Raw genomic sequence first — 111,125 nt, 5'->3', positions numbered from 1 at the left:
CGGCCGCATCAACGCCATCACGCTGGCTTGCGTGATCGCCCTGCCGGCAATTCCGCTCTGGGCCTACACGACCACGCCCTTCATGCTGGCGATCGGCGCTTTTATCATGCAGGTGGCGGTGCAGGGCGCCTGGGGCGTCATTCCGGTGCATCTCAACGAGCTGTCGCCAGGCTCGGTGCGGGCGACCTTGCCCGGCTTCATCTATCAGGCCGGCAATCTGGCGGCCTCCTATGGCGGCCCATACCAGGCCGGTATCGCCGAAGCGCCGGGAGGCAGCTATGGCTATGCGCTGGCCCTGTTTGCCGGCGTGGTCGCCGTCTGCATCATCGTCGTCATCCGCTTCAGTCCGGAAAAGCGTGGCCAGGTGATGACCGTGCTCGGCTGACGTTTCCGCTCTATCCCATCCTGAGCGCCGCGACACCGGCAACGATGCCGAGCGCCGCGGCTGCGCGCCAGACGGTCATCTTCTCGCCCAGCGCCAGCACGGAGATCAGCATGGCGAACAGGATCGAGGTCTCGCGCAGCGACGCGATCGAGGCGATCGGCGCCTTGGTCATCGCCCACATCACGATCCAATAGGCCGCGCCGCTGAGAACGCCGGTGAACAACCCGGCTTTCCAGTCGCGCGCCAGCACCGGAAGCGACTGCGGCCCGCGAAAGAAGATGCACAGCACAAGCGCCCACGTCGCATCGCAGACGAACAGCCAGGCGGCGTAGCTTTGCGCGGTTGCCGCGAGCCGCGCGCCGCTGCCGTCGGAGAGTGTGTAGCTGGCGATGAAGATCGAGGTGCCGAGCGCGAAGCCGACCGCGCGCAGGTTGAGCTTCTCCAGATGCGCCCCGCCGCGGAACGACATGACCAGCGTGCCGGCCGACAAAAGCACGATGCCGAGCATGGCGAACGGCGCCGGGACCTCGCCGACCACGACGATGCCGCCGAGTGCCGAGAGCAGCGGCGCGGTGCCGCGCGCCAGCGGATAAGTCTGGGCGAAATCGCCCGCCTTGTAGGCGCCGATCAGGAAGGTCCGGTAACCCATGTGGAAGATCACCGAAGCGATGATGTAGGGCCAGACTTCGGCCTTTGGCACCTCGACGAAGGGCACCGCGAACAGCGCCGCAAAGCCCATGCCGAGCGTCATCAGTGTGATCGACAGGAAGCGGTCGAGATGCACCTTGACCAGCGCATTCCAGATCGCATGCATGGCCGCCGCCGAGAGCACCGCCAGGAAGACGAACAGCGTCATCCCCGCCTCACCTGCCCGCCAGGTCTGAGGCGATGCCCGGCGTTTCCAGATCGATATCCACCCTAAGCGGGAAATGGTCGGACGCCACCTCGCCGACAGCGGCGCTGACCGAACGCACACGCCCGGCCAGCATGCCACCGACGAAGCAATGATCGAGCCGTCGTTTCGCCAGCCTGCCATCGATGGTCTTTTCGTGCGTATGGAAGTCCGGCCCGGACTGGCTTGCGACGGCCGCGGCATCGACGAAGCCATCGACATAGGCAGCCCCCCGATGATAGGGCGTATTGCCGACGATGCGCCGGTATTCGGCGCTGCCCGGCTCCATGTTGAAGTCGCCCAGCCAGATCGCCGCCAGCGGGTTTTCCGGTTCCGGCTGGCCGTTCGCCCAGTCGCGCTGCGGCTCGTCGTCGACACCGCTCCAGGGCCCGCCGTCGGCCGGCGCGCGGCGATGCTCGGCAAGCAGACAGTCGATCTGCTCCAGCCGCTCTTCGGCCGCGATATGCGCCAGATGCAAGGAAAGCACCCGCACCGGTCCCGCCGGCGTCCGGATCATGCACTCCAGCGCCGCATTGCGGGTGTTGAGAGGCCTCAGCGTTCGCCGCAGCGGCAACGTGTGCAGCCGCGACCAGACGATCGGCAGCTTCGACAGCACCATCGTGCCGAACTGCCGCCTGCGGTTGACGATGCGGCCGCCGCGCTTCTCGCTGGCATCCATGTCGAAGGCGGGGCCGTAGGCCCAGTAATAGTCAGGCAGCAAGCTGGACAGGATCTCGGGCTGGTCGTCCTCATTGGTGCGACGCCAATGCCGCTCCACCTCCTGCAACGCGATGATGTCGGCGCCCTCCACCAGCCTGGTGCAGCGGCTGAGATCGTAGCGCCCGTCGCTGCCGTAGCCGTACTGGATGTTGTAGCTGATCAGTTTCATTGATTAACCGGCTTACTTCCGATGATCGCAGTAGCGCAATTCCAGGAAAAGTGTGAGCGGTTTTCCGCCAGGAATTGCTAATAGGTCGTCAGAGGCTGGAAGCTTCCGGCAGGCGACGCCGCCAGTTCCGACCAGTCGATCTCCTCTTCCAGCCGGTGATAGGCCTCGTCGCCGATCGTGCCGTTGCTGCGCAGTTCCTCCAGCGTGTCGCGCTGCCGTTTGATGGCGTAAAGGCGCAACCGGTCGTATTCCGTCGCGGCTTGCGCGTCGTCGGGATTTTCGGCGATCCGGCGTTGCGCCTCATATTGTTCGCGCACGACCGCGGCGGCGGACGAGGTTTTGCGGCTCAGCACGTCGAGCGCGGCCTGCATGATCGCCACCCGCGCCTCAGCCACCTCGCGGTCAATCGAAGTATCGCGCGGAAAATTGAGCCAGCGCAGCAGAGCCTTCAGGCTCATGCCCTGCAGCACCAGCGTGCCGAGCACGACCGCGAAAGCGGCAAGCACGATCGGGTCACGCCCGGGAAAGCCGGCCGGCAAGGCAACGGCGGCGACCAGCGTCACCAGCCCGCGCATGCCGCACCAGCCGACAAGCACGGCGCCGGCGAACGTCGGCGCATCCTGCTTTTTTTCCTCGCTGTCGTTGCGGGCAAACCATCGGATGACTGCGACGTATCCCGCCACCCAGACGAGGCGTGCCACGATAACGACGGAAAAAACTGTCGCGGCGAAGAGAAAGGCCTCGCCTTGCCCATCGCCGGCAAGCCGGCCGATGATCGACCGGGCCTGCAAGCCCATCAGCACGAACGCCAGCACGTTGAGCACGAACACTGCCGATTCCCAGACCGAATAGGCGCTGACGCGGCGTCTCGCCGACATCCGGCGTGGCCCGGTGCGCGCGATGGTGATGGCATAGACGACGATGGTGATGATGGCGGAAAGGCCGAGCCTGTCCGCAATGATCCAGACAGCAAAGGTTCCGGCGAACTGCACCACGGTGCTGCTTGCCGCATCCTCGATGCGCGTCAGCGTGAGCAGCGACGCCCGGCCGAACAGGTAGCCCCCCACGACGCTGCCGACCGTTGCAAGCAGGATAACGGGCACCGCGTCTTTGAGCATGAGCGTGCCGACCGCTGCCGAAACCGATATCCGGTAGATCAACAACGCCGTGGCATCGTTGAGCAGGCTCTCGCCCTGCAGGATGGCTGTAATGCGGTGCGGCACCTTGAACTGGCTGAGCACGGCGCTTGCCGCCACCGCGTCCGGCGGCGCGACGATGGCGCCGAGTGCTATCGCCGCCGCGATCGGCAGGCCGGCCATCTTCCAGCCGACAAAGGCAACCACCACGGTGGTGAAGACGACCGCGCCAAGCGCCAGCAGGGCAAGCGACAGCCGGTACCGCTTCAGGTCGCGCAGCGAGGTGTCATAGGCGGCGTCGAGAAGCACCGGCGCGATAAACAGCGCAAGCGCCAGTTCCGGATCGATCTCGATCACCGGCGCGCCCGGCACGAAGGCAAGTCCAACTCCGGCAAGCGCCAGCAGCGAGGGGTAAGGCACCTCCAGCCATCGCGATACCGCCGTCAGCGCGACGGCGATCAGCAGCAGAATCAGGGTAAGTTCGAACAGCGCCATGGCTCATCGTAGCGGCGAAGCGCGAAGCTTGTCAGCACCCTGAGACCGGATACTGTTGATTATCCGGCAAACCCGCGCCGCCTCATAGGGGTGCTCGCAGGACATACCGATGACGGCCGTATATCACAGAGAACCGTCTGGCATGTCTTATCGGCATCAGGACGGGCCAGAGCCGTCAATGCAAAACCAGCATGTCGCCCGACGAGAAGGAGATGTCCGCCTTGTCGCCCACGGCAGGGGGCGGTGTCGCCGAGTTGTTGAACGTATCGAGCGATACCGTGTTGCCGCCGATGCCGACGCGCACGCGGATGACGGAACCGAGGAAATGCACTTCGGCGATCTCGCCCGACAGGCTGGTGTCATGGCCGGGCTGGCGCCCCAGCGAGATGGCTTCGGGCCGCAGCGCCAGCGAAAGCGTGTCGCCGGACTTCGAGCCGTTGAGCTTGCCCTTGAGCGACACTTCCTGGGCGTTGACTTGCACCTTGCCAGACGCGGCGTCGGTGACCTTGCCCTCCAGCACGTTCAGCGTGCCGACGAAATTGGCGACGAATTTGGTTGCCGGCCGGTTGTAGATCTCGAACGGCGTGCCGACCTGCTCGGCCTTGCCGCCATACATCACCGCGATGCGGTCCGAGATCGACAGCGCCTCTTCCTGGTCATGCGTGACGAAGATGGTGGTGATGCCGAGCTTCTTCTGGATCGAGCGGATTTCCTCGCGCAGCGACACGCGCACTTTGGCGTCGAGCGCCGACAGCGGCTCGTCGAGCAAAAGCAGTTTGGGTTTGGGGGCAATCGCCCGCGCGAGCGCGATGCGCTGCTGCTGGCCGCCGGAAAGCTGATAGGGATAGCGGTCGGCCATCTGCGGCAGCTTGATCATGTCGAGCATCTCGGCGACCCGCCTGTCGGCATCCGGCTTGGGCATGCCGGCCACTTTGAGACCGAAGGCGATGTTCTGCCCCACCGTCAGGTTCGGGAACAGGGCATAGGCCTGGAACACCATGCCGACATTGCGCTGGTTGGGCTTCAGCTTGGTGATGTCCTTGCCGCCGACCACGATCTTGCCGGCCGAAGGCTCCTCGAAACCGGCGACCATGCGCAGCACCGTGGTTTTGCCGCAGCCGGACGGGCCAAGGAAGGAGACGAACTCACCCGGCGCGACATCGAGATTGAAGTCCTCCACCACTGTAGTGGCGCCGAAGGATTTTCGTACATGCTGGATGGAGAGGAACGGCTCGGCCATGGCTTTTTTTCTTTCGGTGCTTTTCGCTCAGTTGGGGCGGTTCGCCGATCTTGGCGCGAAACGCGACAGAATCTGGATCAGGGACATGCAGCCCCAGGTTATCGCGAAGGCGATGATGGACAGCGCGGCCGGTTCGTAGGCGCGATTGGCCACAAGGTTCTGCAGGTACGGACCGAAGGCAGGGCGATTGAGCAGACTGGCCATGGTGAATTCGCCAATGACGATGGCGAAGGTGAGGAACGCGCCCGACAACACTGCGATCAGCACATTGGGCAGAATAACCCGGGTGATGATCGTACCCCAGCCTGCCCCCAGAATCTGCGCGGCCTCCGTCAGCGTGCGTACGTCGATGGTGCGAAGACCGGTGTCCACGGCCCGGTACATATAGGGCAGCGCGAGCGCCGCGTAGCCGATGACCAGCAGCGCATTCGCTCCCAAATTCGACCCGAGAAACGGCAGCGGCGAATTCGAGCCATACATTCTGATATAGCCGAAAACGATGACGATGGCTGGGATAACCAACGGCAACAAGGTGATGAACTCGACCACTGGGCGCAGTTGGGGCAGGCGCAGCCGGATCCAATAGGCGGTTGGCACCACGATCAGCACACCCAGGAGAATCGTGAAGATGGCGACGACCACGGAAAATATGAAGGTCGCCTGGAACTGGCTGTCGCCCAGCACGACCTTGTACGCATCGAAGGAATAGACACCGCGCCGCATGCGCAGCGAGAACTCGACTGTCGCGATCAGCGGTATGAAGAAATAGGCCGCGCCTAGGATGAAGACGACCCAGGCCCAGAACTTGCCGGCCTTCATTTGAGCCACCTCTCCGAGCGGGTCCGGAACCAGATGTAGAAGATGTTGGCAAGCCCGGTGATGAAGATCATGCCGAAGGCGATCGCATAGCCGAGATGCGCATTGTGCAGCACATCGCCCCGGATCTGCGCATAGAGCAGGATCGGAACGATGTTGAGCGACGAGCCGGTCAGCGCATAGGCGGTTGCGATTGCTCCGAACGCATTGGCGAAGAGCAGGATGACGGTGCCCAGGAAGCTCGGCCAAAGCACCGGAATGACCACCATGCGCCAATATTGCGCCTGGGTGGCGCCGAGCGTGGCGGCGGCCTCGCCCCATTCCCGTTTCAGCCCATCGATCGCCGGCACGATGATGACCACCATCAGCGGAATCTGGAAATAGACATAGGTGATCGTCAGACCCCAGAACGATAGCAGGTTGAAGCCATGCGCGTAGAGGTTCAGGCCGACCAGCGTGTTGAGCAAGACAGTGACGAGACCGAGCCGCCCAAGCGTCGCGATGAAAGCAAACGCGAGCGGCACGCCCGCGAAATTGGATGCGACGCCCGAGAAGGTCAGTGTCGCTGAACGTATCCAGTCGGGCAGCCCGCCACGCACGATGGCGATGGCGACGGCAAGGCCTGCGAAGGCACCGATCAGTGACGACGCCAGGCTGACCTTTATCGAGATCCAATAAGCGGCAACGATGTTGGCCGAAAAGAGCGCGACGATGTTCGCGAAGGTGAATTCGCCTGCCTCGTTCTGGAAAGCGCCCAGCATCAGATAGAGCGTGGGCAGGATCAGGAACATCACGGCGAAGATGAAGAAAGGCGTGACGCCAAGCCACTGCGTCGGCAGCCTCAGGCTCCGAGCCTCGGCCGGCGGCGCGGTCTTTCCCGCAATGGCCTTGTTGGAGAGCGAGAGATCGGTCATGCGCCGGTTACCGTTCTGAAAATAAGCCGGGCGGCCAGGGCCGCCCGGTCGATATCACCCCTGTTACTTCACATTGGCGCCGACGACGGCGTCCCAATTCTTGGTGATGGTTTCCTTGGCCTTGCCCTGCTCGTCGAGCGTCGGGAACACGGCGGAAGCGTAAGACTCCGCCGGCGGCAGCTTCGCCAGCACGTCCGCCGGAATCTTGCCGTTCTTGGCGAGATCGTTGAAGCGGATCGGATGGCAGTAGCCCTTCAGCCAGCCGATCTGGCCTTCATCGGAATAGAGATATTCCATCCACAACTTGGCGGCGTTCGGATGCGGCGCAAAGGCGCTGATCGCCTGCACATAGACGCCGGCGACGACGCCGGTCTTCGGCACAATGACGTCGACGGGCGGGTTGCCCTTCAGCGTGTCGCGGCCCGAAAGCGCGTTGTAGTCCCAAGTGACGAGAATCGGCGTCTGGCCCTGGGCGAGTGTCGCCGTCTTGCCGATGACCGGCACGAAATTGCCGGCCGCATTAAGCTTCTTGAAGTATTCGAGGCCGGCGGTGCCCGCTGCTTCACCAGCGGCGGCGCCACTGGAAAGGCCGGCAGCATAAACGGCCTGAATGGCCTGGTTCGAAGCACGCGGATCGCCGGCAAGGGCGACCGAGTTGGCGAATTCCGGCTTCTGCAGGTCAGCCCAGTCGGTCGGCGATTCCTTGACCAGATCCTTGTTCACCTCGAAGGCGAGCACGCCGTAATAGTCACCGTACCAGGCGCCATCGGCATCCTTGGCGCTGTCCGGGATCGAGTCCCAGGTCGACACCTTGTAGGGCATCAGCAGGCCGTCTTTCTTGGCGGTCGGGCCGAAGGACAGGCCGACGTCGATAACGTCAGGCGCCTGCGGGCCCTTGTTGTCCTTGTTGGCCTTGATCGCCTCGACCTCGTCGCCGGAACCAGCGTCCGGGTTGAGTTCGTTGATGGTGATTCCCGGATACTTAGCCTTGAAACCTTCGATCACTGCCCCGTAGCCACACCAGTCATGCGGAAGCGCGATGGTGGTGAGCTGGCCTTCAGCCTTCGCGGCCTTGACGAGATCGTCCAGCGAATCCGCGGACGAAATCACCGTCGACGCAAAGAGCGCCGCGGCCGAGAGGGAAAGCACTTTCCCCGTGAACTTGAACATGTGTTCTCTCCGTTGAACTGGCGCGTTTAAGCGCCTGCGATGCGGGTATCGTTTTCGTGTGACAGCCCGATGAAGGCTTTTTGAAACCGGAGCCCCGCGGCCAAAAAAGTTAACTCTTTTTAACGGACCGTAGCAATTAGCCCGCGCTTAATTTTCCGGCTAATGGTTAGCTGCCTTGATTTTGCCCCCTCTCCCTTTCCTAGAGTGTTCCCTTATTTGACTTTTTGGTATTGAAAGCCGGCTCTCAGATGGAGCCGGCGATCGCATTTTCGAGCAGCGTCAGCGCCGCTTTCTTGGTGAGCTTCACCGGATTGCCGGCCGCCGTCGGATCGACCACCGCCATGTCGGCGATCAGCGCCTTGCGCTTCTTGTCCATGTCGAGCCCCTTGATCAGGCCCGGCAGCGCGTGCGGCACCTTGAGGTCCTTGCGCAGCTTGATGACTGCCTTGGCGAAACCATCGAAGCCGCCCTTGATGCCGCAAAAGGCGGCGAGCCTGGCGATACGGTCCTCGATCGCCTCGCGATTGAAGGCCAGCACATAGGGCATGAACACAGCATTGGTCATGCCGTGATGGGTGTCGTAGAGCGCGCCGATCGGATGCGACAGCGAATGGATGGCGCCCAGCCCCTTCTGGAAGGCGGCGGCGCCCATGGCGGCGGCGCTTATCATATGGGCGCGGGCGACCAGGTCCTTGCCGTTAGCAAAGGCCTTGGGCAGGTTCTCGAACACCAGACGGATGCCTTCCACCGCGATGCCGTCGGCCATCGGGTGGTAGCCCGGCGCGCAATAGGCCTCCAGGCAATGCGCAAGCGCGTCCATGCCGGTGCCGGCGGTGATGAAGGCTGGCATGCCGACCGACAGCTCCGGATCGGCAATGACGATCGCCGGCAGAAGCTTCGGATGGAAGATGACCTTCTTGGTGTGGGTCTCCTCATTGGTGATGACGCCGGCGCGGCCGACCTCGGAGCCGGTTCCTGCCGTGGTCGGCACCGCGATGATCGGCGCGATCGCATCGGAATTGGCCCTGGTCCACCAGTCACCGATGTCCTCGAAATCCCACACGGGCCGCGTCTGTCCGGCCTGGAAGGCGATCAGCTTGCCGAGATCGAGCGCCGAGCCGCCGCCGAAGGCGATGACGCCGTCATGCTTGCCCTTCTTGAACACGGCGATGCCGGCGGTGAGGTTGGACTCGACCGGGTTCGGCTTCACATCCGAAAACACGCCATAGGGAACCTTGGCTTCGTCGAGGATCTTCAGCGTCGAGGCGACGACCGGCAGCTTCGCCAGGCCCGGATCGGTGACGAAGAGCGGACGCTTGATGCCGGCCGCCGCCAGCACGTCCGGCAATTCCTTAATGCGGCCGGCGCCGAAACGGACGGTCGTGGGATAGTTCCATTTGGAGATGAGCTTGGACATTTTTGTCTTTCGAAAGGTCAGATCGCTTCACGCAGGTGATAGGATTTCGGCCGGGTCAGATTGTCGTAGCCGATGGCCGAAAGGGCTGCGCCCTTGCCGGTGTCCTTGACGCCGGTCCAGACCAGCGCCGGGTCGAGATAGTCGCAGCGGTTCATGAACACGGTGCCGGTCTCGACGCGGTCGCCGATGGCGATTGCGCGCTCCGTGTCGCGCGTCCAGATCGAGGCGGTCAGCCCGTAGGGGCTGTCGTTCATCAGCGCGATCGCTTCCTCGTCGTTGCGCACCTTCATGATGCCGACGATCGGCCCGAAACTTTCCTCGCGCATGACGCTCATCTGGTGGTCGACCCCGGTCAGCACTTCCGGCGCCAGATAGGGCGAGCCCGGCTTGTCGTTCTCGACCTTCATGTTGATATGCGCGGTCGCGCCTTTGCGCAGCGCCTCGGCCTTCTGCTCGCGGATCAAGTCGGCGAAGCGCGCCTGCGCCATCGGGCCGAGAGTGGTCGCCTGCTCCAGCGGATTGCCGACGACATAGTTCCTTGTCTCGGCGACAAAACCCTCGACGAATTCGTCATAGACCTTCTCGTGCACATAGACGCGCTCGATACCGCAGCAGCACTGGCCGGAATTGAAGAAGGCGCCGTCGACCAGGTTGGCGACCGCATGGTCCAGCTTGGCCTCGGGCAGCACATAGGCCGGGTCCTTGCCACCGAGCTCTAGGCCGAGCGTCATGAAGGTGCCGGCCGCGGCCTTCTCGATGGCGCGGCCGCCGCCGACAGAGCCGGTGAAATTGACGTGGTCGATCTTGCCGGAGCCGAGCAGCTTCTCGGCCTGGGCATGGTTCATGACCAGGTTCTGGAACAGCCCCTTTGGCAGGCCGGCTTTATCGAAAGCCTGCTGGAAGCGCTCGCCGACCAGCAACGTCTGCGCGGCGTGCTTCAAGATCACCGCGCTGCCGGCCATCAGCGCCGGCACGATGGTGTTGACCGCGGTGAGATAAGGATAGTTCCAAGGCGCGATCACCAGCACGACGCCGAGCGGCACCTTCTTCACGTAGCGGCGGAAGCCGTCCTTCGGGTTGGAGGCCAGGACCGGTTTCAGTGCGGCTTCGGCGATCTCGACCATATAGTTGGTGCGTTCCTTGACGCCGCCGAACTCGCCGCCATAGCGCACCGGCCGGCCCATCTGCCAGGCGATTTCGGGCACGATCTCGTCGCTCATGGCAACCAGCGCCTCGAGCATCGCCAGCATGTATTTGCCGCGCTCGACGACCGGCGTCTCGGCCCACTTCTCCTGCGCGGCCCTGGCGCGCTCGACCGCGGCGTTGATCGCCTGATCGCTGGCGACGGGCCGTTCGGCATAGATCGAGCCGTCGATGGGGGATTTGAGTTTGACCATTTCGGTCATTTCTTCCTCACAGTTTACAACAATCGAAAATCACTTGGCTTGGCGCCGCCCCTCATCCGCCTGCCAGCACCTTCTCCCCGTATAGTGACGGGGAGAAGGAGAAGCTCCTGCGCTGGCGACCCCCTCTCCCCGTTCTTTACGGGTACAGGGTAAGGGCAGCGCCGACGCCAACCCGGCCCTTTAGTACCTCTCAAAGCCCCGGTGCAGCTCCCAATCCGTGATGCGGCGGTCGTATTCGAACTGCTCCCAGCGGGCGGTGTGCACATAGTGCTCGATCACCTCCTCGCCGAAGGCCTGCTTCAGCATCTTCGACTTGGCCAGCGTCTCGGTGGCGTCGCGCAAGGTCTTGGGGATCTCGGGCAGGCGCGAGGCCTGATAGGCATCGCCTACGAAAGGCTTCTGCAGCTCCAGCTTCTCATCGATGCCGGCGAGGCCCGACGCGATCAGCGCCGCGAAGGCGAGATAAGGATTGAGGTCGGCGCCGCCGATGCGGCATTCCATGCGGATGCCCTTGGTGCCTTCGCCACAGAGCCGGAAGCCGGCGGTGCGGTTGTCCTCGCTCCACATGATCTTGGTCGGCGCGAAGGTGCCTGCCTGGAAGCGCTTGTAGGAGTTGATGTAGGGCGCCAGGCACCAGGTGAACTCCTTGGCATATTTGAGCTGGCCGGCCGCCCATTGCTGGCCGAGACTCGACAGCGTCCAGTCGGCCTTCTTGTCGAAGAACAGCGGCGTCTTGCCATCGGCGCTCCACAGCGAATTGTGGATGTGGCTGGAATTGCCGGCGAGCCCATAATTGTACTTGGCCATGAAGGAGATGGACTTGCCTTCGGAATCGGCGATCTCCTTGGCGCCGTTCTTCAGGATGACGTGGCGGTCGGCCATCTCGAGCGCCTCGGCATAGCGCACGTTGATCTCTTCCTGGCCGGGGCCCCACTCGCCCTTGGAGTTCTCGATCGGAATGCCGGCGGCCTCCATCTCGTTGCGAAGCCGGCGCATGACGCCTTCTTCCTTGGTGGTGATGCCTATCTGGTAGTCGCCGATATAGGGCGAGGCGCTATCGAGCCCCTGCCAGTGCTTCTTGCGCGCGGACTCGTAGGTTTCGCTGAACAGATAGAATTCGAGCTCGGAGGCGAAATAGCCGATATAGCCGCGCTCCTGCAGGCGCTTGACCTGCTTCTTGAGGATCGCGCGCGGCGAATGCGCGAGGTCGTCATGCGTGTGATGGTCGAGCACGTCGCAGATGACCAGCGCCGTCTTCTCCAGCCACGGAATGCGCCGCAGCGTCGACAGGTCCGGCTTCATGACGAAATCGCCATAGCCCTTCGACCAGCTCGCCGCCTTGTAGCCCGGCACAGGCTCCATATCGATGTCGCAGGCCAACAGATAGTTGCAGCCATGCGTCTCGCCATGCGCGGAATCGACGAAATACTGAGCCAGGAAGCGCTTTCCCGCGAGCCGGCCCTGCATATCGACGATGCAGGCCAGCACCGTGTCGATCTCGCCGTTCGAGACCGCATTCTTCAACTGATCGAACGAGAAATTCCCGGCCATTCCTTTGGCGCTCCAGTGCTTGTCGATTTAAGGGAGAAACAAAACCATGGCCGGCATTGCGCCGGCCATGGTCAGAGATTGAAGATTCAGTGGCCGGTCTCGCCGACCGCCTGTTCGGCCGCCTTGATCGCCGCCTGGCGCGCCGCGATGATGTCGCCAAGCGGCGGGCCCTGGAAACGGTTACGCTCGAAGGCAAACCAGACGATCGCCGTCAGGATGAAGAAACCGACGGTGATGTAGAGCGCCCAGTCGTTCGGCGGCTGGATGCCGATGACGAAGATCAGGATCATCGACACGATCGACAGAACGCCGAACAGCATGAAGACGCCGCGCCCCATGTTCCACGGGCCCATCTTGTCCCATTTCGGCGTTCCCCAGGCCATCATGCCGAGCACGATCGGCACGATGAAGGAGAGGAACAGGAAAATGACGGTGCAGGACACCACGATCGTATAGGCCGAGGTGCCGGCGACCGAGACCACCGACGAGCCCCATACGAACAGCACCGACAGGATCGAGGCCGTCCAGATCGCCGCCACCGGCGTACGGTGGGTTGGGCTGACCTTGGCCAGCGCCGACGAGCCAGGCAGGCCGCCGTCACGCGAGAAGGCGAAGATCATGCGCGAGGCCGAGGTGACGGTGGCAAGACCGCACAAGAGCTGCGCGATGAACACCACAAGGTAGACGAACTCCTTGAGGCCCGGACTGACGCGCTGGTCGAAAGCCCAGAAGAACACGTTCCAGCCCTGCTTGGCGGCATCGTCCATGTTCGGGATCATCAGCACGAAGGCGGCCAGGAACAGATAGCCGAACAGCGCCGACCAGATGACCGACATCACCATCGCGCGCGGCACGGAAGAAGCCGCCTTGATGGTCTCTTCCGACGTATGCGCCGAGGCGTCGTAGCCGGTGATCGTGTAGATCGGCAGCAGGAGGCCGAGCGCGAACACCCAGGCATTCGACACCGACGGCCACACACCATTGCCGGCGTCGCCGGAGTAGTTGTGGAAGGTGAAGAGGCGGCTGAAATCCCAGGTCTCGGCCGAAAGCAGGCAGACCACCGCGATCAGGATCGAGCCGAAGAAGATCAGATAGCCGGAGAAGTCGGTCAGTTTCGCCGTCAGCTTGATGCCGAGATGGTTGATCAGCGCCTGGGCACCGGTGATAATGACCAGGAAAATCATCTGGTTGGTCAGCGTGCCCTCGATGCCGAGCGCCGGACCGAAGGCGCCGACGAAGAAGGTCCATGTGCCCACATTGATGGCGCCGAGCACGGTAATCAGGCCGAGCAGGTTGAGCCAGGCCGTCACCCAGCCGGTGCCGCGATTGCCGAGGATCGAGCCCCAGTGATAGAGCCCGCCGGCCGTCGGATAGGCCGAACTGATCTGCGACATAGCCACGGCAAAGGTGAGCGAGACAAAGCAGCCGACGAGCCAGCCGATACCGATGCCGATGCCGCCTGCGCCCGAGGTCGCCTGAGCCAGCGAATTGATGCCGCCGGACAGAATGCAGATGATGGAGAAGGAAACCGCGAAATTCGAAAAGCGGCTGAGGCGCCGCTCCAGTTCCTGGGCATAGCCCATGCTGTGAAGGACCTGAATGTCGTCCGCCTTATCGACTTCGGTATAGTCGTCTGCTGCCATTGGAAGTCCCCTATTGGTTCTTAGCTGGCCGATTGTACTGACTTTCCCATTGCGCTTTGTCGGGAGCCCCTGGCCTCCTCGGGCTCCAGATTCGAAAATATGCCTGTGAGCAGATCCGCCCATTTCCGCTGCCCGGTCTCGCCGGAGATTTCGTCGTTGCGGATTTCGATCATCGCGCAGGCAAGGCCGCGCGAACGCGCGTGCCGCTCCAGCGTGAAATAGACGCGGTCGGCCGGCGAATAGGGTTCGTTGACGCCAACGGTGACGCCGGCAAGCCGCTGCAGCGCCGCGACCAGGGGCGTCGCCAGGCGGCGGTCGTCATCATGGATGATGCCGATATGCCAAGGCCGGCTCTTGCCCTTGTAGACCGGCGTGAAGGAGTGCACCGACACCAGACGCGTCTCCTGACCCCGCGCCAGCCGCTGCTCGACGATCTCGGCGATCGTGTCGTGGAACGGGTGCCAGGCAAGGTCGATACGGGCGGCGCGCTGCTTGTCGGACAGGCTCGAATTGCCGGGAATGACTGTCGTCTCGCTGACCGGCGGAACAAGGTCGGGCGCGTCGAGCGGCCGGTTGCAATCGATGACGAGCCGCGACACGCGGGTCTCGATCAAGGTCGCGTCGAGCGCCTGCGCCATGCGGCTGGCAACGGGAAGCGCGCCCGGATCCCAGGCGATATGGCGCGAAAGATCCGCGGCCGGGAGGCCAAGCGTTCCGAACTCGGCGGGCAGAAAATTCGAAGCGTGATCGCAGGTGAAGACGAAGGGGCTGGATCCGCCGGGGTTGGTCACCCTTACGGTCTCAGACGGTGCAAGGCTAGCGGGCCGAGCTTTCTCCATTATCGTCCCCTGCGGGGCGCTGTATCTTATGTTACGTATTTTGTCTCATTGCGTCCCTATGAATGATTTCATACAGTTTGGTCGGCTTTGTCAAACGCGAATTCGGGAAAATGGCGGCGGCGGGTCAACGGGCGGGGGAAAACATGATTTCCAGCATTGCCGAACTGATCTCGGACCGCATCGGCACGATGCCGGCCGGCGAGCGACGCGCCGCCCAGACGCTGATTGCCAACTATCCTTTGACCGGACTGAAGACGGTCGCGGAATTCTCGGCCGCGGCCGGCGTATCCTCGCCGACGATCCTGCGCTTCGTCGCCAGGCTCGGCTTCCAGAACTACCCCGAATTCCAATCGGCGCTGCAGGATGAGCTGGCAGCGCAATTGCAGTCGCCGGCTTCGCGCACGCTCAATCCAAGCTCGGCCGGCGGCGCCGTTTCGCCGATGCTCGAGGCGACGCTCGACAATATGCGCGAGACCTTCCGCCACCTCACCGACAAGCAACTCGCCGATATCGCCGCGCGGCTTGCCGAACGGCGCGGCAAGACCTTCCTCATCGGCGGCCGTTTCACCGATCCGCTGGCGCGCTACATGGCAGCGCATCTCGCCATCATCCAGCCGGATGTCTATCATCTCGCCGGCCAGGAGAGCATCTGGCGCGACCGGCTGATCGACATGGGCAAGCGCGACGTTCTGGTGATCTTCGACATCCGCCGCTACCAGGACAGTCTTGTCCGCTTCGCCGAGAAAGCTCATCAGCGTGGCGTGCAGATCATTCTCTTCACCGACCAGTGGCTTTCGCCGATCGCCCGCTTCGCCCGCCACGTGATCGCCGGACGCACCGCCGTGCCTTCGGCGTGGGATTCATCCGCCGCTCTGTTCGTGGTCGCCGAAACGCTGATCGGCGCCGTGACCAGGCAGCTGGAAGCGGCCGGCGCCAAACGCATCCGCGACCTCGAGAGCCTGCGCTAGCGGCCGGATACCGGCCGAGTAACTACTTTACGAGCCGGCCCTCGATCGACCAGCGCGCCGCCAGGAAGTTCAGCACGGCCGCGACCACGACGCCGATGATCTTGGCCGGCCAGACGCCTGCGATCCCGGCCAGTGCCGTGATCGAGAGGCTCGAAACGCCAAGCGAAATCAGCGCCCCCAGCGAGACGAAGCGCAGGAAGGAATGGTGCAGCCGGATGCCCCGGTCCCGCTCGAACGACCAGAAGCGGTTCGCTACGAACGAGAAGAGCACCGCGACGAACCAGGCGCCGACATTGGCGGCCAAAGCCGGCACCGCAAGCTTGAGCAGCAGGAAGAATGCGGTGAGGTCGATCCCGGTGTTGACCAGCCCGACCAAGGCGAAACGGACGACCTTGTTGCCGGTCGAACGCTGCTGCGGCTGGCCGGCGCTCATGCTTTGCCGTCCATGACGCGCGTTCCGGCCCGTTCGAGGTTGGCGCCGAAATCCTCGGAACTCAGAACCGTGAACTCGACCTCACGCACGTCCTGCATCGGGTCCCGCGCCCGTAAAATGTCATCGACATGGCCCGGATGGCACATGAACAGCCCGTGTTCGGGCAAGGTGTCGACCGCGGCGCGCAGCGTCGAAGCGAATTTTTGCGGCTGCCGCCAGTCATAGATGCCGCAAAGCGGCGTCATGACGCAGAAGCCCGCCCGTTGCATCGCTCTGTTGAAACCCGCGGCCAGAGCGGCGATCGCCGCGATCTTGGCCGCCGCGTCCAGGCCGGCAAGCCCGGGCGCGCCGCGCAGCGCCGGCTTGTGTGCGCTCTCCCCAAACCGGCCGAGCAACCAATTCCGTACCACGGGAAGAAAATGCCCATGCTGGTGTCCGTCGATGTGGTCGGGCGGGCCGGACAGCGCTTCGGTGAACCGGTCGTACTGGGCGTCGAGCTCGGCATGAATGTCCCGCTCGTCGATGCGCCCGCGCCGCACCGGCAGCGCAAGAGAGGCGAGCCCGGGCAGCTTGCCTTCCGGCGCCAGGCTGGACGAACCGGTCGCGGCGATCTGATCGGTGAGGGTCAGGTGCAATCCGATGGCCGCCCGTCGACGGAACGGCCTTATCCGCGCCGCCGCCTCTTCCCATTCGGGAAAGCCGGTCATGCAACTGGTCCCGGTCAGACGGCCGCGTTCAATAAGGTCGAGGATCGCACCCGACACCCCCGGCGCGATGCCGTAATCGTCGGCGATCAGGCGGATCGGCCGGGTCATTTGCCGGGAGCGACCTGCTCGGCGCCATTGCCATGCAGCACGTCGCGCACGATGTAGACGGGCCGGTCCTTGCTTTCGCTGAGCGTCACCCAGACATACTCACCGATCAGGCCGAGCAGCGCCAGGTTGAGGCCTCCAAAAAGCACGACGGCGACCATGATACTGGGGTAGCCAGGCACGGCGATGCCGTAGAACAGCACCTCGAACAGCACCTTCACGCCATAGGCGAGACCTGCGAATGCCGCCAGCAATCCGATAAGGCTGATGACGCGCAGCGGGATCACGGAAAACGAGGTGAACCCTTCAAGCGAGAACGCGATCAGGTTGAACCTTGTCCATTTGGACGTGCCGCTGGCGCGGTTTTCCGGCGAGTAGAGCACCGCCTTCTGGCGGAAGCCGGCCCAGGCGAACAGCCCCTTGTTGAAACGACGCTTGTCGCGCACGCTGGTCAAGGCACGCGCCACGGCGCCGCGCATGACGCGGAAGTCTCCGGCATTTTCGGGGATATCGAAGCGCTGACTGCTGTTGATCAGCCTATAGAAGAGCCGCGCCAACTGGCTGCGCCGCCAGCTCCCCTCGCGCCGGTCGTTCTGCGCGTAAACGACATCGATCTGCGGATTCTCGACCAGTTCTGCGATCATCCTCAGGCTGATATCCATGGAATGCTGGAGGTCGGAATCCATGATCAGGACCATGTCGCCGCGGGAATGATCGAGGCCGGCGAGCACCGCCGCTTCCTTGCCGAAATTGCGGCTCAGCCGCACGATCTCCCAGGAGCCGGAGAGCGCAGCTGCAAACGTCTCGGCACTGCCGTCGCGGCTGCCGTCGTCGACGAGTATCTTGCGGACCGCCATACCGAAGCGCTCCGCTACGGCCGCCTCGAGCCTGTCGAGCAGCCCGACAAACGCAATGGCGGATTCGGCCTCGTTGAAGAACGGCGCGATGATGTCGAGCATCTCAGCCATGCGCGACGGCCCCGGCGGCAGGCGCCTTCTGTCTGCCTTGCGTCCAGAACCAACCGACGAGCACGCAGGCGATTATGCTGATGCTGATCGGCCGGAACCACGGGTGGAAAAGATCGTGCATTCGCAGGTCGGCACTGGTCAGTCCGGTGACGAAGAGGAACGCCGCCAAGAACCAGCACATGGCCCCGGCTCCCTTCTCCCGCCAAAGCAAGGCGATGGAGAGACCGGCAGGCACCGCCACCATGGCGTAAGTGTTCTGCTCGACCCGCGGATTGAAGACGCACATGTAGAATGCCGCGGCGAGAAAGATGGCGAGTCCGCTGATGTTGGTGTCCAGCCTACGGTCGAACTGGAGCACCAGCCAAAGCGTCAGCAGACCGGCGAACACGCGCACGATCGTCGCGTCAAACTCCGAAAGCGGCATCCCAAACCGCGCGAAGGGCGCCGTGAAGTCGGCCGGGACGAAGGGGCCGGTTGGGTCGACCGTCATCGAAGTCAGCAGCCGGAAGAAATCGTGATATTGCGCGTTGACGAAGTCGGTCGACGCAAAACCATAGGGGATGGCGAGCGCGACGAGCACCGCCAGCACCAGCACCGGTATCAGCCTGGGGCGCAGCGCTCCCGCCAGAAGCAGCATGATGATCGCGGTCGGCTTGGCGATGATCGCAAGCATGGCCCAGAAGAAGCTTTCGGCCCGGCGTCCCTCGAGTGTCGACAGCGTGAGAAACCAGCACGCCCCCGTGAGCAGGATCGTCGCCTGGCCGTTGCGAAGCGCCGCAAGCGCCACTGGCAAGGCAAGGAAAAGACCGAAGGACAGCAGCCATATCTGCTCCTGGCCGCCAAGCTTGCGCACCTGACGCATCGCGGCAAAGGTGAGTACCGAAAAGCCCAGTATGTGCCACAAATTATCGCCCAGATACGGCCCGAGCTTCAGCAGGGGAACATAGAGGACGGCGAAGGCTGGAGCGTAAAGATAGCCCATGGCGACTTCGACCTGATACAGTGGCTGACCGCTCAGAAACGCTTCACTGCCATGTCTGTAGATATGGACCACCGAACGCGCATCGGGCGACCACAGCGCCAGGCCAAGCACGATCAGAAACGACCCGACCCAAAGCCAAAATCCCAAACGGTCGAAAACCGGCTTGGTTACCATCATAGCGGACCCCGCACTCCGACCAGGACGGCTTTCCCATCGCCGCCTGGCTTCACCGCCGGCGAGATATCACATCGAATGCAATAAAACATCCGAGCGTGACTGTTACCGGCGCGGCGCAAGGGAAGCCGCAACAGCGGCATTTTTCCGCCGCTATCTTGTCGATCACAGCTTTGTGTTCGAGGCATTGGCCCGAGGTCAACGGCTGCGATCGACCCTCGGGTGCTTACGGCTTGATGAACACCTTTCCGTTGGGCTTGGCGAGCTCGGCCGGCAGCCGCGCCATCGCCTCGTCCAGCGGCACGACCGCCGTGACCTCGGTCGACCAGCGTCCGTCGGAAAAGCGCTTCTGCGCTTCCAGCACCGCCGGGCCCAGCCTGTCGCGGAACTGCCGCATCCATTCGGCCAGCCAGAAGCCCTCGACGCGCTTGTGCTGGAAGATCAGTTGGCCGGGCTCGCGGATCACAGTCGGCTCGGCGTCGAGCCTGCCATAGACGATCCAGCGCGCGCGTTTCGGCATGGCGTTGAAGATGGTGGAAGCCAGCGGGCCGGTGACGGCGTCGAGGAAAATGCGCGGCTGCTCGGCCTTGATCGCCTCGCGCAACGCCACCTCGAAATCCGCCGCCTTCTCGTTGAGCACATGGGCGGCGCCGAGTTCCTTCAAAAGCGGGATCTGCTCGTCGCGGCGCACCGTGACGATCGGCCGGAAACCTTCCTCCTTCGCCAGCCCGATGATCAGTTTGCAGAGCTGGCTGGCGCCGGCCGTCATGATGAAGGATTTTTCGCCTTCCTCCCTGACGATGCCGAACATGGCCAAGGCGGTCAGCGGATTGACAATCATCGCCGCGCCGTCCTCGTCGCGCACCGTGTCGATGAGCGGGATGCAGGACGCGGCCTCGGCGACGGCATAATCTGCCCAGGCGCCCCAGTTCGACACGCCGGTGGCAAAGGCGACGCGTTTGCCTGCAAGGCTCCTTGCATAGGGATCATCACCCGTGGCGACGACAATGCCGACGCCCTCGAAACCCGCGGGACGGCCCTTGACCCGCGGCTGGCCGTACTGGCCCTTGATGAAGGCGATGTCGGACGGGTTGATCGAGGCAAGGCTGACCTTGATCAGCGCCTGTGCCGGCCCTGGCGCCGGCACGGCTATGCGGCCGGGCTGGAGGTAAGGCTCCATCGCTTCGAGCGCAGCCGCCGAAGGCGTCCGGGTGTAACCATCGCCGACAAGCAGCAGACCCTGCATTTGCGATGGAAGCGTCATGGCCGTCAGACCTTTTCCTGCGTGTATTTCTTCAGTTCCGTGCGCGCCACCTGGCGCCGGTGTACGGCATCCGGCCCATCGGCCAGCCGCAATGTCCTCAAATGCGTCCAGGAGCGGGCGAGCGGCGTGTCCTGGCTGATGCCCTGCGCGCCGAACATCTGCACCGCCTCGTCGGTGACCTTCAGCGCGACGCGTGGTGCCACCACCTTGATCTGGCTGATCCAGGGGGCGGCCGCGCGAGTGTCTCCCTGGTCGATCATCCAGGCAGCCTTGAGGCACAAGAGCCGCGCCATCTCGATCTCCATGCGGCATTCGGCGATGATGTCGACATTGGCGCCGAGCTTTGCCAGCGGTTGACCGAAGGCCTCGCGCCGCACCGCGCGCTGGCACAGCATCTCCAGCGCCATCTCTGCCTGGCCGATGGCGCGCATGCAGTGATGGATGCGGCCGGGCCCGAGCCGCCCCTGCGCGATCTCGAACCCCCTGCCCTCGCCGAGGATCAAATTCGCCGCCGGCACCCGAACGTTGTCGAATCTCAGATGCATATGCCCATGCGGCGCGTCGTCATCGCCATAGACCTGCATGGGCCGCAGCTTGGTGATGCCGTTGCTGTCCGAGGGCACCAGGATCATAGAATGCCGGCGATACTGCGGCTCCTCATCCGATCCGGTCCTGACCATGACGATGTATATGGCGCAGCGCGGATCTCCCGCTCCGGAAGCCCACCATTTTTCGCCGTTGAGCACATAGTCCTCGCCGCGGCGCTGGCAGCGCATCGAAATGTTGGTGGCGTCCGAGGACGCCACGTCCGGCTCGGTCATCAGATAGGCCGAACGGATTTTCCCTTCGAGCAGCGGCTCCAGCCAGTCCCGCTTGTGCGCTTCCGAGCCGTAGCGCTCCAGCACCTCCATGTTGCCGGTGTCGGGCGCCGAGCAGTTGAAGGTTTCGGCGCCGAGGTGCGCCTTGCCCATCTCCTCCGCCAGATAGGCGTATTCGACGGTGGAAAGGCCGTGGCCGCGCTTGGAATCGGTGAGCCAGAAATTCCACAAGCCGCGCTCGCGCGCCGTCTTCTTCAAGCCTTCCAGGATTTCCGTCTGCCTGGCCGTGTAGGCCCAGCGGTCCCCATTCTTGCCGACCTCGGCGAGAAACTCTTCGCCGAGCGGCGCGATCTCGTCACGCACCATCGCCGCCACGCGCTGATGGATCGGCTTCAGCCGCTCGGTCATGCCGAGATTCATGTCCGCCATCGCTTCCGCCTTTCCCGAAGATAAATCTTTACCCGTGGCAAGGATGACCGTACTTCGGCTAGCCTTGTCAACGCGAGTCCTGGGCGAATCCCCCTGCCGGGCAGGATGCGGAGAAACACGATGAGCTATCTGGACAAGCTGTTCTCCGTCACCGGCAAGGCCGCGCTGGTGACGGGCGCGGCGACCGGCATCGGCCGTATGGTGGCGACCGGTCTGGTGCGCGCCGGCGCTCATGTGATGATCGCTTCGCGCAAGGGCGAGGATTGCGCGAAAGTCGCCAACGAATTGAACGCGCTCGGCGGCTCCGGCCGTGCCGAGGGCTTTGGCGGCGACGTGTCAAGCGAAGGGGGCATCGCGGCACTCGTCGCCGAGGTCAAGGCACGCACGGAACGCCTGCACATCCTGGTCAACAATGCCGGCATTTCCTGGGGCGCGCCGCTGCAGGATTTCCCCTACCACGCCTGGGCCAAGGTGTTCGGCGTCAACGTCACCGCCGTCTTCCACCTGACACGAGAGCTCTTGCCGCTGCTCGACGCCGCGGCGAGCGACGAGGATCCGGCCCGCGTGATCAATCTCGGCTCGGTGATGGGCACTCAGCCGCTGGCAGACGACGCCTATTCCTACGCGGCTTCGAAAGCGGCGGTGCATCATTTGACGCGCACGCTGGCGATCGAGTTCGCCGCCCGCCGCATCACCGTCAACGCCTTTGCGCCCGGCCCTTTCCAGAGCCGCATGACGGCCTTTGCCACCGCGACCGAAGAGCAGGCGAAACATGTCGGTAACCATGTTCCGCTCGGCCGCATCGGCGTGGCGGATGACATTGCCGGCGCAACGCTTTATTTGTGCAGCCGTGCCGGAAGCTATGTCACCGGCGCCATCCTGCCTATCGACGGCGGCCAGTCGGTGCAGCATGGAATGACTTTGTTCAAGGAATAAGCTGCCCGGTTCGAGGAATCGCTCTCCGGGCGGGGATGCGGAGGACATCAGCGTGGAACCGATCAGTCTCGATACGCTTCTGGCAAGCGTCGGCAAGGAGGTCGGCGTCTCGCCTTGGCGAACGGTCACGCAGCGCATGATCGACCAGTTCGCCGATGCGACCGACGACCACCAGTTCATCCATTGCGATCCGGAGCGCGCCGCGCGCGAGACGCCGTTTGGCGGCACCATCGCGCATGGCTTCCTGTCGCTGTCGCTTTTGTCGGCAATGACCTTCGAGACCATGCCGCCGCTGGAAAACAGCAAGATGGGCGTCAACCACGGCTTCGACGCGTTGCGTTTCCTGGCGCCGGTGAAGACGGGTTCGCGCATCCGCACCCGCTTCGTGCTGGCGGACGTCAAGGTGCGGCCGTCGGGCTGGGTGCAGACGGCGCATGACGTGACCATCGAGATCGAAGGTTCGAAGAAACCGGCGCTGACGGCGCGCTGGCTGACCTTGACACTGATCGAGCGTCAGCCCGAGAACGCATGAGCGGCGCGGCCGGCGCCATAGACCACGCGGCGCTCGCGCCCTATCTCGAGGCGCATATTCCGGCCTTTGCCGGCTTGTCCGCGATTGAAAAATTCAAGTCCGGCCAGTCCAATCCGACCTATCTTTTGACCGCCGCCAGCGGCCGCTATGTGCTGCGCGCCAAGCCGCCGGGGCAATTGCTGAAATCCGCGCATCAGGTCGACCGCGAGTTCCGCGTCATGCGGGCGCTTGCCGGCACGGCGGTGCCGGTGCCGCGCATGCTGCATCTATCAGGCGAAGAATCCCCGATCGGCCGCATGTTCTATGTCATGGAATATCTCGACGGCCGCATCTTCTGGGATCCGTCACTGCCGGACGTTTCCGGCAATGAGCGCGCCGCGATCTACGACGCGATGAACGCGACGCTTGCCGCCATGCACGACGTCGATGTAGATGCCGTCGGCCTTGGCGATTTCGGCAAGCCCGGCAGCTATTTCGAACGCCAGCTTGCGCGCTGGACCGGCCAGTACCGGGCCTCCGAAACCGAAACCATAACCGATATCGACAGGCTGATTGCGTGGCTCGAAACGCACATGCCGGCCGATGACGGCCGCGTTTCGCTTGTCCATGGCGACTACCGGCTGGACAACATGATGTTCGCGCCTGGCGCGCCGAAAGTCATCGCGGTGCTCGACTGGGAGCTGTCGACGCTCGGCCATCCCTTCGCCGACCTCGCCTATCAATGCATGCAGTGGCGTCTGCCGCATGCCTCGGGTTTTCGCGGTCTTGACGGCGTCGATCGCGCGGCTGCCGGCCTGCCTTCCGAGGAAGCCTATGTCGCCGCTTATTGCCGCAGGCGCGGCATCGAGGGGATCGACAGCTGGACCTTCTTCCTCGCCTTTGCCTTCTTCAGGCTGGCGGCGATCTGCCAGGGCGTCTACCGCCGCGCGCTGGACGGCAACGCCTCCAATCCGGAAAAGGCAAGGACCTACGGCCAGGCGGTAAAACTGCTCGCCGCGCTCGCGGTGGAACTGATCGACGAGAACAGCTGAACGCGGAGGAGCCGAGCGATGGGCCGTTTCGATGCGATGACGGTACTGATCACCGGCGCGACCGGCAAGGGAACCGGAGGCGCTCTTGTCCGTTTCCGTACAGCGTATATAATTTCGTCAGGCAACCAATCACAAAGGCAGGCGTATATTGGCGCTGAGCGTTCAGAAACGCCGCGAGAAACAGAAGGCAGAGCTTCGCTCGGAACTGGTCGCGGCGGCTCACAAGCTGGTCCAGGAAGAGGGCTACGAGGGCTTGACCATCCGCAAGCTGGCCAAGCGGGTCGGCTACGCGCCGATGTCGGTCTATTCCTACTTTGCCGACAAGCAGGACATTCTGTTCGCACTGGCCGAAGACGCCTTCGAAACGCTCGCCCGTCGCATCGAGGAGCACCCCGCGGACGATCCGGTCGAGGCGCTGCGGGCGGTGATGACCGAATATGCCGCCTTCGGGCTCGGCAACCCCAATGAATACCGTACCGTCTTCATGACCGAGAAAACCAGGCTGCCCGAGGGACGCAGCTACGAGGACATGGAAGAGGGCAATCCGGCGATGAAGGTGCTGATAAGCCGGGTCGAGGCATGCGTGGCCGCCGGCAAGCTCAAGGGCGACCCGCGGGCCATCGCCACCATGCTGTGGACCGTTGGCCACGGTACGATCTCGCTCTTGATCACCTTCCCCTTTTATCCGTTCGGTGACCCCCAGGCCTATGTGAAGCGGATGTGCGACTTCATGCTGGCCTCATTGTCAGCCCGGGATATCCCCCCGCTCACCGAAACACCCGTCAATTGCTGACCGGCATTTGCGCCGGTTTTCCGTGATGCCGATCGCTTGGTTTCGCGCGACGAATTCCTATGTTCAAGAAAAGTTCTCGTACGCGTACAAATTCCCTCTTGAAATCAGCTTCCGTTAACCGTATTTGTACGCCATATCGTACATGTACGAACTGGAGATGGCAGATGAAGAAGATGATCCTCGCCCTTGCCACGGTGCTGGCCTTCTCGGGCGCCGCCTTCGCCGGCGCGGGCCATCCGGCCAAGCAGGCCCCCGCGGCGGCGGCCTGCCCTCAGGCCAATACCAATGTGGTTCTCGATTGCACCGCGACCGGTTCGGTCGAAAAGGGGGACGCCGCCAAGACCCAGACCACCAAGGGGCCGCGGCTCGGTATCGACGTGAACCCCTGGTTCGTGCCCGGTCTCTAAAGCAATTCCAGCTTAAAGCTCAGCGGCTTCGAAGCACTGCAAAAGCGAAAAACGAAAAAGGGCGGCACTTGGCCGCCCGTTTTCGTTTCGCCTGAAGTCCGATTGCCTGCTGCGAGGGCGCTACTTCTTGCGCGACTTCAGTCCAGGCACGGTCTTGGCCTTGCCGGGCTTTGCCGGCCCGCCGGGGATGGAAGTGCTGGTGACCGATACCGGATCGCTGGCCGGAAACGTGTCCTCGAGGCCTTCCTCGAGTTCCTCTTCCTCAAGCTCGCGACGGCTTTCGTGCTCCAGCGAACGGACTGCAGCTGTCTTCTTGGATGACTTCGGCGCGGATTTGGACGGCATCGGCAATCTCCCTCGCTAAGCAGTTCCAGGAAAAAGTGCGCAGCGGTTTTTCGTCCGGAACTGCGTCAGAACAAACATTTAGAGCGGTTGGGCGTTTCATGAAACGCCCAACCGCTCTGATCGCAGAAACGATGCGGGATGGGTGAAGGTTCCCTCAAGCTGGTCGTTCGGCCGGGTTACCGCAGATCAGTTCGCCGCGTCGCCTGCCGCTTCCGACAACAGGGTAAAGACATAGTCCGAGAAGGAACGCCAGCATTCCACGCGGAACGCATCGGCCGCGCTGCGCAGCAGCACGATCTCGGATTTGCCGAGAATGGTGCGCGAGGCAGCACCCACCGGGAAAGCCTCGAGCGACAGGTCCTGCGGACAGCCCGAATTGACCGTCGCCGCGGCCGCCGGTCCGACAACCGAAATCCCGACATTGCGGTGCGAAATGCCGACCGCCGAATGCAGCACCGTTACCTTGGCGCAGTCGGCGAGCGGATCGTTGCCCGCCTCGTCGATGATCATCCATTCGTCCGGCCCGAGCCACAGCGCCATGCGCCCATCCTTCGTCGCCGAGCTCTTCGGCTTGACTGGCAGTGTCACGCCGAGCGCCTTGGAAAGTGCAGCGACTGAAGCCTGCGGCGCGCGCAGCGAGATGCGTTCGGCCGGCGGCAGCATCTCGACCTTGACACCCGATGCCGACAGCGTGCGGCCGGCAAGCGCGGGCCGACGCTCGACGGAAGCGGAACCAGCAGCGGCTTTTGTCTTGGCGGCGGCCTTAGCCATTGAGGCGTTCTCCCTTCTCGTCGACGAACACCATGCCGGTGACTTCCACCTCGATCGTGCCGTTCGGCATCGGCACATAAAGCGTCTCACCCATGCGGTCGCGGCCGCCGGCGACCAGCGCCAGTGCGATCGAACGGCCGCAATTCTCCGACCAGTAGCTGGAGGTGACGTGGCCGATCATCTTCATCGGAATAAGTTGCTTCGGATCGGCGACGATCTGCGCGCCCTCTTCCAGCACCACCTTCGGGTCCTTGGTCTTCAGGCCGACAAGCTGCTTGCGGCCTTTGGCCACAAGGTCCGGCCGGGTCAGGCCGCGAATGCCGACAAAATCGGTCTTCTTCTTGCCGACCGCCCAGTCGAGCCCGGCATCGTTCGGTGTGACTGTGCCGTCGGTATCCTGGCCGACGATGATGTAGCCCTTCTCGGCGCGCAGCACGTGCATCGTCTCGGTGCCGTAGGCGGTCGCGCCATGCTTCTGGCCTTCGGCCCACAGCGCTTCCCACACAGCCTCGCCGTAATCGGCCGGCACGTTGATCTCGAAGCCGCGCTCGCCAGTGAAGGACATGCGGAACAGCCTCGTCGGTACGCCGCAGATCCTGCCCTCGCGCACCGACATATGCGGCATCGCCTCGTCCGACATGTCGATGCCTTCGACGAGCGGCGCGATGATGTCCCGCGACTTCGGCCCCTGCACCGCTATCACCGCCCATTGTTCGGTGATCGAGGTCAGCCAGACATTGAGATGCGGGAATTCGGTCTGGAGGTAGTCCTCCATGTGATTCATGACGCGCGGCGCGCCGCCGGTCGTGGTCGTCACGTGGAAGCGGTCCGGCGCCAGCCTGCCGACGACGCCGTCATCATAGACGAAGCCGTCCTCGCGCAGCATGATGCCATAGCGGCAGCGGCCGGTTTCGAGCTTCTCCCACGGATTGGTGTAGAGCAGCTCCATGAACTTTGCCGCATCCGGCCCGACCACCTCGATCTTGCCGAGCGTGGAGGCGTCGAACAGCCCGCCGACCTTGCGCACCGTCACGCATTCGCGGTTGACGGCGGCATGCATGTCTTCGCCCGCCTTGGGGAAATACCAGGCGCGCTTCCAGTGGCCGACATCCTCGAACACAGCACCATGCGACGCCGCCCAGCCATGCGTTGCCGTGCGCCGGGTCGGGTCGAACAAGGCGCCGCGCGCGTGGCCGACGATCGACCCGAAGGTGACCGGCGTGTAGGGCGCGCGGAACGTGGTGAGACCGACCTGCGGGATCGGCTTGCCGAGTTCCTCCGCGGCGATCGCCAGGCCATGCATGTTCGACGTCTTACCCTGGTCGGTCGCCATGCCGTTGGTGGTGAAGCGCTTGACATGTTCGATCGAGTGCATGCCTTCATGCACCGCCTGGCGGATATCCTTGGCGGTGACATCGTTCTGGAAATCGACGAAGGCCTTGACCGTGGTGCCCGGCCCGGCTCCGGGCGCTGCGCCCAGCATGCCACGCGACCAGCTCTCGCCGGCGTCGACCTTGGGCTTGGCGCCCTTACCAACCTTGCCGCCGGCCTCCTTCGCCGCCTTGGCGCCCGCCGCGAAAGCCTCGTCAACTGAAGCGGCCAGCCCGTCGGTGCCGTTGCAGGCGCCGACCGAGACGCAGTCCTGCGCATAGGTCCCGGGCACGAAGCGCTTGGTCTCGTCGTTGAAGGCGACCTTGCCGCGCGATTGCGAGAACAGATGCACCGATGGCGTCCAGCCGGCCGACATGAGGATCGCGTCAACCGGGATAGTCCGCTCGCCGCCACCATTCTTCGGCTGCACGCTCATTGACGACACACGCAATTTGCCGCCGGCGCTGACCACCGCGCGGCCAAAATTGATCTCGATGCCGAGCGCCCTCGCCTCGTCGATCACCGGCCCGGCCGGGTTGTCGCGCAGGTCGACGATCGCCGCGATGTTGATGCCGGCCTTCTTGAGGTCGATCGCGGCGGCGTAGGCGGAATCGTTGGCCGTATAGACGCCGATATTCCTGCCGACCGCGACGCCATAATGGTTGAGGTAGGTGCGCGCCGCTGAAGCGAGCATCACACCCGGACGGTCGTTGTTGGCGAAGACCATGTGGCGCTCGATGGCGCCGGTGGCGATCACGACGCGTTTGGCGCGAACCTGCCACAGGCGCTCGCGCGCAAGCTCTCGGCCCGGGCTCTTGAGATGGTCGCTGACCCGCTCGACCAGTCCGACGAAGTTCTGCGCGTAATAGCCGAAGGCGGTCGTGCGCGACAGCACGCGCACATTGTCCATCGCCTTGAGCTTCGCGATCGCCGCTTGCGCCCACGCATAGCCGTCCTGGCCGTCGATCCTGGCGCCGCTCTCGAAGCGCAGGCTGCCGCCGAATTCGGCTTGCTCGTCGGCGAGGATCACCCGCACGCCCGTTTCGGCCGCGGCGAGCGCGGCCGCGATGCCGGCGGCGCCGCCGCCCAGCACCAGCACCTCGCAATGCGCGTAGCGCGCGGCATAGTGGTCGGGATCCGGCTTGTCCGGCGAAACACCGAGGCCCGCGGCAGCGCGGATCTTCGGCTCGTAGAGATCCTTCCAGGCCCATTTCGGCCACATGAAGGTCTTGTAGTAGAAGCCGGCCGAAAACATCGGTGATGCGATGTCGTTGACGGCGCCGACGTCGAAGGCAAGCGACGGCCAGCGGTTCTGCGAGTTGGCCGTCAGCCCGTCATAGAGCTCCTGCACTGTCGCCCGCACATTCGGCGTCTTGCGCGCATCGTCGCGCACGATCTGCACCAGCGCGTTGGGTTCTTCCGCGCCGGCCGACAGGAAGCCGCGCGGACGGTGATATTTGAACGAGCGGCCGACCAGGTGCACGCCGTTGGCGAGCAGCGCCGAGGCCAGCGTGTCGCCCTCGATGCCGGTGTAGGGCCTGTCGTCGAAGCTGAAGGAGGCGGTCTTGGCCTGGCTGAGGCGACCGGCGCCGGAAATGCGGAAGACGGCGTTCATTTCGAGGCTCCGGGCAGCTTCGCGGGCTTCGGCTCGCCGGCCTTGTAGGTCATGACGAACTTGTCGGTGACGGTGTCGCGCACGGCGTTGAAGAAGCGCGCGCAGCCATGGATGTGCCGCCAGCGCTCATAGATGACGCCTTTGGGGTTCGCGCGGATGAAGAAGAATTTCTCGAAATCGTCGTCGCTCTCGGCGGCAATGTTGGTCGGGCGCGCGATGTGCGCCTCGCCGGCATTGCGAAATTCGAGTTCCGGGCGCTCTTCCTCGCAATAGGGGCAGCGGATGAGAAGCATTTTCGGTGGATCCTACAACTCGCCATGGCCGACGCGGGCGCCGGCCGGTTGATCGCAAAGCGGCTTAAGGGTCATTTGGCCCATCGTCAGTGCGCCACAGCCGCCGCGGCGGCCTCGTCGATGAGACGCCCCGTGCGGAAGCGCTCGAGCGTGAAGGGCGCGTTGATCGGGTGCGGCTCGTCCCTCGCGATCGTATGCGCGAAGACGTTGCCCGAGCCGGGCGTCGCCTTGAAGCCGCCGGTGCCCCAGCCGCAATTGACGTAGAGGCCCTGGACCGGTGTCTTCGCCAGGATGGGCGAACGGTCGGGGGTCACGTCGACGATGCCGCCCCAGGAGCGCAGCATCTTCATGCGGGTGAAGATCGGGAACATCTCGCAGATGGCGTCGAGCGTGTGCTGCAATATGTGCAGGCCGCCGGTTTGCGAATACGAGACATACTGGTCGGTGCCGGCGCCGATCACCAGCTCGCCTTTGTCCGACTGCGAGATATAGGCGTGCACCGTGTTCGACATCACCACGCAAGGCACGACCGGTTTGACCGGCTCCGAGACCAGCGCCTGCAGTGGATAGCTTTCGAGCGGCATGCGCACGCCGGCCATGTTCATGATGACCGACGAGTGACCGGCCGCGACCACGCCGACCTTTTTGGCGCCGATGAAGCCGCGCGTCGTCTCCACACCGCTGACCGCGCCATTGGCCGCGCGCTTGATGCCGGTGACCTCGCAATTCTGGATGATGTGCACGCCGCGCGCCGAAGCGCCGCGCGCATAGCCCCAGGCGACCGCGTCGTGGCGCGCCGTGCCGCCGCGGCGCTGCAGCGCGGCGCCCATCACCGGGTAGCGCGCATCCTTGGAGATGTTGAGCGGCGGGCAGAATTCCTTCGCCTGTTCGGGCGTCAGCCATTCATTGTCGATGCCGTTAAGGCGGTTGGCATGGATGTGGCGCTTGAACACCTGGACGTCATGCACATTGTGCGCCAGCATCATGACGCCGCGCGGCGAATACATGACGTTGTAGTTGAGCTCCTGGCTGAGCCCGTCCCACAGCTTCAGCGCATGATCGTAGATACCGGCGCTCTCGTCATAGAGGTAGTTGGAACGGATGATGGTGGTGTTGCGGCCGGTGTTGCCGCCGCCGAGCCAGCCCTTCTCCAGCACGGCGATATTGGTGATACCGTGCTCGCTCGCCAGATAATAGGCCGTCGCCAGGCCGTGTCCGCCGGCGCCGACGATGATGACGTCGTATTCCTTCTTCGGCTCGGGCGACGTCCACTGCTCTTCCCAGCCCCTGTGGCCGCGCATCGCCTCGCGGGCAATGGCGAATACCGAGTATTTCTTCACGTTAAGCCTCGCGCCAAAAATCGCGGATGTCGTTCGGGCCTCTCCCGTCACGCGAGGTGTATCACTAGCGAAACCGCGATGTCATCCTTGCGCTGTTTGCGACGGCGCTTGCCGTTTTGCGCCACGGTCAAAACGAAGCATCTGCTCTGGCTTCCGTGGTTCTGTTCGGCGACACTCCTGCCGTGTGATGCCGGAGGACGACAATGGGTAATGCCTGGTGGAATCTGACCCTGCGCTTCCTGCTGGAACTTGCAGCGCTGCTTGGGCTTGGCATGGCCGGCTGGAACTTTCTCGTCGGATTCAGCCGCTGGATTCTTGCTATTGCCTTGCCGCTCGTCGCGGCGGTGCTGTGGGGCACTTTCGCCGTGCTCAACGATCCGAGCCGATCGGGTCGAGCTCCGGTGCCGGTGCCCGGCGCCGTCAGGCTGGCGCTGGAACTTGTCATCCTGTGCGGCGGCGCCGCGGGATTCTATCTGACCAGTCACGCGGCCATCGGCATCATCATGGCTCTGCTGATTGCCCTCAGCTACGCCGTCTCGGTCGACCGGCTGGCTTGGCTGTTGCGGCAGTAACGCAATGGCGGCTTTGCCGGTTTCGGGTGGCCGAGGCAATCCCCATCTGCGACCTAGCATCCAACCGCCGGCAAGCCCGGCACAAAGGAAGGATGCAAAGACATGTTCACCCTTGCAAACAAGGTCGCGATTGTCACAGGCGCGAGCTCCGGCATCGGCCGCGCCACCGCCAAACTGTTTGCCGAGCAAGGCGCAAGCCTGGTCGTCGCGGCCCGGCGTCAGGCTGAACTCGACGTGCTTGTCGGCGAGATCGAGGATGCCGGCGGCATGGCGGCCGCACTTGCAGGCGACGTAAGGGACGAAGCCTACGCACAGGCCCTGGTGGAGCTCGCTGTGGCTCGCTTCGGCGGACTCGACATCGCCTTCAACAATGCCGGCGCCGTTGGCGTGATGGGGCCGGTGCCCGACATGACCCCGGCCGCGTGGCATGAGACGATGGACACCAATCTGACCAGCGCCTATCTCGCCGCGAGACATCAGATTCCGGCCATGCTGGAGCGCGGCGGCGGCTCCCTGATCTTCACCTCGAGCTTCGTCGGCTACACCGCCGGCATGCCGGGCATGGCGGCCTATGCCGCGGCCAAGGCCGGACTGATCGGCCTGACGCAGGTGCTCGCTGCCGAATACGGTCCGCAAGGACTGCGCGTCAACGCGCTGCTGCCCGGCGGCACCGACACGCCCGGCGCAACCACGACCACGCCCGAGGCGCGCGCTTTCGTCGAAGGCATTCACGCCTTGAAGCGCATGGCGCAGCCGGAGGAGATCGCACGCTCGGCCCTTTACCTTGCCTCGGATGCCTCGAGCTTCACCACCGGCACAGCCTTGTTTGCCGATGGCGGCGTCTCGATCAACCGGACCTGATCCGGCCGGCAGGCTGGAAACAGCTCATCCGCTGAAATGTAGCGGTGCGGCCTTGCATTTCGGCGCAAATTGACGATCTCGTTTCCCGTCGAAAACGGACGGGAAACGATGCTGCTGATCAGAACCTATGTTGCCCAGAGCGCCATCGAGGGCGTCGGCGTCTTCGCCGCCGAGCCGATCCGCAAGGGCGCTTCGATCTGGCGCCTCGACCCGGATTTCGACCGGCTGATCCCGATGGATAAATATGAGACCGCGCCGCCGCATCTGCGCGAGTTGCTCGACCGCTACGCCTATCCGAGCCCGGACAGGCCCGGCTTCATGGTCTATGAGGTCGACAATGGCCGCTTCATGAATCATTCGGAATGGCCGAACACGGATTTCTCGCAATATGGCGGCGCCACCGCCATTCGCGATATCGCCGCCGGCGAGGAAATCACCTGCGATTATGGCGAGTTTTTCGAGGACTTTGCGCGCCTCCATCTGACGACCGCGTAGGGCGAACAAATGTCCGGGCGCAGCGCTCGGGTTTTTGATCGCTGTTCTGGCAATCAGAGGTGGACATCCCAGCCTGATTCTGCTATCAGCCGCCACAATTCGCGGTGCAGCTCGCCGCGGAGGCATGTCAGCTATGGCTGTTTGCCTAACGATTTCAAACCCGAAGACAGGATTGCCCGTGCAGGTACTCGTCCGCGACAACAACGTTGATCAGGCGCTTCGCGCGCTGAAGAAGAAGATGCAGCGCGAAGGTATTTTCCGCGAAATGAAGATGCGCGGTCATTACGAGAAGCCGTCCGAGAAGCGTGCCCGCGAGAAGGCGGAAGCCGTGCGCCGCGCCCGCAAGCTGGCCCGCAAGCGCGCCCAGCGCGAAGGCCTGCTGCCGATGACCCCGCGCCCGGCTCCGGCTGGTGCTGCCGGCGCATCGCGCTCGCCGCGTTCATAACGCCAATTTTTCGTCCTTTTCGAAGGATACCGAGGGTGGCGCGATGCGGAATCGCCGCCACCTTTTTGTTTATAGATTCGAGCCGGTTCGGAGAGGGAACGGACTGACGGCGCCGCGGCAGTGAGGACAAAGATGAACGCTATTACCGTAGAGCGCAAAACCGCTTTTCGCGGCTTCGCCCTGACGGCGGCCCTGCTTTCGGGTCTGGTGCTTGCAGCATGCCAGACGACCCCGACAGGTGAGTTCAATTCGATCGACAAGGCGCAAGCGTCGAGCGAGAACATCTCGTCGCTGTCGGCAGTCATCCAGCGCAATCCGCAGGATCCCGAGGGCTATAACGTGCGGGGCTCGGCCTATGGCCGCGGCGGCCAGTACCAAGCGGCGCTCAAGGACTTCAACCAGGCCATCCAGCTCAATCCGAACTTCTACCAGGCTTATTCGAACCGCGCGCTGATCCAGCGCTTCCTCGGCAATCAGCAAGCAGCTTTGGCCGACTACAACCGTGCGATCCAGATCAACGCCAACTACGACGCCGCCTATATCGGCCGTGGCAATCTCTACCGCAAGGCGGGCCGCACCCAGGATGCCTTCAACGACTTCCAGAAGGCGATCCAGCTCGACACCACCGATGCCCGCGCCTATCACAATCGCGGCCTGATCTATCAAAGCCAGGGTCAGCACAAATTCGCCATCGAGGATTTCTCGACCGCGATCTCGCTGGCGCCGGACGCCGCCGAGCCCTACAACGGCCGCGGCCTCTCCTATCTGGCGACGGGCGATGAGGACAACGCCTTCGCCGACTTCAACATGGCCATCAAGCTCGACGGCAAGAACGCCGAGGCCTGGGCCAACCAGGCGCTCATCTACGAGCGGCGCGGCGACAAGGGAAGGGCGGCCAAGTCCTATCGCGAAGCTGTCCACCTCGACCCCAACTACCAGCCGGCCAAGGACGGCCTTTCGCGCACCGGCGGCAACGCCAGCTGATCGGAAGCTGACGTCCACAGCTGTTTTGCACGACGCACCGTTGTCACCGGCGGCCATAGTGTTGCGCCGCGGGGACGCCGCTAGCGATCCGTTAACCGCCCAAGGCAAGGCGTTAACCTTCGTCATGTTCGCGCCAAGTTTTCCGCGGAACGCTCGACGCACCTCGATCGTTTAGGCCGGGGCCAAGATTTTCGCGAAAGGACGTTTCCAATGATCAAAACACTTGCCTGTGTCGCTGCCGCGCTTGCCGCCACGGTCCTCTCATCTCCGGTAAGCGCCGGCACGCTCCGGCTCGGTACGCTCGATTGCACCATCGACGGCGGCGTCGGCTACGTCATCACGTCGAACAAGGGCGTGTCCTGCGTCTTCCGCCCCTCCCATCACGGCCCGGCCGAGATTTATACCGGGATGATCTCCAAGCTCGGCGTCGACGTCGGCAAGACGCATCAGGGCCAGCTCGTCTGGGCGGTGCTTGCCGCCACCCGCAGCCATGATGCGGGCGATCTCGCCGGCAGCTACTACGGCGTCAACGCCGAGGCGAGCGTAGTCACCGGCGGCGGCGCCAACGTCCTGGTCGGCGGCTTGGACAGCGCCTTCATGCTGGAGCCGCTCAGCGTGCAGGCGCAGACCGGCCTCAACCTGGCCGTCACCGTGGCGTCGCTGGATCTCGTCCATTCCTATAAGTGAGCCTTCGGCTTTTCAAACTCACTCCAAAGCACTCGGCCCGGAACATCTGTTCCGGGCCGAGTGCTTTGGAAAGCCGGATTCCTTCGGCGCCAATGGTGGCTCCCCGAAATTCGCGAAAAAGCCTGTTGAGCTCAACTGCGCTTTAGGTTCTACAAGCCCTGCCGAACTGGATCTTGCCCCTCATTCGCAACGCGGATGAGGTGCGCAGAACAAGCAGGAGATCGGCGTGAAGGCAGCGAGCGGCAACACGGTGGCCAGCAACAGGATGGATTGGCGGGCGCTGTGGGCAAGCGGCGACCTGGCGCGCTTCTGCTTCGTCAGCCTCGGTATCCTGCTGCATGCCACCAACGAAACGGTGGCAACGGTGATGCCGGCCATGGTCGGCGAACTGGCGGGCGTGCAGCTGGTCGGCTGGTCGCTGGCGATTTATGAGCTCGGCGCGATCGTCGCCGGCGCCGCGGCCGGCCGGCTGGTCAGTTATGTCGCCCTGCGCTCCAACATGATGGTCGCGGCCCTGCTCTATGCGATCGGCGCGCTGATCTGCGCCACGGCGCCTTCCATGCCGTTGTTCCTCATCGGACGTCTGGTCGAAGGGCTTGGCGGCGGCGCGCTCGTTTCGCTGGCCTTCGTCTCAGTCGAGCGCCTGTTTCCACGCAACATCTGGCCGCAGCTCTTCGGCATCATGTCCGCGGTCTGGGGCGTCGCAGCCTTCAGCGGCCCCATGCTGGGCGCTCTCATGACCGAGTTCCTGTCGTGGCGTTGGCTTTCGGCGTCTTCACCTTGGGCGGCGCGGCGATGGCGCTGGCAAGCTTCATCGTGCTCGACACGCCCGAGGCGAGGAAGCCGCAGGCGAGCGGCGGCAAGGCACCGCCTTTCCCCTATCCCGCGCTTGCCTGTCTCGCCCTCAGCGTCGTGCTGATCGCCGCCGCCGGCATCGATATCGCCCTGGTGCGCTCGTCGCTGCTCCTCTTCCTCGGCCTGATCGGCCTGGCGCTTTTCTTCCGCGTGGATGCGCTTAGACCGCAATCCCGGCTCTTCCCATCGCCTCTGTTTTCATGGCGTTCGCCGCTCGGCAGCGGCATGAGCATGGTTGCGGCTTTCTCCGTGGCGACCTGCACCTTCACGATTTACGGGCCGCTGCTTCTGACCACGCTGCACGGCATTCCGATCCTGACCACCGGCTACATCATCGCCGCAGAATCGATCGCCTGGTCGGTCCTGTCGATCCTCATCGCCAATGCGCCGCTGGAGCGCGAGAGGCTGATCATCGTCGCCGGCGCCCTGATGATCGCCTCCGGCCTTGCCGGCTTCGCCTACACAATCCCGGCGGGCTCGATCCCGCTGATCCTGCTCTGCGCCCTTTTGCAGGGCGGCGGCTTCGGCGTTTGCTGGCCCTTCCTCACGCGCGTCATCGTCGCCTCGGCCCGCGATGGCGAGCAGACGATCGCCTCGGCCGCGGTGCCGACCATGCAGCGCATCGGCTATGCCGTGGGCGCGGCGCTTGCCGGCATCGTCGCAAACGCCAGCGGCTTCTCGGAAGGCCTGAACCGTGAAGCGGCCGCAAGCGTCGCCGGCTGGCTGTTTCTGGCCTTCGTGCCCCTCGGCGTGTTCGGCTGCCTGGCGGCGCTGAGGATATTCTCAGCGGCAAACCGGCCGCGATTGGCAGCGGGTTGACGGGATGTCAAGGCGGCCGAGGCGCCGGCTTGCCGCTCGGGTCAGACCTCGACAGTCTGCTGCTGCAGCCGCTCCGCAATCAGCGCGGCGAGCCGCGCCGCCACCTCATCCTTGCCCATTTCCGGCCATTCCTCGACGCCGGTCCTGGAGACGATGCGCACCTTGTTGCGGTCGCCGCCCATCACGCCGGACGGACCGATGCCGCTTTCATGCGAAACGTCATTGGCGACGATGAAGTCGGCGCCCTTCTTCTTCAGCTTGGCCTCGGCATTGGCGATCAGATCCTGCGTCTCGGCGGCGAAGCCAACGACCAGGCCCGGTCGCTGTGCGTGGTGGCCGATGCCGGCCAGGATGTCCGGGTTCTCAACCATCTGCAGCGAAGGCGGCCCTTTGCCCGCCACCTTCTTGATCTTCTCGCCGGCGGCGTTTTCCGTGCGCCAGTCGGCGACGGCGGCAACGAACACGCCGGCATCCGCCGGCAGCAGGCTCTCGACCGCTTGCTTCATCTGCGCGGCCGTTTCGACGTGAATGGTCGCGACACCGGCCGGATCGGCGATGGTGACCGGGCCGGAGACAAGCCTGACATCAGCGCCAAGCTTCGCAAGCGCGGCCGCGATGGCATGGCCCTGCTTGCCGGAAGACCGGTTGGCGATGTAGCGCACCGGGTCGATCGGCTCATGCGTCGGCCCGGAGGTGACGATGATCCTGCGGCCGGCAAGCGGCTTCGGCTTCTCGTCGAGCATGGCCTCAATCGCAGCGACGATCTCAAGCGGTTCGGCCATGCGGCCCTCGCCCGCTTCGTTACTCTCTGCCATTTCGCCCTTGCCGGGACCGACAAAGATAATGCCGTCCTTCAGCAAAGTCGCCCGATTGCGCCGGGTTGCCGGATGCGCCCACATTTTCGGGTTCATCGCCGGCGCCATCAGCACCTTCTTGTCGGTGGCCAGAAGCACGGTCGAAGCAAGGTCGTTGGCGTGGCCGCTGGCGAGCTTCGCCATCAGGTCGGCGGTGGCCGGCGCGACAACCAGCAGATCGGCCTCGCGCGACAGCCTGATATGGCCGACATCGTGCTCGTCCTTGCGGTCGAACAGCTCGGTGAAGACATGGTCGGCCGAAAGCGCGCCGACCGACAGCGTGGTGACGAATTCCTGCGCCGCCGACGTCATCACCACCCGCACCGAAGCGCCCCGCTCGCGCAACCGCCGGATCAGGTCGAGCGTCTTGTAGGCGGCAATGCCGCCGCCGATGATGAGCAGGACGCGCTTGCCGGAGAGCGAGCCCCTCGGAACTGGCCTGCCGGTAGTGGCAACAATCGGCGTCGCCTGTTCCTTGGAGTCCGCCAGCGCGCGCAGCGTCTTCTCGATCTGACCGATACGGTCGGCCTGCCCTGCCCGGCCTTCGACTGCGGCGCGTATCATCGCCCGCGCCTGCTCCTCCATCGAGCGGCCATTTTCGGCCGCGAGTTGCCGGAGCAGGTCCTTGACCTCGTCATCCAGATTGCGAATCGTGATGCTGGCCATGTGATTGCACTCGCTTCAGCTAGTGCTTGCAATGATAGCAGTGCAATCAATCGGTGACAAGCCGCATGGCGGTCAGAGCAATTTCCAGGTGATGTAGATCAGCGTCAGCGCAATCACCCACAGCGCAACGCGACCGGAGCGGGTGTGGCGCGCTTCGGCCCTGCCTATCGCGCTCGCGGTCGCTTCGTCGAAGCGCAGGCCGTTTTCCGCCATCAAATCGATCTCACGCGACAGCCGCTCGGTGCGGGCCACAAGATCCGGCGCCTGCCTTGCCAGCGACACAAAGGCTCTGCCCGCGTCGCGCACGTCGGTGAGCATGCCGCGCGGGCCGAGATTGCCCGCAATCCAGTCGCTGACCACAGGCTCGGATGTCTTCCACATGTTGAAGGCCGGATCGAGCGTGCGGGCGACGCCTTCGACCACCACCATGGTCTTCTGCAAAAGCACCAGCTCGGTCCGCGTCGCCATATCGAACAGCTCGGTGACTTCGAACAGCAGCGTCAGCAACTTCGCCATCGAAATGGTCTCGGCCGACTGGCCGTGGATCGGCTCACCAATGGCGCGGATCGCCTGAGCGAAGGCCGAGACATTGTGCTGGCGCGGCACATAGCCCGCCTCGAAATGCACCTCGGCGACGCGCTGATAGTCGCGCACGATGAAGCCGTAGAGGATCTCGGCGAGGAAGCGCCGCTCCTTCTTGCCGAGCCGGCCTGCAATGCCGAGATCGACGGCGACGATGGTGCCGTTGGCCTCGACGAACAGGTTGCCCGGATGCATGTCAGCATGGAAGAAGCCGTCGCGCAACGTGTGCCTGAGGAACGACTGGACCACATTGGCCGCAATCGCCCTGAGGTCGTGGCCGGCAGCGGCGAGGCCGGCCAGATCGTTCATCTTGATGCCGTCGATCCACTCCATGGTGAGGACATCGCGGCCGGTCCGCTCCCAGTCGACCGCTGGCACGCGAAAACCCGGATCGTCCTTGGTGTTCTCGCCGAGTTCCGAAAGCGCGGCCGCCTCGAGCCTCAGATCCATCTCGATTCTGGTGGTCTGCGCCAGCGTTTCGGTCACCTCGACCGGGCGCAGGCGGCGCGACGCGGGGATGTATTTCTCCTGCAGGCGGGCGGCAAGGAAGTAGCTTTCGAGATCCTGAAAGAAGCGGCGCCGCACGCCGGGCCGGATGACCTTCACCGCCACGCGCGAAGGGCTACCCTCGCGCACGACTTCGGCGCAGTGCACCTGCGCGATCGAAGCCGCCGCCACCGGCTCGCCGAAGCCGGCATAGAGGTCGTCTATCCTGCGTCCGAGCGAGGCTTCGATTGCATGAACCGCCTCCACCCTCGGAAAAGTGTGCATCTTGTCCTGCAGCAATGCGAGATCCAGCGCCATGTCGTTGCCGACGACATCGGGCCGCGTCGCCAGGAACTGGCCGAGCTTGACGTAGGAGGGTCCGAGCCGCACCACCGCCCGCGCCAGCCTGTCGCCGCGCTGATAGCTCAACGCCCGGCGGCGGGTGAAAAGCCGCGCCACGCGCCAGCCGAATTTCGGCATGCCTGAGAGCTCTTCGCCCGGCAACGCCGCGACGACGCCCTCGCGGACCAGCACCCAGCCGGCCCGGGCGAGCCTGAAGGCGGCAGCGACGCTGCTCATAGCGCTGCCTGCCTCAAAGGGGCCTGTTTCAAAGCGGCCTGCTGCAAAGGGCTGCGCCTCAAAGCTTCCAGCCAGAATGAAGGGCGGCGATGCCGCCCGAATAGTTGCGGAAGGTGACGCGGTCGAAGCCGGCGCGGGTGATCATCGCTGCGAAATTCTGCTGGTTGGGGAACTTACGGATGGATTCGACCAGATAAGAGTAGGGCTCATCGTCGCCTGTCACCGCCTTGCCGATTCTGGGGATCGCGTTGAACGACCAGGCCTCATAGGTCTTGTCGAGCAGCGGCATGTCGACCTCGGAGAACTCCAGGCACAGAAACCGTCCGCCGCGCTTCAGCACGCGATAGGCTTCGGCAAGCGCGACCTCGATGCGCGGCACGTTGCGGATGCCGAACGCGATCGTATAGGCGTCGAAGCTATCATCCTCGAACGGCAGCGCCTCGGCATTGGCCTCGACGAAATCGGTGTTTGCGGCAAGCCCCAGCTTCTCGGCGCGGTCGCGGCCGACGGTCAGCATCGAGCCATTGATGTCGAGCACCGTGGCATGGGCCTGGCGCTGGCTGGCCTCGACGATGCGGAAGGCGATATCGCCGGTGCCGCCGGCGACATCGAGCACTTTCCAGCCCGGCCGCTTCGGCGGATTGAGCCAGGCGACCATCGCGTCCTTCCACAGCCGATGCAACCCGGCCGACATCAGATCGTTCATCAGGTCGTATCGATTGGCCACCTTATGGAAGACGTCGTTGACCAGGGGCTGCTTCTCGCCTGCCCCGATCTTTCTGAAACCATAGGAGGTTTCCATGCCGCCCGCGGCCGTGGTTCTCTCAACTGACATTATTTTGATCCGCCATAAAATCGGCGGGACCATAGCCGATCGATGGTGCCGACGCTATTGTCCAAGGCGCGGTTTTCGGCCGCGCTTTCAAAACCCTGCCGGGAAAGGTCTTACATGATTTTCCGGCCAGCACCTGTGCGAGAGCAGCATACCGGACGGGATGACCGCATGATTTTGAAGGCCGAGCTGCACTGCCACATCGAAGGGGCGGCAGCGCCCGAGCTTGTCCTCAGCCAGGCCCGCAAATACGGCAAGGATCCTTCGCCCTATATCCAGGACGGCTCCTTCGTCTGGCACGATTTCACCTCGTTTCTCGCGGCTTACGATTTCGCTTCCGACCTGTTCCGCAGTGAAGAGGATTATGCGCGCCTTGCCGACTATTATCTGACCAGCCTCGCCCGCGATGGCGCCATCTATTCCGAGGTTTTCACCTCGCCGGATCATGCCAAAAAGGCCGGGCTGTCGCCAAAAGCCTATACGGATGCGCTGGGCGAAGGCATGGCCCGCGCGAGAGCCAAGACCGGCATCGAGGGACGCATGATCGTCACCGGCGTGCGCCATGTCGGCGTCGAGGCGATCGAGCAGGCGGCGCGCTTCGCGGCGCGCTGCGGTCATCCGCTGGTGACCGGTTTCGGCGTCGCCGGCGACGAGCGCATCGGCGATTTCGAAGATTATGTGCGCGCCTTCGAGATCGCGCGCGAAGCGGGCCTCGGCATCACCATCCATGCCGGCGAGCTGATGGGCTGGGAAAGTGTGGCGGCGGCTCTCGACCACATCCGCCCGTCCCGCATCGGCCATGGCGTTCGCGCCATCGAGAACCCCGACCTTGTCCGCCGCATAGCCGACCAGGGCGTGGTGCTGGAATGCTGCCCAGGCTCCAACATCGCGCTGAAAGTCTTCGACAGCTTCGCCGACCACCCCTTTCCGGCGCTGCGCGCCGCCGGCTGCAAGGTGACGCTCAACTCCGACGACCCGCCCTATTTCTGGACTTCGCTGAAGCGCGAATACGATATCGCCGCCGAGCATTTCCGCATGGACGACAAGGCGCTCACCGGCATCACTCGGACGGCCATCGAGGCGGCCTTCGTGGATAAGAAGACCAAGGCGATGCTGCTAGGCCGGTTAGACGTGAAGGTGCGGTGAGTGAGTAGGGGAGTAGTCGGTAGTCAGTAGTTATGCATTTGGCCGAGCGCGCATAGATCGGTTGAAGGCCGGAGCTTTCCCCGAGGCAAGGACTCGCAAATCGGCTCACTATTCACTACTCACTACTGACTACTACCCCGAACCAGTCGGAGCACATCATGCAGGGCGTCACCGTCGTCGACCACCCCCTTGTCCAGCACAAGTTGAGCATCATGCGCAAGAAGGAGACCTCGACGGCCGGTTTCCGGCGGCTGCTGCGTGAGATTTCGCTTCTGCTCGGCTACGAGGTGACCCGCAATCTCGAGCTGACCACGACCATGATCGAGACCCCGATCGAGGAGATGGAGGCGCCGACGCTGGAAGGCAAGAAGCTGGTCTTCGCCTCGGTGCTGCGCGCCGGCAACGGCCTGCTCGAGGGCCTGCTCGACCTAGTGCCGGCCGCCCGCGTCGCCCATATCGGCCTCTACCGCGACCACGAGACGCTGGAAGCGGTCGAATATTTCTTCAAGGCGCCGAGCGACCTTGCCGACCGTCTGGTGATCGTCGTCGATCCGATGCTGGCAACCGCCAATTCGGCGATCGCCGCGATCGACAAGCTGAAGGGACGCGGCGCCACCAACATCCGCTTCCTCTGCCTTCTGGCCGCGCCGGAAGGCATCGAGCGCTTCACCAAGGCGCATCCGGACGTGCCGATCTTCACCGCCTCGATCGACCGGCAGCTGAACGACAAGGGCTACATCATGCCCGGCCTCGGCGATGCCGGCGACCGCATGTACGGGACAAAGTGAGCGCCCTTCTTAACTGGCCGTTTACGCAAGCTTGCGGTTCCCGCACGCGTTAAAGTCGTACACACCATGCCGGGCTTAAGGATGCTGCCTTCGGGAGCAATTCCAGGAAAGTGTGAAGCGGTTTTCCGTTCGGAATTGCCCCGAAACAAAGGGATAGAGCGGTTCAACGTTTCCTTGAAACGATGAAACGCTCCAGGGGGCATCCATGCTGCGCAAGCTTCTTATCCTCGGCATCTTTGCCGGAACCTCGGCTTCGATTCCGATCGTCTATCAGGCTAACCCGCATCTGGTGGACGGCCTGCTGAAGTCGACCGTCGCCTCGCAGCCGGCAGCACCGGAAGCTCAGCCGCAGGTCAATCTCGCTTCGGTCCCGGACAAACCGCCGACGCCGATGCCGCTCGGCCGCCAGGTGCTGGTCAACGCCGATGGGCGCGGCCACTTCACGTCGCAGTTCAAGCTCAACGGCCGCCAGATCGACGGCTTGATCGACACCGGCGCGACGCTGGTCGCCATCAACGCCTCGACCGCGCGCAGGATCGGCATCTCGCTCAACCCGTCCGACTTCAATCGCCAGGTGAACACCGCCAACGGGGTGATTAAAGCCGCCGTGGTGACGGTCGAGCGCCTGCAGATCGGCAAGATCTCCGTCGACGGCGTCCAGGCGATGGTACTCGACGACAAAGCGTTGCAGACCAACCTGATCGGCATGAGCTTCCTGCAGCGGTTGCAGAAATACCAGGTCCAGAACGGCGCGCTGCTGCTCGTCCAGTAAGTCCGATCAGCGCGGCAGTATCCGCCTGAGCACGGTCTTTTCGGCGGGCGGTTTGGAACCGCCGATCGTATAAGCCGCCCGCACGGCCGCCGCCGCCGCCTCGGCTTCCGCATTGGTGCGGGCATGCACCAGCGCCAGCGCCTCGCCCGGGCGCAGCTCGGCGCCGACCGGCAACAGCCGGGTCAGACCGACGGCATGATCGATTTTGTCGTCCGGATGGGAGCGCCCGCCGCCGAGCGTGACGACGGCAAGCCCGATGTCCCGCGTGGCGATGCCGGTCACGAACCCTTCCTGTTCCGCTTTGACGGCCAGTTCGACCGGCGCCGTCGGCAGATAATTCTCCGGCTTCTCGATGAAATCGCCGGGACCGCCAAGCGCGGAAACCATCCGCGCGAACACGGCTGCGGCACGGCCGCCGGCGAGCGCTTCGGTGGCGCGCCTGGTACCGTCCTGGTAGGACGAGACGAGGCCCGCCGCCTGCAGCATCTCGGCGGCGAGAGCCAGCGTCACCTCCTCCAGCCGGCGGTCGCGATAGCGGCCGGTGAGAAAATCGACGGCATTCTTCACCTCGACCGCATTGCCGGCGGCCGAGGCCAGCGGCTCGTTCATACCCGTTACCAGCGCCGAGGCGCTCAGGCCGGCGCCATTGGCCACCTCGACCAGGCTGTTCGCCAGGGCGGCCGCGTCGCGCGACTTTTCCATGAAGGCGCCGTTGCCGACCTTGACGTCGAGCACCAGCGAGCCCAAGCCCGCGGCCAGCTTCTTCGACAGGATCGAGGCGGTGATCAGCGGGACCGATTCGACCGTGCCGGTGACGTCGCGGATCGCGTAGAGCCGGCGGTCGGCCGGCGCGAGATTGGCAGTCTGGCCGATGATGGCGCAACCGGTCTCGAGCACCGTCTTGCGAAAAAGCGCCACGTCCGGCTGGCTGGCATAGCCGGGGATGGCATCCATCTTGTCCAGCGTGCCGCCGGTGTGGCCGAGGCCGCGGCCCGAGATCATCGGCACATAAGCGCCGCAGGCGGCGACGATCGGCGCCAGCATCAGCGAGACATTGTCGCCGACGCCGCCGGTCGAATGCTTGTCGGTGACCGGGCCCGGCAGGTCGGACCAGTCGAGCACGTCGCCGGAATCGCGCATGGCGATCGTCAGCGCGACGGCTTCCTCACGGCTCATGCCGTTGAGGAAAACCGCCATCGCAAAAGCGCCGACCTGGCCCTCGGAGATGGTGCCGGCCGTCAGCCCGGCAATGAAGGCTGCGATCTCGTCGGCCGAGAGTTTGTGGCCGTTGCGTTTGCGACGGATGATCTCCTGCGGAAGCATCAGTCGGGCAAGCCGTCCTGGAAGACGCGCCGCAGGATCGTCGCCAGCCGCGCGCCGCCGACCGGCGCCATGTCCTTGGTTTCCTGGTGTGAGAGTTCCGCTCCCGTCATGCCGGCCGCCAGGTTGGTGACGACCGAGCAGGCGGCGACCTTGAGCCCGAGGAAGCGGGCGAGGATGACCTCCGGCACGGTAGACATGCCGACGGCGTTGGCCCCCATGACGCGCGCCATGCGGATCTCGGCCGGCGTTTCGAAGCATGGTCCCGAGAACCACATATAGACGCCTTGATGCAGCGCGGTTCCCGTTGCCTTCGCCGCTTTCTCGATCGCCTTGCGCAGGCCCGCATCATAGGCCTCCGTGAGGCCGACGAAGCGGCGGTCGCTCGGCTCGCCGATCAGCGGGTTGGAGCCGGAGAAATTGATGTGGTCAGTGATCAGCATCACCGAGCCCGGTCCCATTTCTGGGTCCACCGAGCCGGCGGCATTGGTGAGGATGAGGTGCGAGATGCCGATGCCGGCAAGCACCTCAAGCGCCGGACGCATCGCGCCCGCGTTGCCATGCTCGTAATAATGCGCCCGGCCGGACAACATTAGCACCGGCGTGCCGGCGAAATGCCCGGCCACCACCTCGCCGGCATGGCCGGAGACACCGCTGCGCGGGAATCCCGGCAATTCGGCATAGGAAATGCGCCTGGCATCCTTGACCTGATCGACCAGCCCCCCGAGGCCCGAGCCCAGCACGAGCGCCACTGTGGGCGCCAGCCCGTCCAGCTTCTCGACCAGATGATCCAGCGCTTCCTTCATTTCAGCCCCGCTCTTCATTTCAATATGTCGCCCCTGAAGCCGTAGGGCAGCATGTCGCCCATGGTCACCGTCTCGGCCACGCCGCTATTGTCGCACAGATAGAGCTTCGTCTCCGGCCGGCAGAATTCCGCCAGCCGCTGCCGGCAGCCGCCGCAGGGCGAGCATTTGGCCATGCGTTCGGCGATCACCGCGATCTCGATGATCTTGCCGCCGCCGCCCATGATGTAGTGGCCAAGCGCCGTCGTCTCCGCGCACCAGCCTTCCGGATAGGACGCCACCTCGATGTTGGCGCCGGTGAAGACGCGCCCGTCCTCCGTGCGCAGCGCTGCGCCCACCGGGAACTTCGAATAGGGCGCATAGGCCTTGGCCATCGCCGTCTTCGCCGCCTCGAACAGATCATGCGACATCCGGTTCTTCTCTCCCACGATCTTGTTCAAATGCCGGTCGCCGCTGGACGAAATTGCGCCTTAGCGTTCCTTCACGTAAGGCACGCCGCCGGCGCGCGGCGGGATGGCTTTGCCGATGAAGCCGGCGAGCAGGATGACGGTGAGCACATAGGGCAGCGCCTGCATGAACTGCACCGGCACCTTGCCGATGATCGGCAGCGGCGAGCCCTGCAGGCGGATTGCTGCGGCATCGAGGAAGCCGAACAAAAGGCAGGCGAACATGGCGTTGACCGGCTTCCATTTGGCGAAGATGAGCGCTGCCAGCGCGATATAGCCCTTGCCCGCAGTCATGTCCTTCACGAAGCCGCCATTCTGCACCATCGAGAGATAGGCGCCGGCGACTCCGGTGAGAATGCCGGTGCAGATCAGCGCGCGATAGCGTAGCCAGGCGACCGAGATGCCGGCGGTATCGACGGCGGCGGGATTTTCGCCGACGGCACGCATCCTCAGCCCAAAGCGGGTGCGAAACAACACCCACCAGGTGAACGGCACCATGGCGAAGGCGAAATAGACCAGGATCGAATGGCCGGAGATTAGCTCGCCATAGATCGGACCGATGACCGGCACATCCCTGACCGCGTCGGCGCCGGGCCAGGTGATCGCTTCGAAGCGCTCGCCCGGCTGCAGCGCCGGCGTGCGCCCGCCCTGTTGGAACCAGGCCTGGCCGAGGATGATGGTCGATCCGGCGGCGATGAAATTAATGGCCACGCCGGAGACGATCTGGTTGCCGCGATGCGTGATCGAGGCAAAGCCGTGCACCAGCGCGAAGGCGACCGAGATCAGCACCGCCGTGCCGAGACCGATCAGCGCCGAGTGGAAGACGGCGGCGGCGGAAGCTCCGGCAAAGGCGCCGACCAGCATCTTGCCTTCCAAGCCAATGTCGAAGATGCCGGCCCGCTCCGAATAGAGGCCCGCCAGGCAGGCGAGCAGCAGCGGCACCGAAAGGCGGATCGTCGAATCGAGCACCTGGACGATTGCGTTGAACATGTCCATCTCAGGCCCCCGTGCCTTTGACCGCCTGCATGCCGACCGACTTTGGGCTGACGGAGGCGAACAGCGCCTGGATGTAAGGCCTAAACATGTGTTCCAGCGCGCCGGCAAAGAGGATGACCAGGCCCTGGATGATGACGATCATGTCGCGGCTGATTGCCGGCATCTCGAAGGCAAGCTCGGCGCCGCCCTGGTAGAGCATGCCGAACAGGATCGCCGCCAAGACGATGCCGACCGGATGCAGCCGGCCCATCAGCGCCACCGCGATGCCGACATAACCGGCGCCGGACACGAAATCGATCGCGACATTGTGCTGGTCGCCCATCACCGGGTTGAGCGCCATCATGCCGGCCAGCGCGCCCGAGATCATCATCGCGGTTATGATGATGCGGGTTTCCGATATACCGGCGTAGCGCGCCGCCTTCGGGCTGTGGCCATAGGTGCGCATCTCATAGCCCAGCCTGGTGCGCCAGATCAAAAGCCAGACCAGGAAGGCCATGACCAGCGCCAGCAGGAAGCAGATGTTGAGCGGCGCGGAACGTATCTTGGCGCCGAACAATTCGATGATCCAGTTGAGCTTCGGCAGTTCGGCGCCGGCGAGGAAATTGCGCGTCTGCGGCGCCTGCGAGCCGGCCGGCTTCAGCGGGCCGACCAGCAGATAGACCATCACCGAGGCCGCGATGAAGTTGAACATGATGGTGGTGATGACGATGTGCGAGCCGCGCTTGGCCTGCAGATAGGCCGGGATCAGGCCCCACAGCGCGCCGAACGCCGCCGCGGCAACGATCGCGATGGGAAAGATCACCCACCAGGGCAGCACGCTGTCGAAGCTCAGGCACACCAGCGCGATGCCCAGGCCGCCTATATAGGCCTGGCCCTCGGTGCCGATGTTGAAAAGGCTGCAATGCGCCGCCACCGCCACCGACAGCCCGGTGAAGATGAAGGTCGTGGCGTAGAAGAGCGTGAAGGCTATGCCTGTGCCCTTGCCGAAGGCGCCTTCGACCAGGATGACGGCGGCACGGAACGGATTTTCCCCGACCAGCATGACGACGAAGCCGGCGACGATGAAGGCGACCGCCAGGTTGATCACCGGAATCAACCCATAATCGGCCCAGGCCGGCAGCTTGGCGTAAGGCGTGCTCATTCGGCGGCCTCCTGGTGCTCGACGCCGGCCATGAGCAGGCCGAGCTCGCCTTCGGTCGCATCAGGGCCGCGCTCGCCGACGACACGGCCGGCGAACATCACCAGGATGCGGTCGGACAGCGAACGGATCTCGTCAAGCTCGACCGAGACCACCAGCACCGCCTTGCCCTGGTCGCGCATGGCGATCAGCCGCTTGTGGATGAATTCGATGGCGCCGACATCGACGCCGCGCGTCGGCTGGCCGACGATCAGCACGCCCGGATCCTGCTCCATCTCCCTGGCCAGCACGATCTTCTGCTGATTGCCGCCGGAGAAATTAGCTGTCTTCAGCCGCGGATTGCCCGGGCGGATGTCGTATTTCTCAATCTTGTCCTTAGCGTCGGCCATGATGGCATCGACGTCGAGGAACGGCCCCTTCAGATAGCGCTCGTCGTCATGATAGCCGAGGATGGAATTCTCGTTCTCCTCGAAGGCGAGCACCAGTCCGACATGGTGGCGGTCCTCCGGTACATGGGCGAGCCCCCGGTCGCGCAATTCGCCGGGATCGGCCTTGCCGGTGAGATCGATCGGCTTGCCTTCCAGCATCACCTCGCCGGAAACCGCATGTCGGATGCCGGAGATTGCCTCCAGCAGTTCGGACTGGCCGTTGCCGGCAACGCCGGCGATGCCGACGATCTCGCCGCCGCGCACGTCGAAGGAGACGTTGTCGACCATGGTGACGCCGCGCGAATCCTTCACCGTCAGGTTCTTGACCGAGAGTTTTACGGCGCCAGCTTCCGACTGGCCCTTCTCGACCCGCAGAAGCACGCGCCGGCCGACCATCAGCTCGGCCAGTTCGCCGACCGTGGTCTCCTTCGTCACCCGGGTCGCCACCATCGTGCCCTGGCGCATCACCGAAACCGTGTCGGTGATCGCCATGATCTCGCGCAGCTTGTGCGTGATGAGCACGATGGTTTTTCCTTGATCCTTCAATTGCTTGAGAATGCGAAAGAGATGGTCGGCCTCGGCCGGCGTCAAGACGCCCGTCGGCTCGTCGAGGATCAGGATCTCGGCGCCGCGGTAGAGCGCCTTGAGGATTTCGACACGCTGCTGCAGGCCGACCGGCAGCTCTTCGATGATGGCGTCGGGATCGACCTCGAGGCCGTATTCGCGCTCCAGCCGGTCGAGTTCCGAGCGCGCTTTGGCGATGCTGCTCTTCAGCAGCACATCGTTCTCGGCGCCGAGGATGACGTTCTCCAGCACCGTGAAATTGTCGACCAGCATGAAATGCTGGTGCACCATGCCGATGCCGAGCGCGATGGCGTCGTTTGACGTGTTGATCGACACCGGCTTGCCGCCGACTCGGATTTCGCCGCTGTCGGCCTGGTAGAAACCGTAGAGGATCGACATCAGCGTCGACTTGCCGGCGCCGTTTTCGCCGACGATGCCGTGGATGGTGCCGCGCGCGACCTCCAGGTTGATGTCGCGGTTGGCGCGTACGGCGCCAAAACTCTTGTTGATGCCTATGAGCTCGATTGCGGCTTGCGCCATGCAGCCTGTCCCACTCGTTATTTTTTTATCGCTTGGTCAAAATGCCTAGCATGATGCCCCGCCCGTGCCAATTGGCCGGAACGCCATTCACTCTCGACAAATCCCCGCGTCCTTGTCAATTTCGAACCTGAGCAGGTTCCGCAAAAGTGTCCCACGGTTTTGCGATCAGAATCTGCGAGAACCAACAGAGCATAAGCAGATACTTGTGGGCATCCCACGAATATCTGCTTGGGTGGAGGCTTCACATTCGAAGGGTCGGTTTGCATGGCCATGCCTGACGATCGGTTGACGACGCTGGAAATCCGCGCCGCCGAGCAGGAAAAGACCATCGAGGAATTGTCCGGCCAGATCGCCGAACAATGGAAGGTGATCGAGCGCATGGAGCGCAAGCTCATAGCCCTCGCCGACCGTTTCCTGGAATTGGAGGAGCAGACCGCCTCCGACGTGCCGGTGACCAAGCCGCCGCATTGGTGAGGAGCCATGGGGAAGAACGGCCATGTCCAGTGAAAGCGACAATGTCGCCAGGGCCGGCGATTATGTCTTTGGCCTGATGAACGACAGGGAACGCGCCCGCGCCGAGCGCGACCTCGAGATCGATCCCGCCTTTCGCGAGATGGTGCTGCGGCTGGCCGAGCGCTTGCGCGTCTTCGATCCCGCGGGGCCTGACGAGCGCAGCAACCGCTGGGAGCTGGTCACGCAACGTCTTGCCGAACTGCCGCAGATGCAGACGCGGCTGGCTGGCGTCGCCGCCCGCGAGATGGAACCGCCGCCGCCGATGATCCACCGGCTCGACCGCAAGCCCTATGGGGTCGGCCTGCATTCGCTCGGCGGCAGGCTGGGCTTTGTCATCGCGCTTGCCCTGGTGGCGGCCTTTGCGCTCGGCTATCTCGCCGGCACGCTATAGGTCGCGTGACATCAGAAGCATCGGCGCGCCGTCCTGCTCGAAAGTCTCGACTGCCGACCACCCGAGCGCTTCGTAAAAGCCGCGCGCCTGCCAAGCGTGCCGACACCGGCCGTCGCTGCGTGGGCCTCGACGGTTCTGACCAGCGCCGTGCCGACACCGCCGCTTCGATAGGCTTGCTCGACGACCAGTCCGGCCAGCCATGGCGTCAGATTATGCGGCGAACTGATCTCGTCGCGGACGAGCAGGCAGCTCCCGACCGGCCGGCCGCGGTCGCGGGCCACAAAGGCGGCCTCGAAGCCATCGCCGGCGATCAGCCCGCGCAGGCCGGCCATGTCCTCGTCGAGTGTCCGATCCGTGCCCTCGAAGAAAGCTTTGAGCCGAAGCCGCGCCATTGGTTCGACGTCGTCCTCGGCCATCGCTTCAATTGCAGGCTGCATCACCGTCTCCAAATGAAACCGCCGGGCGTTGGCCCGGCGGTGGAAGACAAAAAGTCGGAGCGGTTCAATCGCTGAACCGCTCTGGTTCAACTGCCGGTCAATACGGGCAATTGTTGTCGGCGGTATAGTCGTGGACCTGGACCTTGCCGGCGATGATATCGGCCTTGGCCTTTTCGACGGCCGCCTTCATCTCATCGGTCACCAGCGCCTTGTTGTTGTCGTCCATAGCGTAGTCGACGCCGCCCTCCTTCAGGCCGAGATTTTCGACGCCGCCTTTGAAGGTGCCGTTCTTGCCGTCCATGAAGGCGTTGTAGACGGCAACGTCGACGCGCTTCAGCATCGAAGTCAGCACCTTGCCGGGCTGCAGGCCGTTCTGGTTGGAATCGACGCCGATGCCGAGCTTGCCCGCATCGGCTGCCGCCTGCAGCACGCCGACGCCGGTGCCGCCAGCAGCCGCGTAGACCACATCGGCGCCCTGGTCGATCTGCGTCTTGGCGATCTCACCGCCCTTGGCCGGGTCGTTCCAAGCAGCCGGCGTGTCGCCGGTCATGTTCTGGATCACCTCGGTGGCGCCGGCCGACTTGGCGCCGCCGACATAGCCGCATTCGAACTTGCGGATCAGGGGGATGTCCATGCCGCCGACGAAGCCGACCTTCTTCGACTTCGACGCCATCGCCGCCAGGATGCCGACGAGGTATGAGCCTTCATTCTCCTTGAACACCAGCGAGCGGACATTGGGCAGGTCGACGGCATCATCGATGATGGCGAAGTTCAGATCGGTATATTCGGCCGCGACCTTCTTCAGCGCGTCCTCCCAGGCAAAGCCGGCCATGACGATCGGGTTGCGGCCGTCCTCGGCAAAGCGGCGCAGCGCCTGCTCGCGCTGCGAGGCGTTGGAGACCTCGAATTCGACATAGGGGATGCCGGTCTCGGCCTTGAACTTCTCCGCGCCATGATAGGCGGCCTCGTTGAAGGATTTGTCGAACTTGCCGCCCAGATCATAAAGGATAGCCGGCTGGACATCCGCGGCGAAAGCCGGAAGAACCATTGCGGTTGCGGCCAGAAGGCCGAGAACGATACGTTTCATGTGATCCACACCCTGTCGGTTTTTTTTCCGTTTTGCACCGCCTGCCCGCCCGGTTCTCCGGCGGGCTTGCGGCGCCAGGCAGGAAGTGTTTTTCCCCTCCCGCTCGCGGTCAATCTGGCACGGCGCGAAACAAAATTCACGTGGAATTTTGACCTGTTGGAAAAAGCGGTTACCGGCGGTTGGACTCTGCGTTTCGCCGTGGCCGACCCGTCCGCAGCAGCGTCAAAACTAGGGCCTTCAGGGACTTGGGGCGAATTCCGCGCCACGGCGCTTGCGCCGATAGCCGATGGCGTAGAGCAGGAAGGCAAGCACCGCGAACACGGCAAAACCAGGCTGCGCGAGCACCCAGGCGACGGCGCTGTCCCAGACCAGCGAGCTTGTCTTGGCGCGCACGAAAGTCTCGAAGGCCGCGTGGGTATCCGGCGAGACAGCCAGCCAGCTTGTGTTGAGCGGCGTCATCACCAGCGCCGATGCTGCGACAGAGCGTGTCGTGTCGATCACCGCCATGATGACGGAGATCGACAGCGCAATCATGGCTGCCAGCCGAAAGATGAAACGCAACATCGACGCTCTCCCCGAACGCTCCCGTCTAGCCCCCAATCGACATAGAGCGTGCGTGGTTCCCGCGCAATCGCGGCCCGTGAAATTAGCGAGCCCGCGCCGGCTTGCGCCGGTTCACCCGCCAGATGGCGAAAATGCCGCCGGCGATCAGGCCGCCCAGGCCGACAAAAGCCGCGAAAAATCCGCAGGCGCCCTCGAAACAGCTCATATGCGTCAGGTCCGCGATCAGGGAGCCGGCGAAGAACCCGCCGCAGGCGCCGATCGCGCCGCCAAGCAGGATGCCGAGCAGCGCGGCAAGGATCGAGACCAGGACCGGCGGCCGCTCGGTCTCCGGATTGGCATAGACGGTCTCGGAGCCCGAACCGTTGCGCAGGAGATAGATGCAGAGAAGGCCGATCGCGATCTCGGCCACGGTGAAGCCCAGCGCCTCGACCGAGAACACGAAGGCGTAGGACACATAGGCCTGGCGCAGGACGAGCCAGATGATGATAGCGATCTGCCAGATCGTGTAATGGCGCGGGAAGCGGGCCGAGCGGTTGAAGGCAAGGCCAAGCAGGTACAATCCCCACAGGATGGTGATCACGCCGCCGGTCAAGCCGCCATAGACGAGCAGGAATGCATTTTCGGGCAGGCTGAAGTCGCCGATCAGCCGCCAGTTCGCAATCAGGCCATAGGCCGACAAGCCCATGACGATGACGAGCCACGCCACCGGGATGAAGGAAAGTCCGCTGTCCGGTCGCCCCGCGGGTTGCTGGTCGATCGACGCCATGCCAGGACGATGCCCCTCGCCCAAGCAATTCCGGCAAGGCCGCCTGGCGGCTTTTCGTCGGAAATTGCAAAAACCGAACTGGCAATTCCAGGGAAAGCTCGCAACCGTTCACCGGGATAGCATGAAAACAAAGATTTAGCGCAGTCGACAGCCGGGCGGAGGTGAAGTCAAGCATCACCGGCGCGGCACGATGGGCCTGTGCACATCATTCGAACGGATCGCCCCTCTTGACCCGCGCCCTCGGCTCGCTCCGCGGCAAAAGCCGCGGCAACGCCATTATGGCTTGGCATTCGCTTTCGGATCGACTAGATGAGCCCCGCGCCTGTTTGCCTAGACGGCTACCGGCGCAGGGAAGGGTTGCCTGCCGGTTGAGGGCATACCACATATCCGTTGAGGACTTCCCATGGGAGCATCTCCCCAACCCGCGCGGCGAAACCGGCCGGCGCGAGATGTCAACGACGGAGAGGTGGCCGAGTGGTTGAAGGCGCACGCCTGGAAAGTGTGTTTACGGGAAACCGTAACGCGGGTTCGAATCCCGCTCTCTCCGCCAGCCTTGCATCGGGCTCCTAAGCGTTGAATTAGTTTTTTGTGAGCGTGCCCCACAGCCGTGCCTGCACGCCGGTACCACCTGTGTCGCTCCGATGCTGCTCGATTGTTAAGCTCCGCCCCATTCAGACCGCCGGGCAAAAATTGCCGAAACCGCTGGTATCAGTGCGGGGCGAACGCGAACTGCTGCCCATCCGAGCAGAAATCTCGACCATCAAGCGAACTTTCCTTTCCGCGAGGCATCTTGGATGATGATAATGTCGAAATCCGGAGGCGCGTATGGAGCATGTGAGCCTTGCGCAGCGGAAAGGAACCAGCGATGCGGCGCTGGTCATGGAGGCCAGGAATGGCCAGGTGCACAGCCTCGGTCTGCTGTTCGAACGCCACCGGCCGCAGCTCTATGCGGCAGCCGTATCGCTGCTCGGCTACACGAGCAATGCCGAGGATGCCGTTCACGACACTTTCCTGACCGCTCTCGCGCGGCTCGACCAATTGCGCGAGCCCGCGGCCGTAGGCGGATGGCTTCACGCGATTCTCAGAAACTGCTGCCTGATCGAGCGGCGGCAGCGCCGGCCGCAGATCGGCGGCGCGCAGGCGGAGCAGCATTTCCGCGACATGCCGGACGACGAGCGGATCGAGACCGGCATCGAAACTCGCGAACTGCGCGACTGGGTGTGGGCGGCATTGCGGAAGCTGCCGGAAGAACATCGCGCCACGGTCATGCTGCGCTATTTCAGCTTCTACAATTCCTATGAGGAGGTTTCGACCATCCTCGGTGTTCCGGTCGGTACCGTGCGGAGCCGGCTGTTCGATGCCAAGATCAGACTGTCCGAGCTGCTCCTGTCCGCCGCAGGCGACCGCGACGAGACGCACGAGCAACTCCAGGCGGAACGCCGGTCATTTTATGAAGACGCCTTCCGCACGCTCTATTGCGGGCAGCGCGACAAGTTCCTCTCGCATTTCTCCGACGACTTGCAACTGATCTGGTCAACCACCGGCAACCGCTTCCGCGGCCGGGAACATTTCGATGCGGAGATGGATTCCGATCTGCAAACGGGCGTGCGGGTCCAGCCGAAGCGGATCATGGCAAGCGACAACATCACCGTGCTCGAGGCTGCGATCGCCAATCCGCCGGAAACGCCCTATCTCTGCCCGCCCGGCGTCGTGATGGTCATGAAGGAGGGCGCAGCGCAGGTGGAGCGTCTCTACCTTCATATGGCTGCGCGTCCTCCGTTTCCGATGGACTGACGCCAACGAACTATCGCTCGTTCTCGCCGAGCGAACTTTTGCGGCTGCGAATGCATCTCTTTCCCATAGGGACCGCAGTGGTCCCCCCGGACCAGGAGGAGTTCCATGATGACCGCTTTGCTTTCCACCTTCGCGCGGATGCTGGCCGCCGGCGGCACCGCGGCATTTCTAATCTATGTTCCATCGCCCGCTTATGCCGACGATGCATCCAATGCCCTCGCCACAACCCATAAGGATATCGAACAGACCTTCGGCAAGGTGCCGGATTTCCTCAAGGCGTTTCCCGATAGCGGATTGCCCGGAGCCTGGGCGGAAACCAAGGCTCTCGAGTTCAGCGACGGCGCCCTGACCGTGAAGACCAAAGCCCTGATCTCCCTCGCCGTATCGGCGCAGATCCCTTGCAACTACTGCATCTGGTCCGACACGGTCTCGGCCCGGCAGGCGGGCGCCACCGACGCCGAAATCAAGGAGGCGGTGGCGATGGCGGCCATCACACGGCATTGGAGCACGATCTTCAACGGCATGCAGGTGGACTTCGAGCAGTTCAAGAAGGATCTGGGCGGCGACACCACTGCCAACAAGTAGCGGCGCGGCGCCAATTCTCGGCGAGCGGTGGGCAATGGCATCCGTTCGCCGGGTTGGCGCTGCCCCGCCACCTGTCCGCAAGGCAGCGCGAACCGCTCCAACTTTCCGGAGGGCTACATGGCTGCGTGCAACTCGTTCGCACCGAGCCCGACAAGGCCTGGGATTCATCGCAGCGCCCATATGGCGCCAGAACTTCGATGCTTTGACCGGCACCGCAATTGCCTCGGTGTCGTCTATCAAAGCAACGAGCGTATCCGAGTCCCCATGCCCATTCTGGCCGTTGAGTTGAACCTAGCCTCGCCCGACAGGCCGCCCATCCAATAGCGTCGCCCGGCTGGCCGCTGCAACTCCCAGCCAACCCTCCGTGCACCGGCCATAGCGCTCAATGACGACCTTCGTGCTCGACCAGGTGATATCTGAAACGATCGCGCACGAATTCGTTGAAGAATTGCCCTTTCGAGAACGCCGCCTTGAAAGCCGTATAGACCTCGGGCCCCACGTCCTCATAGTTGTATTGCCTGCCGGTTGGGACGAACCATACCGAAAGGATCCGCCTCGACGGATCGTAATGGATATTCCGGATCGCGGTGGAAGGCATGTGCCGCCTCCTGCTTCCAACTCTTAATCCTTCTTCCAACTCTTAATCCTTCGTGCGCCCCTCGGTTCCACCATGCCTGACCGGCCTTGCAGAAGCGCTCTCATTGCCTATCTCAGCGCCATGTCATCAGTCAGGAACCGAACCGGCGGGGGCGCTTTCCAGGGCGATCTCTTCGGTGCGCCCACCGGCCTGCCGCCCGCAAGCGTGCCTGAAGGCTTCTCTTACCAGCCGGACCTGATTACCCGCGATGAGGAAGATGAACTCGTCGGTCACATCCAGCACCTGCCTTTCAAGCCGTTCGATTTCCACGGCCATCTTGCCAACAGACAGGTCGTCGGCTTCGGCCTGCGCTATGATTATGAGCGCCGCCAAGTGCTCGAAGCGCCACCGATTCCGGACTTCCTGCTGCCGCTTCGGGCGAAGGTCGCCGCCTTCGCGGGCGTCCCGGCAGCCGAATTCGCACAGGTGCTGATCAACGAGTATCGTCCCGGCGCCGGCATAGGCTGGCACCGGGACAAACCGCATTTCGAGCTCGTTGCGGGCGTCTCGCTCCTGGCGCCCTGCAACTTCCGGCTGCGCCGCAAGAACGGCGCGGCATGGGACCGTGAAACGATCGAGGTCGAGCCCAGATCCATCTATCTCATGGCCGGCCCGGCGCGGAACGAGTGGGAACACTCCATCCCGCCGGTCGAACGCCATCGCTATTCGGTTACGTTGCGGACAATGCGGGCTCTTTAAGCCGCACCGGCGACTATCCGGGAACCATCGCCGGACCCGCGGGGTTGTGTCGTCAGAATTTCGAGACCGAAAGGAAAGACGATGCGTATGTTGACGATGGTCCTGACGCTGTCGGCAATGGCATTGGCGCAGCCCGCTTCGGCTCAACGCGCCGATCCGCAGCCGCCGCAAGCGTTGCCTCCTGCCCAGGAGCCCATCCCCGGCCAGCCGCAGCCCGGCCAGGACGCTGCTGCCCAGAATGTCACCAACATCGTCGTGGTGGCGATGGAGGACTTGCCTTCGGAAGTGAAGGCGCAGGCCGAAGCCATAGTCACCAGGACGACGGCCAAGGAACTGGCCAAGCTGCAGAGTTCGGTCGACGCCTCGCCCGAGGCGACGTCGGTCCTGCACGCGAACGGGCTGAACTCCTCGCAGGTCGTCGCCGCCAACATCGACGGTGACGGCACGCTGACGCTGATCATCCAGACGACGGCCTGACGCGGCGGACGGCGGTCGACGGGCCGCGGTCCGCATTCGATCCTCACTCTTGCGGAGGCCGTCATGACCGAATCCGCGGTCCGCAACTTCACGCTCAACTTCGGGCCGCAGCACCCTTCGGCGCATGGCGTGCTCAGGCTGGTGCTCGAACTGGACGGCGAGATCGTCGACCGTGCCGACCCGCATATCGGGCTCCTGCATCGCGGCACCGAGAAGCTCATCGAATACAAGACCTATCTCCAGGCCCTGCCTTATTTCGACCGGCTCGATTATGTCGCGCCGATGAATCAGGAGCATGCCTTCTGCCTCGCCGCCGAGAAGCTGCTCGAACTGTCCGTCCCCCGGCGCGGCCAGTTGATCCGCGTGCTGTTTTGCGAGATCGGCCGGCTCCTGTCGCATCTTCTCAATGTCACCACGCAGGCCATGGACATCGGCGCGCTGACGCCGCCGCTCTGGGGCTTCGCCCAACGCGAGAAGCTGATGGTTTTCTATGAACGCGCATCCGGCGCCCGCATGCACGCGAATTATTTCCGTGTCGGCGGCGTGCATCAGGACCTGCCGGAAAAGCTGCTCGACGACATCTGGGATTTCTGCGATCCGTTCCTGAAGGCTTGCGACGATCTCGAAGGCCTGCTCACCGACAACCGCATCTTCAAGCAGCGCAATGTCGATGTCGGCGTGATCTCGCTCGACGACGCCTGGGGCATGGGCTTCTCCGGCCCCATGGTGCGCGGCTCGGGCGCTGCCTGGGACCTGCGCAAGGCGCAGCCCTATGAATGCTACTCGGAGATGAATTTCGACATCCCCATCGGCAAGCATGGCGACTGCTATGATCGCTATCTGGTGCGTATGGAGGAGATGCGCCAGTCCGTGCGGATCATGCGGCAGTGCTTGGAAAAGCTCCGCTCGGCCGATGGCCGGGGTCCGGTCGCGGTGCCCAACCATAAGATCACGCCGCCGCGGCGCGCCATCATGAAGCGCTCGATGGAGGCGACCATCCATCACTTCAAGCTCTATACCGAAGGCCACCGCGTGCCGCCTGGCGAAGTCTACGCGGCGGTCGAGGCGCCGAAGGGCGAGTTCGGCGTCTATCTGGTCTCGAACGGCAGCAACATTCCCTATCGTTGCAAGATACGCGCGCCCTCCTTCGCCCATCTCCAAGCGATGGATTTCCTGTCGCGCGGGCACATGGTGGCGGATGTCGCGGCGATCATCGGTTCGCTCGACATCGTCTTCGGCGAGATCGACCGCTGACGCGGAGGAGAGCCCGGCGCCTCTCCTTCGTTTCCGTCAACCGTCGAGTCCGACGCGATCCCGCCGACGCAACCGCTCTAATGCATGAACACCGCTCTCAGCCAGGCAAAAATGCCCGCTCCCGGAGAGATCGCCGCGCGCACGCGCGATGCCGCCCAGCGGGCCGGCATGTTGGCGCCGACGTGGCAATGGCAGACGACCTCATGCAACTGCCAGTCGCTCATTTCGAAGAAGCGCCTGGCTTCACCGTAGGTGTCGTCCCGCAAGCCTTGCGCGCGAAAGATCGGATCCTCGAAAGCGACGGTGATCGCCGATCCGTCCGTGCGCATTCTTTGACGCACATCAGGCGAAGCGTATTCGGTGCCCGTCAGCGCCGTGAGGCGGCGGCCGGGGTCTTGTTCGAGAAGTTGCGCCCAGCGCTCGAGGCGCTGGCCACGATTGGCGATGAGAGCCGGTGCTTCGGCATGAACGTCGGCAACGGCGTTGATTTGGTCAAGGGTTTGGTGCTTCACGGCCGTCTCCTGTATCGGCAAATTGGCCACCCGCTGGCAATGGAACTAAGGCACGGCCAGTCGCCGGCAAGAGCCGGAACAGGCGCGCAGAATCATTTGATCGCCGCTTGCCGCCATCGCGCCGCGCGATCGTGCGGGAACCATCCGCGGGCGTGGCCGTTCTGCCAGCCTGCGCTGCCGATCCCTCCCGACGAAGCGTCTGAATGCGGCGGCGATCACACCATCGTTTAAGGTCGGGCAGGAGATCCCGGTTTTTGGATCGCAGCAAAGCTTGTCGGGCACAGAGCGGAAGGAAAACGCGATGGCCATTCTCCCCAATCCGGACCCATCCCCCACGCCGGTGCCCACCCCGCCGCCAATCCCGAAGCCGAAGCCGGTGCGCGAGCCGGATCCGGACCGGCTGCCCGACGAGGAGCCGATCCCCAATCCCGACGAGAATGACGCGCCGCCCAAGCATTCCGTAACCAGGCCTCGCCGGCGTTGATAGCCTTGCGGGAGGCGCGCCGAATGCTCCTCCCATGCGCCGTCATCATTCCCCGCGCATCGTCGCCTGGAAGGTGGGCAGGTGCCTCTTCTGCGCTTCGATCATGCGCTCGCGGTAGACGCCGTAGATGACGTCTGTGTCGTGCAGCGTGACGCCCGCAATGGTCGGCGAGGCGAAGACCGGCAGCTCGATGCCGCGCTTCGACAATTGCTCGGCGGTGCGCGCGAGCAGCTCATGCGCCATGATCATCGCCAACACCGTCGAGGAACCCGCCACCGGGCGGCTCCAGCCTTCGATCGGCACCACCGCGTCCTCGATCGGCGAGCAGGTGTCGATGACGAGGTCGGCCGCATCCGCCAGCCTTTTGCCGGAGGAGTGTGTGGCCGGCTTGTCAAGATTGTTCTTGCTGGTGACGGCAACGACGAAGATGCCGCGCTTCTTGGCGTAGAGCGCGGTGTCGATCCCCGACGAATTGCGGCCGCTATGGCCGAAGATGATGATGGAATCTCCCTCGTTCAGCGGCTGATGGTCCAAGAATTTCTCGGCATATCTCTCGGTCCGCTCCAGCCACAAAAGCTCGCGCACGCCGCCGGCGCCGAGCACGTTGTGCCACATCACGCGCGGGTCGGTGAGCGGGTTGAAGCCGACGAAGCTGCCGTAGCGCGGGAACATCTCCTGCGCCGGCAGCACCGAATGGCCCGAGCCGTAGAGATGGACCAGTCCGCCATTTTGCAGCGTGTCGGCGAAGCGGCTCGCCGCCTGGCTGAAGGCTTCTTCATTGGCCTTCGATGCCTGTTCGATGAGGGCGACGAGACGGGGGATGTAGAGATCGGACACTTCGGTACTCCTTTTGATCGTGTCAGCTTCTGGTGTTCGGGAGGCGGCTGGCGCGCAGCGTCGAGCGTATTTCGTAGCGGTCGCCGCGCATGACGGAGACGGTAAATTCGAACGGGCCGCGCTCGTCGATGGTGATGCGCTCGACGACGAAGGCGGGACTGCCCGCGGGCAGGTCGAGGAGCTCGGCGTCCGTCGCGCTGACGGCACCGACGCGGTAATTCTCGCGCGCCTCGACCGGCACGATGCCGTACTGGCGCTCCAGCGCCTCGTAGAGCGACCCCTTGAGCAGCCCGGCGTCGAGGAAGCCCGGTACGCGCGCGGCTGCCAATTGCGCCGTCTGGATACCGATGGGCTCGTTGTTGCCTAGCCGCAGTCGCCTGATCCGCACGATAGGATCGCCCTCCTCGATCTCCAGCGCGCCGGCCGCCGCCGCATTCGCCGTCGTCAGGCTGCAATCGAGCAGGCGCGAGCCGGCGACCACGCCGATATTGCCCATCTCCTGGGTGAAGGAGGTGAGCTCGCGTGTGCCGGCGACCAGCGTGGCCGAGCGCACGAAAGTGCCCCGTCCGTGTTCGCGCCTGAGCAGCCCGCTTTCCTCCAGATTGCGCAGCGCGTGGCGCAGCGTGATGCGGCTGACGCCGAACAAGGCGCAGAGCCGGTCCTCGGCCGGGATCTGGTCGCCGGTCGCCCACTCGCCGCTCTTGACGATGGCGCGGATCGCCTCCTCGACCTGGTACCAGAGCGGCTCCGGTCGCCTGCGGTCCGGCTGCTGAAAGCTCGCTTCGTTCATCGGATCTGCCTCCACCCGCTTCCCGCCTGTCCGGCAAGCGCGGCCCCAACCAGGCCGGCGCGAGAGCCGAATTTTCCAGGCCTAAGTTCGATGCCGCGCAGATGCGGCGGCAATTGACGCCGTAGCGCCGCAAGCAAAGGCGGCGCGATCACATCCAGCGCGTCCGCCAGACCGCCCGAGACCAGGATGATACCCGGATCGAGCAGCCCCACGGCGCCGGCGAGCGCCGTGCCGAGCTGGCGCGCCGGCACCTCGAGCAGGGTCTGCGCGGCAAGCTGGCCTGCCTTGGCGGCGGCGATCAGCTGGCGGCTGTCGGCCAGTCCGATCTGTGCGGCAAGGGCGTCCAGCGCGCGGCCGGAGGCGACACGTTCCAGCCAGCCGCTGCGATCCTCGCCGTGGTCCTTGACGTCGGCGCTGGCCCAGCCGAAGGAGCAGGCGCCGCCATGCGCGCCGGCGACGATGCGGCCATTGGCCAGCACCGCCGAGCCAATGCCTGTGCCGATTGCCAGCAGGATCGCGTCGGACACGTCCTTGGCCGCGCCTTGCGCCGCTTCCGCGAGCAGCGCGATCTGCGCGTCATTGCCGACCGCCACGCGAAGGTCGGGAAACAGCGCCGCAATATCGACGCCGTCGAGCCAGGGCAGGTTCGGGATCCAGCGGCAGACCGCCCCTTCGACAAGGCCCGGGACAGCAAGCCCGAGCGCTTCGGCCTCGCCCGCGGCCGCAAGCGCGCGGATACGCGTCTCGAACGCATCGAGACTGCCCGGCGCCGGCTCGCGGACTTGCGGCGCAAGGGCGCTGATATCGCCCGTATGGACGGCGGCGCGCAGATTGGTGCCGCCGAGATCGATGGCGAGAACCCGTGTCATCTCTCGTGGCTCCGATCAGCATCTTTTCAAATGTCATTATAACGACATGATGCCACCCGCAAGAGCCGCAAAGACGTTGATGGCTATCGATCGATCGGACATCGGCCAGGAAGCTGCATCTTATCTCGATGATTTGTTTATGTTATCTACTGCATCGAGATCATCGAGGCTTTCATCTGCAAACAGGATCCGCACGTCCATTTGCGAGAGGCCTTGCGCCTTTGCTCAAACTTGTCATAACGTCATCCGCTCTGATACGGTTAAGTGGAGGATGCCGATGTCGCTGGCCCGGATCTCGAAACTGGCTCTCGCCGCGGGGCTCGTTGCCCTGCCCGCGAGCGGCTGGGCGCAATCGGTGAACATCTCCTATCTGACGCATTGGTCGCCGGAGACGGTGGCCCTGCTCGAAGCGGCAGCCAAGGATTTTTCCAAGGAGCACCCGGATGTCGCCATCACCGTGCGCGCGGTTCCGTTCGGCGATCTGCTGACAACGCTGCGCTCGCAGGGCGGCTCCTCCGACGGTCCGACGATCGGCGGCATCTACGATCTGTGGCTGCCGGAACTGGCGCGGGACAAGCTCGTCGCCCCTGCTCCCGACGCGGTGGCAGCCGAGGTGAAGAGCGCCTGGCCGGCGGGCGTCGTCAGCGCCGCCTCGGTCGGCGGCACGCTCTACGGCATTCCGAACGAGATCGACGTCTACGCGCTGAACTACAACAAGGAACTATTCAAGGAAGCGGGCATCGCCGCTCCGCCCAAGACCTGGGCCGAATTCAAGGATGCCGCCGCGAAGCTGACCAATAAGGACAAGGGCCAACAGGGCTTCGGCATGATCAATTCATGGGCGGCGGGGGTGGTCCATCCTTTCGCCTCGCTGCTCGTCTCCAATGGTGGCAATCTGGTCAAGGATGGCAAGCCGGCGCTGGACAGTCCCCAGGCCGCCGAAACCTTCGCGCTCTATGAAGATTTGATAAAATCCGGCGCGAGCAATCCGGCGATGGCGACGGCAGACGCCAACACAACCGGTCCGTTCCTCGACAATTTCGTCTCCGGCAAGACCGGCATGATCATCATGGCCAACTGGTGGGAAAGCGCACTGAAGACCGGCATGGGCGACAAGTTCGCCAACGTCGCCACAGCACCGATCCCCGTCGGCCCGCACGGCGACAAGCCGCATTCGATCTCCTATTCCTGGATGACCGTCGTCAACGCCAAGGCGGGCGAAGCCGAGCAGAAGGCAGCCTGGGAGTTCCTCGCCTGGCTGAACAACCCGAAATCGGGCAAGAACGGCGCCTCGGCCATGTCCGACATATTGATGTCTATGGGCATCCTGCCGTCACGCACTTCCGACGTCGAAGCGCATAAGGACAAGCTCGGCTCCGAATTCCTGTCCGGCTATGTCTCGGTGCTTGCCGATGCGCGGCCCTTCCCGGTCGTGCCCGGCGGCCAGGAATTCTCGGAATCGCTGCAGCAGACGCTCGAGGCGTTGCAGTATGGACAGGTCTCGGCCAAGGATGCGCAGGCGAACGCGCAGGCCGACGCCACGTCGATCCTGGAGCGCGCTGCCAAGTAAGTTCGGGTTCCTGACCGGAAGCAGGTGAATGGCCAGAGCTTTTCGTGCCTCGGCGGGCATCATGCTTGCGCCCGCCGTGACATTGATCGGCGTGTTCGTTCTCGTGCCGATGCTGCTCACCATCTGGCTGTCGTTCCAGGACTGGTCGACGCAGACGCCCTTTTCCGAGGCGAGCTTCACCGGGCTTGACAATTTCCAAGAAATCTTCGGCCCGACCTCGGTCGGCCGCGATTTCAAGACGGCGCTGCTCAATACCGCAATCTACACTGCGCTCTCGGTCATCCTCATCCTGCCTTTGTCGGTCGCCTTCGGCCTGATGGTCTATCAGCGCGAGGTCGCCGGCGGCACGGCGCTGCGCACGGTGCTGTTTTCCACCTACATGGTGCCGATGATCGCGGTGGCGCTCGTCTGGTCGAAGCTCTATTCGCCGAGCGAGGGACCGCTCAACCAGTTGCTCGGCCTCGTCGGCATCGGTCCGCAGCCCTGGCTCTCCTCGCCGCGCTCGGCGTTGCTCTCCATCGTCTTCCTCAATGTCTGGCAGCAGGTCGGCTACTTCACGGTGCTCGCCATCGCCGGGCTGACACAGATCCCCGGCAGCCTCTATGAGGCGGCGACGCTCGACGGCGCCAACGGCCGAGAACAGTTCCGCTTCATCACCCTGCCCTTGCTTCGCCGCACGCTTCTGTTCAGCGCCGTAATCGCCATCATCAACGCCGTGCAGGTGTTCGAGCCGGTGGCGCTGATCACGCAAGGCGGACCAGTGGGCTCGACCAACATCCTAACCTACCATATCCGCCGCGTCGGCATCGAACGCGCGCAGGGCGGGCTGGGCTCCGCCATGGCGGTTATGCTGATGCTGTCGCTGATCGTCTGCGTCTCGGCGCTGTTTGCCTTTGTCGATCGCAAGGACAGCGAATGAGCGCGGCAACCCGATCGCTGTCACGCAAGCGCCTGTCGGGCCGCAACGCGCTGCTTGCGACCGCAATGCTTCTGGTTGCCGTCGCATCCGCCTTCCCGCTGGCCTGGATGGTGCTGTCCAGCCTGAAGACGCCGGCCGAGACCATGCAGGTGCCGCCGGTCTGGCTCCCGCATACGCCGACGCTGGAGGCCTATGGCAAGGTCGCCGGCGTCATCAATCTTGGACGCTCGATGTGGAATTCCTTGGTCATCGCCACGGTCACCACCGCCGGCATCCTGGTCACCAGCATGATGGCCGGTTACGCCTTCGCCAAATATTCCTTCCCCGGCCGCTCGCTGCTCTTCTCGCTGCTGATCGCCACCATGTTCCTGCCGCCGATCGTGACGCTGATTCCGCTCTATCGCATGGTCGGCTCGATGGGCCTGAGCGCAAGCCTTGCCGGCATCATCGTGCCCAATCTTGCCAACGCCTTCGGCATCTTCCTGATGCGCCAGTTCATCGCCGGCGTGCCGGACGACCTGATCGACGCCGCCCGCATGGACGGCGCCTCTGAGCTGCTCATCCTGTTCAAGATCGTGGCGCCGAGCGTAGCACCCGCGATCGCGGCACTCGCGCTCTTCGCCTTCGTCTATCACTGGAACAGCTATCTCTGGCCGCTCACCGTGCTGCAGGGCAATGCCGACGCCTATCCGATCGTCATCAGTCTGAGCCGGCTGCTCAGCTACAACCGCGGCGCCGTCAACACCGGCCTGGTGATGGCCGGCGCCACGCTCGCTGTGCTGCCGCCGCTCATCCTGTTCGTCTTCCTGCAGCGCTTCTTCGTCGATTCGATCGTCGGCTCGGCGATCAAGGGGTAGCCATCAGCACGACCGCAGTGTTCATGATTTGATGCCCCGCAGGTAATGCAGGCCGAGCCAGTTGAGCGGGCCGCCTTCTATGCGCTCGAACCCGGCTGCCGCCAGCGGTTCGCGAAGGCGGTGCAGGTCGAACTGGCCATGCAGGCCGTGCTTTGCCGACAGGTGTCTGCGCTCGCCCACTGGTCCGGCATAGTCGATCAGCAGCAGCCGTCCACCGGGGGGCAGAACACGCGCGGCCTCGCGCAGGCAAAAGCCGCGCCTTGCCTCCGGCACCATGTGCAGCACCGTCGTGAAAGTGACGACATCGAAGCGACCTTCCTCGAACGGCAGCTCGGCCGCATCAGCATGATGAAATGGGATATCGAGGCCGGCCCGGCTCGCCTTGCGGCGCGCGGCGGCAAGCATCTTTTCGGAAACGTCCACGCCAACCACCGATCCGCCGGGCTGCACCCGGCGCCAGGCCGAAATCGCCTGAGTGCCGGTGCCGCATCCGACGTCCAGCAAGTGGAAGCCCGGCGCCAGGTCGGCAAGATCGAGCAGGGCCTCGCGATAGGCCCTGTCGCGCCCGCGGGTCAATATCAGCACCAGCAGATCATAGAGGCGCGGAAAGCCGATGCCCCTGTTGGCCTCAGGGCCGATCGCGGCCCCCGCGTGTGCTTCGCTTCGCATATGATGCATGTTCGTCACGTCCTTTCTTCAGCAGCGCGAGGTCCGGGCCGGATACCGGCATAGGGCTGCGGCTGGCGCAGTTTCGAAACAGCTCGTATGATGATGGACAGCTTGTTCGGGTTTTTCGACGGAAGAAGCGGAGGGAACGTTCGCTAGCGGACAATCCGAGCCCGCTGTCCCGGAAAAGTCGCCCAATCCGTGTGACGGCAAAAGGAGCGAGCCCAATGCCTCGGGAAATCGACCGGAGAGCCGCCCGCACCCGTAAAGCCCTTCACGAGGCGCTGCTGGCGCTGATGCTGCGCAAGGGCTACGAGGCCCTTTCGGTGCAGGACATTATCGACGAAGCCGATGTCGGCCGTTCGACATTCTATGCGCATTATACCGGCAAGGAGGACTTGCTGCGCAGCGGCTTCCGGATGCTTCGGGAGGAGCTCAAGGAGGCGCAGTCGGCGGCACGCGCCGGAGCCGAAGCATCGCACGACGATCCGCTAGGTTTCAGCACGGCCATCTTCGAGCATGCGGCCCGATATGCCGACCATTACCGCACGATGATCGGCGGGCGGGGCGGCGCCGTGACGGAGAACGAAATTCGCCTGATCCTGTCGGAAATGGTGCGGCAGGAATTGCCCCCTACCCTCCACGACGAGGCCATCCCGCGCGACTTCGTGGTGCAATTCATCGTCGGCGCCTTCCTGACGACGCTGAACTGGTGGTTCGAGCGAAAGCCGAAATTGCCGCCGTCCCAGGTCGACGCCATGTTCCGGAGCCTGGTGCTCGACGGGCTGTCACCTTTGATCGGTGGCGACCGACGGTCGGTCGATAGCCAAGCTGCAAAATCGCGATGAGGATTGATCGATCTCAAGGACAGAACGCGAGGCGCTCATCTAAACCTCGCAGTTGTCCACACCCCGCCTGCCGCATTCGACTCCACCGCCGCGGCGACGAACTTCACGCCGCGCGCGCCGTCGACGACATCGGGCACTTGCGCCGCCCGCGCGGCATCGACCGCACCGCCTGCGCGATGCGCGCGAATGATATCGGCGGCGTCGCGGTAGAAATTGGCGAAGGCCTCGATATAGCCCTCGGGATGCGCGGCCGGCATGCGCGAGACGCGCCGGGCTTCCGCCGTCGAGCCATGGCCGCCACGCACCAGCGTGCGGGTTTCCTCGCCATAGGGCGAGAAGCGCAATTCCTCCGGCCGCGACCCAAACCATTCGAGTCCGGCCTTCTCGCCATAGATGCGCATCGAGAGGTCGTTGTAGTGGCCGGGCGAGGTCTGGCTGGCGAGGATCGTACCCCGCGCCCCGCCCGCCCAGCGCACGAGCACATGCGCGTTGTCGTCGAGCCGCCGTCCGGGCACGGCGGTGAAGAGGTCGGCCGAGACCGCCTCGGCCTCGAAGCCGGAGACGAAGCTTGCCAGGTTGAAAGCATGCACGCCGATATCGGCGAGCACCGCCGACTGGCCGGCGCGCGCCGGATCGGTGCGCCATTCCGCCTGCTTCTGGCCCTCGGCGTCGATCGGCTTGGTCAGCCAGTCCTGGATGTAAGCGCCGTGCACCGACACGATGCTGCCGAGCTCGCCCGCCGCCACCATCTCACGCGCCTGACGCACCATGGCGTAGCCGGTGTTGTTCAGCGTGACGACGAAGCGGCGCTTCTTCGCTTTGGTCAGCGCCACCAGCGCTTGTGCCTCCTCAAGTGTCGTCGACAGCGGCTTGTCGCAGATGACGTCGATGCCGGCCTCGAGGAACGCGGTGGCGATCGGCGCGTGCAGATGGTTGGGCGTGACGATGACGACCGCCTCGATGCCATCGGCCCGCGCCGCTTCGTCCTTCGCCATGGCGTGGTAGTCGGCGTAGCTGCGCTCCGGCGCGATGCCGATCTCCGCGGCGGAGGCGGCTGCGTTCTCCGGATCCGAGGACAATGCGCCGGCGACCAGGGCGATCTGGTCGTCGAGCCGCATGGCCAGCCGATGCACGGCGCCGATGAAGGCGTTGCGGCCGCCTCCGACCATGCCGACCCGCAAGCGTTGGCGCGAGGTTCCGTCAGCGGTTGCATAGACCATGTTTCGATTCCTCGCGGATAACTGTCATTGGCAGTGCGCGACTATACGGAGGCTTCCCACCAATTTCGAACAGTTTTTCCAGATTTTGTTTTGTAAAACGATCCTGCCGCACTAGGCTTGTAGAAAGACGGAGGGTCTGGGTGATGAAGCGTAGGATGGCTGCCCTTTTTTCGGGCGCTAACTTCGACAATTGGCGGTCTTCACCTTCCCGCGCGGTACCTCAAACCCGGCCCATGCCATGAGCGGCGTGCGAACCTCACCCGGCCAGGCCGGTGACAGCGCTCCCCGCAAACAAGGCCGATCACTGGCAGCACTTGGCTACACCAAGCCGCAAACCTATGAAGAGCTGCGGGCGGTGCTTGCGTCGGGAACCGTGCATTTCCCGAAACGGCTTCGCCAGGTGGCGATCTTTCTATGGCAGCACCCGAGCGAGGTGGCGTTGGGCACGATCGCGCAGGTGGCGGACCAGGCCGGCGTGCAGCCTTCGACCCTGGTGCGCTTCGCGCAGATCTTCGGCTATTCGGGCTTTTCCGATTTCCAGCTCCTGTTCAAGGACCGCATGAAGGGCTCCTGGCCGGATACGCAAGGCAGCCCGGACAAGGCCGAGGAGCCGAACGCAAACCTGCATTTCCTCAATGGCATGGTCGGTGCCTGCCAGGCCTCGCTCGGCCGCATCGGCAATGATTTCAATATCGCCGCTTTCGAGACAATGGTCGATTATCTGGCGGCGGCCGAGCTGATCTATGTCATCGGCAGCAAGCGCGCCTTCCCCGTCACCACCTATCTGTCGCTGACGCTGTCGCAGCAGGGCGTGCGCAACGTGCTGGTCGACAATGTCGGCTCGACCGCGCTCGACCAGGTCGGCTGCATCACGCCGCGCGACGCTGTGCTTGCCGTCTCCTTCAGCCCCTACAACTCGATCACGCCCGACCTCGTCGCCGTCGCGCATGAGCGCAAGGCGCGGATTCTCACCATCACCGACAGCACCTTTTCGCCGCTGGCAAAACTCTCCGACACCTGGCTTGAAGTGGTCGAGCAGGACTTTGGCGGTTTCCGCTCGCTTGCCGCCTCGCTCGCGGTCGGCATGGCGTTGGTCCACGGCGTCGTCGCGCAGCGGACAGGCTGACAAGAGCAATTCCAGGAAAAGTGTGAGCGGTTAAGTTCGGCGTCTTCGCCGTAACCTTCCGTCCGGGATTGCGAAAGACAAGGAGATAGAGCGGTTCACCGGTTCCATGAAAACGGTGAACCGCTCTGGGGCGATTGACTAAAGAGAACCATCGTTCCATATTTGAAAAAATGGAAACTTTGTTCCGGGAGGAGGAATGGAGGTTCGTCTCGACGGTAAGGTGGTGCTGGTCACCGGCGCGACGCAAGGCATCGGCCGGGCGATCGCCGAGACGCTTGCGCGCTCCGGCGCCGCCGGACTGCTGATCACTGGCCGTGACCAGAAACGTGGCGATGCTGTCGCCGCCGAACTCTCGGCCACGGGCACCTCCGCCGCCTTCGCTGCTACCGATCTCGGCGATCCCGAGGCCCCGGTGCGGCTGGCGCAAGCCTGCATCGACCACTTCGGTCGCATCGACGGCCTGGTCAACGCCGCCGGCCTGACCGACCGCGCTTCCTTCGTCGATGCCACGCTCGATGACTGGGAATCGCTGTTTGCCGTCAACGCCCGCGCGCCCTTCTTCCTGATGCAGGCGGCAATCGCCGAGATGAGGAAGCGCGGACAGGGCGGCTCGATCGTCAACATCCTGTCGATCAACGCGCATTGCGGCTCGCCGGAGCTTGCCGTCTATTCCGCCACCAAGGGCGCGCTGGCGACGCTGACCAAGAACGCCGCCAATGCCCATCGCTTTGACCGCATCCGCGTCAACGGCATCAATGTCGGCTGGACCGATACGCCGGCCGAACGGATCATGCAGGCCGAGACGCTCGGCCAGGGCCCGGGCTGGCTCGATGCGGCCAATGCCACGCAGCCCTTCGGCCGGCTTTTCTCCGTGAGCGATATCGCCAATCTCGCGGTCTTCCTGCTTTCCGACGCGGCGGGCCCTATGACCGGGGCGCTGATCGACCAGGAGCAATGGGTGATCGGAGCCAATCGGTGAGCGCCGAGAAGCTCAGCCCTGCCCTGCTCGGCCGATTGCCGTCGGAGGTCCGCAAGCCGGCTTACGATCGCGCCGCGCTGAAGCCGGGCATCGCCCATATCGGCGTCGGCGCCTTCCACCGCTGCCACCAGGCCGAATACACCGACGACCTCCTGGCGAAGGATTTCGACCGCTGGGGACTGGTCGGCATCAATATCCGCCCTCCCCTGCTGGCCGGCACGCTCGGCCGGCAGAGCGGCCTCTACACACGGCTGATCCGCCAGAACGACGAAGTCGAAGCGCGCGTCATCGGCAGCATCGTTCGCGTCGTCGACAGCCAGGACAGTGCCGCCCCGGCGCTGGATGTGCTCGCCTCGGCCGACATCCAGATGGTCACCATGACGGTGACCGAGAAAGGCTATTGCCACATCCCTTCGAGTGGCGCTCTCGACCTCGACCATCCCGATATCGTCCATGATCTCGCCAACCCCGAGACGCCGCGCAGCGTGCCCGGTATCCTGGCGCGCGCGCTGGAACTGCGCATGGCCAGACAGGGCAGGCCGGTGACGCTGTTGTCCTGCGACAACATCCCGGCCAACGGCATCATCCTCAGCAATGTCGTACGCACATTCGCCGAGCGGCGCGGCGGGAAGCTGGCGGACTGGATCGAAGCCAATGTCGCCTTCCCCGCGGCCATGGTCGACCGTATCGTGCCGGCGACGACCGAGGCCGATATCGACGCCGTCGAGCAGCGCTTCGGCTATCGCGACGGCGCTGTGGTGGTCGGCGAGCGCTTCCGCCAATGGGTGATCGAGAACCGCTTCGCCGGACGCGTGCCCCGCTGGGACCTTGTCGGCGCGACCTTCGTCGACGATGTCACGCCATTCGAGCACCTCAAGATGCGCGTGCTGAACGGTGCCCAGACGACGCTCAGCTATCTCGGGGTGTTGGGCGGCTTTGAACACACGTTCGAGACGATGGCCAATCCGCTTCTGGCCCGCTTTGTCCGGCGCATGCTGACCGAGGAAACGCTGCCGACGCTGACGCCCGTGCCCGGCATTCAGCCGGCGGCCTATGTCGAGCAGAGCCTGTCGCGCCTCACCAACACCGCGATCCGCCATCGCAACCACCAGATCGCCACCGACGGCTCGCAGAAGATCGTGCAGCGCCTGCTCAACCCGATCCGCGATCGCCTGGCGAAGGGCGGGGACATTGCGCTCCTCTCGGTGGCCGTTGCCGGCTGGATGGCCTATCTGATCAAGGCTTCCGCCCGCTTCGGCCGCGCCTGGCAGGTGTCCGATCCGTTTGCCGACAAGATCGCCGCCATTGCCGACCGCATCGGTACGGACAGCAAAGCGCTCGTCGATTCGATCCTTGCCATCGACGCTATCTTCGACCCGGCCTTGGCCGCCAACGCGACATTCCGGGCCCATATCATCGCCGGGCTCGGTGGTTTGCTCTCGAACGATCCGATGGGCTTTGTCGGACAGGTCTGCGCTGGGCCAACCGATGCGCGGTTGAAGCAGCCGACGCGATCTGCATAGTTAGCAACCGGGAGGGATCATGAAGCTTGGACTGCTGACAGCACCGTTTCCGGATACGCCGCTCGGCGAAGTCGCCGATTGGGCGCGCTCGGCCGGCTTCGAGGCGCTGGAAATCGCCTGCTGGCCGAAGACTTCCGGCGCCAGCCGGCGCTATGCCGGCACCAGCCATATCGACGTGGGAGTCTCGGCCGCTGAGGCCAAGGACATCGCCGACGAGCTCGCCGGCAAGGGCCTGGCCATCTCGGGTCTCGGCTTCTATCCCAATCCGCTCCATCCCGACCGGGCGCATCGCGAAGCGGTGATCGACCATCTGAAGAAGGTGATCGTGCTGGCGAGCCGCATGAGCGTGCCGCTCGTCAACACCTTCTGCGGCGGTGATGCTTCGAAGACTATCGACGCCAACTGGGAAGATGCGCAGAAAATCTGGCCGGCGATCATCGCCCATGCCCGCGAGCATGGCGTCAAGCTCGCCTTCGAGAACTGCCCGATGATCTTCAGCTATGACGAATGGCCGGGTGGGCACAACATCGCCTATTCGCCCTATGTCTGGCGCCGCATTCTCGAAGCCTGGGGCGGCGATGTCGGCATGAACTTCGACCCCTCGCATCTCGTCTGGCAGATGATCGACAAGGAGCGTTTCATCCGCGAATTCGGCAAGAGCATGCTGCATGTGCATGCCAAGGACCTGATGATTGATCATGATGGTTTGTACGAGCGCGGAATCCTTTCGGCCGGCATAGGCTGGCAGGTGCCGCGCATGCCGGGGCTTGGGGACATCGACTGGAGCAGGATTTTTTCGGGCCTGTATCGGGCCGGCTATGACGGGCCGGTCATCATCGAGCATGAGGACCGGCGCTTCGAGGGGACGGACGAAAAGGTCAAGCGCGGCTTCCTGCTTGCCCGCGACGTGCTGCGCCCCTTCATCAAATGACGAAAGCTTGGCTCCGACTGAATCAGAGCCCTGGAACCGAACTGAAAAGATCAATGTGGAGGAGTACTGAAATGAAAAGACATCTGACCGTGGCCTCGCTCCTTGCCGGCGCCGCGCTGCTTGCCTCGGTGGGCGGCTCGGCCGCCGCCGGCAAGTACACGATCGGCATTTCCAACACCGTGCAGGGCAATGGCTGGCGCGAGGAAATGATCTGCGCGATGAAGGCGCAGGCGCTCGCTTCGGGCGAAGTGGCGAAGCTCAACATTGCCCACCGCAACACCGACGCCGCCGGCCAGCTCGAGGACATCCGCAACCTGATCAGCGCCAAGGTCGACGCCATCGTCGTCAACCCGGCCGATCCGGCCGGCATCAAGGCCGGCCTCGAGGAAGCCACCAAGGCCGGTATCGTCGTCGTCGCCGTTGACCAGGCGGTGACCGAGCCGTCGGCCTACATCATCTCCAACAACCAGGAACAATACGCCTATCTCGGCGCCAAGTGGCTGTTCCAGCAGATGGGCGGCGAGGGCGACGTGTTTTATATGCGCGGCGCTGCCGGGGCCTCGGCCGACTCTGACCGCGACAAAGGCTTCAAGAAGGCTCTGGCCGAATTCCCCGACGTAAAGGTCGCGCAGGAAGTCTTCACTGGCTGGCAGCAGGATCAGGCCAAGCAGCAGATCCTCTCCTTCCTCGCCACCGGCACCCCGATCAACGGCATCTGGACCTCCGGCATCGACAACGTCATCGTCGATGCGCTGGTCGAGCAGCAGGCGCCGATGGTGCCGGTCGTGGGCGCCGACAATGCCGGCTTCGTCGGTCAGTTGATCTCGGTCAAGGGCCTGGTGGGTGCGGCCGTCACCAATCCCGGCTCGATCGGCGGCGCCGGCGTGACGCTGGCGCTGCAGATCCTCGACGGCAAGAAGCCGGCGCAGCAGACCGTTCTGGTCGAACCGCAGCTTTGGGAAAACGCCACCGAAGAAGGCAAGGCCAAGCTGAAGAGCGTTGTCGATCCCTCGCTCAGCCCCGAATGGCCGGTCTCGATCTCGATCCCGGACTGGACGACCTACACCAAGGACCAGATCATCGCCTGCAAGGGCCCGGGCGAATAAGAGACGAGACGCCCTTCTGCCTTCTCCCCTTGTGGGAGAAGGTGGATCGGCGCGATAGCGCCGAGACGGATGAGGGGTGTTCCAGGGAACGCCAATGTCTCACTCCGCTGGAGCACCCGTCATTCGTCGCCTTCGGCGACACCTTCTCCCACAAGGGGAGAAGGGGAGGTGAGCCGCGGTCTGCATCAGTTTTTGGAACGAGAACCACACGATTTGACAACAAACCCGTCGCCGCAAAATCCCCTCCTCGACGCCACCGGCGTGACGAAGAACTACGGCGCGGTTGCCGCGCTGCGCAACGCTTCGCTGTCCGTGCTGCCGGGCGAAGTGCATGCGCTGATGGGCGCCAACGGCGCCGGCAAGTCCACGCTGGTGAAGATCCTGACCGGTGCGATCAAGGCGGATGCCGGGCGCATCCTGATCCGCGGCCAGCAGCTCGATGTCCGCTCGCCCGCCGACGCACGCCGCGCCGGCCTGCTGCCGGTCTACCAGGAACCGGCGTTGATCCCCGATCTCGATGTCCTGTCCAACCTGCGGCTCACCGGCACGCCGGTCGAGCCGTTCCGCGCTTGGGTGCGCGAGATCGGCATTCCCGACCTCGATATCCGCGAGACGGCCCGCCATATCCCTTTGGCCATCCTGCGCGTGCTCGATCTCGCCCGCGCGCTCGCCGTCGAACCCGACGTGCTTCTGCTCGACGAGATGACCGCGGCTCTGCCGGCTAACCTTGCCGAGAAGGTGCTGGAAGTCGTGCGCCGCCAGGGCGACGCCGGCCGCTCCGTCATCTTCATCTCGCACCGTTTCGTCGAGATTTCCGCGCTCTGCGATCGCGCGACCGTCTTGCGCGACGGCGCAACCGTCGGTGTCGTCGACATCGAACCGGGCATCGAGGAAAGAATAGTCGAGATGATGCTCGGCACCCGCATCGAGAAGACACGCGTCGCCGCGCGCGCGGCGAATGAGGTAGCGGTTGCCGTCGGCGGTCGTCCGAGATTGTCGGTCCGCAACCTGCAGCTTGGCACCAAGCTCAACGACGTCTCCTTCGATCTCGCCAATGGCGAGGTCGTCGGCGTCTTTGCGCTCGAGGGACAGGGCCAGGACGAGCTCTTCGCCGCGCTTGCCGGCTCGATCCGCCCGACAGGCGGCACCATCGACGTCGACGGCGCGCCGGTAAAATTCTCGCATCCGAGCGACGCCATCCAGGCCGGCATCGCCTATGTGCCGGGCGACCGCGCCGAGGCTTTGGCGATGCAGCGTTCGGTGCGTGAGAACATCGCGCTGCCCTTCAGCGCGGCGCCGCGCAAATGGGGGCCGATCCGCATGCGCCGGGAGCAAGTGGTGGTTTCCAGCGCCATCGGCAGATTGCAGATCGACACCCGCGCCCAGGGCGAAGTGCAGCGCCTGTCCGGCGGCAACCAGCAGAAGGTGACCATTGCCCGCTGGATCGCGGCCAACGCCCGCACCATTCTTTGCTTCGACGCGACGCGCGGCATCGATGTCGGCACCAAGCAGGAGATCTACAAGCTGCTGCGCGAGCTCGCCGGCCAGGGCAAGTCGGTGCTGTTCTACACATCCGAGATGGAAGAGGTGCAGCGTGTCTGCGACCGCGTCGTCGTCATCTTCGGCGGCCGCGTCGTCGATACTTTCCCGGTGGAAGAAGCCGACGAAGCGGCATTGATGCGGGCCGCCTACGGCCTGCCGCGCGGCGCCAAGGCGGATGTCGGCATCCTTGCCGAGGTCAAACCCGGTTCCAGCGCGGAGGCCGCGTCATGAGCCGCTTTCTCCGCAATCAGGGCTGGGTCGCGGGCCTCTTCGCACTGCTGATCTTCCTCTTCGTCGTCACCAAGCTGATCCAGCCGGGCTATGGCAGCGGCGACTTCGGCTCGCTTGCGCGGGCGGTTCTGCCTTACGCCTTCGCGGTCGCGGCCCAAACGGTCGTCGTCATCGCCGGCGGCATAGACCTGTCGGTCGCCGCTATGATGGCGCTGACCAGCGTGACCGCGGCCTCGATGATGAACGGCGCCAGCGAGGAATATGCCTTGTTTGTCGTGCCCTTCGTGCTGGCCATGGGGCTGGTGCTCGGCGCTCTGAACGGCGTGCTCATCGTCGTCACGCGGGTGCCTGATATCGTCGTCACCTTGGCCATGCTGTTCGTGCTTCAAGGCGCGGCGCTGCTGGTGCTTGGTGCTCCCGGCGGCGCCGCCGCCGAGTGGCTGAAGGCAAGCGTCATCGGCACCGTGCCGATCCCCGGCCTGCCGGATTGGGCCGACGCCTGGGTTCCAAAGGCGCTGGTGCTGCTCGCCGTTTGCCTCTGCATCGTCTGGATTCCGCTCAGGCGCTCGCGACTTGGCCTTTCCATCTACGCCATCGGCAGCAACGAGCTCGCCGCCTTCCGCAGCGGCGTGCCGGTGGCGCGCACCAGGATCGTCGCCTATGCGCTCTCCGGCCTGTTCGCCGCGCTCGGCGGCCTGTCGCTTACCATCAGCACCGGTATCGGCGCGCCCATCCCCGGGCCTTATCTGCTTGCCAGCGTAGCCGCCGTGGTGCTGGGCGGCGTCGCGCTCGGCGGCGGCAAGGGCGGCCTGCCCGGGCCGATCATCGCCGTCTTCGTGCTGCGGCTGGTGCGCACCGACCTGACGCTTCTGGCCATCGATCCGAACGTCACCGCGATCATCGAAGGCGCGATCATGGTCGCGGTCGTGATGTTCGGCGCCTTCATCACCATGCGGAGCCGCCCGGCAGGAGCAACGCCATGACCGACATCGCGACCATGCCCCAGCCTGTCTCGTTCGGCCGCCGCCTGAAGCGCTTCATGGCGGACCGGCCGCTCATCCCTCTGATCGTCCTTTTGATCATTCTCGTGGTGATCCTGCAGATCCTACGCCCCGGCATCGTCAACGAGCGCTGGATCGCCAACACGGCGAAATTCGCCATCCCGCTGGCGATCCTCGCCGGCTGCCAGACCATGACGATGCTGACCGGCGGCATCGACCTTTCCGTCGGCACCGTGGCGACGATGAGCGCCTTCATCATGGCAACGCAGATCGTCAACCAGGATCCGGCGGTGGCTTTCCTGCTGGCCATGCTGCCCGCGGTGCTGATCGGCCTCGTCAACGGCATCGGCGTCGGCGTGTTTCGGGTGCACCCGCTGATCATGACGCTCGGCACCAGCCTGATCGGCACCGGCTTCCTGCAGGTCTACCAGCGCACCGTGATCGCGTCCGGCGCCAGGATTCCCGATTTCCTCAACTGGCTGGGCACCGGCCTCACCTATGGCTTTCCCAACGCGCTTCTCCTGTTCGTGCCGGTGGCGGTGCTGATCGTCTTCGTGCTGAACCGCACCGGCTTCGGCCGCCTGCTCTATGCCGTCGGCGACAATGAACGCGCCGCGCGCCTGTCAGGCGTCCGCTACTGGCAGGTGATCACCGCGCTCTACGTCCTCTCCAGCCTGCTCGCCGGCATCACCGGCCTGCTCTATATCGGCCTGATCAAGGCGCCCTCGCTCTCGCTCGCCGAGCCGCTGGTGCTGCCTTCGGTGGCTGCTGCCGTCATCGGCGGCACCTCGATTTTCGGCGGCCGCGGCGGCTACACGGGCACCATCATCGGCGCGCTGATCCTGACCGTGCTGACGACGCTGCTCACCATCCTGCAGATGCCCGAAGGCGGCCGCCGCATCCTCTTCGGCTTCATCGTGCTGTTCGTGACGGCGGCATATTTGAGGATCATCGAGGATCGGTAAAACGGGCCGCGACGGGCACAGCTCACTCAGCCGCTTGCACTCGGCCCGAGTCGATGATCGCCCTGATCTCCGAGCGGCATGAGCCGCAATTGGTGCCTGCGCGCAGCGTCGAGCCGATCGCTTCGAGGCTGTCGCATCCCGAAGCGACCGCCGAAGCGAGCTGGTTGGCGCCGACATGGAAGCACGCGCACACGACGCGCCCGATGGCCGGCATCGGCACGGGTGACCGGCCGGACAGAAGGACGTTGCGATCGGTCGTTGACAGCGGCTGGCGCGTGGCGAGCAACGACACCAGCCAGTCCCGTGCCGGCAACTGGTCCGGGGCGGCGACCAGCAAGGCTTCGGCCATGGCGCCGCCTTCGTCGATGGCGGCGGCGCGATAGGCGAGCCCGCGGCGGTCGGTGTATTCCAGGAGTTGATCCCGCCGCTGGACGCCGAGCAGCTTGCGCGCCAGCAGGATGCCCTGGTCCGGCGGCTCGGTTCCGGTCAGGTCGTAAACCCAGCCGCCCTCGACAGCATGCCGGCTCCAATGCACGAAACCGGTCGGCCTGAGATCGCGTCGCGTGATGAGCACGCCGGCCCAGCCAGTCTCTTCCCGCACGATTCTCACCGGAACATGCTTGAGCTCTGGCTGGCCGGAATGCGGATCGGTGACCGGCGAGGATAAGAGGCCGGCTGCTGCCTTGGCTGCGAACTGGCCGCTCCAATGCATGGGCATGAAGGCATGTCCGCGCCGCTGCGCGTCGGCCACGCGCACTCTGGCGCGGACGAAGCCGAAGCGGGTTGAAAGATGAGCGAGGTCGCCATCCTTGAGCTGATGCGCGGCCGCGTCCGCCGGGTGAAGGTCGACCGCCGGGTCCGGCGCGTTCGCCATCAAACGCGGCACGTTTCCGGTGCGCGTCATGGTGTGCCACTGGTCGCGCAGCCGGCCGGTGTTCAGGGCGAGCGGATAGTCGGCGTCGACCGTGAAGGCCGTCGCCTCCTGCCGCACCGGCACGAAACGCGCGCGTCCGTCCTGTGTCGCAAAACGACCGTCGGAGAAAAGTCTCGTCTGCTGCTCGCACCGTTCCGATGCGGGCCAATGGCGCGGCGCGAAGGCGGAATAATCTTCATCGCTGAGATCAGCCACGCCGCCAAGGTCGAACAGGCGCTTGCCGTCGTTCTCGAAGGCGGACAGCGCTGCATGCTCGCGGAAGATCGCGGCTGGCGTCTGGTAGGCGAAGGCCTCGCCAAAACCCATGCGCGCGGCGACCTCGCAGATGATGCGCCAGTCGGCTTTCGTGTCGCTGGGCGGCGGCAGGAACGGCCGCTGGCGCGAGAGGCGCCGTTCCGAATTGGTGACGGTGCCATCCTTCTCGCCCCAGGCGGCGGCCGGCAGCAGCACGTCGGCATAGCGCGTGGTGTCGGTGCGGGTCACATCCGAGACCGCGACGAAATCGCATTTGGACAATGCAGTGCGCACACGCGAAGCGTCGGGCATCGAGACGGCGGGATTGGTGCCCATGACCCACAAGGCCTTGATGCGGCCGTCGGCGACCGCCTGGAACATGTCTACGGCCTTCAGGCCGCCGCGCCGGGCGATGTTGGGCGCATTCCAGAAGCGGGAGACCCGGTCGATACTGGCCTCGTCGGCAAAATCCATATGCGCGGCAAGCTGGTTGGCCAGACCGCCGACCTCGCGGCCGCCCATGGCGTTCGGCTGCCCGGTGACCGAGAACGGCCCCGTGCCGGGTTCGCCGATGCGGCCGGTGGCGAGATGGCAGTTGATGATGGCGTTGACCTTGTCGGTTCCATGCGCCGACTGGTTGACGCCCTGGCTGTAGACGGTGACCGTCCGCTCGGTCGCGGCAAAGAGATCGTAGAAGGCCTGGACGTCGGCTGCCGCCAGCCCGCAGCCCTTTGCCACGCGTGCGATCGAAGGCGCATCGGCGCCGGCGAGCGAAGCTGCCGCATCGAAGCCCGATGTATGATCGCGGATGAAATCAGGATCGATTTTTCCGGCCTGGACGAGATATGCAAGCAGCCCGTTGAACAGCATCACGTCCGTGCCCGGATCGAGCGCCAGGTGCAGGTCGCATTCGTCGGCGGTTGCGGTGCGGCGCGGGTCGACGACGACGATCCTGGTTCCGCGTTCCTTTCGCGCCGCAAGCATGCGCTGGTAGAGAACGGGATGGCACCATGCGGTGTTGGAGCCGGTGAGCACGATGAGATCGGCGCACTCGAAATCCTCATAGACACCGGGAACGATGTCCTCGCCGAAAGCGCGGCGATGACCGGCGACGGACGACGCCATGCAGAGCCTTGAATTAGTGTCGATATTGGCCGAGCCGATGAAGCCCTTCATCAGCTTATTGGCGACGTAATAGTCCTCGGTGAGCAACTGGCCGGAGACATAGAAGGCGACAGAGTCCGGGCCGTGTTCGGCGACAGCCTGCGAGAATTTCGCGGCCACGAGGTCGAGCGCTTCGTCCCAGCTCGCCGGCTTGCCTAGAATTTCCGGCCGCAGCAAACGGCCTTCGAGGCCAAGCGTCTCGCCGAGAGCCGAACCTTTCGAGCAGAGCCGGCCGAAATTGGCCGGATGATCGGGGTCGCCGCGGACGGTCGTCATACCGTCCGCGGCGACCTCGGCGAGCACGCCGCAGCCCACCCCGCAATAGGGGCAGGTGGTCCTCACCTCGCGTGCTTCTTGCATGCCTCAGGCCGCTTTCGAGGCCAGCGCTTCGAGCGCGATGAACAACCGTTCGCCCTCAACCTTGACCGGTATAGTCCGGACCGAGCCTTCGTCGGCGCCAAGCGCCTTGCCTGTCTCCAGCGAGATCACCCAATTGTGCAGCGGGCAGGTCACCGCAGCGCCGTGGACGATCCCCTGGCTGAGCGGTCCGCCCTTGTGTGGGCAGTGGTCGTCTATGGCATAAACCTGATCGTCCGCGGTGCGGAAGACCGCGATCTTGCCTTGCGGAGTGGCCACGCAACGCGCGCCGCGCGGCGGAATGTCGGTGACGGAACCGATGGCGATCCAGGTCATGTTGGTCACTCCGCCGCCTCCGCGAACCCGACCGACGCCATCGGCCTGAACTCATGCTTGTCCTTGCCGGAGACGCGCTCCGACCACGGATCGACCTGCGCGAATTTTTGGCTGAAGACGAAGCGCTCGAAATAGGCGCGGCGCTTCTCGGCGTCGTCCAGGATCTGCTTCTTGATCTCGGCCGTGCCGACGCGCTTTGCCCATTTGTAGATGCGCTCGAGATAGCGGGCCTGCTCGCGATACATCTGGACCAGCGCCACGATCACCTCCAGCGCCTCGTCCTCGGTCTTTACCAAGCCGAGCACTTCCGTGCCCTTGATGTCGAGGCCGGCGGCGCCGGCGAAGTGAATTTCGTAGCCAGAGTCGACGCACACCACGCCGACATCCTTGCAGGTCGCCTCCGCGCAGTTGCGCGGGCATCCCGACACCGCCATCTTCACCTTGGCCGGCGTCCACGAACCCCACATGAACTTCTCGATGCGGATGCCGAGCCCGGTCGAATCCTGCGTGCCGAAACGGCACCAGTCCGAGCCGACGCAGGTCTTCACCGTGCGCAGGCCCTTGGCATAGGCATGGCCGGAGACGAAGCCGGCCTTGCCGAGATCGGCCCATACCGCCGGCAGGTCTTCCTTGCGGATGCCAAGCATGTCGATGCGCTGGCCGCCCGTCACCTTGACCATCGGGATATCGAACTTGTCGACCACATCGGCGATGGCGCGCAATTCGCCGGCGCTGGTCACCCCGCCCCACATGCGCGGCACCACCGAATAGGTGCCGTCCTTCTGGATGTTGGCGTGCACGCGCTCGTTGATGAACCGCGACTGATAGTCGTCGGCATATTGGTCCGGCCAATCGCAGACGAGATAGTAGTTGAGCGCCGGCCGGCATTTTGCGCAGCCGCAGGAGGTCTTCCATTCGAGCTCCTGCATGATGGCAGGGATCGTCTTCAGGCCCTTCGCCTTGATCAGACGCCGCACATCGTCATGGCCGAGGCTCGTGCAGCCGCACATAGGCTGTACCGCCGCCGGATTGTAGGCCTCGCCCAGCGTGAGCTTCAGCAGCTGCTCGACGAGACCCGTGCACGAGCCGCAGGAGGCCGAGGCCTTGGTGTGGGCGCGCACATCGTCGAGGCCGGTCAGCCCCTTCGCCGTGATCGCGCCGGTGATCTTGCCCTTGCAGACGCCGTTGCAGCCGCAGATTTCCGCATCATCCGCCAGTGCCGCAACGGCCGCCAAAGGGTCCGAGGAAACGCCTCCCTGGAACGCCTGGCCGAAGATCAGCGTGTCGCGCATCTCCGATATGTCGGTCGCCTTCTTCTTGAGGTCGTTGAACCACGCGCCGTCGGCGGTTTCGCCGAACAGCACCGTGCCGATGATGCGGTTGTCCTGCAGCACGACGCGCTTGTAGATGCCGGCGGAGGCGTCGCGCAGGATGATCTCCTCGCGGTCGTCGCCGTCGGCAAAGTCGCCCAGCGAATAAAGGTCGATGCCGGTGACCTTGAGCTTGGTCGGCGTGTCGGAGTGGACGAAGCGCTTGTCCTCGCCATCCGTCAGCCTGGCAGCCGCGACGCGGGCCATCTCGTAGAGAGGCGCGACGAGCCCATAGACATGGCCGCCGACCTCGGCGCATTCGCCGAGCGCCATGATCGCGGGGTCGGACGTTTGCATGCGGTCGTCGACGACGATGCCGCGATTGACCTCGAGCCCTGCGTCCTTGGCCAAGGTGCTGTTTGGGCGGATGCCGACCGCCATCACCACCAGCGTTGCCGGGATGATCGTGCCGTCCATCAGCTCGACGCCCTCGACCTTGCCGTTGCCGACAATAGCCTTGGTGTTGGCCTTGGTCATGACCTTGATGCCGCGCGCCTCGACAGCCTTCTGCAAGAGGTAGCCGGCGGCGGGATCGAGCTGGCGCTCCATCAGCGTCGGCATGACGTGCAGCACGGTGACGTCCATGCCGCGCTCCTTCAGCCCGGCAGCGGCTTCGAGCCCGAGCAGGCCGCCGCCGATGACGACCGCTTTGGCGCGCGACTGCGCGGCAAGCAGCATGGCGTTGACGTCGTCGAGGTCGCGGTAGCTGAGCACGCCGGGCAAGTCCTTGCCCGGCACCGGAATGATGAAGGGCACCGAGCCGGTGGCGATGACCAGCCTGTCGTAACTCTCGGTCACGCCGTGGTCCGAGGTGACGGTCTTCGCGTCCCTGTCGATGGCGACGATCCGGTGGCCCTTGTAGAGGGTGATGCCGTGCTTGATGTACCAGCCGTCGCCATGGATGACGATTTCCTCGAACTCCTTCTCGCCCGAAAGCACCGGCGACAGCATGATGCGGTCGTAGTTCACGCGCGGCTCGGCGTTGAAGATGGTGACGGCGTAGCGGTCGGGCGCGGCTTCCAGCAGGTGCTCCAGCATCCTGCCTGGCGCCATGCCGTTGCCGATGATGACGAGTTTCTCGGTCATGTCCGGTCTGCTCCGATCTATTCGGCGGCGTAGGATAGGGACGGGCTCTTGACCTCGGCCGCGCGCTCCATCCAGCGGACGGTGACGTGCATCCAGATCAGGCAGGAGACGACGATGAGGAAGAGCAGCATGAAGCAGCTCGACCAGACCCCGGTGAGATCGTTCAGCACGCCGAAGGCGATCGGCAGAATGAAGCCGCCGAGGCCGCCGATCATGCCGACGACGCCGCCGACCGCGCCGACGCTCTGCGGATAATAGACGGGGATGTGCTTGTAGACGGCGGCCTTGCCGAGGCTCATGAAGAAGCCGAGCACGCAAGCGACGGCGATGAATGCGAGCGGGCCGATCTCGACATGGAACGGGATCGGCCCGCTGATGCCGCGCACGACATAGTCTGCCGAGGGGAGAGACAGAGTGAGTGTCGCGACGGCACAAACGCTGAAGGTCCAGTAGAGCACGGTGCGGGCGCCGATGCGGTCGGAAAGCACGCCGCCATAGGCGCGGAAGATGCTGGCGGGGATCGAATAGGCGGCACCGATCATGCCGGCGGTGGCGATGCCGAAGCCATAGACGCCGATGAGATAGCGCGGCAGCCAGAGCGACAGCGCGACGAACGCCCCGAAGGAGAAGAAATAGTAGAAGGCGAAGCGCCAGACCTGCAGGTTCTTCAACGGGGCGAATTCCTGCCAGAAGCCTCTTACGGGCATCGCCTTGCCGGCGCGGCGCTCGCGGATGACCGGATCGTCGCCAGTGGTGAACCAGAAGATGATCGCCATGACGACGAGCGCCGCCGCCCAGACCAGCGCCACCGACTGCCAGCCCCGGGCGAGCAGCACGAGTGGCGCCAGGAACTTGGTGACGGCGGCGCCGACATTGCCGACACCGAAGATGCCGAGTGCCGTGCCCTGCTTTCCGGCCGGGAAGAAGCGCGAGACATAGGCAACACCCACAGCGAAAGAGCCGCCCGCGAGCCCGACACCAAGTGCGGCCAGCAGCATCTGCTCATAGGTATGTGCGAAAGCGAGCAGGAAGGTCGCGACCGCCGCCGCGAGCATCGTCATGGTGTAGACCAGGCGTCCCCCATAGCGGTCTGTCCAGACGCCAAGCACCATGCGCACGAGTGAGCCGGTGAGGATTGGCGTGCCGACGAGCAGGCCGAACTCGGTCTCGTTCAGCCCTAGCTCCTGCTTGATGCGCACGCCGATGATGGAAAAGATCGTCCACACCGCGAAGCAGACGGTGAAGGCGATGGTGGACATCACGAGCGCCTGCCTGGGAGCATTATCCTGGCTGGGCGCGGCTGGGAGGTTTGCGGTCATGGTCGGCTCCGGTTTGCGGCGTGGGAGGCACCGCGTGTTGTCTTGATCAGAGGCGCGGCATCGGTCAGCGCCGCGAGACCGGGACTTGCGCGGTCACCTGCGGGCTTTTGCCTTCGGTTTCGTGATTGGCGGGAAAGAGCAGGAGCGCGGCAGTGAAGAGAGCCGCGGTCAGCGCGCTGCTCGCCAGGAAATCGCGACGGGTGAAATCCTTGAGCAATGTCGTTGCGATCCGTTTGGTCATCGTCGTCTCCGGTCCAAAACGAAAAAGCCGCCGTCCAGGCCTCGCGCGTCCGTATATCCGGGATCGCGTCGTATTGACCTGAGCGGCAGCTTTGCCTGTGGCGCCCGCCATTGGACGCCTGTTCCATTGCCCGCGAACGGGCTCGATTATTTCAAAGCACGAAGCGTGCCAGTTTCGCTCGGAAGCTGAATTTCAAGGAAAATCAACGCAGTGGGAGCTTTGGCCTTCGGCCGGGCCGAGCGGCGGCGCGGTCAAACATTGATCAATGGCATAAACATGCAGCATAAATTTTGTGCAATGCACAAGATTGGCGCGCAAATGATCAGGCGCGTTTCTGGCCGGCGACGTAGGCGTCAATCCGGTCCGGATCGAAGATCTGGCCGTCGAAAAATCCGTCCGGGCCAAGGACAAGACTCGCGCCGGCCGAGCCGACCGGCGTCGCCGCCTTCAAGGCCCCTTCGACTTTGGCATTGGCGCCGGGCAGCGCCACGCCGAGCGGCTTCAGCGCCGAGCGATAGAGGTCGGGCCGGTAACAATCGCGCGCGATGGCGAGGTTTTGCGGCGTATGCGGCAACTGACCCCAGCGCACCATCTGCGTGTAGAACCACAGCGCATGGCTCTTCCAGGGAAAATTCGCCGCCTTGTCGAAGGGCAGGAAGAAATCCTCGACGTTCCGTTCCACGCCTCCACCGAGTTGAAGGCGTCCGGTGAGTGCCGGCATCTGGATCGCCTCCGGCTGGCCGAGAAACTCAGGCCTCGCCATCAGCGCCGCAAGGTCGCCGCGGTTTGCCGGATCCTGGCACCAGCGTGCGGAGTGATGCAGTGCCCTCAGCAGTGCTGCCAGCGCGTCCGGGTTTTCTTCCGCCCAGACTTTGCGCACGCCGATCACCTTTTCCGGACTGTTGCGCCAAAGCAGCGCCTTGACCGTGACGATGCGGCCGATGCCTGCCGCGACGGCCGCGCTGTTCCAAGGCTCGCCTACGCAATAGCCGTCGATGCGGCCGGCCGCCAATGCATCGGCCATGAAGGGCGGCGGCACAATGACGATCTCGATGTCACGGTCGGGATCGATGCCGCAGGCGGCGAGCCAATAGCGCAGCTCGTAATTGTGCCCGGAATGCGGATGCACGACGGCGAAGCGCAGCGGCTCGCGGCCAGCGCTCGCTCGCTCGTGGATCAAAGCGCCGAGCGCCTGCCCGGCACGCGCCGGGTCGAGATCAGGCGACGCGCCATGCGCCGCCATGCCCTCCCATACGGCGTTGGAGACGGTGACGCAATTGCCGCCGAGGCCGAGCGAGAAGGGCACAATGGTTTCGGAAGCGAGCGGCGTGAGGCCGAGGCTGCAGGCGAGCGGCATCGGCCCAAGCATATGGGCGACATCGAAGTGGCCGATGGCGATGCGGTCGCGGATATTGGCCCAGGAGGTCTCGCGCTGCAGCTTCAGATCGATGCCCTCACGCGCGGCAAAGCCCATCTCACCGGCCGCGACCATGACGGCGCTGTCGAAGAGCGGCATGAAGCCGGCGGTGATTTCGTGCGCCATGCTCATTCGCCCTCCTGCGGCCCCAGCAATCCCGCCGCCGTCACCAGGCTCTGGGCGATATCGGCGATCTTGCGGTTCTGGTTCATGGCGGTCTTGCGCAGCAGCACGTAGGCCGCCTCTTCGTTCAGGCCGCGCGACCTCATCAATATGCCCTTGGCCCGGTCGATGACCTTGCGGTTCTCGAGCTCGCTGCGCGCCTCCTCCAATTCGCGCGCCATGCGCGAGAAGGCGTTGAAGCGGCTGATCGCCATGTCGAGGATCGGCTTGATGCGTTCCTTCTTCAGCCCGTCGACCACATAGGCAGACACGCCGGCATCCACGGCCGCCTCGATCGAGGCCTGGTCGGAGCGATCGACGAACATGGCGATTGGACGTTTTACCGCGCGCGACAGCTGGAACATGTTCTCCAGCATATCGCGGTTGGGATTTTCGAGATCGATGACAATGACGTCCGGCTCGATCTCGGCGATGCGCTTGGCGATGCCGGCCACGTCATGGACCACCGTGACTTCGCGATGGCCGGCGTCCCGCAATCCGGCCTCGATGATCGAGGCGCGGATGCGGTTCTCGTCGATAACAAGGATGGTCAACGAACCGGCGGACATGCGTCTATTGTGCAGCCGGATGGAGATTGTGCAATGCGGTAATCCACAGGGATGGTTTCCGGCCGCTCTCAGGGCGGGGCTGCGACGCTACCGCGCCCAACCCTGCGTTGCCGCTATGGGCCGGGACACTATAGGTGTCCCATCGTGCGCCGCTTCGCGATATCGCACAATCGAACTGCAGCCGTGATCACGCCCCCAGCCTGTCCTGCTCCGCAGCATTCGGATCGCCCGGCGCCGTCGCCCAGGCGAGCTCGACAAGCGTCACCGTTCGCCGGCCGACGCCGTCGACCTGGCAGACGATGAGCCCCTGCTCCTCGATATAGTCGAGCAGCCGGCGCGCACGGCGCAGAGAATGCGAGCCATAGGCGCGGGCAATCGCGGCATCGCTGGGACAAGGCCAGCCCTCCTTAGCGGCGCGGGCGATCATCATGAACACGCCTTGCATGTCCTCGGGCAACAGCGATGCGCGCACCGAGACGTCCCGCCATGCATCGTCCTCGGCCATGTCGGAGCCGACGCCCGCGCGGGCGCGCGTCAGCATGCGGCGGAATTCCGATAGGTCGGGCACGACCGAAGCGAGGCCCTCGATGCGGCAGCGGACCACGAATTCCTGGTAGAGCACGCCAATGACCCGAAAACCCGCATCGGGCTCGGCCAGGATGGCGCGCAGAATGCGATCCATCCGTTCGCGCCGCTCCGCCAGGTCCTCGGCGCTTGGCTGCGGCTCCATCGGCTCGGGGCGGATGTCCAGCGGCGCGGCCTTGGCCGCCATCAGCTGGTCGAGCAGGTCGGGCGAAGGCCGGCGTTGCGGCCGTACCGTCTCCGGCGGCGGCGCGGCAAGAATGATCGCGCGCGCATCTTCGAGCGCGGCTCCCGGCATCGGCATCAGCCGCGGCGTGCCGTTGCGCGGGCTGGTTTCGGTCTGGCCGATGCGCAGGCCGAGCGGGCGGCGGGACAGCGCCGGGCCGAGCGCCATGAAATGCCCGCGCTCCAAGTCGCGGAAAGCTTCGGCCTGGCGCCGCTCCATGCCGAGCAGGTCGGCCGCGCGCGCCATGTCGATGTCGAGGAAGGTGCGGCCCATCAGGAAGTTGGACGCTTCCGCCGCGACGTTCTTGGCAAGCTTCGCCAGCCGCTGCGTGGCGATGATGCCGGCAAGCCCGCGCTTGCGGCCGCGGCACATCAAATTGGTCATGGCCCCCAGCGAAAGCTTGCGCGCCTCGTCCGAAACCTCGCCGGCGGCGGCGGGCGCGAAGAGCTGCGCCTCGTCGACCACCACCAGCATCGGGTACCAATGGTCGCGCGCGACCTCGAACAGCCCGCCGAGGAAGGCCGCGGCGCGCCGCATCTGGTTTTCGGCGTCGAGCCCTTCGAGGTTGAGGACTGTCGAGACGCGATGGATGCGCGCCCGCTCGCCGGCCGCCTGCAGGCCGCGCTCGGTATGCTCCTCGGCGTCGATCACCAGATGTCCAAAGCGTTCGCCAAGCGACACGAAGTCGCCTTCGGGGTCGATGATGGTCTGCTGAACCCAAGGCGCGCTCTGTTCGAGCAGCCGGCGCAGCAGATGCGACTTGCCGGAGCCCGAATTGCCCTGCACCAGCAGGCGGGTAGCCAGCAATTCCTCAAGGTCGAGGGCCGCCGGCGCGCCTGCCGTCGTCTGCCCCATCTCGATTGCAACGGTCATATTTCGACTCGGATCGTCTCCCTGCGCGCGACGGGCTTATCAACCTGAGCGCGGTGCGTCGAGCTTGCCGGCCGTCGGCCAACCGATGTCCACATCTAAGGGCGGGTCAGCCCGTCCCTAAGGGCGGAGCCCGTCCCTACGGGCGCACCCCGTCCCTAAGGGCCGAACTGGCGGCAGGCTGTCGGCAATCGCACTGGTCGGACCACCATTTTGCTGGCGCAATCCAACCATTGGCGTATCATCCTTTCAGAGAGGGTTCATGGCAGGAGGAGGCCAATGAACATCGCTGCGGAAGTGCCGGTCCCGGACCTGACGGTGCAAGACCTTGTTTCGTCTGCTCTTTCGAACTTTCGCGCCGGCGACACCGTGTCCACACGCGCCATGCTCGATGCCATACGCCACGCCGACCCCGCCTGCGTGGACAGCGACGACCATCTGGTCGAGCTGATCGTGATGGCCGCCGTTGGTAAGACCATGGGCGTGGTCTTCGACCACCGCTCGCCCGATGAGCGGTTACCACGGCTGTCCTAGCGAGCCCCGTCGGCTGAAAGCTCGCTGACATCGTCAATGACGAACTAAACGGGCGTTTCGGCTACGCTCACAATGGTCGATTTTGCCAACACAGGCGGCGTCCGATAACCTCTCCTAGCTTCCCAGCGGATGCGGCATGTAGCCGACGAAGCCCGCGATCTTCCAGCGGCCGCCGACCTTACGGCAGAAGTAGAGCGTTTGCCACTTCAGCCGATCGACGCCGCCATCCGCCTTGGCGACCGAGCCGTCGAACTTCTTGTGCAGCACCGCGCGGTCGCCGTCCACGTCGATGTCGCGCATGTTGGTGACGCGAAACAGCGCTTCGCGCAACGGCTCGGCGAATTTCGTCGCCGCGGTTTCCTTGGCCTGCCGCAGCCATTCGTCGCGATAGACTTCGAGCCTTGGGAATTGAAGTCGCCAGGCGTCGGCGTTGCTGAGGAAATGCGCATGCATGCCGAAGAAACTTTCGGCGATGAAATCGTCCTCGACCATCGACCAGTCCTGTCCAAGGAAGGCATCGATGTCGCGCCGCACCAGCATTTCCCAAAGCGCGTGGCGGTCGGCATCGCCCTCGGGAAACGGATTCTTGTCGAAGGTCATGCTGGATCTCCCCTCACAATGCCGCAACCGACCGGAAACGGCGTCGAGCGCAACATGCTCAGGCTTCTGTAATAAAGCAACATGGATTTCGAAAAGATGTTGCTTTCCGACATCGGCTCTATGAGGATCATGCCGACCAGCGTAGACGGCTCTATAGCAGTCCCGCTCAATCGCAAAAAGGAGGCTCAGTTGCCCAAGCAGTGTTTTGGAAAATCGCATGTCCCACTCTCGCCGGCCGTGCGCGCCGGCGATTTCGTCTATGTCTCCGGCCAGGTGCCGGTGGGCAGCGACGGGCTGGTGGTGAAGGGCGGTATCGCCGAGCAGACCGAGCAGGTGCTGCAGAACGTCAAGGCGGCGCTGGCGCTCGCCGGCTGCACCATGGACGATGTGGTGAAGACCACAGTGTGGCTGGAGGACGCGCGCGATTTCGGCACATTCAACACCGTCTACGCAAAGCATTTCTCGAAGGATCCGCCGGCGCGAACGACGGTCGAGTCACGCCTGATGATCGACATCAAGATCGAGGTCGAGGCCGTCGCTTACCGGCCGGTCTGATCGCCCGGTCGGATCGCTTGCAGCAATTCCAGGAAAAGTGTCTAGCGGTTAGGTTCGGCGACTTCGCCGTAGCCTTCCGTCCGGAATTGCGTGAAACAAACAAAGGGAGGGCACCGATGCAGTTCGATCTCCTGATCAAAGGCGGCCGCGTCATCGATCCCGCATCGGGCCTGGACGCGCAACGCGACGTCGCCATCGCCGATGGTCGCATCGCCGCGATCGACGCCGCGATCGACGCCGAGCATGTCACGCAGGTGGTCGACGCCAGAGACTGCATCGTCGCGCCCGGTCTCATCGACCTGCACAGCCACGTCTATTGGGGCGGTACCTCGCTCGGTGTCGACGCCGACCGGCTCGCCGCCAAGAGCGGCACCACCACCTTCATCGACGCCGGCAGCGCCGGCGCGGGCAATTTCTTGGGTTTTCGCCGCCATGTCATGGAGCATTCGAAGGTTCGCATCCTAGCTTACATCAACATCTCCTTCGCCGGCATTTTCGGCTTTTCCAACACCGTATCCGTCGGCGAATGCAGCGATCTCAGGCTCTGCGAGCCGCGCGAAACGGTGGCGGCGGTGCGCGAGCATGCCGACGTCGTCGTCGGCGTCAAAGTCCGCTCCGGCAAGCATGCCGGCGGCTGGAGCGGCATCGCGCCGGTCGACCTCGCGCTGGAAGCCGCCGACAAGGCCGGCCTGCCGCTGATGGCGCATATCGACGAGCCGCCGCCCGGCCGCTCGGAAGTGCTGCCCAGGCTGCGGGGCGGCGACGTCCTCACCCATTGCTTCCGGCCGTTCCCCAATGCGCCGGTCTTCGCCTCCGGCGCGGTGCGGCCGGATATGCGGCTGGCGCGCGAGCGCGGCGTCATCTTCGACATCGGCCACGGCATGGGTTCCTTCGACTTCGAGGTGGCGAAGGCGATGCTCGCCGAAGGACTGGCGCCCGACGTCATCTCCAGCGACGTGCATCTCTACTGCGTCGACGGCCCGGCCTTCGACATCCTGGTTTGCATGTCGAAGCTCATGGCGCTCGGCATGCCGCTGATCGAGGTGCTGCGCGCAGCGACGCAGCGGCCGGCGGAGGCGATCGCCAGACCGGAACTAGGCGCGCTGAAGGTCGGCGGCACCGGCGATGTCGCGGTGCTGAAGCTCCAACCCGGCCGCTTCACCTTCGTCGACGCCGTCGGGGCGTCATTGGTCGCGGATCAGCGGCTGGTCTCCAACGGCATCGTCATCGGCGGCAAATGGTGGCCGAACGAAGCGCCCGACCACAACGAGACGGAGCGCTTCGAAGCGCATGCGAATCACACGCATGTGGATGTGGCGGCGAGGCATTTCGGGCGGGGGTGATCTCCCCCCTCGAGGGGGAGATGTCGCCGAAGGCGACAGAGGGGGTCGCCGCGCGTGAAGCGCCAACGCCGTCCGCGACAGACAAGAGAGGAAGTCGGCGTTCTACGTGAGACGACCCCCTCTGTCCTGCCGGACATCTCCCCCTCGAGGGGGGAGATTGCAGTTTCACCGCCTTGCGTTGCTCGGCTCCCCATACACCGGCGTCGCTATTCCCTCCATGCGCGCCTTGAGCTGCAGCGCAACGAACTTCGAGTAGAACCTCGACAGCGCCAGATTGCCGCCGTGGAACCACAGCGCTTCCTGCGCCGTCGGCTTCCACATATTGCGCAATTCGCCCTGCCAGGGACCGGGATCGCCCTTCACGCCGGAGCCGAGGCCCCAGCACGGGCCGACCTTGTCGGCGACCTCGCGCGAGACGATTCCCGCAACCGTCTCGTTCATCGACTGGTAGCCGGTGCAGCAGACGATTGCGTCGACGGCGAGTTCGCTGCCGTCTTCGAACAGGATGCCGTCCGGCCTCAGCGACTTGATGCCGGCGCCGCTTTTGACCTTGATCTCGCCGTTCAGGATCAGCTCGCAGGCGCCGACATCGATGTAATAGCCCGAGCCTGTCCGATAGGCCTTCATCAACAGCCCTGTCTCGTCCTCGCCGAAGTCGATGGCGAAGCCGCTGTCGCTGAGACGCCGGTAGAAATCGGCGTCGCGCGCCCGGATCACATCGTAGAGTGCGCGCTGGCCCTTCGGGACCAGCGCGAAGGGCGTCGAGGCGACGATCATGTCGGCCTTGTCGGTGGTGATGCCGCGCGCCAGCGCCTTCTCCGAGAAGATCTCGAAGCCGACATCCATCAGCGTATCGGATTTCACAACCGTCGTCGGCGAGCGCTGCACCATGGTGACCTTCGCGCCCGCTTCCCACAGATCGACGCTGACATCGTGGCCTGAGCTTGCAGCGCCGATCACCGCGACGCGCTTGCCGCGGAATTTCTCGCCGGTGGAATATTGGCTGGAATGCAGCAGCTCGCCCTTGAAGTTATCGGCCCCCGGCAACTCGATCTGCCGCGGCGGCCCATAAGCCCCGGTAGCGAAGACGATGTGCTTCGGCTTCAGCGTGACACGCTGGCCGACGCGGTCGACCACCACGGTCCAGACTTTTTCGGCCTCATCATAGGCGGCGCTGACGCATTTGGTGGCGACCCAATAGTTCAGCTCCATGACGCGGGTATACATCTCCAGCCAATCGCCCATCTTGTCCTTGGGCGTGAAGACCGGCCAGTTTTCCGGGAACGGAATGTAGGGCAGATGATCGTACCAGACCGGATCGTGCAGCACGAGCGAGCGGTAGCGGTTGCGCCAGGAATCGCCGGCGCGCGCATTCTTCTCGATGACGAGCGCCGGCACGCCGAGCTGCCGCAGCCGGGCGCCGAGCATGATGCCGCCCTGACCGCCGCCGATCACCAAGCAGTAGGGCTGCTCGTGGACGCCGACATCGCGCGCCTCGCGCGCCCGTGCTTCCGCCCAGGTCTCGCGCTTCGGGTCGGCCTTGTGGCGGATGCCGAGCGGCCGCGCCGGGCCTTTCCGCTCCTCGAACCCCTTGAGCTCGCTCATCGCCGTGAACAGCGTGCGGCAGCGGCCGTCTTTGAGCCGCATGATGCCCTCGCCGCGCGCCACCGCCGTCTCGAATGTGAACCAGGCTTCGACTGTGCCGTCATCGACACTGGGCTCCCCAGACATCCGCCAGTGCGATGGCTGCGCCGATGGCAGCGTGGCCTTCAGCATGTCGCGGATGGCGGCCTGTCCTTCCATGGTCTTGATGTTCCATGTGAAGGTCAAAAGATCACGCCAGTAGCAATCCTCGACGAAAAGGCCGGTCGCCGACTCGATATCGCCGGCCTCCAGCGCCCGGCCGAATGAGCCGAGCCAGGTTGCCGCCTGTTGCGATGGTGCGATGTCGAGCATTCTTCTTCGTTCCCTTCTTCAGTTCGAATTCCTTGGCGGCGGCGCCTCCCCCTTCTCCCCTTGTGGGAGAAGGTGTCGCCGAAGGCGACGGATGAGGGGTGCTCCAGGGAAAGCCAGCGTCTCACTCCGCTGGAACACCCCTCATCCGTCTCGGCGCTGCGCGCCGATCCACCTTCTCCCCCAGGGGGAGAAGGGACTCTGCTAATCTCCCAATGGCTCCATCTCCTTGCCTGTCCGATGGATCTGGGCGTTGTACTTGATGCGGCGCACCGTCTCGCGCGCCGGGCCGTCGATCCTGTAAGCGGTCGCCACCGCCAGCAGGTCGATGGCGGCCAGGAAAGCGTAGCGCGACGCTGTCGGCTTCAGCGTGTCGGGGTATTCGGGAACCGCCATCGTCAGCCGCACGTCGCAGACCCGCGTCAGCTCGGTGTCGGGCGCCGTCACGCAGATCGCGTTGGCGCGGTAATGCTTGGCGAGCTCCACCGCTTCGATCACCTCGCGCGTGCGACCCGTTGCCGAGATCGCGATGACCAGATCGCCGGGCTTCAGCGTCGAGGCGGTCATGCGCATCAGATACGGATCGCATTGCGCGCTGATGGTGATGCCGTAGCGGAACAGCCGGTATTGCGTTTCCTGGGCCAGCGCCGACGAACTGCCGCCGAGGCCGAACACCGTCACCTGCCGCGCCTTGGCGATCAGTTCCGCCGCCTTCTGCAGCTGGCCCGGATCGATCTGCCGCTCCGCCTCCTGCAGCGCGCGCCGTGCCTCGCCAAACACCGCGTTCCAGAACGGCATGCCGCTGTCGCTGTTCGCGGGTTGCGGCTTGGTGGCGAGATAGAGCGCGCCGACGACCAGGCTCTGCGCCAGCTTCAGCTTGAAATCGCGCACGCCCTCGCAGCCGATGGCGCGGCAGAAGCGGGTGACCGTCGGCTCGCTGACCCCGGCGCGCTGGGCGAGCGCGGCGTTGGAAGCGTCGACCGCATATTTGACGTCGTCCAGCACGACATCGGCGACGCGGCGCTCGGCCGGCCGCAGCTCCGCATAGCTGTCCTTCACCTGCGAGATGATATCGGGAATGCGCCTGACATGGTCGTGCCGATCGCCGTCCTCGTCCGCCGTTCGCAACGCCTGGCTGTCAGCTTCGGTCATTGGCCAGTCCTCCCCCGCCCGCTTCGGGCCCTATCATTCTCGCGATTATCCGCCTGCTGACCATAGGCAATCAACCGAGACGAGTATGTAGGAAAGTAACACGCACCGCAAGCGATCAAAAAACTGATAGAAATCAGACGATTACATAGGATCCGATTGAACCTGATTGCTTCCGCCATCTGTCGCCGCTTGACAGTAAAGTAGGATAGTTACAGACTGATTTTCGCGGACAGATGGGCCTCCGGCAACGCATCGCGCAGTCTCCGAGGGGGAGCATGAGTACGGCAAGCGCAAAAACGCCGAAGCTCGGCGTACAGGCAGCGACGAAGGTCTACCAGATGGGCTCCGGCGATCTTCTGGCGCTGGATCGCTGCAGCCTGGATGTTCAATCCAACGAGATCGTTTCGATCGTCGGTCCCTCCGGCTGCGGCAAGACCACGCTATTGTGGTCGATGTCGGGCCTGCATCGGCTGACCGCGGGCGCGATCCTGCTCGACGGCAAGGAGATCACCGGACCGCGCCCCGAGATCGGCATCGTTTTCCAGGAAGCGAACCTTTTGCCCTGGCGCAATCTCGACGCCAACATCAACTTCCCTTTCGAGATCAAGGGCGAGAAGCCGGATCGCGCATGGATCGCGCATCTGCTCAACCGGGTCGGCCTCGACGGGTTCGGCGGCAAGTTCCCGCGCGAGCTTTCCGGCGGCATGCAGCAGCGCGCCGCGATCGTGCGCGCGCTGGCGCTGAAGCCGTCCGTGCTTTTGATGGACGAGCCCTTCGGCGCGCTCGACAGCTTCACTCGCGAAGAGATGAACCGCCTCGTCGAGGAGATCTGGCTCGACACCAAGACCACCATCGTCTTCATCACCCACAGCATCGAGGAGGCGATCTTCCTGTCGGACCGTGTCGTGGTGTTGACGACACGGCCCGGCCGCGTCGCCAAGATCTACGACGTGCCGTTTCCGCGGCCGCGTTCGCTGGAGATCATGGCGACAAAAGAGGTCTTCGACCTCACCAACAAGATCAAGATGGATATCGTCGGCGAGCGCGTGCGGCCAAAGACGCCGGAACGACCATCGGCTGAGATCGTGAGGATCAGGCCGTGAGTGGAGGCGACGCCATTCCGGAATTCTCCAAGGCCAAATCGGGAGATGGGCAGGACGTCAGCCTGACCAATCTTTCGGCCTTCGCCAGCGGTCCCGGCATCAAATCCGGCGCCGAGGTGGCGGCGATCCTTGCCGTGGCGGTGGTGATCATCGGCGGCATCGAGCTGGCGCTGCGCATCTTCCATGTGCCGCAATATATCATGCCGCCGCCGAGCTCGATCGTTTACGCCTTATTCGACGAGTTTCCGCTGATCGCGCCGCATCTCGGATACACGCTGGTCGAGCTTGTCTCGGGCTTCGCCATCGGCGCCGTCGTCGGCTTGGTGATGGCGGCGGTGATCACCCAGTTTCCCTTCGCCGAGAAGATCGTCGCGCCCTATATCCTGATCCTCGTCACCACGCCCATGCTGGCGCTGGTACCGTTGCTCATCCTGCGCTTCGGTTTCGGCTACACGCCGCGCATCATCGCGGTGGCTTTGGCAGCCGGCCCGATGGTAATGATCAACGCTGCTACCGGCTTCCGCCGCGTCGACAGCGCCAAGATCGCTTTAGCCCGCTCCTATGGCGCCAGCACGCTCCAGATCTTCTGGAAGATCCGCGCGCCGATGGCGCTGCCGATGATTCTGGTCGGTCTGATGATCGGCGCGATCTTCGGCCTGCTCACCGCCGTCGGCGCCGAGATGGTCGGCGGCGGCTTCGGTCTCGGCAACCGGCTTACCTCCTATTCCTCGATGATCCAGATGCCGCAATTCTTCGCGGTGGTGCTGATCCTGTCGACGCTCGGCATCCTGATCTACGCGCTGTTCTTCCTGATCGGCAAGAAATGGGCGAGCTGGGAGACATGAAGACGACCAAATGAACGCCCGGGAGGCGGGCAAAGGCAAGGCAGCGATCGATAGAAGGCAATCAACAAAAGGGGAATGCCATGACCAATGAAAGCTCATTCGACACAAGAGCAGGCATCAGCCGCCGCTATTTCCTGCAGGTGACGGCGGCCGGTGTCGTGACCGCCACCGCGCTCGGCGCATCGGGCCTTAGAGCCAGGGCGGCAGCCTATGAAAAATTCACCTGGATCTCGCCGCGCGGCACGCTGGAAGTGCTGGACGACTATCCCTACTGGTCGGCGAAGAAGGCAGGCTATTTCGGCGACCTCAACACCGACATGCAGCCGGGCCCGTCGGACGGCACCGCAACGGTGAAGTTCGTCGATGTCGGCCAGGCCGACATGGGCTTCCCTTCGCCCGGCGTCTTCTCCTTCGCCATCCAGAACGGCATGAAGCTGAAATCCGTCTTCCATATGGGCGCGCGCGACACGTTCAGCATCGCCTTCCGCAAGGGCCAGGGCACCAAGAACCTCAAGGACCTCGAAGGCAAGACCATCCTGCTCGGCTCCGCCGCCTGGCAGTCGATCGTCGATCCGCTGCTTGCCGCGCAAGGCGTCGACATCAAGAAGGTGAAATATGTCGAGGCCGGCTGGCCGACCTGGGGCACCGCGCTCGCCGGCGGCCAGGGCGACGCGGCGCTGTCATGGGAAGGCTTGCGCGCCGAATGGATCGCCAAGGGGCTCGACTTCGAATACTGGCTGGGTGTGCAGAACTCGAAGCTGCCGGCCAACACCTTCGTCGTGCGCGCCGCCGACCTCGAAGACGCCGACAAGAAGGCCTTCCTGGAGAAATATCTGCGCGGCTGGGCGATGGGCCTCGAATTCGGTTACCAGAACCCGCGCGCCGCGGTCGAAGCCGTGTTCGAGCAGTTCCCGACCTTGGCCAAGAACCTTGGGCCGGAACTCGGCACCACCTCGATCCTGCAGCAGATCAACGTCTTCCGCGGCGACATGGACAAGCGCGGCGGCTGGGGCTCGCACGACATGGCGAGCTGGCAGGGCTTCTTCGACGAGATCCTCAAAATCGGCCAGATCACCGCGCCGGTGAAGGCGGAAGACGTCTGCACCAACGACCTGATCAAGCCAGCCAACGACTTCGACAAGGCCAAGGTGAAGGCCGATGCCGACGGCGTGAAGCTGTCGGAAGGCTTTGCTGCGCTCGATGTCGACAAGATCAAGGCGCACCTGTTCGACTCCGCCGTCAAATAGGGCAGACCGACCGACCAACGGGCGGCGTGATGCGCCGCCCGAATTAACGTTCAAGCATCGAGGAGGCTTCGATGGCCGGCAAAGTGAGAATCCTGGTGGTTGGTCTGGGCAATATGGGCGCCTCCCATGCCAGCGCCTATCACCGCTCCGACGGCTTCGAGATCGTCGGCATCATGAGCCGCTCGATCAAGAGCAACAAGAAGATCCCGAAGGAGCTCGCCGGCTACCCTCTCTACGAGGATTTCGACCTGGCGCTGAAGGAGACGAAGCCGGACGCCGTCTCCATCAACAGCTGGCCCAACACACATGCCGAATATGCGCTGAAGGCGATCGCCGCCAACTGCCATGTGTTCATGGAAAAGCCTCTCGCCACCAACATCGCGGATGCCGAGAAGGTTGTGGCCGCCGCGCGCTCGAAGAACCGCAAGCTGGTGCTGGGCTACATCCTGCGAGTACACCCGTCCTGGATCAAATTCATCGAGGTCGGCAAGACGCTCGGCAAGCCGCTGGTGATGCGCCTCAACCTCAACCAGCAGAGCAGCGGCAGTGCCTGGCACTGGCACAAGAACCTGATCGACTCGCTGATCCCGATCGTCGACTGCGGCGTGCACTATGTCGACGTCATGTGCCAGCTGACCGGCGCCAAGCCGGTGCGTGTGCACGGCATCGGCGCAAAACTCTGGGCCGAGGCCGACAAGCAGAATTACGGCCATCTCCACGTCACCTTCGATGACGGCTCGGTCGGCTGGTACGAGGCGGGCTGGGGTCCGATGATGAGCGAGACCGCCTATTTCGTGAAGGACGTGGTCGGTCCGAAAGGCGCCGTCTCGATCGTCGCCGGCCAGTCGGGGAGCAGCGCCAAGGAGGCGGAGGAAGTCTCGGACTCCGCCGACATCGACCGCCACACCAAGACCGACGCGTTGAAGATCCATTATGCGCAGGTCGACGGCGACAAGAATTTTACCAAACCCGACGAGATCGTCAGCATGGAGGATGAACCCGGCCACCAGGAGCTCTGCGACCGCGAGCAGGCTTTCTTCCTGCGCGCCATCCGCGAGGACCTTGATCTCAGCGAGCAGATGGATGCCGCGGTCAACAGCCTGCGCATCGTGCTGGCGGCCGAGCAGAGCATCGCGGAGAAGCGGACCGTCGAGCTGACCTAGAGCAACTCCAGGAAAAGTGCGTAGCGGTTTTCCGCCAAAAACAAAGACGCCGCGCCAGCCCTCTCATCCGGCCGCTTCGCGGCCACCTTCTCCCGGTGGGGAGAAGAGGTTGGCGCCGACGCTGACGATCTCCTGTCCCCGCCGGAGAGGTCAGCCGAGCGAAGCGGAGGCTGGGTGAGGGGAGCCGCCGGGCCATTCTCAGCCTCCGGCAAGAACCTGACGGGAGGAACACATGGCTGCGATTTCGGAGAGCCTGCTCGATACCTACACCAACTCCGATGCCCTGGGCCTGGCCGACCTGGTGAAGCGCGGCGAGGTTTCTGACATCATCACCGAGACCGGCGTCGGCTATCGGTTGCGCGAAGTCGATTGGAACGAAGAGGGCGACAGGCATCCGCCGGTCGCCCTGAGCCATTCCAGGAAAAGTGTGTAGCGGTTATCCGTCCGGAATTGCGTAGAACAGCTCTAAGACGAATACGCTTGGTTCGCCGGTCAGTCCGCCGACAGGTCCGCCGTCCGCGCCAGGGCGCTGCCGAAGCCGTTGAGCGAGATGGTGAAGGAGATCGGCTGCGTCGTGTCGGCCGCCGTGGCGTTGACCTTCAGCGTGGTGCCATTCTGCAGCAACGGCGTGATATTGGCATCGAACGTCACCGGCACCAGGCAACCTACCGCCTGGCAAGTGTTGAACTGCAACGTGCCATCCAGCTTCTTGTCGTCGATTTCGAACGAGATTCCGTTGGCCAAGGCAAGCCCGAAGGGCAGCGCCAGCGTGCCGGCGGCGTCCTGGCCGGTCTTGGTCGTCAATTCGATCGCTAGCAGCCGCTGGCCGCTCTGCTTGTTGAACTGCTGATGCGACAGGCTGCAGACCTTGTTGGTGCCGGTGACCTGGCAGTTGACCGTCCAGTCGCCATGCGTCTCCGACAGCGCCGAGGCGCCGCCCGGCAGTTGCGGCTTGGCCGCCGCGTCGGTGGGCTGGGCCGCTGGAGCCATTTTGTCGGTCTTGTTCTGCGCGGCAAGTCCCGCCGCCGGCACACCGGCAATGCAGGCGGCTGCCAGCATCGCTGCGAGATACGCGTACTTCGTCCTCATGAGATCCCTTCTTGGCCGTCGCCCCCGCGTCAGCTGGAAGCTGACCTTCAGAGGCGCGCTGACCGCGTTCTGCTTGATCGTTTGTCCGAAAGCGCCGTTGTACCTGACAGCCAACCCGGACGCCGTTAACGCCATTGAGCTCCAGCCCGGCGCCGACCGGATAGAGCGGCGAATCGATGGCTTCCGTCAAGTGCAATGCCGGATTGCCGGGCAGATTCTCGGCGGCGGCGGGATGTCGGCCCCGACCTCCAGCGCCGGCGTCACGGCATAGTCGATCGAGCGGCTTGCGTGAGCCGATCACGTTTCGCAGTTGCCCATAGCGTTATTGGCCGTCCGCACTATATGAGACGCATGGTTTTTCGTATGGGAGCCTTGCGAATGCTTCGTCTGGCTGTTCTAGCAGGCGCCGTGCTGGCGGCCTCGGTTTCTGTGATTGCGCCGTCTTATGCGCAAATCGTCATCCCGACGAACCGCAACGCATTGGTGCAGCAGAATGAGCTGCAGCAGTTGCAGAACCGGTTGCAGCGGCAGCAATACCAGCAGCAGCAGCAAATCTATCGCGAACTCGACCGGCCAGCCCCGCCCAGGAGCCAGCCCGATGTGCCGGTATTTGACAAGACGTGCCGGATGGAAGCGGTCGGCAACACGATTTCCAGGGTTTGCCGCTGACATTTTTGTTTTTTCAGTTTATTAGCCGACTTACTTGCTGGCGAAATGCCGGATTGCAAGGGCGGTGGTTCTAGAGCAATTCCAGGAAAAGTGTGACACGGTTCTCCGTCAGGAACTGCGTCAAAACTAAAGAGATAGAGCGGTTCGCCGTTTCCGTGAAACGGCGAAACGCTCTAGGGTTTGCAGGAGGACAGGTTTTTTGCGACGCGGATAGCGTGCGGCAAGACGCTGCTCTCATCGAAACTTGGGATGACAACGATCAAGAAGAAAGCAGTTCGCAAAGCCAGGAAAGGCCAACGGATTCGCCAGGTGGCGGCCATTCCGTATCGGCTGCGAGAGGACGGCAGCCCCGAAGTGTTGCTGGTCACCTCACGCACCACGCGGCGCTTCATCGTGCCGAAGGGTTGGCCGATGAAGGGCAAGAGCGGGCGCAAGGCGGCAACGATCGAAGCCCAGGAAGAAGCCGGCGTTCTGGGCAAGGCGCTGAAGCAGCCTGCCGGCACCTATTCCTATTGGAAACGCATGACCGACGGATTCATTCCCGTCGACGTTGTGGTCTATCTGCTCGAGGTAACCGAGGAGCTTGCCGACTGGCAGGAAGCCGCGAACCGGCAGCGCGCGTGGCTGCCGGCGGCAGACGCCGCATTGCTCATCGACGAGCCGGAGCTTTCGACGCTGCTGAGGGATCTGACGGTACCGGCGGCGGCATAAGCCATCCCCTGTTCAGTGTCGTTCGGAAGAGTTCGCGGCGTGCCGGCCAGCGCCCGGAGCCACTCCCCGGCCAGCGGCTCCTGTTTCATTCGCTTCCCCCGATTGTTCCGAGGCGGACGCACCTTAGGCGTTGCGATTCGAGTGGCCCCCCATTCGCTGCTTGACTCATACATATCCCAGTGGTTATACGTTAATCAATAGCCAACGGGTTATCGATCAGAATGACGACCGCGCATGACATGCTGTTCAGGACGCTTGCCGATCCGACGCGGCGCGCCATCTTCGAACGTCTGTGCCGTCAGGGCGAGCAGACGGTCGGAGCCCTCACCGCGCAGGCCGGCGTATCGCAGCCGGCGGTGTCGAAGCATCTGGGCGTGCTCAAGGAGGCGGGTCTGGTGCGTGACCGTCATGAAGGGCGCCAGACCCATTACAGCGCGCAACTCAAGGCGCTTGCGCCCTTGATGGACTGGACGCGCGACATGGCGGGGTTTTGGGAAAGCCGGTTCGACGATCTGGAAGACCTGCTCAAAAGGATGGATCAATGAATGAAGCCGCAACGCGCTCCGTCATCGTCGAGCGCGAGATACCTTTTCCGCCGGAAAAGATCTGGCGTGCGCTCACCCAACCGCATCTCATCGAGGAGTGGTTGATGAAGAACAGCTTCAAGCCGGTCGTGGACCATCGCTTCAGCCTGAGCGCGGAATGGGGAGGCGTCGACTGCCAGGTGCGGACGGTCGAGCCAAACAGGACGCTGTCCTACAGCTGGGACACCAAGGATCTCGAGAGCGTCGTCACCTGGACGCTCACCCCGACGGGCAGGGGCACGCGTCTGCGCATGGAGCAGGTCGGTTTCCGCACCGACCAGGAGCCGTACTACCGCGGCGCCACGGTGGGCTGGAAGCGCAACTTCACGGCCCTGGAGCAGCTGCTTTCGCGGATCGATTGACGTCCGCCGAAGCTTCAAAAGACAGACACGGCCCTGGCGGGGCGGCAAACCGCAGGCGTAAGCAGTGGAGGCACCAAAATGAAGATCAAGCTGACCAGCATCTATGTCGACGACCAGGAAAAGGCCCTCGGCTTCTATACCGACGTGCTGGGCTTCACCAAGAAGGCCGACTTCACCAACGGCCCGTTTCGCTGGCTGACTGTCGTCTCGCCGGACGATCCTGACGGCACCGAGCTGCAGCTGGCCCTGAACGACAATCCGGCGGCAAAGACCTATCAGCAGGCCATCTTCAAGCAGGGGCAGCCGGCGCTGATGCTGTTCACCGACGACATCAAGGCAGATCATGAGCGCATCAAGGCCAATGGCGGCAGCTTTGCCATGGCGCCGACAGCAGTGACCGGCGCGACCATCGCACAGCTCAACGACACCTGCGGCAACCTCATTCAGCTTTCGCAGTTGGCGCGCTGGTAGGCCGCTCGATCCGTCTCGTCATTTGCAAGGGAGGTTGGAATTGAACTGGAGCAAATGGATCAGGCAGCTTCACCGCTGGCTTTCGATCATCTTCACCGTCACCGTCATTGCCAATTTCGCCGCCATGGCCATGGGCCCGCCGCCCGCCTGGATCGTCTATTCGCCGTTGATCCCGCTTTTCCTGCTGCTGTTCAGCGGCCTCTATATGTTCGTGCTGCCCTATGCCGTCAAATGGCGCGGGTAGCCGGCGGGCGAGCGCACGGGATCGGTCTGATGGCGCAGGCGAAATCGAAGGCCGCCGCGTCTCCGGACACGAAGCCCGTCCTGCTTTCCGGCGGCAACCCGCAGATCGCCAAGGGCTACGGCGATGCTCCCGTGCAGGCTTATATCGCGGCGATGCCGGGCTGGAAGAGCGAAGTCGGGCGCCGGCTCGACCGGCTCATTGTGCAGACCGTTCCTGGTGTGCAAAAGGCCGTCAAATGGAACTCTCCCTTCTACGGCATGGAAGGCGAGGGCTGGTTCCTCGGCATCCATTGCTTCGCCAAATACATCAAGATGGCGTTCTTTCGTGGCCTGTCGCTGAAGCCCGTGCCGCCTGTTGAATCCAGGAGCAAGGACACACGCTATTTCCGCATCCATGAGAACGACCGGCTCGACGAGGAGCAATTCGTTTCTTGGGTGAAGCAGGCGAGCCAGCTGCCCGGCGAACGGATGTAAGCGCACGAAAAATTAAGCGCCGTCTCCCGAAAGGGCCATGGTGGCGATCTCTTATCCAGCATCGAGGAGAACCGGACATGCAACAAGGCGACGTACAGGATGGCAAGTCTGCGTCCGAGCTGATCGACGGACGGATCAAGGAGCTGGGCGACTGGCGGGGCGAGACGCTCGCCCGGCTCCGCGCTCTTATCAGGGAGGCTGCCCCCGAAGCCGTCGAGACGTGGAAATGGCGCGGCGTGCCCGTCTGGGAGGATGCCGGCATGATCTGCACGGGCGAGACCTACAAGGCCGTCGTCAAGCTGACTTTCGCCAGGGGCGCGGCGCTGCCCGATCCCAAGAAGCTCTTCAACTCCAGCCTCGAAGGTAATACGAGGCGCGCCATCGATTTCAAGGACGGCGACACGATTGACGCCGATGCCCTGAAGGCGCTCGTCCGCGAGGCCGTGGCCCTCAACAAATCCAAGACCAAGCGCTGAGGCGCGGCTGCCCGGGTTCTATCGGATTGATGTTGCCGGCTTTTCTTCCCCGCCCTCGCACTGTGGATCGATACTATGCGCCAAATGTCGCGATCACGCGACGTAAGCATCCTTCTGTTGCTTAGCAATAAGTCACGAAACAAATACTGGACAAATTTATCGGCCGTTAAGCCAGGCGCGCTATCTGGATCGATGTCGCCAGTAACCGCGCGACATGCGGGGAAGACTATCGTCTCAACCGACGGATGAGCCGGTCGGACAGACACTGAGGGAGCCAGCGCTAGCTCGATGGGAATGGGATGAAGCTCTCATCGACCGACGCCGCCCCGCGTCTCATCGGACTGGTCTGGCCTTTCGTCGCGGTCGTCCTGACCCAGGCGCTGGTTGCGACGCTCAGCCTCCACACGCTGTCTGCCGTCCGCGCCTATGTCGGCGGCGAAAGCCAATGGTCGAAGGGGCAGAAGCACGCCATCTATTTCCTCAGCCTTTATGCCGACACCGGTCGGGAAGAGTATTTCAACGAATATCGTCAGGCCATCGCCGTGCCGCTCGCCGATCGCGCGGCGCGGCTTGCGCTCGAACAGGCCGAGCCCGACGCGAACGCGGCCAGGCTTGGCTTTCTTGGCGGCAACAACCACCCAGACGATGTCGCCGGCCTGATCTGGCTGTTTCGGAATTTCCGCGGCGTCAGCTATCTCGACACCGCGATCCGGCACTGGACGGATGCCGACGAGATGATCCTCGCCATCGAAAGACTTGGCGACGACATGCATCGCAGGCTCGAGAACGGGCCGGCCTCGCCGACCGAGACCGGTCTCTGGAAAGCGGAAATCCACCAGCTCGACCGCCGGATCGGGCCGCTCGCCAAGGCCTTTTCCGACAGCCTCGGCGAGGGATCGCGCGTCATCAAGATGGCGCTAACGGCGGCCAATCTCGCCACCGCTGCCCTGCTTATCCTGCTCGCCGTTTGGCGCACGCGCAAGCTGATGAAACAGCGCCAGGCATTTCAGACGGCCCTCAATGCCGAGCGCGAGCGTGCTCAGATCACATTGGCCTCGATCGGCCAGGCGGTGATCAGCACCGATGCCGAGGGGCGGCTGGACTATATGAATGCCGGGGCGGAAAGGCTGCTCGCCTGCCCGCTTGCCGCAGCCAGGGGCAGACCGGTCGCCTCGTTGTTCCGGCTCGTCGACAAGGACAGCGGCGTCGAGGAGACCGATCTGATCACGCGCCTGCTCGCAGGCGAGCCGCGCCGCTCCAACGTGCGCCCGCAGCTTCTGGAGCGTTCCGACGGCTCGGTCGTGCCGGTGGCGCTGAATGGCGCGCCGCTGATCGTTTCCGGCAAGGTCCTCGGTTGCGTCCTGGCCCTGCACGACATGACGCGCGAGCAGGACTATATCGAGCGCCTGTCGTGGCAGGCATCGCATGATGCGCTGACCGGTCTCGTCAACCGTCGCGACTTCGAGAACCGGCTGGCGGACGCGATCTCCGGAGCGCCGGAAAGGCCGCGCCGGCACGCGCTGATGTATCTCGACCTCGATCAGTTCAAGCTGGTCAACGACACATGTGGCCATGCCGCCGGCGACCAGTTGCTGCGCCAGATCTCGGTGCTGCTCGCCAACGAGCTGCCGCCCGGCGACATCCTGGCGAGACTGGGCGGCGACGAGTTCGGCGTGCTGCTCTTCGATTGCGATGCCGACTGTGCCGCCGCGACCGCCGAACGGTTGCGCGCCACGGTCCAGGATCTGCATTTCTCCTGGGATGGACGTCCCTTCAACATCAGCGTCAGCATCGGCATGGTCGAGGTCGCCAATGCCGGCATGACGCTGGAAGAGGTACTGCGCGCCGCCGACGTCGCCTGTTACATGGCGAAGGAAAAGGGCCGCAACCGCGTCCAGCTCCACAGCGACGGGGACACCGCACTTCGCGAGCGCTTCGGCGAGATGGCCTGGGTGCAGCGCCTGCATGCCGCGCTGGATGAGGACCGCTTCAGACTGCACGCGCAGGAGATCGCGCCGTTGCGCGACGATATTGCCGAGGCAGGCGCACATATCGAAATCCTGCTCAGGCTGACCGATGTGGACGGCAGCTTCGTCACCCCGCAGAGCTTCATTCCGGCGGCGGAGCGCTACGGATTGATGCCGGCGATCGACCGCTGGGTAGTGCGCAACACCTTCGCCACATTGGCGGCGAGGCTCGCCGATCCGCGCGCTGTGCCGATATCCACCTGCGCGATCAATCTTTCCGGTGCAACTTTCGGCGACGAGACATTTCTCGGCTTCCTGCGCGAGCAATTCGCCGAGCACGCCATCGCGCCCGAAACAATCTGCCTGGAGATCACCGAGACCAGCGCCATCGCCAATCTGACCGAGGCGATGCGCTTCATCGCCGACCTGCGCGGGCTGGGCTGCCGCTTCGCGCTCGACGATTTCGGCTCCGGCATGTCGTCCTTCGCCTATCTGAAGCATCTGCCGGTCGACTACCTCAAGATCGACGGCGGCTTCGTCAAGGACATGCTCGACGACCGCATCGACCGCGCCATGGTCGAGATGATCCATCACATCGGCAAGGTGACGGGAAAACGCACCATCGCCGAATTCGTCGAAAGCGACGGCATCGTCGAAGCCTTGATGGCGATCGGCGTCGACTATGCGCAGGGCTATGCCATCGCGAGACCCCAGCCATTCGACGCGACGACGGTTCTGCGCAGCCGGCCGGGTGCAAGGGCGGACGCGTGGGAAGGCGTGGCGGGGCCCTTGCGCCGTAAGACGGGTTAAGCGTTTCCCTTTCCGGATCCGGCCTGCCGCTCCAACAGGATCGTCGGCTTCTCGTGATAGGTGGTCCGCAAAATCTCTCTATAGCCGTTCCTTTCGGCCACCTTCTGAGAAGCGCCGTTTTCCGGATCGATGATGCAGACGGTTCTCGCCTGTCCGAACGTCTCGTCACTCCAGGCGACGATCCGCCCGACGACCTCGCTCGCAAGCCCTCGGCCGTGCGCCTCCGAGGCCAAGGCCCAGCCGGCTTCCGGCACGCCTTCGATCGACGGTTCGATCTCACGCTTCAGGTCATGGAAGCCGGCCTCGCCGATGAAGCGCCCCGTCGCCTTGTCCTCGATCGCCCAGAACCCATAGCCGATCAGCGACCACAGGCCGGCATGGCGCAGGAAGCGCATCCAGCTCTCCTCGCGCGTGCGCGGCTTGCCGCCGATGAAACGGGTGACGGCGGGCTCCGCCCACATGGCGGCATAGGTCTCGAAATCGTCCAGCCTGTGCGGCCGCAAAACGGTGCGCGCCGTTTCGAGGATCGGCACGCCGGCTTCCGTTTTGATGCTCATGGCATTGCCCTCCATTGACGCGTCAGTGCTAGCAAACCAGGGGGCTCGATCAAGGGCCAGGACAATGCGTTGGCTCTTCCAGCCATGACAGCCATGGCAGGGCTGCATCGCTATGGGCTTTTCGCCTGGCGATGCTAGTTTGCGCCCGAAGCCGACCCGGAAATGCAAGTCTACCGAAGGAAGAACCATGGACACCACAGACCTGTGCTGGCGATCGCGCATCACCTTCTGGTGTTCTCGCTGGCCGCCATCATTGGTGCCGAGTTCGTGCTGGTGCGCGGCGATCTGGGCGCGGCGACCCTGAAGCGCCTTGCCGGCATCGACCGTCACTATGGCATCATTGCAGCGCTGATCGTCATCGTCGGCATCTGCCGGGTGTTCTTCGGGCTGAAGGGCTGGGAATTCTACGTCTACAATTGGGTGTTCTGGGCAAAGATGGTGGCCTTCATCATCGTCGGCCTGCTGTCGATCGTGCCGACCATGCGCTTCCTCTCCTGGAACAGGCAAGCGAGCGGCAATCCGTCTTTCGCCGTGCCGGCGGCGGAACTGGCATCGGTGAAGAACTATGTCCGCGCCGAGGGCTTCATCTTCCTGCTCATTCCGGTTCTTGCCGCGGCGATGGCGCGCGGCTACGGCTATTAGAACACCACTCTAGGCCTCGACCGGAAACGTCTCATCCAGCGGCGCGATCGGTACCAGCGCGGCCGGCACGTCGGTGGTCTTTTCCTTCGACTTGCAGATATCGGCGATGACGCAGACCGGGCAATCGGGCTTGCGCGCCTTACAGACATAGCGGCCATGCAGGATCAGCCAGTGATGCGCGTGGCGCATATATTCGGCCGGAATGACCTTGAGCAGCCCTTGTTCGACCTGTTCCGGCGTCTTGCCGGGCGCCAGCCCGATCCGGTTGCCGATGCGGAAGATATGCGTGTCGACCGCCATGGTATGCTGGCCGAAGGCGACGTTGAGCACGACGTTGGCGGTCTTGCGCCCGACGCCCGGCAGCTTCACCAGCTCGTCGCGATCCTGCGGGACCTGGCCTGCATAATCGTCGATCAGCGTCTTCGACAGCGCGATCACGTTCTTGGCCTTGTTGCGCCACAGACCGATGGTGCGGATATAGTCGCCGAGCTTGGCCTCGCCCAATGCCAGCATCTTGGCCGGCGTGTCGGCCGCCGCGAACAGCGCCTTCGTCGCCTTGTTGACGCCGGCGTCCGTCGCTTGCGCGGACAGCACCACCGCGACCAGCAGGGTGAAGGCGTTGACATAGTCGAGCTCGCCTTCCGGCTCCGGCCGCTGCACGGAAAAACGCCTGAAGATCTCGCGCACCTCGGCGGGGCTGTAGAGCGACCGGGAAGCGGCTTTTCGTGGCCGCGCACCGGCCGCCCGGCCGCTGCCGGCAAGGGCGGGATAAGGTCTTTCGACAGCTGCGGATTTTTTCGACTTGGGGGGCGCCATTTCCTTCCTATAATATTCCCTCATGAGCGACACAAACGCCTCGTTCCGGGCCGACGAGCCATTTTTCCAGGCCTTGCTGACGCCGCACCGCTCGCTCGGCCGCACCGGCTTCCTGATCCTGATGGGAGCGCTTCTGTTCGGCTGGGCGGTCACCGGCGCGTTCTTCCTGGCGCATGGCGCCTGGCCGGTGTTCGGCTTCTTCGGCCTCGACGTGATCGCCGTCTACATCGCCTTCCGCGCCAATTACCGCGCCGCGCGCGCCCGCGAGGAAATCTCGGTCTCGCGCACCAGCCTCGACATCCTCAAGACCGCACCGTCCGGGCGATCCGAAGCGCATCATTTCAATCCGTTCTGGACGCGGTTTTCGATCGCCCGCCATGCTGAGATCGGCATCACCAAAATGGCGGTGGAAGCGCAGGACAGGAGCGTGGCGATCGGCGGTTTCCTCAACCCCGACGACCGCGAAAGTTTCGCCACCGCCTTTTCGCGCGCGCTGGCGACCGCCAAGACACGCTGACACACAGTTCCTCAGAACCGGTAGCGCAGCAGCCTGCCGACCTTGCGCATGGCGGGATGAGCTTCCAGAGGCCAACGAACAACCGCGCGGACCAGCCCAGGCGCGCCCCTTGCTCCGGCTTGTAGGACGGAACCTCGCTGATGAAGCGAAGTTTCGGGATGGCTCGCTCCAGTTCGCGCGGATCCTCAATGGCCCAATGAACGTCGGCGCCCATCGCCTTCAAGGCCGGACTGAGGCGCATCAGCTTCAGCCCGAAACGGCTATAGGCATCGAACATCAGCTCGCCGCCAGCCAGATGCTCGACAAGCCGCGCAAGCAGCAGCGGTCCCTCGTCGGCAGCGAGATACGGCGTCAGCCCCTCGGCCACGACCATCGCCGGGCGATTGCGCGGCACCTCGGCCAGCCAGCCCGGTTCGGTCACCGACGAAGCAATCAGATGATACTGGTCCCTGGGCGGATAGAGCCTGCGCCTGAGCGCGACGACGTCAGGATAATCGACATCGAACCAGTCGACGCCTGGCAGTGGGTCGACCCGGAAGATCCGAGTGTCGAGCCCGCATCCCAAATGCAGCACGATCGCGTCCGGATATCGCGCAAGGAAATCCCGGATGCTGACGTCCAGCGTTTTCGCCCTGATCGCAAATCCCAACCCGAGATTGCCGTCGACCTTGAGCCTTGAGAAATCATAGTCGATCTTGCGCACCGCCTCGTCGGCGAAGCGATCCTGGAGCAGCGAATTGGGCAGCCGGCTCTCCAGCGCCTTGCCATAAAGCGTCATCAGCAAGGTTTCCTTGGCCCCGGTCAGATCGACCTTTTCGCCGGCCATGATTGTCCTCTTCGTTCCGAAGCTGACTCTATCTGGGTGCCGACGTCAGGAAGGCAAGTTTCGGGTGGTTGCAAAGCTCTGGAAGACCGATATTCGCGACCAAGGAGATATTGCTATGAACGCTCAGATGACCATGAATACGCGGATGAAACCGACCGCGGTCCTTGAGAACGACATCACGCCGGAAGGCAGCGACTATGACGTCGTGCGCCGCGCCATCGAGAAGATCAGCCTCGACTATCGCGACCAGCCCTCGCTGGAGGTGCTGGCCGAGGAAGTCGGCGAGACGCCGACCGGCCTGCAGAAGCTGTTCACGCGCTGGGCCGGCCTGTCGCCCAAGGCCTTCCTGCAGGCGGTGACGCTCGACCATGCGCGCAGGCTGCTCGATTCGGGCATGCCGCTCCTGGAGACCTCGTTCGAGCTCGGCATGTCCGGCCCCGGCCGGCTGCACGACCTCTTCGTCACCCATGAGGCGATGTCGCCCGGCGACTACAAGACCCGAGGCGCGGGTCTCACGATCCGCTACGGCTATCACATCTCGCCTTTCGGCATCGCGCTCATCATGGTCACGGACCGCGGTCTCGCGGGCCTCGCATTCTGTGACGCCGGCGGCGAGCGGACTGCCTTCGCCGACAT

The 111,125-nt window shown here is 64.2% G+C and carries 115 protein-coding genes, 1 tRNA gene and 1 pseudogene (2 of these 117 cut by a window edge); 59 read left to right on the top strand and 58 right to left on the bottom strand.

Going from position 1 to position 111,125, the window contains the following annotated elements; translation table 11 throughout:
• Positions 1-385, top strand: partial view of an MFS transporter gene (locus LB553_RS13950; protein WP_224514012.1) — the final stretch only. It extends 833 nt beyond the left edge of the window; only the last 385 of its 1,218 coding nucleotides appear in the window; its start codon lies off the left edge, out of view; its stop codon occupies positions 383-385.
• A 10-nt stretch (positions 386-395) separates the two neighbouring features.
• On the opposite strand, the gene LB553_RS13945 is transcribed toward LB553_RS13950, so the two are convergent.
• The 12 genes from LB553_RS13945 to LB553_RS13890 form a co-directional block, all read right to left on the bottom strand.
• Positions 396-1,241, bottom strand: a complete 846-nt coding sequence (locus tag LB553_RS13945; RefSeq protein ID WP_224514011.1) for an EamA family transporter — start codon at positions 1,239-1,241, stop codon at positions 396-398.
• A gap of 7 nt (positions 1,242-1,248) precedes the next feature.
• On the bottom strand, positions 1,249-2,166 hold the full coding sequence (locus LB553_RS13940; protein WP_224514010.1) for an endonuclease/exonuclease/phosphatase family protein: 918 nt from the start codon (positions 2,164-2,166) through the stop codon (positions 1,249-1,251).
• Between the two features lie 77 nt (positions 2,167-2,243).
• On the bottom strand, positions 2,244-3,797 hold the full coding sequence (locus LB553_RS13935) for a cation:proton antiporter (RefSeq protein WP_224514009.1): 1,554 nt from the start codon (positions 3,795-3,797) through the stop codon (positions 2,244-2,246).
• A gap of 175 nt (positions 3,798-3,972) precedes the next feature.
• Positions 3,973-5,037, bottom strand: a complete 1,065-nt coding sequence (locus LB553_RS13930; RefSeq protein WP_224514008.1) for an ABC transporter ATP-binding protein — start codon at positions 5,035-5,037, stop codon at positions 3,973-3,975.
• A 27-nt stretch (positions 5,038-5,064) separates the two neighbouring features.
• Complete coding sequence (locus LB553_RS13925; protein WP_224514007.1) at positions 5,065-5,856, bottom strand: ABC transporter permease; 792 nt, start codon at positions 5,854-5,856, stop codon at positions 5,065-5,067.
• Positions 5,853-6,767 (bottom strand): ABC transporter permease, encoded by a 915-nt coding sequence (locus tag LB553_RS13920; protein WP_224514006.1) that lies wholly within the window; start codon positions 6,765-6,767, stop codon positions 5,853-5,855. The genes LB553_RS13925 and LB553_RS13920 overlap by 4 nt, the downstream gene beginning before the upstream one ends.
• Positions 6,768-6,830: 63 nt before the next feature.
• The gene (locus LB553_RS13915) at positions 6,831-7,937 is read right to left on the bottom strand and encodes an ABC transporter substrate-binding protein (protein WP_224514005.1); all 1,107 of its coding nucleotides are present in this window, start codon (positions 7,935-7,937) and stop codon (positions 6,831-6,833) included.
• A 244-nt stretch (positions 7,938-8,181) separates the two neighbouring features.
• Positions 8,182-9,354 carry an iron-containing alcohol dehydrogenase gene (locus LB553_RS13910; protein WP_224514004.1) on the bottom strand — a complete coding sequence of 391 codons (1,173 nt, stop codon included), beginning with the start codon at positions 9,352-9,354 and terminating at the stop codon, positions 8,182-8,184.
• A gap of 17 nt (positions 9,355-9,371) precedes the next feature.
• The gene (locus LB553_RS13905; RefSeq protein ID WP_224514002.1) at positions 9,372-10,760 is read right to left on the bottom strand and encodes an aldehyde dehydrogenase family protein; all 1,389 of its coding nucleotides are present in this window, start codon (positions 10,758-10,760) and stop codon (positions 9,372-9,374) included.
• Between the two features lie 180 nt (positions 10,761-10,940).
• Entirely contained in the window at positions 10,941-12,311 is a 1,371-nt protein-coding gene (locus LB553_RS13900; protein ID WP_224513999.1) for a glutamine synthetase family protein, read from the bottom strand.
• 86 nt (positions 12,312-12,397) lie between these two features.
• Positions 12,398-13,954, bottom strand: coding sequence for an amino acid permease (locus tag LB553_RS13895; protein WP_224513997.1), 1,557 nt, complete (start codon positions 13,952-13,954; stop codon positions 12,398-12,400).
• Between the two features lie 20 nt (positions 13,955-13,974).
• The gene (locus LB553_RS13890) at positions 13,975-14,793 is read right to left on the bottom strand and encodes an N-formylglutamate amidohydrolase (RefSeq protein ID WP_224513995.1); all 819 of its coding nucleotides are present in this window, start codon (positions 14,791-14,793) and stop codon (positions 13,975-13,977) included.
• Positions 14,794-14,936: 143 nt separating this feature from the next.
• Here LB553_RS13890 and LB553_RS13885 point away from each other — a divergent pair, with 143 nt between their 5' ends.
• Complete coding sequence (locus LB553_RS13885; protein ID WP_224513993.1) at positions 14,937-15,761, top strand: MurR/RpiR family transcriptional regulator; 825 nt, start codon at positions 14,937-14,939, stop codon at positions 15,759-15,761.
• A 22-nt stretch (positions 15,762-15,783) separates the two neighbouring features.
• Here the strand turns inward: LB553_RS13885 and LB553_RS13880 are convergent, their stop codons facing one another.
• The 6 genes from LB553_RS13880 to LB553_RS13855 form a co-directional block, all read right to left on the bottom strand.
• Positions 15,784-16,194 (bottom strand): GtrA family protein, encoded by a 411-nt coding sequence (locus tag LB553_RS13880; protein ID WP_224513990.1) that lies wholly within the window; start codon positions 16,192-16,194, stop codon positions 15,784-15,786.
• Entirely contained in the window at positions 16,191-17,009 is an 819-nt protein-coding gene (locus LB553_RS13875; RefSeq protein ID WP_224513988.1) for a ChbG/HpnK family deacetylase, read from the bottom strand. The genes LB553_RS13880 and LB553_RS13875 overlap by 4 nt, the downstream gene beginning before the upstream one ends.
• Positions 17,006-17,974, bottom strand: coding sequence for a glycosyltransferase family 2 protein (locus LB553_RS13870; protein WP_224513986.1), 969 nt, complete (start codon positions 17,972-17,974; stop codon positions 17,006-17,008). Before LB553_RS13870 ends, LB553_RS13875 begins: the two co-directional genes overlap by 4 nt.
• Positions 17,967-19,133, bottom strand: a complete 1,167-nt coding sequence (locus tag LB553_RS13865) for a glycosyltransferase 87 family protein (protein WP_224513983.1) — start codon at positions 19,131-19,133, stop codon at positions 17,967-17,969. The genes LB553_RS13870 and LB553_RS13865 overlap by 8 nt, the downstream gene beginning before the upstream one ends.
• A 223-nt stretch (positions 19,134-19,356) precedes the next feature.
• A complete protein-coding gene (locus LB553_RS13860; protein WP_224513981.1) occupies positions 19,357-20,394 on the bottom strand; it encodes a zinc-binding dehydrogenase in 1,038 nt (345 codons plus the stop codon).
• Between the two features lie 5 nt (positions 20,395-20,399).
• Positions 20,400-21,641 (bottom strand): acyl-CoA dehydrogenase family protein, encoded by a 1,242-nt coding sequence (locus LB553_RS13855; RefSeq protein WP_224513979.1) that lies wholly within the window; start codon positions 21,639-21,641, stop codon positions 20,400-20,402.
• Positions 21,642-21,761: 120 nt separating this feature from the next.
• Here LB553_RS13855 and LB553_RS13850 point away from each other — a divergent pair, with 120 nt between their 5' ends.
• The 5 genes from LB553_RS13850 (at position 21,762) to LB553_RS13830 (ending at position 25,340) form a co-directional block, all read left to right on the top strand.
• Complete coding sequence (locus tag LB553_RS13850) at positions 21,762-22,577, top strand: SDR family oxidoreductase (RefSeq protein ID WP_224513977.1); 816 nt, start codon at positions 21,762-21,764, stop codon at positions 22,575-22,577.
• A gap of 52 nt (positions 22,578-22,629) precedes the next feature.
• Positions 22,630-23,109 (top strand): MaoC family dehydratase, encoded by a 480-nt coding sequence (locus LB553_RS13845; RefSeq protein ID WP_224513975.1) that lies wholly within the window; start codon positions 22,630-22,632, stop codon positions 23,107-23,109.
• Positions 23,106-24,140, top strand: a complete 1,035-nt coding sequence (locus LB553_RS13840; RefSeq protein WP_224513972.1) for a phosphotransferase family protein — start codon at positions 23,106-23,108, stop codon at positions 24,138-24,140. The genes LB553_RS13845 and LB553_RS13840 overlap by 4 nt, the downstream gene beginning before the upstream one ends.
• 148 nt (positions 24,141-24,288) lie before the next feature.
• A complete protein-coding gene (locus LB553_RS13835; protein ID WP_224513970.1) occupies positions 24,289-24,933 on the top strand; it encodes a TetR/AcrR family transcriptional regulator in 645 nt (214 codons plus the stop codon).
• A gap of 164 nt (positions 24,934-25,097) precedes the next feature.
• Positions 25,098-25,340 carry a DUF680 domain-containing protein gene (locus LB553_RS13830; protein ID WP_224513969.1) on the top strand — a complete coding sequence of 81 codons (243 nt, stop codon included), beginning with the start codon at positions 25,098-25,100 and terminating at the stop codon, positions 25,338-25,340.
• 120 nt (positions 25,341-25,460) lie between these two features.
• Here LB553_RS13830 and LB553_RS13825 read toward each other — a convergent pair whose 3' ends face one another.
• The 5 genes from LB553_RS13825 to LB553_RS13805 form a co-directional block, all read right to left on the bottom strand.
• The gene (locus tag LB553_RS13825) at positions 25,461-25,685 is read right to left on the bottom strand and encodes a hypothetical protein (protein WP_224513968.1); all 225 of its coding nucleotides are present in this window, start codon (positions 25,683-25,685) and stop codon (positions 25,461-25,463) included.
• Between the two features lie 186 nt (positions 25,686-25,871).
• Positions 25,872-26,456, bottom strand: coding sequence for a sarcosine oxidase subunit gamma (locus tag LB553_RS13820; RefSeq protein WP_224513966.1), 585 nt, complete (start codon positions 26,454-26,456; stop codon positions 25,872-25,874).
• Positions 26,449-29,442, bottom strand: coding sequence for a sarcosine oxidase subunit alpha (locus LB553_RS13815; protein ID WP_224513964.1), 2,994 nt, complete (start codon positions 29,440-29,442; stop codon positions 26,449-26,451). Before LB553_RS13815 ends, LB553_RS13820 begins: the two co-directional genes overlap by 8 nt.
• Positions 29,439-29,735 (bottom strand): sarcosine oxidase subunit delta, encoded by a 297-nt coding sequence (locus tag LB553_RS13810; RefSeq protein ID WP_040997306.1) that lies wholly within the window; start codon positions 29,733-29,735, stop codon positions 29,439-29,441. Before LB553_RS13810 ends, LB553_RS13815 begins: the two co-directional genes overlap by 4 nt.
• Positions 29,736-29,821: 86 nt before the next feature.
• Positions 29,822-31,075, bottom strand: coding sequence for a sarcosine oxidase subunit beta (locus LB553_RS13805; protein ID WP_224513962.1), 1,254 nt, complete (start codon positions 31,073-31,075; stop codon positions 29,822-29,824).
• Between the two features lie 203 nt (positions 31,076-31,278).
• Here LB553_RS13805 and LB553_RS13800 point away from each other — a divergent pair, with 203 nt between their 5' ends.
• From LB553_RS13800 to LB553_RS13770, 7 genes and pseudogenes are all read left to right on the top strand, one after another.
• On the top strand, positions 31,279-31,647 hold the full coding sequence (locus LB553_RS13800; protein WP_224513961.1) for a YrdB family protein: 369 nt from the start codon (positions 31,279-31,281) through the stop codon (positions 31,645-31,647).
• A 102-nt stretch (positions 31,648-31,749) separates the two neighbouring features.
• A complete protein-coding gene (locus LB553_RS13795) occupies positions 31,750-32,508 on the top strand; it encodes an SDR family oxidoreductase (protein WP_224513959.1) in 759 nt (252 codons plus the stop codon).
• A 108-nt stretch (positions 32,509-32,616) separates the two neighbouring features.
• Positions 32,617-33,003 (top strand): SET domain-containing protein, encoded by a 387-nt coding sequence (locus LB553_RS13790; protein WP_224513958.1) that lies wholly within the window; start codon positions 32,617-32,619, stop codon positions 33,001-33,003.
• A gap of 178 nt (positions 33,004-33,181) precedes the next feature.
• Positions 33,182-33,448, top strand: coding sequence for a 30S ribosomal protein S21 (rpsU, locus tag LB553_RS13785; RefSeq protein ID WP_027165252.1), 267 nt, complete (start codon positions 33,182-33,184; stop codon positions 33,446-33,448).
• Between the two features lie 132 nt (positions 33,449-33,580).
• A complete protein-coding gene (locus LB553_RS13780; protein WP_224513956.1) occupies positions 33,581-34,432 on the top strand; it encodes a tetratricopeptide repeat protein in 852 nt (283 codons plus the stop codon).
• A gap of 210 nt (positions 34,433-34,642) precedes the next feature.
• Complete coding sequence (locus LB553_RS13775) at positions 34,643-35,119, top strand: DUF992 domain-containing protein (protein ID WP_224513954.1); 477 nt, start codon at positions 34,643-34,645, stop codon at positions 35,117-35,119.
• A gap of 265 nt (positions 35,120-35,384) precedes the next feature.
• Positions 35,385-36,793 (top strand): annotated as a pseudogene (locus tag LB553_RS13770) (MFS transporter).
• A gap of 41 nt (positions 36,794-36,834) precedes the next feature.
• Here LB553_RS13770 and coaBC read toward each other — a convergent pair.
• From coaBC to ubiE, 3 genes are all read right to left on the bottom strand, one after another.
• On the bottom strand, positions 36,835-38,313 hold the full coding sequence (coaBC, locus tag LB553_RS13765) for a bifunctional phosphopantothenoylcysteine decarboxylase/phosphopantothenate--cysteine ligase CoaBC (RefSeq protein WP_224513952.1): 1,479 nt from the start codon (positions 38,311-38,313) through the stop codon (positions 36,835-36,837).
• A gap of 72 nt (positions 38,314-38,385) precedes the next feature.
• Positions 38,386-39,960 carry a 2-polyprenylphenol 6-hydroxylase gene (ubiB, locus tag LB553_RS13760; protein ID WP_224513950.1) on the bottom strand — a complete coding sequence of 525 codons (1,575 nt, stop codon included), beginning with the start codon at positions 39,958-39,960 and terminating at the stop codon, positions 38,386-38,388.
• Between the two features lie 58 nt (positions 39,961-40,018).
• Positions 40,019-40,795: a bifunctional demethylmenaquinone methyltransferase/2-methoxy-6-polyprenyl-1,4-benzoquinol methylase UbiE gene (gene ubiE / locus LB553_RS13755; RefSeq protein WP_224513948.1), complete on the bottom strand. Its 777-nt coding sequence runs from the start codon at positions 40,793-40,795 to the stop codon at positions 40,019-40,021.
• Between the two features lie 168 nt (positions 40,796-40,963).
• Here ubiE and LB553_RS13750 point away from each other — a divergent pair, with 168 nt between their 5' ends.
• The 3 genes from LB553_RS13750 to LB553_RS13740 all read left to right on the top strand — a co-directional run bounded on the left by LB553_RS13750 (position 40,964) and on the right by LB553_RS13740 (position 43,498).
• The gene (locus LB553_RS13750) at positions 40,964-41,938 is read left to right on the top strand and encodes an adenosine deaminase (RefSeq protein WP_224513945.1); all 975 of its coding nucleotides are present in this window, start codon (positions 40,964-40,966) and stop codon (positions 41,936-41,938) included.
• A 158-nt stretch (positions 41,939-42,096) separates the two neighbouring features.
• Entirely contained in the window at positions 42,097-42,726 is a 630-nt protein-coding gene (upp, locus tag LB553_RS13745) for a uracil phosphoribosyltransferase (protein ID WP_224513943.1), read from the top strand.
• Between the two features lie 205 nt (positions 42,727-42,931).
• Positions 42,932-43,498 carry a TIGR02281 family clan AA aspartic protease gene (locus LB553_RS13740; RefSeq protein WP_224513941.1) on the top strand — a complete coding sequence of 189 codons (567 nt, stop codon included), beginning with the start codon at positions 42,932-42,934 and terminating at the stop codon, positions 43,496-43,498.
• 6 nt (positions 43,499-43,504) lie between these two features.
• Here the strand turns inward: LB553_RS13740 and deoA are convergent, their stop codons facing one another.
• The 6 genes from deoA to LB553_RS13710 are packed head-to-tail and all read right to left on the bottom strand — an operon-like array spanning position 43,505 to position 49,733.
• Entirely contained in the window at positions 43,505-44,821 is a 1,317-nt protein-coding gene (deoA, locus tag LB553_RS13735) for a thymidine phosphorylase (RefSeq protein WP_224513939.1), read from the bottom strand.
• Entirely contained in the window at positions 44,821-45,642 is an 822-nt protein-coding gene (locus tag LB553_RS13730; RefSeq protein ID WP_263484051.1) for a purine-nucleoside phosphorylase, read from the bottom strand. The genes deoA and LB553_RS13730 overlap by 1 nt, the downstream gene beginning before the upstream one ends.
• Complete coding sequence (gene cdd / locus LB553_RS13725) at positions 45,639-46,031, bottom strand: cytidine deaminase (protein WP_224514043.1); 393 nt, start codon at positions 46,029-46,031, stop codon at positions 45,639-45,641. Before cdd ends, LB553_RS13730 begins: the two co-directional genes overlap by 4 nt.
• A 60-nt stretch (positions 46,032-46,091) precedes the next feature.
• Positions 46,092-47,063, bottom strand: a complete 972-nt coding sequence (locus LB553_RS13720; RefSeq protein WP_224513934.1) for an ABC transporter permease — start codon at positions 47,061-47,063, stop codon at positions 46,092-46,094.
• A gap of 1 nt (position 47,064) precedes the next feature.
• Complete coding sequence (locus tag LB553_RS13715) at positions 47,065-48,204, bottom strand: ABC transporter permease (protein WP_224513932.1); 1,140 nt, start codon at positions 48,202-48,204, stop codon at positions 47,065-47,067.
• The gene (locus tag LB553_RS13710; protein WP_224513930.1) at positions 48,201-49,733 is read right to left on the bottom strand and encodes an ABC transporter ATP-binding protein; all 1,533 of its coding nucleotides are present in this window, start codon (positions 49,731-49,733) and stop codon (positions 48,201-48,203) included. Before LB553_RS13710 ends, LB553_RS13715 begins: the two co-directional genes overlap by 4 nt.
• A 264-nt stretch (positions 49,734-49,997) precedes the next feature.
• On the opposite strand from LB553_RS13710, the gene LB553_RS13705 reads away from it, so the two are divergent.
• Entirely contained in the window at positions 49,998-50,207 is a 210-nt protein-coding gene (locus LB553_RS13705; protein WP_224513928.1) for a SlyX family protein, read from the top strand.
• Positions 50,208-50,229: 22 nt separating this feature from the next.
• The gene (locus tag LB553_RS13700) at positions 50,230-50,637 is read left to right on the top strand and encodes a hypothetical protein (RefSeq protein ID WP_224513927.1); all 408 of its coding nucleotides are present in this window, start codon (positions 50,230-50,232) and stop codon (positions 50,635-50,637) included.
• 11 nt (positions 50,638-50,648) lie between these two features.
• Here LB553_RS13700 and LB553_RS13695 read toward each other — a convergent pair whose 3' ends face one another.
• From LB553_RS13695 to LB553_RS13680, 4 genes are all read right to left on the bottom strand, one after another.
• The gene (locus LB553_RS13695) at positions 50,649-51,074 is read right to left on the bottom strand and encodes a GNAT family N-acetyltransferase (RefSeq protein WP_224513926.1); all 426 of its coding nucleotides are present in this window, start codon (positions 51,072-51,074) and stop codon (positions 50,649-50,651) included.
• A 97-nt stretch (positions 51,075-51,171) separates the two neighbouring features.
• Positions 51,172-52,161 (bottom strand): BMP family lipoprotein, encoded by a 990-nt coding sequence (locus LB553_RS13690; protein WP_224513925.1) that lies wholly within the window; start codon positions 52,159-52,161, stop codon positions 51,172-51,174.
• A gap of 237 nt (positions 52,162-52,398) precedes the next feature.
• Positions 52,399-52,725 (bottom strand): hypothetical protein, encoded by a 327-nt coding sequence (locus LB553_RS13685; protein ID WP_224513924.1) that lies wholly within the window; start codon positions 52,723-52,725, stop codon positions 52,399-52,401.
• A gap of 82 nt (positions 52,726-52,807) precedes the next feature.
• Positions 52,808-53,491, bottom strand: a complete 684-nt coding sequence (locus tag LB553_RS13680) for a hypothetical protein (protein WP_224513923.1) — start codon at positions 53,489-53,491, stop codon at positions 52,808-52,810.
• Between the two features lie 460 nt (positions 53,492-53,951).
• Between LB553_RS13680 and LB553_RS13675 the strand changes: the two genes are divergently transcribed.
• The 3 genes from LB553_RS13675 to LB553_RS13665 all read left to right on the top strand — a co-directional run bounded on the left by LB553_RS13675 (position 53,952) and on the right by LB553_RS13665 (position 55,870).
• A tRNA-Ser gene (locus LB553_RS13675) sits at positions 53,952-54,041 on the top strand.
• Positions 54,042-54,316: 275 nt separating this feature from the next.
• Positions 54,317-55,285, top strand: a complete 969-nt coding sequence (locus LB553_RS13670; protein WP_224513922.1) for an RNA polymerase sigma factor — start codon at positions 54,317-54,319, stop codon at positions 55,283-55,285.
• 105 nt (positions 55,286-55,390) lie between these two features.
• Entirely contained in the window at positions 55,391-55,870 is a 480-nt protein-coding gene (locus LB553_RS13665; protein ID WP_224513921.1) for a carboxymuconolactone decarboxylase family protein, read from the top strand.
• A gap of 382 nt (positions 55,871-56,252) precedes the next feature.
• Here the strand turns inward: LB553_RS13665 and LB553_RS13660 are convergent, their stop codons facing one another.
• Positions 56,253-56,468 carry a KTSC domain-containing protein gene (locus LB553_RS13660; protein ID WP_224513920.1) on the bottom strand — a complete coding sequence of 72 codons (216 nt, stop codon included), beginning with the start codon at positions 56,466-56,468 and terminating at the stop codon, positions 56,253-56,255.
• A 120-nt stretch (positions 56,469-56,588) separates the two neighbouring features.
• Between LB553_RS13660 and LB553_RS13655 the strand changes: the two genes are divergently transcribed.
• The 3 genes from LB553_RS13655 to LB553_RS13645 all read left to right on the top strand — a co-directional run bounded on the left by LB553_RS13655 (position 56,589) and on the right by LB553_RS13645 (position 58,937).
• Positions 56,589-57,206: an alpha-ketoglutarate-dependent dioxygenase AlkB gene (locus LB553_RS13655; RefSeq protein ID WP_224513919.1), complete on the top strand. Its 618-nt coding sequence runs from the start codon at positions 56,589-56,591 to the stop codon at positions 57,204-57,206.
• 81 nt (positions 57,207-57,287) lie between these two features.
• Entirely contained in the window at positions 57,288-57,683 is a 396-nt protein-coding gene (locus tag LB553_RS13650; RefSeq protein WP_224513918.1) for a hypothetical protein, read from the top strand.
• Positions 57,684-57,746: 63 nt separating this feature from the next.
• Positions 57,747-58,937 (top strand): NADH-quinone oxidoreductase subunit D, encoded by a 1,191-nt coding sequence (locus LB553_RS13645; protein WP_224513917.1) that lies wholly within the window; start codon positions 57,747-57,749, stop codon positions 58,935-58,937.
• Between the two features lie 77 nt (positions 58,938-59,014).
• Here LB553_RS13645 and LB553_RS13640 read toward each other — a convergent pair whose 3' ends face one another.
• Positions 59,015-59,449 (bottom strand): hypothetical protein, encoded by a 435-nt coding sequence (locus LB553_RS13640; RefSeq protein WP_224513916.1) that lies wholly within the window; start codon positions 59,447-59,449, stop codon positions 59,015-59,017.
• Between the two features lie 301 nt (positions 59,450-59,750).
• Between LB553_RS13640 and LB553_RS13635 the strand changes: the two genes are divergently transcribed.
• Entirely contained in the window at positions 59,751-59,933 is a 183-nt protein-coding gene (locus LB553_RS13635) for a hypothetical protein (protein WP_224513915.1), read from the top strand.
• Positions 59,934-59,978: 45 nt separating this feature from the next.
• On the opposite strand, the gene LB553_RS13630 is transcribed toward LB553_RS13635, so the two are convergent.
• From LB553_RS13630 to LB553_RS13620, 3 genes are read right to left on the bottom strand one after another with little or no spacing between them, the layout of a single operon-like run.
• On the bottom strand, positions 59,979-60,770 hold the full coding sequence (locus LB553_RS13630; RefSeq protein ID WP_224513914.1) for a sugar isomerase domain-containing protein: 792 nt from the start codon (positions 60,768-60,770) through the stop codon (positions 59,979-59,981).
• A 22-nt stretch (positions 60,771-60,792) separates the two neighbouring features.
• Entirely contained in the window at positions 60,793-61,560 is a 768-nt protein-coding gene (locus LB553_RS13625) for a GntR family transcriptional regulator (RefSeq protein WP_224513913.1), read from the bottom strand.
• Positions 61,557-62,429: an ROK family protein gene (locus tag LB553_RS13620; protein WP_224513912.1), complete on the bottom strand. Its 873-nt coding sequence runs from the start codon at positions 62,427-62,429 to the stop codon at positions 61,557-61,559. The genes LB553_RS13625 and LB553_RS13620 overlap by 4 nt, the downstream gene beginning before the upstream one ends.
• A 277-nt stretch (positions 62,430-62,706) precedes the next feature.
• Here LB553_RS13620 and LB553_RS13615 point away from each other — a divergent pair, with 277 nt between their 5' ends.
• Genes LB553_RS13615 through LB553_RS13605 form a run of 3 tightly spaced genes read left to right on the top strand, consistent with a single transcriptional unit; the run spans position 62,707 to position 65,775 of the window.
• Positions 62,707-63,999, top strand: coding sequence for an ABC transporter substrate-binding protein (locus tag LB553_RS13615; RefSeq protein WP_224513911.1), 1,293 nt, complete (start codon positions 62,707-62,709; stop codon positions 63,997-63,999).
• 28 nt (positions 64,000-64,027) lie between these two features.
• Complete coding sequence (locus tag LB553_RS13610) at positions 64,028-64,918, top strand: carbohydrate ABC transporter permease (protein ID WP_224513910.1); 891 nt, start codon at positions 64,028-64,030, stop codon at positions 64,916-64,918.
• Positions 64,915-65,775, top strand: a complete 861-nt coding sequence (locus tag LB553_RS13605) for a carbohydrate ABC transporter permease (protein ID WP_224513909.1) — start codon at positions 64,915-64,917, stop codon at positions 65,773-65,775. The genes LB553_RS13610 and LB553_RS13605 overlap by 4 nt, the downstream gene beginning before the upstream one ends.
• 21 nt (positions 65,776-65,796) lie before the next feature.
• Here the strand turns inward: LB553_RS13605 and LB553_RS13600 are convergent, their stop codons facing one another.
• Complete coding sequence (locus LB553_RS13600; protein ID WP_224514041.1) at positions 65,797-66,453, bottom strand: class I SAM-dependent methyltransferase; 657 nt, start codon at positions 66,451-66,453, stop codon at positions 65,797-65,799.
• A 215-nt stretch (positions 66,454-66,668) separates the two neighbouring features.
• Here LB553_RS13600 and LB553_RS13595 point away from each other — a divergent pair, with 215 nt between their 5' ends.
• A complete protein-coding gene (locus tag LB553_RS13595; protein WP_224513908.1) occupies positions 66,669-67,289 on the top strand; it encodes a TetR/AcrR family transcriptional regulator in 621 nt (206 codons plus the stop codon).
• A gap of 35 nt (positions 67,290-67,324) precedes the next feature.
• On the opposite strand, the gene LB553_RS13590 is transcribed toward LB553_RS13595, so the two are convergent.
• The gene (locus LB553_RS13590) at positions 67,325-68,509 is read right to left on the bottom strand and encodes a Gfo/Idh/MocA family protein (protein ID WP_224513907.1); all 1,185 of its coding nucleotides are present in this window, start codon (positions 68,507-68,509) and stop codon (positions 67,325-67,327) included.
• A gap of 238 nt (positions 68,510-68,747) precedes the next feature.
• On the opposite strand from LB553_RS13590, the gene LB553_RS13585 reads away from it, so the two are divergent.
• The 8 genes from LB553_RS13585 to LB553_RS13550 all read left to right on the top strand — a co-directional run bounded on the left by LB553_RS13585 (position 68,748) and on the right by LB553_RS13550 (position 77,913).
• Positions 68,748-69,635, top strand: a complete 888-nt coding sequence (locus tag LB553_RS13585) for a MurR/RpiR family transcriptional regulator (RefSeq protein WP_224513906.1) — start codon at positions 68,748-68,750, stop codon at positions 69,633-69,635.
• 196 nt (positions 69,636-69,831) lie between these two features.
• Entirely contained in the window at positions 69,832-70,614 is a 783-nt protein-coding gene (locus LB553_RS13580) for an SDR family oxidoreductase (RefSeq protein WP_224513905.1), read from the top strand.
• Positions 70,590-72,137, top strand: coding sequence for a mannitol dehydrogenase family protein (locus LB553_RS13575; RefSeq protein ID WP_224513904.1), 1,548 nt, complete (start codon positions 70,590-70,592; stop codon positions 72,135-72,137). The genes LB553_RS13580 and LB553_RS13575 overlap by 25 nt, the downstream gene beginning before the upstream one ends.
• 19 nt (positions 72,138-72,156) lie before the next feature.
• Complete coding sequence (locus tag LB553_RS13570) at positions 72,157-73,068, top strand: sugar phosphate isomerase/epimerase family protein (RefSeq protein WP_224513903.1); 912 nt, start codon at positions 72,157-72,159, stop codon at positions 73,066-73,068.
• A 53-nt stretch (positions 73,069-73,121) separates the two neighbouring features.
• Complete coding sequence (locus LB553_RS13565; RefSeq protein ID WP_412033335.1) at positions 73,122-74,174, top strand: ABC transporter substrate-binding protein; 1,053 nt, start codon at positions 73,122-73,124, stop codon at positions 74,172-74,174.
• A gap of 213 nt (positions 74,175-74,387) precedes the next feature.
• Positions 74,388-75,947: a sugar ABC transporter ATP-binding protein gene (locus tag LB553_RS13560; RefSeq protein WP_224513901.1), complete on the top strand. Its 1,560-nt coding sequence runs from the start codon at positions 74,388-74,390 to the stop codon at positions 75,945-75,947.
• The gene (locus LB553_RS13555; RefSeq protein WP_224513900.1) at positions 75,944-76,930 is read left to right on the top strand and encodes an ABC transporter permease; all 987 of its coding nucleotides are present in this window, start codon (positions 75,944-75,946) and stop codon (positions 76,928-76,930) included. The genes LB553_RS13560 and LB553_RS13555 overlap by 4 nt, the downstream gene beginning before the upstream one ends.
• Entirely contained in the window at positions 76,927-77,913 is a 987-nt protein-coding gene (locus LB553_RS13550) for an ABC transporter permease (RefSeq protein ID WP_224513899.1), read from the top strand. The genes LB553_RS13555 and LB553_RS13550 overlap by 4 nt, the downstream gene beginning before the upstream one ends.
• Positions 77,914-77,935: 22 nt before the next feature.
• Here the strand turns inward: LB553_RS13550 and LB553_RS13545 are convergent, their stop codons facing one another.
• The 8 genes from LB553_RS13545 to LB553_RS13510 form a co-directional block, all read right to left on the bottom strand.
• A complete protein-coding gene (locus tag LB553_RS13545) occupies positions 77,936-80,605 on the bottom strand; it encodes a nitrate reductase (RefSeq protein ID WP_224513898.1) in 2,670 nt (889 codons plus the stop codon).
• 3 nt (positions 80,606-80,608) lie between these two features.
• Positions 80,609-80,938 carry a nitrite reductase small subunit NirD gene (gene nirD, locus LB553_RS13540; RefSeq protein ID WP_224514039.1) on the bottom strand — a complete coding sequence of 110 codons (330 nt, stop codon included), beginning with the start codon at positions 80,936-80,938 and terminating at the stop codon, positions 80,609-80,611.
• 5 nt (positions 80,939-80,943) lie between these two features.
• Positions 80,944-83,394 (bottom strand): nitrite reductase large subunit NirB, encoded by a 2,451-nt coding sequence (gene nirB / locus LB553_RS13535; protein ID WP_224513897.1) that lies wholly within the window; start codon positions 83,392-83,394, stop codon positions 80,944-80,946.
• 17 nt (positions 83,395-83,411) lie between these two features.
• Positions 83,412-84,713, bottom strand: a complete 1,302-nt coding sequence (locus tag LB553_RS13530) for an MFS transporter (protein WP_224513896.1) — start codon at positions 84,711-84,713, stop codon at positions 83,412-83,414.
• A gap of 64 nt (positions 84,714-84,777) precedes the next feature.
• The gene (locus LB553_RS13525; protein WP_224513895.1) at positions 84,778-84,954 is read right to left on the bottom strand and encodes a twin-arginine translocation signal domain-containing protein; all 177 of its coding nucleotides are present in this window, start codon (positions 84,952-84,954) and stop codon (positions 84,778-84,780) included.
• Between the two features lie 322 nt (positions 84,955-85,276).
• Positions 85,277-86,503 carry a CmpA/NrtA family ABC transporter substrate-binding protein gene (locus tag LB553_RS13520; protein WP_224513894.1) on the bottom strand — a complete coding sequence of 409 codons (1,227 nt, stop codon included), beginning with the start codon at positions 86,501-86,503 and terminating at the stop codon, positions 85,277-85,279.
• Positions 86,500-87,102, bottom strand: a complete 603-nt coding sequence (locus tag LB553_RS13515) for an ANTAR domain-containing response regulator (protein ID WP_224513893.1) — start codon at positions 87,100-87,102, stop codon at positions 86,500-86,502. The genes LB553_RS13520 and LB553_RS13515 overlap by 4 nt, the downstream gene beginning before the upstream one ends.
• Positions 87,103-87,289: 187 nt before the next feature.
• Complete coding sequence (locus LB553_RS13510; protein ID WP_224513892.1) at positions 87,290-88,783, bottom strand: ATP-binding protein; 1,494 nt, start codon at positions 88,781-88,783, stop codon at positions 87,290-87,292.
• Between the two features lie 276 nt (positions 88,784-89,059).
• Between LB553_RS13510 and LB553_RS13505 the strand changes: the two genes are divergently transcribed.
• A complete protein-coding gene (locus tag LB553_RS13505) occupies positions 89,060-89,314 on the top strand; it encodes a hypothetical protein (RefSeq protein WP_224513891.1) in 255 nt (84 codons plus the stop codon).
• Between the two features lie 114 nt (positions 89,315-89,428).
• On the opposite strand, the gene LB553_RS13500 is transcribed toward LB553_RS13505, so the two are convergent.
• Complete coding sequence (locus LB553_RS13500) at positions 89,429-89,914, bottom strand: hypothetical protein (RefSeq protein WP_224513890.1); 486 nt, start codon at positions 89,912-89,914, stop codon at positions 89,429-89,431.
• Positions 89,915-90,103: 189 nt separating this feature from the next.
• Between LB553_RS13500 and LB553_RS13495 the strand changes: the two genes are divergently transcribed.
• Positions 90,104-90,469 (top strand): RidA family protein, encoded by a 366-nt coding sequence (locus tag LB553_RS13495; RefSeq protein WP_224513888.1) that lies wholly within the window; start codon positions 90,104-90,106, stop codon positions 90,467-90,469.
• Between the two features lie 116 nt (positions 90,470-90,585).
• Positions 90,586-91,812, top strand: coding sequence for an amidohydrolase/deacetylase family metallohydrolase (locus LB553_RS13490; RefSeq protein WP_224513885.1), 1,227 nt, complete (start codon positions 90,586-90,588; stop codon positions 91,810-91,812).
• A 165-nt stretch (positions 91,813-91,977) separates the two neighbouring features.
• On the opposite strand, the gene LB553_RS13485 is transcribed toward LB553_RS13490, so the two are convergent.
• On the bottom strand, positions 91,978-93,768 hold the full coding sequence (locus LB553_RS13485) for an NAD(P)/FAD-dependent oxidoreductase (RefSeq protein ID WP_224513883.1): 1,791 nt from the start codon (positions 93,766-93,768) through the stop codon (positions 91,978-91,980).
• A gap of 201 nt (positions 93,769-93,969) precedes the next feature.
• Entirely contained in the window at positions 93,970-94,917 is a 948-nt protein-coding gene (locus LB553_RS13480; protein WP_224513882.1) for a MurR/RpiR family transcriptional regulator, read from the bottom strand.
• A gap of 275 nt (positions 94,918-95,192) precedes the next feature.
• Between LB553_RS13480 and LB553_RS13475 the strand changes: the two genes are divergently transcribed.
• From LB553_RS13475 to LB553_RS13455, 5 genes are all read left to right on the top strand, one after another.
• A complete protein-coding gene (locus LB553_RS13475) occupies positions 95,193-96,020 on the top strand; it encodes an ABC transporter ATP-binding protein (RefSeq protein ID WP_224513881.1) in 828 nt (275 codons plus the stop codon).
• Positions 96,017-96,865: an ABC transporter permease gene (locus LB553_RS13470; RefSeq protein ID WP_224513880.1), complete on the top strand. Its 849-nt coding sequence runs from the start codon at positions 96,017-96,019 to the stop codon at positions 96,863-96,865. Before LB553_RS13475 ends, LB553_RS13470 begins: the two co-directional genes overlap by 4 nt.
• A gap of 80 nt (positions 96,866-96,945) precedes the next feature.
• Complete coding sequence (locus LB553_RS13465) at positions 96,946-98,112, top strand: ABC transporter substrate-binding protein (protein ID WP_224513879.1); 1,167 nt, start codon at positions 96,946-96,948, stop codon at positions 98,110-98,112.
• 71 nt (positions 98,113-98,183) lie between these two features.
• Positions 98,184-99,275 carry a Gfo/Idh/MocA family protein gene (locus LB553_RS13460; protein ID WP_224513878.1) on the top strand — a complete coding sequence of 364 codons (1,092 nt, stop codon included), beginning with the start codon at positions 98,184-98,186 and terminating at the stop codon, positions 99,273-99,275.
• Positions 99,276-99,507: 232 nt separating this feature from the next.
• A complete protein-coding gene (locus LB553_RS13455) occupies positions 99,508-99,708 on the top strand; it encodes a hypothetical protein (protein ID WP_224513877.1) in 201 nt (66 codons plus the stop codon).
• A gap of 59 nt (positions 99,709-99,767) precedes the next feature.
• Here the strand turns inward: LB553_RS13455 and LB553_RS13450 are convergent, their stop codons facing one another.
• Positions 99,768-100,364 (bottom strand): invasion associated locus B family protein, encoded by a 597-nt coding sequence (locus LB553_RS13450; RefSeq protein ID WP_224513876.1) that lies wholly within the window; start codon positions 100,362-100,364, stop codon positions 99,768-99,770.
• A 97-nt stretch (positions 100,365-100,461) separates the two neighbouring features.
• Between LB553_RS13450 and LB553_RS13445 the strand changes: the two genes are divergently transcribed.
• The 10 genes from LB553_RS13445 (at position 100,462) to LB553_RS13400 (ending at position 107,131) form a co-directional block, all read left to right on the top strand.
• Positions 100,462-100,635 (top strand): hypothetical protein, encoded by a 174-nt coding sequence (locus LB553_RS13445; protein WP_224513875.1) that lies wholly within the window; start codon positions 100,462-100,464, stop codon positions 100,633-100,635.
• Between the two features lie 107 nt (positions 100,636-100,742).
• Positions 100,743-101,033: a hypothetical protein gene (locus LB553_RS13440; RefSeq protein ID WP_224513873.1), complete on the top strand. Its 291-nt coding sequence runs from the start codon at positions 100,743-100,745 to the stop codon at positions 101,031-101,033.
• A gap of 249 nt (positions 101,034-101,282) precedes the next feature.
• Entirely contained in the window at positions 101,283-101,744 is a 462-nt protein-coding gene (locus tag LB553_RS13435; protein ID WP_224513871.1) for an NUDIX hydrolase, read from the top strand.
• Positions 101,745-101,965: 221 nt separating this feature from the next.
• The gene (locus LB553_RS13430) at positions 101,966-102,289 is read left to right on the top strand and encodes an ArsR/SmtB family transcription factor (protein ID WP_040990288.1); all 324 of its coding nucleotides are present in this window, start codon (positions 101,966-101,968) and stop codon (positions 102,287-102,289) included.
• A complete protein-coding gene (locus tag LB553_RS13425; protein ID WP_224513869.1) occupies positions 102,286-102,690 on the top strand; it encodes an SRPBCC family protein in 405 nt (134 codons plus the stop codon). The genes LB553_RS13430 and LB553_RS13425 overlap by 4 nt, the downstream gene beginning before the upstream one ends.
• A gap of 78 nt (positions 102,691-102,768) precedes the next feature.
• A complete protein-coding gene (locus tag LB553_RS13420; RefSeq protein ID WP_224513868.1) occupies positions 102,769-103,161 on the top strand; it encodes a VOC family protein in 393 nt (130 codons plus the stop codon).
• 40 nt (positions 103,162-103,201) lie between these two features.
• Positions 103,202-103,405: a hypothetical protein gene (locus tag LB553_RS13415; protein ID WP_224513867.1), complete on the top strand. Its 204-nt coding sequence runs from the start codon at positions 103,202-103,204 to the stop codon at positions 103,403-103,405.
• A 29-nt stretch (positions 103,406-103,434) separates the two neighbouring features.
• On the top strand, positions 103,435-103,878 hold the full coding sequence (locus LB553_RS13410; protein ID WP_224513866.1) for a DUF1801 domain-containing protein: 444 nt from the start codon (positions 103,435-103,437) through the stop codon (positions 103,876-103,878).
• 77 nt (positions 103,879-103,955) lie between these two features.
• Entirely contained in the window at positions 103,956-104,354 is a 399-nt protein-coding gene (locus LB553_RS13405; RefSeq protein WP_224513865.1) for a DUF1801 domain-containing protein, read from the top strand.
• Between the two features lie 299 nt (positions 104,355-104,653).
• Positions 104,654-107,131: an EAL domain-containing protein gene (locus LB553_RS13400; protein WP_224513864.1), complete on the top strand. Its 2,478-nt coding sequence runs from the start codon at positions 104,654-104,656 to the stop codon at positions 107,129-107,131.
• Here LB553_RS13400 and LB553_RS13395 read toward each other — a convergent pair.
• Positions 107,128-107,688 carry a GNAT family N-acetyltransferase gene (locus LB553_RS13395; protein ID WP_224513863.1) on the bottom strand — a complete coding sequence of 187 codons (561 nt, stop codon included), beginning with the start codon at positions 107,686-107,688 and terminating at the stop codon, positions 107,128-107,130. The two genes, LB553_RS13400 and LB553_RS13395, sit on opposite strands and share 4 nt — an antisense overlap.
• A 162-nt stretch (positions 107,689-107,850) precedes the next feature.
• On the opposite strand from LB553_RS13395, the gene LB553_RS13390 reads away from it, so the two are divergent.
• Positions 107,851-108,330, top strand: coding sequence for a DUF2214 family protein (locus LB553_RS13390; protein ID WP_224513862.1), 480 nt, complete (start codon positions 107,851-107,853; stop codon positions 108,328-108,330).
• 9 nt (positions 108,331-108,339) lie between these two features.
• On the opposite strand, the gene nth is transcribed toward LB553_RS13390, so the two are convergent.
• Positions 108,340-109,146, bottom strand: coding sequence for an endonuclease III (gene nth, locus LB553_RS13385; RefSeq protein ID WP_224513861.1), 807 nt, complete (start codon positions 109,144-109,146; stop codon positions 108,340-108,342).
• 22 nt (positions 109,147-109,168) lie between these two features.
• Between nth and LB553_RS13380 the strand changes: the two genes are divergently transcribed.
• Positions 109,169-109,663, top strand: coding sequence for a DUF2244 domain-containing protein (locus LB553_RS13380; protein ID WP_224513859.1), 495 nt, complete (start codon positions 109,169-109,171; stop codon positions 109,661-109,663).
• Here LB553_RS13380 and LB553_RS13375 read toward each other — a convergent pair.
• Entirely contained in the window at positions 109,593-110,489 is an 897-nt protein-coding gene (locus LB553_RS13375) for a class I SAM-dependent methyltransferase (protein ID WP_224513858.1), read from the bottom strand. The genes LB553_RS13380 and LB553_RS13375 overlap by 71 nt on opposite strands.
• Positions 110,490-110,604: 115 nt before the next feature.
• Here LB553_RS13375 and LB553_RS13370 point away from each other — a divergent pair, with 115 nt between their 5' ends.
• Positions 110,605-111,125 carry the 5' portion of a methylated-DNA--[protein]-cysteine S-methyltransferase gene (locus LB553_RS13370; RefSeq protein ID WP_224513855.1) on the top strand. The gene runs 385 nt beyond the window's last position, so only the first 521 of its 906 coding nucleotides appear in the window; the start codon lies at positions 110,605-110,607; its stop codon lies off the right edge, out of view.

Source organism: Mesorhizobium sp. CA8 (assembly GCF_020164955.1).
Taxonomy (GTDB): domain Bacteria; phylum Pseudomonadota; class Alphaproteobacteria; order Rhizobiales; family Rhizobiaceae; genus Mesorhizobium.
Note: the sequence above shows the minus strand (reverse complement) of the source record. Positions and strands in the feature narration are given on the sequence as shown.

Bases quoted from the DNA above. Each gene is read 5' to 3' on its own strand.
- LB553_RS13945 (WP_224514011.1), bottom strand. From the start codon at position 1,241: ATGACGCTGTTCGTCTTCCTGGCGGTGCTCTCGGCGGCGGCCATGCAT.
- LB553_RS13940 (WP_224514010.1), bottom strand. From the start codon at position 2,166: ATGAAACTGATCAGCTACAACATCCAGTACGGCTACGGCAGCGACGGG.
- LB553_RS13935 (WP_224514009.1), bottom strand. From the start codon at position 3,797: ATGGCGCTGTTCGAACTTACCCTGATTCTGCTGCTGATCGCCGTCGCG.
- LB553_RS13930 (WP_224514008.1), bottom strand. From the start codon at position 5,037: ATGGCCGAGCCGTTCCTCTCCATCCAGCATGTACGAAAATCCTTCGGC.
- LB553_RS13925 (WP_224514007.1), bottom strand. From the start codon at position 5,856: ATGAAGGCCGGCAAGTTCTGGGCCTGGGTCGTCTTCATCCTAGGCGCG.
- LB553_RS13920 (WP_224514006.1), bottom strand. From the start codon at position 6,767: ATGACCGATCTCTCGCTCTCCAACAAGGCCATTGCGGGAAAGACCGCG.
- LB553_RS13915 (WP_224514005.1), bottom strand. From the start codon at position 7,937: ATGTTCAAGTTCACGGGGAAAGTGCTTTCCCTCTCGGCCGCGGCGCTC.
- LB553_RS13910 (WP_224514004.1), bottom strand. From the start codon at position 9,354: ATGTCCAAGCTCATCTCCAAATGGAACTATCCCACGACCGTCCGTTTC.
- LB553_RS13905 (WP_224514002.1), bottom strand. From the start codon at position 10,760: ATGACCGAAATGGTCAAACTCAAATCCCCCATCGACGGCTCGATCTAT.
- LB553_RS13900 (WP_224513999.1), bottom strand. From the start codon at position 12,311: ATGGCCGGGAATTTCTCGTTCGATCAGTTGAAGAATGCGGTCTCGAAC.
- LB553_RS13895 (WP_224513997.1), bottom strand. From the start codon at position 13,954: ATGGCAGCAGACGACTATACCGAAGTCGATAAGGCGGACGACATTCAG.
- LB553_RS13890 (WP_224513995.1), bottom strand. From the start codon at position 14,793: ATGGAGAAAGCTCGGCCCGCTAGCCTTGCACCGTCTGAGACCGTAAGG.
- LB553_RS13885 (WP_224513993.1), top strand. From the start codon at position 14,937: ATGATTTCCAGCATTGCCGAACTGATCTCGGACCGCATCGGCACGATG.
- LB553_RS13880 (WP_224513990.1), bottom strand. From the start codon at position 16,194: ATGAGCGCCGGCCAGCCGCAGCAGCGTTCGACCGGCAACAAGGTCGTC.
- LB553_RS13875 (WP_224513988.1), bottom strand. From the start codon at position 17,009: ATGACCCGGCCGATCCGCCTGATCGCCGACGATTACGGCATCGCGCCG.
- LB553_RS13870 (WP_224513986.1), bottom strand. From the start codon at position 17,974: ATGGCTGAGATGCTCGACATCATCGCGCCGTTCTTCAACGAGGCCGAA.
- LB553_RS13865 (WP_224513983.1), bottom strand. From the start codon at position 19,133: ATGATGGTAACCAAGCCGGTTTTCGACCGTTTGGGATTTTGGCTTTGG.
- LB553_RS13860 (WP_224513981.1), bottom strand. From the start codon at position 20,394: ATGACGCTTCCATCGCAAATGCAGGGTCTGCTGCTTGTCGGCGATGGT.
- LB553_RS13855 (WP_224513979.1), bottom strand. From the start codon at position 21,641: ATGGCGGACATGAATCTCGGCATGACCGAGCGGCTGAAGCCGATCCAT.
- LB553_RS13850 (WP_224513977.1), top strand. From the start codon at position 21,762: ATGAGCTATCTGGACAAGCTGTTCTCCGTCACCGGCAAGGCCGCGCTG.
- LB553_RS13840 (WP_224513972.1), top strand. From the start codon at position 23,106: ATGAGCGGCGCGGCCGGCGCCATAGACCACGCGGCGCTCGCGCCCTAT.
- LB553_RS13830 (WP_224513969.1), top strand. From the start codon at position 25,098: ATGAAGAAGATGATCCTCGCCCTTGCCACGGTGCTGGCCTTCTCGGGC.
- LB553_RS13825 (WP_224513968.1), bottom strand. From the start codon at position 25,685: ATGCCGTCCAAATCCGCGCCGAAGTCATCCAAGAAGACAGCTGCAGTC.
- LB553_RS13820 (WP_224513966.1), bottom strand. From the start codon at position 26,456: ATGGCTAAGGCCGCCGCCAAGACAAAAGCCGCTGCTGGTTCCGCTTCC.
- LB553_RS13815 (WP_224513964.1), bottom strand. From the start codon at position 29,442: ATGAACGCCGTCTTCCGCATTTCCGGCGCCGGTCGCCTCAGCCAGGCC.
- LB553_RS13810 (WP_040997306.1), bottom strand. From the start codon at position 29,735: ATGCTTCTCATCCGCTGCCCCTATTGCGAGGAAGAGCGCCCGGAACTC.
- LB553_RS13800 (WP_224513961.1), top strand. From the start codon at position 31,279: ATGGGTAATGCCTGGTGGAATCTGACCCTGCGCTTCCTGCTGGAACTT.
- LB553_RS13795 (WP_224513959.1), top strand. From the start codon at position 31,750: ATGTTCACCCTTGCAAACAAGGTCGCGATTGTCACAGGCGCGAGCTCC.
- LB553_RS13790 (WP_224513958.1), top strand. From the start codon at position 32,617: ATGCTGCTGATCAGAACCTATGTTGCCCAGAGCGCCATCGAGGGCGTC.
- LB553_RS13780 (WP_224513956.1), top strand. From the start codon at position 33,581: ATGAACGCTATTACCGTAGAGCGCAAAACCGCTTTTCGCGGCTTCGCC.
- LB553_RS13775 (WP_224513954.1), top strand. From the start codon at position 34,643: ATGATCAAAACACTTGCCTGTGTCGCTGCCGCGCTTGCCGCCACGGTC.
- coaBC (WP_224513952.1), bottom strand. From the start codon at position 38,313: ATGGCCAGCATCACGATTCGCAATCTGGATGACGAGGTCAAGGACCTG.
- ubiB (WP_224513950.1), bottom strand. From the start codon at position 39,960: ATGAGCAGCGTCGCTGCCGCCTTCAGGCTCGCCCGGGCCGGCTGGGTG.
- ubiE (WP_224513948.1), bottom strand. From the start codon at position 40,795: ATGTCAGTTGAGAGAACCACGGCCGCGGGCGGCATGGAAACCTCCTAT.
- LB553_RS13750 (WP_224513945.1), top strand. From the start codon at position 40,964: ATGATTTTGAAGGCCGAGCTGCACTGCCACATCGAAGGGGCGGCAGCG.
- upp (WP_224513943.1), top strand. From the start codon at position 42,097: ATGCAGGGCGTCACCGTCGTCGACCACCCCCTTGTCCAGCACAAGTTG.
- LB553_RS13740 (WP_224513941.1), top strand. From the start codon at position 42,932: ATGCTGCGCAAGCTTCTTATCCTCGGCATCTTTGCCGGAACCTCGGCT.
- deoA (WP_224513939.1), bottom strand. From the start codon at position 44,821: ATGCTTCCGCAGGAGATCATCCGTCGCAAACGCAACGGCCACAAACTC.
- LB553_RS13730 (WP_263484051.1), bottom strand. From the start codon at position 45,642: ATGAAGAGCGGGGCTGAAATGAAGGAAGCGCTGGATCATCTGGTCGAG.
- cdd (WP_224514043.1), bottom strand. From the start codon at position 46,031: ATGTCGCATGATCTGTTCGAGGCGGCGAAGACGGCGATGGCCAAGGCC.
- LB553_RS13720 (WP_224513934.1), bottom strand. From the start codon at position 47,063: ATGGACATGTTCAACGCAATCGTCCAGGTGCTCGATTCGACGATCCGC.
- LB553_RS13715 (WP_224513932.1), bottom strand. From the start codon at position 48,204: ATGAGCACGCCTTACGCCAAGCTGCCGGCCTGGGCCGATTATGGGTTG.
- LB553_RS13710 (WP_224513930.1), bottom strand. From the start codon at position 49,733: ATGGCGCAAGCCGCAATCGAGCTCATAGGCATCAACAAGAGTTTTGGC.
- LB553_RS13705 (WP_224513928.1), top strand. From the start codon at position 49,998: ATGGCCATGCCTGACGATCGGTTGACGACGCTGGAAATCCGCGCCGCC.
- LB553_RS13700 (WP_224513927.1), top strand. From the start codon at position 50,230: ATGTCCAGTGAAAGCGACAATGTCGCCAGGGCCGGCGATTATGTCTTT.
- LB553_RS13695 (WP_224513926.1), bottom strand. From the start codon at position 51,074: ATGCAGCCTGCAATTGAAGCGATGGCCGAGGACGACGTCGAACCAATG.
- LB553_RS13690 (WP_224513925.1), bottom strand. From the start codon at position 52,161: ATGAAACGTATCGTTCTCGGCCTTCTGGCCGCAACCGCAATGGTTCTT.
- LB553_RS13685 (WP_224513924.1), bottom strand. From the start codon at position 52,725: ATGTTGCGTTTCATCTTTCGGCTGGCAGCCATGATTGCGCTGTCGATC.
- LB553_RS13680 (WP_224513923.1), bottom strand. From the start codon at position 53,491: ATGGCGTCGATCGACCAGCAACCCGCGGGGCGACCGGACAGCGGACTT.
- LB553_RS13670 (WP_224513922.1), top strand. From the start codon at position 54,317: ATGGAGCATGTGAGCCTTGCGCAGCGGAAAGGAACCAGCGATGCGGCG.
- LB553_RS13665 (WP_224513921.1), top strand. From the start codon at position 55,391: ATGATGACCGCTTTGCTTTCCACCTTCGCGCGGATGCTGGCCGCCGGC.
- LB553_RS13660 (WP_224513920.1), bottom strand. From the start codon at position 56,468: ATGCCTTCCACCGCGATCCGGAATATCCATTACGATCCGTCGAGGCGG.
- LB553_RS13655 (WP_224513919.1), top strand. From the start codon at position 56,589: ATGTCATCAGTCAGGAACCGAACCGGCGGGGGCGCTTTCCAGGGCGAT.
- LB553_RS13650 (WP_224513918.1), top strand. From the start codon at position 57,288: ATGCGTATGTTGACGATGGTCCTGACGCTGTCGGCAATGGCATTGGCG.
- LB553_RS13645 (WP_224513917.1), top strand. From the start codon at position 57,747: ATGACCGAATCCGCGGTCCGCAACTTCACGCTCAACTTCGGGCCGCAG.
- LB553_RS13635 (WP_224513915.1), top strand. From the start codon at position 59,751: ATGGCCATTCTCCCCAATCCGGACCCATCCCCCACGCCGGTGCCCACC.
- LB553_RS13625 (WP_224513913.1), bottom strand. From the start codon at position 61,560: ATGAACGAAGCGAGCTTTCAGCAGCCGGACCGCAGGCGACCGGAGCCG.
- LB553_RS13620 (WP_224513912.1), bottom strand. From the start codon at position 62,429: ATGACACGGGTTCTCGCCATCGATCTCGGCGGCACCAATCTGCGCGCC.
- LB553_RS13615 (WP_224513911.1), top strand. From the start codon at position 62,707: ATGTCGCTGGCCCGGATCTCGAAACTGGCTCTCGCCGCGGGGCTCGTT.
- LB553_RS13610 (WP_224513910.1), top strand. From the start codon at position 64,028: ATGGCCAGAGCTTTTCGTGCCTCGGCGGGCATCATGCTTGCGCCCGCC.
- LB553_RS13605 (WP_224513909.1), top strand. From the start codon at position 64,915: ATGAGCGCGGCAACCCGATCGCTGTCACGCAAGCGCCTGTCGGGCCGC.
- LB553_RS13600 (WP_224514041.1), bottom strand. From the start codon at position 66,453: ATGCATCATATGCGAAGCGAAGCACACGCGGGGGCCGCGATCGGCCCT.
- LB553_RS13595 (WP_224513908.1), top strand. From the start codon at position 66,669: ATGCCTCGGGAAATCGACCGGAGAGCCGCCCGCACCCGTAAAGCCCTT.
- LB553_RS13590 (WP_224513907.1), bottom strand. From the start codon at position 68,509: ATGGTCTATGCAACCGCTGACGGAACCTCGCGCCAACGCTTGCGGGTC.
- LB553_RS13585 (WP_224513906.1), top strand. From the start codon at position 68,748: ATGAGCGGCGTGCGAACCTCACCCGGCCAGGCCGGTGACAGCGCTCCC.
- LB553_RS13580 (WP_224513905.1), top strand. From the start codon at position 69,832: ATGGAGGTTCGTCTCGACGGTAAGGTGGTGCTGGTCACCGGCGCGACG.
- LB553_RS13575 (WP_224513904.1), top strand. From the start codon at position 70,590: ATGGGTGATCGGAGCCAATCGGTGAGCGCCGAGAAGCTCAGCCCTGCC.
- LB553_RS13570 (WP_224513903.1), top strand. From the start codon at position 72,157: ATGAAGCTTGGACTGCTGACAGCACCGTTTCCGGATACGCCGCTCGGC.
- LB553_RS13565 (WP_412033335.1), top strand. From the start codon at position 73,122: ATGTGGAGGAGTACTGAAATGAAAAGACATCTGACCGTGGCCTCGCTC.
- LB553_RS13555 (WP_224513900.1), top strand. From the start codon at position 75,944: ATGAGCCGCTTTCTCCGCAATCAGGGCTGGGTCGCGGGCCTCTTCGCA.
- LB553_RS13550 (WP_224513899.1), top strand. From the start codon at position 76,927: ATGACCGACATCGCGACCATGCCCCAGCCTGTCTCGTTCGGCCGCCGC.
- LB553_RS13545 (WP_224513898.1), bottom strand. From the start codon at position 80,605: ATGCAAGAAGCACGCGAGGTGAGGACCACCTGCCCCTATTGCGGGGTG.
- nirD (WP_224514039.1), bottom strand. From the start codon at position 80,938: ATGACCTGGATCGCCATCGGTTCCGTCACCGACATTCCGCCGCGCGGC.
- nirB (WP_224513897.1), bottom strand. From the start codon at position 83,394: ATGACCGAGAAACTCGTCATCATCGGCAACGGCATGGCGCCAGGCAGG.
- LB553_RS13530 (WP_224513896.1), bottom strand. From the start codon at position 84,713: ATGACCGCAAACCTCCCAGCCGCGCCCAGCCAGGATAATGCTCCCAGG.
- LB553_RS13525 (WP_224513895.1), bottom strand. From the start codon at position 84,954: ATGACCAAACGGATCGCAACGACATTGCTCAAGGATTTCACCCGTCGC.
- LB553_RS13520 (WP_224513894.1), bottom strand. From the start codon at position 86,503: ATGAGCATGGCGCACGAAATCACCGCCGGCTTCATGCCGCTCTTCGAC.
- LB553_RS13515 (WP_224513893.1), bottom strand. From the start codon at position 87,102: ATGTCCGCCGGTTCGTTGACCATCCTTGTTATCGACGAGAACCGCATC.
- LB553_RS13510 (WP_224513892.1), bottom strand. From the start codon at position 88,783: ATGACCGTTGCAATCGAGATGGGGCAGACGACGGCAGGCGCGCCGGCG.
- LB553_RS13505 (WP_224513891.1), top strand. From the start codon at position 89,060: ATGAACATCGCTGCGGAAGTGCCGGTCCCGGACCTGACGGTGCAAGAC.
- LB553_RS13500 (WP_224513890.1), bottom strand. From the start codon at position 89,914: ATGACCTTCGACAAGAATCCGTTTCCCGAGGGCGATGCCGACCGCCAC.
- LB553_RS13490 (WP_224513885.1), top strand. From the start codon at position 90,586: ATGCAGTTCGATCTCCTGATCAAAGGCGGCCGCGTCATCGATCCCGCA.
- LB553_RS13485 (WP_224513883.1), bottom strand. From the start codon at position 93,768: ATGCTCGACATCGCACCATCGCAACAGGCGGCAACCTGGCTCGGCTCA.
- LB553_RS13480 (WP_224513882.1), bottom strand. From the start codon at position 94,917: ATGACCGAAGCTGACAGCCAGGCGTTGCGAACGGCGGACGAGGACGGC.
- LB553_RS13475 (WP_224513881.1), top strand. From the start codon at position 95,193: ATGAGTACGGCAAGCGCAAAAACGCCGAAGCTCGGCGTACAGGCAGCG.
- LB553_RS13465 (WP_224513879.1), top strand. From the start codon at position 96,946: ATGACCAATGAAAGCTCATTCGACACAAGAGCAGGCATCAGCCGCCGC.
- LB553_RS13460 (WP_224513878.1), top strand. From the start codon at position 98,184: ATGGCCGGCAAAGTGAGAATCCTGGTGGTTGGTCTGGGCAATATGGGC.
- LB553_RS13455 (WP_224513877.1), top strand. From the start codon at position 99,508: ATGGCTGCGATTTCGGAGAGCCTGCTCGATACCTACACCAACTCCGAT.
- LB553_RS13450 (WP_224513876.1), bottom strand. From the start codon at position 100,364: ATGAGGACGAAGTACGCGTATCTCGCAGCGATGCTGGCAGCCGCCTGC.
- LB553_RS13440 (WP_224513873.1), top strand. From the start codon at position 100,743: ATGCTTCGTCTGGCTGTTCTAGCAGGCGCCGTGCTGGCGGCCTCGGTT.
- LB553_RS13435 (WP_224513871.1), top strand. From the start codon at position 101,283: ATGACAACGATCAAGAAGAAAGCAGTTCGCAAAGCCAGGAAAGGCCAA.
- LB553_RS13430 (WP_040990288.1), top strand. From the start codon at position 101,966: ATGACGACCGCGCATGACATGCTGTTCAGGACGCTTGCCGATCCGACG.
- LB553_RS13425 (WP_224513869.1), top strand. From the start codon at position 102,286: ATGAATGAAGCCGCAACGCGCTCCGTCATCGTCGAGCGCGAGATACCT.
- LB553_RS13420 (WP_224513868.1), top strand. From the start codon at position 102,769: ATGAAGATCAAGCTGACCAGCATCTATGTCGACGACCAGGAAAAGGCC.
- LB553_RS13410 (WP_224513866.1), top strand. From the start codon at position 103,435: ATGGCGCAGGCGAAATCGAAGGCCGCCGCGTCTCCGGACACGAAGCCC.
- LB553_RS13405 (WP_224513865.1), top strand. From the start codon at position 103,956: ATGCAACAAGGCGACGTACAGGATGGCAAGTCTGCGTCCGAGCTGATC.
- LB553_RS13400 (WP_224513864.1), top strand. From the start codon at position 104,654: ATGAAGCTCTCATCGACCGACGCCGCCCCGCGTCTCATCGGACTGGTC.
- LB553_RS13395 (WP_224513863.1), bottom strand. From the start codon at position 107,688: ATGAGCATCAAAACGGAAGCCGGCGTGCCGATCCTCGAAACGGCGCGC.
- LB553_RS13390 (WP_224513862.1), top strand. From the start codon at position 107,851: ATGCAAGTCTACCGAAGGAAGAACCATGGACACCACAGACCTGTGCTG.
- nth (WP_224513861.1), bottom strand. From the start codon at position 109,146: ATGGCGCCCCCCAAGTCGAAAAAATCCGCAGCTGTCGAAAGACCTTAT.
- LB553_RS13380 (WP_224513859.1), top strand. From the start codon at position 109,169: ATGAGCGACACAAACGCCTCGTTCCGGGCCGACGAGCCATTTTTCCAG.
- LB553_RS13375 (WP_224513858.1), bottom strand. From the start codon at position 110,489: ATGGCCGGCGAAAAGGTCGATCTGACCGGGGCCAAGGAAACCTTGCTG.